The organism is Marinobacter sp. (assembly GCF_048259445.1).
Classification (GTDB): domain Bacteria; phylum Pseudomonadota; class Gammaproteobacteria; order Pseudomonadales; family Oleiphilaceae; genus Marinobacter.
Window position 1 is genome coordinate 57,672 of sequence record NZ_JBLXHQ010000001.1, and the last position, 115,343, is coordinate 173,014.

At 55.8% G+C, this 115,343-nt stretch carries 103 protein-coding genes and 1 riboswitch (2 of these 104 cut by a window edge); of the genes, 54 read left to right on the forward strand and 49 right to left on the reverse strand.

Annotated features, from left to right (window positions below; all coding sequences use genetic code 11):
• The 3 genes in view from ACN0RL_RS00255 to ACN0RL_RS00265 are tightly spaced (at most 39 nt apart) and all read left to right on the forward strand, a layout consistent with a single transcriptional unit that may run on beyond the window.
• On the forward strand, positions 1-221 hold the end of the coding sequence (locus ACN0RL_RS00255; RefSeq protein ID WP_417512632.1) for a TRAP transporter small permease. 373 nt of this gene lie to the left of the window's left edge; the window shows 221 of its 594 coding nt (coding positions 374-594); the start codon falls outside the window, past its left edge; its stop codon occupies positions 219-221.
• A gap of 39 nt (positions 222-260) precedes the next feature.
• Positions 261-1,547: a TRAP transporter large permease gene (locus ACN0RL_RS00260; RefSeq protein ID WP_417512633.1), complete on the forward strand. Its 1,287-nt coding sequence runs from the start codon at positions 261-263 to the stop codon at positions 1,545-1,547.
• Between the two features lie 35 nt (positions 1,548-1,582).
• A complete protein-coding gene (locus tag ACN0RL_RS00265; RefSeq protein ID WP_417512634.1) occupies positions 1,583-2,026 on the forward strand; it encodes a universal stress protein in 444 nt (147 codons plus the stop codon).
• Between the two features lie 40 nt (positions 2,027-2,066).
• Here the strand turns inward: ACN0RL_RS00265 and ACN0RL_RS00270 are convergent, their stop codons facing one another.
• The 9 genes from ACN0RL_RS00270 to rarD all read right to left on the reverse strand — a co-directional run bounded on the left by ACN0RL_RS00270 (position 2,067) and on the right by rarD (position 12,502).
• Complete coding sequence (locus ACN0RL_RS00270) at positions 2,067-4,334, reverse strand: diguanylate cyclase (protein ID WP_417512635.1); 2,268 nt, start codon at positions 4,332-4,334, stop codon at positions 2,067-2,069.
• 149 nt (positions 4,335-4,483) lie between these two features.
• Complete coding sequence (locus ACN0RL_RS00275) at positions 4,484-5,524, reverse strand: extracellular solute-binding protein (RefSeq protein WP_417512636.1); 1,041 nt, start codon at positions 5,522-5,524, stop codon at positions 4,484-4,486.
• Entirely contained in the window at positions 5,521-6,288 is a 768-nt protein-coding gene (gene potC / locus ACN0RL_RS00280) for a spermidine/putrescine ABC transporter permease PotC (RefSeq protein WP_417512637.1), read from the reverse strand. Before potC ends, ACN0RL_RS00275 begins: the two co-directional genes overlap by 4 nt.
• Positions 6,288-7,148, reverse strand: coding sequence for a spermidine/putrescine ABC transporter permease PotB (gene potB, locus ACN0RL_RS00285; protein WP_417512638.1), 861 nt, complete (start codon positions 7,146-7,148; stop codon positions 6,288-6,290). The genes potC and potB overlap by 1 nt, the downstream gene beginning before the upstream one ends.
• On the reverse strand, positions 7,132-8,268 hold the full coding sequence (gene potA / locus ACN0RL_RS00290) for a spermidine/putrescine ABC transporter ATP-binding protein PotA (RefSeq protein ID WP_417512639.1): 1,137 nt from the start codon (positions 8,266-8,268) through the stop codon (positions 7,132-7,134). The genes potB and potA overlap by 17 nt, the downstream gene beginning before the upstream one ends.
• A gap of 198 nt (positions 8,269-8,466) precedes the next feature.
• A complete protein-coding gene (locus ACN0RL_RS00295) occupies positions 8,467-9,534 on the reverse strand; it encodes a TRAP transporter substrate-binding protein (RefSeq protein ID WP_417512640.1) in 1,068 nt (355 codons plus the stop codon).
• Between the two features lie 118 nt (positions 9,535-9,652).
• The gene (locus ACN0RL_RS00300) at positions 9,653-11,329 is read right to left on the reverse strand and encodes a methyl-accepting chemotaxis protein (protein WP_417512641.1); all 1,677 of its coding nucleotides are present in this window, start codon (positions 11,327-11,329) and stop codon (positions 9,653-9,655) included.
• A gap of 70 nt (positions 11,330-11,399) precedes the next feature.
• A complete protein-coding gene (locus ACN0RL_RS00305; protein WP_417512642.1) occupies positions 11,400-11,618 on the reverse strand; it encodes a DUF3565 domain-containing protein in 219 nt (72 codons plus the stop codon).
• Positions 11,615-12,502 carry an EamA family transporter RarD gene (gene rarD, locus ACN0RL_RS00310; protein WP_417512643.1) on the reverse strand — a complete coding sequence of 296 codons (888 nt, stop codon included), beginning with the start codon at positions 12,500-12,502 and terminating at the stop codon, positions 11,615-11,617. The genes ACN0RL_RS00305 and rarD overlap by 4 nt, the downstream gene beginning before the upstream one ends.
• A gap of 112 nt (positions 12,503-12,614) precedes the next feature.
• Here rarD and ACN0RL_RS00315 point away from each other — a divergent pair, with 112 nt between their 5' ends.
• Entirely contained in the window at positions 12,615-12,995 is a 381-nt protein-coding gene (locus ACN0RL_RS00315; RefSeq protein WP_417512644.1) for a rhodanese-like domain-containing protein, read from the forward strand.
• Between the two features lie 42 nt (positions 12,996-13,037).
• Positions 13,038-14,006, forward strand: coding sequence for a diguanylate cyclase (locus tag ACN0RL_RS00320; RefSeq protein ID WP_417512645.1), 969 nt, complete (start codon positions 13,038-13,040; stop codon positions 14,004-14,006).
• A 21-nt stretch (positions 14,007-14,027) separates the two neighbouring features.
• On the opposite strand, the gene ACN0RL_RS00325 is transcribed toward ACN0RL_RS00320, so the two are convergent.
• The 3 genes from ACN0RL_RS00325 to ACN0RL_RS00335 all read right to left on the reverse strand — a co-directional run bounded on the left by ACN0RL_RS00325 (position 14,028) and on the right by ACN0RL_RS00335 (position 16,105).
• Entirely contained in the window at positions 14,028-14,453 is a 426-nt protein-coding gene (locus ACN0RL_RS00325; protein ID WP_417512646.1) for a hotdog fold thioesterase, read from the reverse strand.
• 46 nt (positions 14,454-14,499) lie between these two features.
• Complete coding sequence (locus ACN0RL_RS00330) at positions 14,500-15,270, reverse strand: substrate-binding periplasmic protein (protein ID WP_417512647.1); 771 nt, start codon at positions 15,268-15,270, stop codon at positions 14,500-14,502.
• 82 nt (positions 15,271-15,352) lie between these two features.
• A complete protein-coding gene (locus tag ACN0RL_RS00335) occupies positions 15,353-16,105 on the reverse strand; it encodes a substrate-binding periplasmic protein (RefSeq protein WP_417512648.1) in 753 nt (250 codons plus the stop codon).
• Between the two features lie 203 nt (positions 16,106-16,308).
• On the opposite strand from ACN0RL_RS00335, the gene ACN0RL_RS00340 reads away from it, so the two are divergent.
• From ACN0RL_RS00340 to ACN0RL_RS00350, 3 genes are all read left to right on the forward strand, one after another.
• Entirely contained in the window at positions 16,309-16,992 is a 684-nt protein-coding gene (locus ACN0RL_RS00340) for a type 1 glutamine amidotransferase domain-containing protein (protein ID WP_417512649.1), read from the forward strand.
• Positions 16,993-17,126: 134 nt separating this feature from the next.
• The gene (locus ACN0RL_RS00345; protein ID WP_417512650.1) at positions 17,127-17,855 is read left to right on the forward strand and encodes a flagellar motor protein MotA; all 729 of its coding nucleotides are present in this window, start codon (positions 17,127-17,129) and stop codon (positions 17,853-17,855) included.
• Positions 17,852-18,898, forward strand: a complete 1,047-nt coding sequence (locus ACN0RL_RS00350; RefSeq protein WP_417512651.1) for a peptidoglycan -binding protein — start codon at positions 17,852-17,854, stop codon at positions 18,896-18,898. Before ACN0RL_RS00345 ends, ACN0RL_RS00350 begins: the two co-directional genes overlap by 4 nt.
• Here the strand turns inward: ACN0RL_RS00350 and ACN0RL_RS00355 are convergent, their stop codons facing one another.
• Both ACN0RL_RS00355 and ACN0RL_RS00360 read right to left on the reverse strand, forming a co-directional pair.
• Positions 18,899-19,843 carry a ketopantoate reductase family protein gene (locus ACN0RL_RS00355; RefSeq protein WP_417512652.1) on the reverse strand — a complete coding sequence of 315 codons (945 nt, stop codon included), beginning with the start codon at positions 19,841-19,843 and terminating at the stop codon, positions 18,899-18,901.
• Between the two features lie 59 nt (positions 19,844-19,902).
• Positions 19,903-21,015, reverse strand: coding sequence for an S-(hydroxymethyl)glutathione dehydrogenase/class III alcohol dehydrogenase (locus ACN0RL_RS00360; RefSeq protein ID WP_417512653.1), 1,113 nt, complete (start codon positions 21,013-21,015; stop codon positions 19,903-19,905).
• 170 nt (positions 21,016-21,185) lie between these two features.
• Between ACN0RL_RS00360 and ACN0RL_RS00365 the strand changes: the two genes are divergently transcribed.
• The 4 genes from ACN0RL_RS00365 to ACN0RL_RS00380 all read left to right on the forward strand — a co-directional run bounded on the left by ACN0RL_RS00365 (position 21,186) and on the right by ACN0RL_RS00380 (position 24,774).
• The gene (locus ACN0RL_RS00365; protein ID WP_417512901.1) at positions 21,186-22,511 is read left to right on the forward strand and encodes a DASH family cryptochrome; all 1,326 of its coding nucleotides are present in this window, start codon (positions 21,186-21,188) and stop codon (positions 22,509-22,511) included.
• Between the two features lie 48 nt (positions 22,512-22,559).
• Positions 22,560-22,979, forward strand: coding sequence for a YkvA family protein (locus ACN0RL_RS00370; RefSeq protein ID WP_417512654.1), 420 nt, complete (start codon positions 22,560-22,562; stop codon positions 22,977-22,979).
• Between the two features lie 65 nt (positions 22,980-23,044).
• Positions 23,045-23,821, forward strand: coding sequence for a MotA/TolQ/ExbB proton channel family protein (locus ACN0RL_RS00375; protein ID WP_417512655.1), 777 nt, complete (start codon positions 23,045-23,047; stop codon positions 23,819-23,821).
• 5 nt (positions 23,822-23,826) lie between these two features.
• Entirely contained in the window at positions 23,827-24,774 is a 948-nt protein-coding gene (locus ACN0RL_RS00380; protein WP_417512656.1) for a flagellar motor protein MotB, read from the forward strand.
• A 7-nt stretch (positions 24,775-24,781) separates the two neighbouring features.
• Here ACN0RL_RS00380 and ACN0RL_RS00385 read toward each other — a convergent pair whose 3' ends face one another.
• The 5 genes from ACN0RL_RS00385 to ACN0RL_RS00405 are packed head-to-tail and all read right to left on the reverse strand — an operon-like array spanning position 24,782 to position 33,271.
• Positions 24,782-25,867 carry a lipocalin-like domain-containing protein gene (locus ACN0RL_RS00385; RefSeq protein WP_417512657.1) on the reverse strand — a complete coding sequence of 362 codons (1,086 nt, stop codon included), beginning with the start codon at positions 25,865-25,867 and terminating at the stop codon, positions 24,782-24,784.
• On the reverse strand, positions 25,864-28,164 hold the full coding sequence (locus ACN0RL_RS00390) for an FtsX-like permease family protein (RefSeq protein WP_417512658.1): 2,301 nt from the start codon (positions 28,162-28,164) through the stop codon (positions 25,864-25,866). Before ACN0RL_RS00390 ends, ACN0RL_RS00385 begins: the two co-directional genes overlap by 4 nt.
• Complete coding sequence (locus tag ACN0RL_RS00395) at positions 28,161-28,841, reverse strand: ABC transporter ATP-binding protein (protein ID WP_417512659.1); 681 nt, start codon at positions 28,839-28,841, stop codon at positions 28,161-28,163. The genes ACN0RL_RS00390 and ACN0RL_RS00395 overlap by 4 nt, the downstream gene beginning before the upstream one ends.
• Before the next feature lie 24 nt (positions 28,842-28,865).
• Positions 28,866-32,036, reverse strand: a complete 3,171-nt coding sequence (locus tag ACN0RL_RS00400) for an efflux RND transporter permease subunit (RefSeq protein WP_417512660.1) — start codon at positions 32,034-32,036, stop codon at positions 28,866-28,868.
• The gene (locus ACN0RL_RS00405; protein ID WP_417512661.1) at positions 32,033-33,271 is read right to left on the reverse strand and encodes an efflux RND transporter periplasmic adaptor subunit; all 1,239 of its coding nucleotides are present in this window, start codon (positions 33,269-33,271) and stop codon (positions 32,033-32,035) included. Before ACN0RL_RS00405 ends, ACN0RL_RS00400 begins: the two co-directional genes overlap by 4 nt.
• A gap of 157 nt (positions 33,272-33,428) precedes the next feature.
• Between ACN0RL_RS00405 and ACN0RL_RS00410 the strand changes: the two genes are divergently transcribed.
• Positions 33,429-33,863 carry a potassium channel family protein gene (locus ACN0RL_RS00410; protein WP_417512662.1) on the forward strand — a complete coding sequence of 145 codons (435 nt, stop codon included), beginning with the start codon at positions 33,429-33,431 and terminating at the stop codon, positions 33,861-33,863.
• Here ACN0RL_RS00410 and ACN0RL_RS00415 read toward each other — a convergent pair.
• The 3 genes from ACN0RL_RS00415 to ACN0RL_RS00425 all read right to left on the reverse strand — a co-directional run bounded on the left by ACN0RL_RS00415 (position 33,857) and on the right by ACN0RL_RS00425 (position 40,426).
• Complete coding sequence (locus ACN0RL_RS00415; protein ID WP_417512663.1) at positions 33,857-37,090, reverse strand: efflux RND transporter permease subunit; 3,234 nt, start codon at positions 37,088-37,090, stop codon at positions 33,857-33,859. The two genes, ACN0RL_RS00410 and ACN0RL_RS00415, sit on opposite strands and share 7 nt — an antisense overlap.
• Positions 37,087-38,172 carry an efflux RND transporter periplasmic adaptor subunit gene (locus ACN0RL_RS00420; RefSeq protein ID WP_417512664.1) on the reverse strand — a complete coding sequence of 362 codons (1,086 nt, stop codon included), beginning with the start codon at positions 38,170-38,172 and terminating at the stop codon, positions 37,087-37,089. Before ACN0RL_RS00420 ends, ACN0RL_RS00415 begins: the two co-directional genes overlap by 4 nt.
• Before the next feature lie 238 nt (positions 38,173-38,410).
• Complete coding sequence (locus ACN0RL_RS00425) at positions 38,411-40,426, reverse strand: TonB-dependent receptor domain-containing protein (protein ID WP_417512665.1); 2,016 nt, start codon at positions 40,424-40,426, stop codon at positions 38,411-38,413.
• A 239-nt stretch (positions 40,427-40,665) separates the two neighbouring features.
• Between ACN0RL_RS00425 and gdhA the strand changes: the two genes are divergently transcribed.
• The 5 genes from gdhA (at position 40,666) to ACN0RL_RS00450 (ending at position 48,858) form a co-directional block, all read left to right on the forward strand.
• Entirely contained in the window at positions 40,666-42,015 is a 1,350-nt protein-coding gene (gene gdhA, locus ACN0RL_RS00430; protein ID WP_417512666.1) for an NADP-specific glutamate dehydrogenase, read from the forward strand.
• Positions 42,016-42,054: 39 nt separating this feature from the next.
• A complete protein-coding gene (locus tag ACN0RL_RS00435; protein WP_417512667.1) occupies positions 42,055-44,634 on the forward strand; it encodes a PEP/pyruvate-binding domain-containing protein in 2,580 nt (859 codons plus the stop codon).
• A gap of 83 nt (positions 44,635-44,717) precedes the next feature.
• Positions 44,718-45,986 carry a sensor histidine kinase gene (locus ACN0RL_RS00440; RefSeq protein WP_417512903.1) on the forward strand — a complete coding sequence of 423 codons (1,269 nt, stop codon included), beginning with the start codon at positions 44,718-44,720 and terminating at the stop codon, positions 45,984-45,986.
• Entirely contained in the window at positions 45,983-46,516 is a 534-nt protein-coding gene (locus ACN0RL_RS00445) for a response regulator transcription factor (RefSeq protein ID WP_417512668.1), read from the forward strand. Before ACN0RL_RS00440 ends, ACN0RL_RS00445 begins: the two co-directional genes overlap by 4 nt.
• Positions 46,517-46,716: 200 nt before the next feature.
• Positions 46,717-48,858 carry a putative bifunctional diguanylate cyclase/phosphodiesterase gene (locus tag ACN0RL_RS00450; RefSeq protein ID WP_417512669.1) on the forward strand — a complete coding sequence of 714 codons (2,142 nt, stop codon included), beginning with the start codon at positions 46,717-46,719 and terminating at the stop codon, positions 48,856-48,858.
• Between the two features lie 26 nt (positions 48,859-48,884).
• On the opposite strand, the gene ACN0RL_RS00455 is transcribed toward ACN0RL_RS00450, so the two are convergent.
• The 4 genes from ACN0RL_RS00455 to ACN0RL_RS00470 all read right to left on the reverse strand — a co-directional run bounded on the left by ACN0RL_RS00455 (position 48,885) and on the right by ACN0RL_RS00470 (position 53,828).
• Positions 48,885-49,544, reverse strand: a complete 660-nt coding sequence (locus ACN0RL_RS00455; RefSeq protein WP_417512670.1) for an energy-coupling factor ABC transporter permease — start codon at positions 49,542-49,544, stop codon at positions 48,885-48,887.
• Positions 49,545-49,628: 84 nt separating this feature from the next.
• Positions 49,629-51,362 carry a SulP family inorganic anion transporter gene (locus ACN0RL_RS00460; RefSeq protein WP_417512671.1) on the reverse strand — a complete coding sequence of 578 codons (1,734 nt, stop codon included), beginning with the start codon at positions 51,360-51,362 and terminating at the stop codon, positions 49,629-49,631.
• Positions 51,363-51,369: 7 nt separating this feature from the next.
• Positions 51,370-52,236, reverse strand: a complete 867-nt coding sequence (locus ACN0RL_RS00465) for an MBL fold metallo-hydrolase (protein WP_417512672.1) — start codon at positions 52,234-52,236, stop codon at positions 51,370-51,372.
• A gap of 83 nt (positions 52,237-52,319) precedes the next feature.
• Positions 52,320-53,828: a diguanylate cyclase gene (locus ACN0RL_RS00470; RefSeq protein WP_417512673.1), complete on the reverse strand. Its 1,509-nt coding sequence runs from the start codon at positions 53,826-53,828 to the stop codon at positions 52,320-52,322.
• 202 nt (positions 53,829-54,030) lie between these two features.
• On the opposite strand from ACN0RL_RS00470, the gene ACN0RL_RS00475 reads away from it, so the two are divergent.
• Both ACN0RL_RS00475 and cobS read left to right on the forward strand, forming a co-directional pair.
• A complete protein-coding gene (locus ACN0RL_RS00475) occupies positions 54,031-54,684 on the forward strand; it encodes a peroxiredoxin (protein WP_417512674.1) in 654 nt (217 codons plus the stop codon).
• A gap of 157 nt (positions 54,685-54,841) precedes the next feature.
• Positions 54,842-55,606 (forward strand): adenosylcobinamide-GDP ribazoletransferase, encoded by a 765-nt coding sequence (cobS, locus tag ACN0RL_RS00480; protein ID WP_417512675.1) that lies wholly within the window; start codon positions 54,842-54,844, stop codon positions 55,604-55,606.
• A 25-nt stretch (positions 55,607-55,631) separates the two neighbouring features.
• On the opposite strand, the gene ACN0RL_RS00485 is transcribed toward cobS, so the two are convergent.
• Entirely contained in the window at positions 55,632-56,300 is a 669-nt protein-coding gene (locus ACN0RL_RS00485) for a DNA-3-methyladenine glycosylase I (protein ID WP_417512676.1), read from the reverse strand.
• A 186-nt stretch (positions 56,301-56,486) separates the two neighbouring features.
• On the opposite strand from ACN0RL_RS00485, the gene atpD reads away from it, so the two are divergent.
• The 11 genes from atpD to ACN0RL_RS00540 are packed head-to-tail and all read left to right on the forward strand — an operon-like array spanning position 56,487 to position 65,378.
• A complete protein-coding gene (gene atpD / locus ACN0RL_RS00490) occupies positions 56,487-57,869 on the forward strand; it encodes a F0F1 ATP synthase subunit beta (RefSeq protein WP_417512905.1) in 1,383 nt (460 codons plus the stop codon).
• Entirely contained in the window at positions 57,866-58,276 is a 411-nt protein-coding gene (locus tag ACN0RL_RS00495) for an ATPase (RefSeq protein ID WP_417512677.1), read from the forward strand. The genes atpD and ACN0RL_RS00495 overlap by 4 nt, the downstream gene beginning before the upstream one ends.
• On the forward strand, positions 58,273-58,575 hold the full coding sequence (locus tag ACN0RL_RS00500) for an AtpZ/AtpI family protein (protein WP_417512678.1): 303 nt from the start codon (positions 58,273-58,275) through the stop codon (positions 58,573-58,575). Before ACN0RL_RS00495 ends, ACN0RL_RS00500 begins: the two co-directional genes overlap by 4 nt.
• Complete coding sequence (locus ACN0RL_RS00505; RefSeq protein ID WP_417512679.1) at positions 58,572-58,916, forward strand: ATP synthase subunit I; 345 nt, start codon at positions 58,572-58,574, stop codon at positions 58,914-58,916. Before ACN0RL_RS00500 ends, ACN0RL_RS00505 begins: the two co-directional genes overlap by 4 nt.
• On the forward strand, positions 58,916-59,614 hold the full coding sequence (locus ACN0RL_RS00510) for a F0F1 ATP synthase subunit A (RefSeq protein WP_417512680.1): 699 nt from the start codon (positions 58,916-58,918) through the stop codon (positions 59,612-59,614). Before ACN0RL_RS00505 ends, ACN0RL_RS00510 begins: the two co-directional genes overlap by 1 nt.
• The gene (locus ACN0RL_RS00515; RefSeq protein WP_022990721.1) at positions 59,611-59,889 is read left to right on the forward strand and encodes a F0F1 ATP synthase subunit C; all 279 of its coding nucleotides are present in this window, start codon (positions 59,611-59,613) and stop codon (positions 59,887-59,889) included. Before ACN0RL_RS00510 ends, ACN0RL_RS00515 begins: the two co-directional genes overlap by 4 nt.
• Positions 59,890-59,897: 8 nt before the next feature.
• Positions 59,898-60,668, forward strand: coding sequence for a F0F1 ATP synthase subunit B (locus tag ACN0RL_RS00520; RefSeq protein ID WP_417512681.1), 771 nt, complete (start codon positions 59,898-59,900; stop codon positions 60,666-60,668).
• 34 nt (positions 60,669-60,702) lie between these two features.
• The gene (locus tag ACN0RL_RS00525; RefSeq protein ID WP_417512682.1) at positions 60,703-62,334 is read left to right on the forward strand and encodes a F0F1 ATP synthase subunit alpha; all 1,632 of its coding nucleotides are present in this window, start codon (positions 60,703-60,705) and stop codon (positions 62,332-62,334) included.
• On the forward strand, positions 62,318-63,226 hold the full coding sequence (locus ACN0RL_RS00530; RefSeq protein ID WP_417512683.1) for a F0F1 ATP synthase subunit gamma: 909 nt from the start codon (positions 62,318-62,320) through the stop codon (positions 63,224-63,226). Before ACN0RL_RS00525 ends, ACN0RL_RS00530 begins: the two co-directional genes overlap by 17 nt.
• Positions 63,226-63,912 carry a response regulator gene (locus ACN0RL_RS00535; RefSeq protein WP_417512684.1) on the forward strand — a complete coding sequence of 229 codons (687 nt, stop codon included), beginning with the start codon at positions 63,226-63,228 and terminating at the stop codon, positions 63,910-63,912. Before ACN0RL_RS00530 ends, ACN0RL_RS00535 begins: the two co-directional genes overlap by 1 nt.
• Positions 63,903-65,378 (forward strand): ATP-binding protein, encoded by a 1,476-nt coding sequence (locus ACN0RL_RS00540; protein WP_417512685.1) that lies wholly within the window; start codon positions 63,903-63,905, stop codon positions 65,376-65,378. The genes ACN0RL_RS00535 and ACN0RL_RS00540 overlap by 10 nt, the downstream gene beginning before the upstream one ends.
• Here ACN0RL_RS00540 and ACN0RL_RS00545 read toward each other — a convergent pair.
• The 3 genes from ACN0RL_RS00545 to ACN0RL_RS00555 are packed head-to-tail and all read right to left on the reverse strand — an operon-like array spanning position 65,339 to position 67,968.
• On the reverse strand, positions 65,339-66,106 hold the full coding sequence (locus ACN0RL_RS00545; RefSeq protein WP_417512686.1) for an ABC transporter ATP-binding protein: 768 nt from the start codon (positions 66,104-66,106) through the stop codon (positions 65,339-65,341). The two genes, ACN0RL_RS00540 and ACN0RL_RS00545, sit on opposite strands and share 40 nt — an antisense overlap.
• Positions 66,106-67,065, reverse strand: a complete 960-nt coding sequence (locus ACN0RL_RS00550; protein ID WP_417512687.1) for a FecCD family ABC transporter permease — start codon at positions 67,063-67,065, stop codon at positions 66,106-66,108. The genes ACN0RL_RS00545 and ACN0RL_RS00550 overlap by 1 nt, the downstream gene beginning before the upstream one ends.
• A 30-nt stretch (positions 67,066-67,095) precedes the next feature.
• Complete coding sequence (locus ACN0RL_RS00555; RefSeq protein WP_417512688.1) at positions 67,096-67,968, reverse strand: cobalamin-binding protein; 873 nt, start codon at positions 67,966-67,968, stop codon at positions 67,096-67,098.
• Positions 67,969-68,064: 96 nt separating this feature from the next.
• Positions 68,065-68,295, forward strand: a riboswitch (cobalamin riboswitch).
• 140 nt (positions 68,296-68,435) lie between these two features.
• Between ACN0RL_RS00555 and ACN0RL_RS00560 the strand changes: the two genes are divergently transcribed.
• The 6 genes from ACN0RL_RS00560 to ACN0RL_RS00585 all read left to right on the forward strand — a co-directional run bounded on the left by ACN0RL_RS00560 (position 68,436) and on the right by ACN0RL_RS00585 (position 76,248).
• On the forward strand, positions 68,436-70,406 hold the full coding sequence (locus tag ACN0RL_RS00560; RefSeq protein WP_417512689.1) for a TonB-dependent receptor: 1,971 nt from the start codon (positions 68,436-68,438) through the stop codon (positions 70,404-70,406).
• A 29-nt stretch (positions 70,407-70,435) separates the two neighbouring features.
• Positions 70,436-71,647 (forward strand): hypothetical protein, encoded by a 1,212-nt coding sequence (locus ACN0RL_RS00565; RefSeq protein ID WP_417512690.1) that lies wholly within the window; start codon positions 70,436-70,438, stop codon positions 71,645-71,647.
• Positions 71,648-71,849: 202 nt separating this feature from the next.
• The gene (gene cobT / locus ACN0RL_RS00570; RefSeq protein WP_417512691.1) at positions 71,850-72,920 is read left to right on the forward strand and encodes a nicotinate-nucleotide--dimethylbenzimidazole phosphoribosyltransferase; all 1,071 of its coding nucleotides are present in this window, start codon (positions 71,850-71,852) and stop codon (positions 72,918-72,920) included.
• A gap of 13 nt (positions 72,921-72,933) precedes the next feature.
• Positions 72,934-73,557, forward strand: a complete 624-nt coding sequence (locus tag ACN0RL_RS00575) for a histidine phosphatase family protein (RefSeq protein WP_417512692.1) — start codon at positions 72,934-72,936, stop codon at positions 73,555-73,557.
• A 95-nt stretch (positions 73,558-73,652) separates the two neighbouring features.
• Positions 73,653-75,527, forward strand: a complete 1,875-nt coding sequence (locus tag ACN0RL_RS00580; protein WP_417512693.1) for a DUF294 nucleotidyltransferase-like domain-containing protein — start codon at positions 73,653-73,655, stop codon at positions 75,525-75,527.
• Complete coding sequence (locus tag ACN0RL_RS00585) at positions 75,520-76,248, forward strand: 3'-5' exonuclease (RefSeq protein ID WP_417512694.1); 729 nt, start codon at positions 75,520-75,522, stop codon at positions 76,246-76,248. Before ACN0RL_RS00580 ends, ACN0RL_RS00585 begins: the two co-directional genes overlap by 8 nt.
• A gap of 21 nt (positions 76,249-76,269) precedes the next feature.
• On the opposite strand, the gene msrB is transcribed toward ACN0RL_RS00585, so the two are convergent.
• The 3 genes from msrB to ACN0RL_RS00600 form a co-directional block, all read right to left on the reverse strand.
• Positions 76,270-77,463, reverse strand: a complete 1,194-nt coding sequence (gene msrB, locus ACN0RL_RS00590; protein ID WP_417512695.1) for a peptide-methionine (R)-S-oxide reductase MsrB — start codon at positions 77,461-77,463, stop codon at positions 76,270-76,272.
• A gap of 78 nt (positions 77,464-77,541) precedes the next feature.
• A complete protein-coding gene (locus ACN0RL_RS00595) occupies positions 77,542-79,047 on the reverse strand; it encodes a sensor histidine kinase (protein WP_417512696.1) in 1,506 nt (501 codons plus the stop codon).
• 3 nt (positions 79,048-79,050) lie between these two features.
• Positions 79,051-79,752 (reverse strand): response regulator transcription factor, encoded by a 702-nt coding sequence (locus ACN0RL_RS00600; protein WP_417512697.1) that lies wholly within the window; start codon positions 79,750-79,752, stop codon positions 79,051-79,053.
• 212 nt (positions 79,753-79,964) lie between these two features.
• Here ACN0RL_RS00600 and ACN0RL_RS00605 point away from each other — a divergent pair, with 212 nt between their 5' ends.
• Complete coding sequence (locus ACN0RL_RS00605; RefSeq protein ID WP_417512698.1) at positions 79,965-80,564, forward strand: hypothetical protein; 600 nt, start codon at positions 79,965-79,967, stop codon at positions 80,562-80,564.
• 74 nt (positions 80,565-80,638) lie between these two features.
• Here the strand turns inward: ACN0RL_RS00605 and ACN0RL_RS00610 are convergent, their stop codons facing one another.
• Complete coding sequence (locus ACN0RL_RS00610; RefSeq protein ID WP_417512699.1) at positions 80,639-82,036, reverse strand: sodium-dependent transporter; 1,398 nt, start codon at positions 82,034-82,036, stop codon at positions 80,639-80,641.
• Positions 82,033-82,905 (reverse strand): carboxylate/amino acid/amine transporter, encoded by an 873-nt coding sequence (locus ACN0RL_RS00615; RefSeq protein ID WP_417512700.1) that lies wholly within the window; start codon positions 82,903-82,905, stop codon positions 82,033-82,035. The genes ACN0RL_RS00610 and ACN0RL_RS00615 overlap by 4 nt, the downstream gene beginning before the upstream one ends.
• A gap of 172 nt (positions 82,906-83,077) precedes the next feature.
• Here ACN0RL_RS00615 and ACN0RL_RS00620 point away from each other — a divergent pair, with 172 nt between their 5' ends.
• Positions 83,078-84,475 (forward strand): MATE family efflux transporter, encoded by a 1,398-nt coding sequence (locus ACN0RL_RS00620; protein ID WP_417512701.1) that lies wholly within the window; start codon positions 83,078-83,080, stop codon positions 84,473-84,475.
• Here the strand turns inward: ACN0RL_RS00620 and ACN0RL_RS00625 are convergent.
• Positions 84,472-85,470: a GGDEF domain-containing protein gene (locus tag ACN0RL_RS00625; RefSeq protein ID WP_417512702.1), complete on the reverse strand. Its 999-nt coding sequence runs from the start codon at positions 85,468-85,470 to the stop codon at positions 84,472-84,474. The genes ACN0RL_RS00620 and ACN0RL_RS00625 overlap by 4 nt on opposite strands.
• 173 nt (positions 85,471-85,643) lie before the next feature.
• On the opposite strand from ACN0RL_RS00625, the gene ACN0RL_RS00630 reads away from it, so the two are divergent.
• Positions 85,644-86,774 (forward strand): HD-GYP domain-containing protein, encoded by a 1,131-nt coding sequence (locus ACN0RL_RS00630; RefSeq protein WP_417512703.1) that lies wholly within the window; start codon positions 85,644-85,646, stop codon positions 86,772-86,774.
• Positions 86,775-86,806: 32 nt separating this feature from the next.
• Here ACN0RL_RS00630 and fghA read toward each other — a convergent pair whose 3' ends face one another.
• On the reverse strand, positions 86,807-87,652 hold the full coding sequence (fghA, locus tag ACN0RL_RS00635; RefSeq protein ID WP_417512704.1) for an S-formylglutathione hydrolase: 846 nt from the start codon (positions 87,650-87,652) through the stop codon (positions 86,807-86,809).
• 75 nt (positions 87,653-87,727) lie between these two features.
• Positions 87,728-88,132, reverse strand: a complete 405-nt coding sequence (locus ACN0RL_RS00640) for a CBS domain-containing protein (RefSeq protein WP_417512705.1) — start codon at positions 88,130-88,132, stop codon at positions 87,728-87,730.
• Positions 88,133-88,367: 235 nt separating this feature from the next.
• On the opposite strand from ACN0RL_RS00640, the gene ACN0RL_RS00645 reads away from it, so the two are divergent.
• Together ACN0RL_RS00645 and ACN0RL_RS00650 are read left to right on the forward strand one after the other, a co-directional pair.
• On the forward strand, positions 88,368-89,729 hold the full coding sequence (locus ACN0RL_RS00645) for an alanine/glycine:cation symporter family protein (RefSeq protein WP_417512706.1): 1,362 nt from the start codon (positions 88,368-88,370) through the stop codon (positions 89,727-89,729).
• 191 nt (positions 89,730-89,920) lie between these two features.
• A complete protein-coding gene (locus ACN0RL_RS00650; protein WP_417512707.1) occupies positions 89,921-90,574 on the forward strand; it encodes a peroxiredoxin in 654 nt (217 codons plus the stop codon).
• A gap of 83 nt (positions 90,575-90,657) precedes the next feature.
• Here ACN0RL_RS00650 and ACN0RL_RS00655 read toward each other — a convergent pair whose 3' ends face one another.
• From ACN0RL_RS00655 to ACN0RL_RS00675, 5 genes are all read right to left on the reverse strand, one after another.
• Positions 90,658-91,440, reverse strand: a complete 783-nt coding sequence (locus tag ACN0RL_RS00655) for a MetQ/NlpA family ABC transporter substrate-binding protein (protein ID WP_417512708.1) — start codon at positions 91,438-91,440, stop codon at positions 90,658-90,660.
• Positions 91,441-91,671: 231 nt separating this feature from the next.
• Positions 91,672-92,337, reverse strand: a complete 666-nt coding sequence (locus ACN0RL_RS00660) for a methionine ABC transporter permease (RefSeq protein ID WP_100687464.1) — start codon at positions 92,335-92,337, stop codon at positions 91,672-91,674.
• Positions 92,337-93,344, reverse strand: coding sequence for a methionine ABC transporter ATP-binding protein (locus ACN0RL_RS00665; RefSeq protein WP_417512709.1), 1,008 nt, complete (start codon positions 93,342-93,344; stop codon positions 92,337-92,339). Before ACN0RL_RS00665 ends, ACN0RL_RS00660 begins: the two co-directional genes overlap by 1 nt.
• A gap of 125 nt (positions 93,345-93,469) precedes the next feature.
• Complete coding sequence (locus ACN0RL_RS00670) at positions 93,470-94,102, reverse strand: hypothetical protein (protein WP_417512710.1); 633 nt, start codon at positions 94,100-94,102, stop codon at positions 93,470-93,472.
• Positions 94,103-94,234: 132 nt separating this feature from the next.
• Positions 94,235-95,737: an amidase gene (locus tag ACN0RL_RS00675; RefSeq protein WP_417512711.1), complete on the reverse strand. Its 1,503-nt coding sequence runs from the start codon at positions 95,735-95,737 to the stop codon at positions 94,235-94,237.
• A gap of 52 nt (positions 95,738-95,789) precedes the next feature.
• Here ACN0RL_RS00675 and ACN0RL_RS00680 point away from each other — a divergent pair, with 52 nt between their 5' ends.
• Complete coding sequence (locus ACN0RL_RS00680) at positions 95,790-96,929, forward strand: transglycosylase SLT domain-containing protein (protein ID WP_417512712.1); 1,140 nt, start codon at positions 95,790-95,792, stop codon at positions 96,927-96,929.
• Positions 96,930-97,003: 74 nt separating this feature from the next.
• Here ACN0RL_RS00680 and ACN0RL_RS00685 read toward each other — a convergent pair whose 3' ends face one another.
• A complete protein-coding gene (locus ACN0RL_RS00685; protein WP_417512713.1) occupies positions 97,004-99,352 on the reverse strand; it encodes a GGDEF domain-containing protein in 2,349 nt (782 codons plus the stop codon).
• 206 nt (positions 99,353-99,558) lie between these two features.
• Here ACN0RL_RS00685 and ACN0RL_RS00690 point away from each other — a divergent pair, with 206 nt between their 5' ends.
• The 7 genes from ACN0RL_RS00690 to ACN0RL_RS00720 all read left to right on the forward strand — a co-directional run bounded on the left by ACN0RL_RS00690 (position 99,559) and on the right by ACN0RL_RS00720 (position 105,599).
• A complete protein-coding gene (locus ACN0RL_RS00690) occupies positions 99,559-100,377 on the forward strand; it encodes a MotA/TolQ/ExbB proton channel family protein (RefSeq protein WP_417512714.1) in 819 nt (272 codons plus the stop codon).
• A complete protein-coding gene (locus ACN0RL_RS00695) occupies positions 100,364-100,759 on the forward strand; it encodes an ExbD/TolR family protein (protein WP_417512715.1) in 396 nt (131 codons plus the stop codon). The genes ACN0RL_RS00690 and ACN0RL_RS00695 overlap by 14 nt, the downstream gene beginning before the upstream one ends.
• The gene (locus tag ACN0RL_RS00700) at positions 100,756-101,166 is read left to right on the forward strand and encodes an ExbD/TolR family protein (RefSeq protein WP_417512716.1); all 411 of its coding nucleotides are present in this window, start codon (positions 100,756-100,758) and stop codon (positions 101,164-101,166) included. The genes ACN0RL_RS00695 and ACN0RL_RS00700 overlap by 4 nt, the downstream gene beginning before the upstream one ends.
• Complete coding sequence (locus tag ACN0RL_RS00705; protein WP_417512717.1) at positions 101,163-101,924, forward strand: energy transducer TonB; 762 nt, start codon at positions 101,163-101,165, stop codon at positions 101,922-101,924. The genes ACN0RL_RS00700 and ACN0RL_RS00705 overlap by 4 nt, the downstream gene beginning before the upstream one ends.
• A gap of 301 nt (positions 101,925-102,225) precedes the next feature.
• Positions 102,226-103,071: a formate/nitrite transporter family protein gene (locus ACN0RL_RS00710; protein WP_417512718.1), complete on the forward strand. Its 846-nt coding sequence runs from the start codon at positions 102,226-102,228 to the stop codon at positions 103,069-103,071.
• A 74-nt stretch (positions 103,072-103,145) separates the two neighbouring features.
• Positions 103,146-104,876, forward strand: a complete 1,731-nt coding sequence (locus ACN0RL_RS00715; RefSeq protein ID WP_417512719.1) for a protein kinase domain-containing protein — start codon at positions 103,146-103,148, stop codon at positions 104,874-104,876.
• A gap of 204 nt (positions 104,877-105,080) precedes the next feature.
• Positions 105,081-105,599: an Hcp family type VI secretion system effector gene (locus tag ACN0RL_RS00720; RefSeq protein WP_303595447.1), complete on the forward strand. Its 519-nt coding sequence runs from the start codon at positions 105,081-105,083 to the stop codon at positions 105,597-105,599.
• Between the two features lie 179 nt (positions 105,600-105,778).
• Here ACN0RL_RS00720 and ACN0RL_RS00725 read toward each other — a convergent pair whose 3' ends face one another.
• Together ACN0RL_RS00725 and ACN0RL_RS00730 are read right to left on the reverse strand one after the other, a co-directional pair.
• Positions 105,779-106,705, reverse strand: a complete 927-nt coding sequence (locus ACN0RL_RS00725; protein WP_417512720.1) for a nucleotidyl transferase AbiEii/AbiGii toxin family protein — start codon at positions 106,703-106,705, stop codon at positions 105,779-105,781.
• A 48-nt stretch (positions 106,706-106,753) separates the two neighbouring features.
• Complete coding sequence (locus tag ACN0RL_RS00730; protein ID WP_417512721.1) at positions 106,754-107,374, reverse strand: type IV toxin-antitoxin system AbiEi family antitoxin domain-containing protein; 621 nt, start codon at positions 107,372-107,374, stop codon at positions 106,754-106,756.
• 248 nt (positions 107,375-107,622) lie between these two features.
• On the opposite strand from ACN0RL_RS00730, the gene ACN0RL_RS00735 reads away from it, so the two are divergent.
• Positions 107,623-108,339 carry a hypothetical protein gene (locus ACN0RL_RS00735; protein ID WP_417512722.1) on the forward strand — a complete coding sequence of 239 codons (717 nt, stop codon included), beginning with the start codon at positions 107,623-107,625 and terminating at the stop codon, positions 108,337-108,339.
• Here ACN0RL_RS00735 and ACN0RL_RS00740 read toward each other — a convergent pair.
• Entirely contained in the window at positions 108,317-109,621 is a 1,305-nt protein-coding gene (locus tag ACN0RL_RS00740; protein ID WP_417512723.1) for a nitrate- and nitrite sensing domain-containing protein, read from the reverse strand. The two genes, ACN0RL_RS00735 and ACN0RL_RS00740, sit on opposite strands and share 23 nt — an antisense overlap.
• Positions 109,622-109,953: 332 nt before the next feature.
• On the opposite strand from ACN0RL_RS00740, the gene nirB reads away from it, so the two are divergent.
• The 3 genes from nirB (at position 109,954) to ACN0RL_RS00755 (ending at position 114,505) form a co-directional block, all read left to right on the forward strand.
• On the forward strand, positions 109,954-112,461 hold the full coding sequence (nirB, locus tag ACN0RL_RS00745; protein ID WP_417512724.1) for a nitrite reductase large subunit NirB: 2,508 nt from the start codon (positions 109,954-109,956) through the stop codon (positions 112,459-112,461).
• Between the two features lie 163 nt (positions 112,462-112,624).
• Complete coding sequence (gene nirD, locus ACN0RL_RS00750; RefSeq protein WP_417512725.1) at positions 112,625-112,993, forward strand: nitrite reductase small subunit NirD; 369 nt, start codon at positions 112,625-112,627, stop codon at positions 112,991-112,993.
• A 114-nt stretch (positions 112,994-113,107) separates the two neighbouring features.
• Positions 113,108-114,505: a WS/DGAT/MGAT family O-acyltransferase gene (locus ACN0RL_RS00755; protein ID WP_417512726.1), complete on the forward strand. Its 1,398-nt coding sequence runs from the start codon at positions 113,108-113,110 to the stop codon at positions 114,503-114,505.
• Here the strand turns inward: ACN0RL_RS00755 and ACN0RL_RS00760 are convergent.
• The gene (locus ACN0RL_RS00760; RefSeq protein ID WP_417512727.1) at positions 114,498-114,905 is read right to left on the reverse strand and encodes an NINE protein; all 408 of its coding nucleotides are present in this window, start codon (positions 114,903-114,905) and stop codon (positions 114,498-114,500) included. The two genes, ACN0RL_RS00755 and ACN0RL_RS00760, sit on opposite strands and share 8 nt — an antisense overlap.
• 37 nt (positions 114,906-114,942) lie before the next feature.
• Positions 114,943-115,343: the 3' portion of a class II glutamine amidotransferase gene (locus ACN0RL_RS00765; protein ID WP_417512728.1), read on the reverse strand. Its footprint extends 367 nt past the window's final position; the window shows 401 of its 768 coding nt (coding positions 368-768); the start codon falls outside the window, past its right edge; it ends in the stop codon at positions 114,943-114,945.

Here is a 115,343-nt window from a genome sequence, read left to right on the forward strand (position 1 = left end):
GCTATCACTCCTACGGATATATCGAAACGCTTTACAGTCGTGGTCGAATTTTACCGGCGCTGGGTTTTGAAATCTGGTGGATTTACATCTGGGTGCCCGTGGGTTTTGCGGTTACCGGCATTCAGTATTTCCTGACGGCTATCAAGAACTTCACTACTGAAGACGTTTATCTCTCCACCGGTGTGATTGACGGTTACGCTGATACAGAATCGGAAGTCTGATCCGGTTTTAAACCGGACACGATAAAAAAGGGCACACCTATGGCGACAATTTTAATGATCATCATGATCGGGCTGCTGCTTCTCGGCTTCCCGATGATGATACCGCTGACGACCGCCGCCGTCGTCGGTTTCGTGATGATGTTCGACGGCTTCGGCCAGATGGGCACCTTCATTCAGCAAATGATGGGGGGTATCCGGCCTGCTTCACTCATTGCAGTGCCCATGTTCATTCTCGCCGCAGACATCATGACACGTGGCCAGTCTGCGGACAGGCTGATCAATATGGTCATGGCTTTCATCGGTCATATAAAGGGCGGGCTGGCAATCAGTACCGCAACGTCCTGCACGCTCTTCGGCGCGGTTTCCGGCTCTACCCAAGCGACGGTTGTTGCGGTTGGCTCACCTCTGCGGCCGAAAATGCTCAAGGCCGGCTATTCCGATTCGTTTACTCTTGCGCTGATCATCAACGCCAGTGACATTGCCTTTCTGATACCCCCGAGTATCGGCATGATCATTTATGGGGTTATCTCACAGACATCCATTGCGGAGCTGTTCATCGCAGGTGTTGGCCCGGGCCTCCTGATATTGTTCATGTTTTCGCTTTACTGCCTGTTCTACGCCTACAAAAACAACGTACCCACGGAGCCAAAGGCGACCTGGCGCGAACGTGCTTTTTCAGTGCGTGATGCCATCTGGCCGCTGTTTTTCCCGGTTATTATCGTTGGTGGTATTTACGGAGGTATTTTCAGCCCGACCGAAGCGGCAGCCGTTTGCGTACTTTATGCGTTCCTGCTGGAATTCATCGTATTCCGCTCACTCAAACTCGGTGAAATTTACAAGATCGCCAAGTCCACCGGCCTGATCACCGCTGTCGTGTTCATACTGGTCGCTGTGGGTAACGGATTTTCCTGGATCATTTCCTTTGCCCAGATCCCGCAGGCAATTCTGGAATCTGTGGGCGTCAACGAAGCCGGCCCGGTGGGTGTGCTCATCGCAATCTGCGTGGCGTTCTTTATCGCCTGTATGTTTGTGGATCCTATTGTTGTCATTCTGGTACTGACCCCTATCTTTGCGCCCGCCATCCAGGCAACAGGGTTGGACCCGGTGCTGGTCGGCGTGCTCATCACCCTCCAGGTTGCAATAGGCTCGGCAACGCCGCCTTTCGGCTGCGATATTTTCACCGCGATTGCGATATTCAAGCGCCCTTATCTGGAAGTTATCCGCGGTACGCCGCCGTTTATTTTCATGCTGATTTCAGCCGCCGGTCTGATTATTGCGTTTCCGCAGATTGCTCTGTTCCTGCGTGATCTTGCCTTTGCAGGCTGACGTGCAACCGGGTCTGGATTTTTAAGGAGAAAACCATGTTCAAACGGATACTGGTGGCGGTAGACGGCTCTAAAACCTCTCTTGCGGCGCTGGACAAGGCCATCGGGCTGCAAAAACTCCTGCCGGACGCAGAGATCTTCATTCTCTGCGTTTATAAGCACCACAGTCTGTTCGAGGCGTCACTTTCCATCGGAAGGCCCTCCGACATGGACATTCCGGACAAGGTGCTTTCGGAATACGCCAAAGAGGTGGTAAATCACGCCAAAGATATAGCCAAAGAGCACGGGGCAACCAAGGTTCGCGGCTTTGTAAAAGCAGGGCGTCCCTCCAAGGTTATTATAAAATTTGCCCAGGACAAGGAAGCGGATCTGATTGTGGTAGGCACCCGTGGAACTCACAGTGACAAGGACGGGATGTTTCTTGGCAGTGTTTCACACCGTGTGGCAGCACACGCCAAATGCCCTGTGCTGGTAGCCTGAGTAGCATACAACTGCGCCGGCCAGACACTCTGCCAGCCGGCTAAACCTCTGAAAAAACCTCAACGTTGTCACGGCCACCAGCTTTGGCCCGGTACAGCGCTTCATCTGCAAGCTTCAACAACTGTTCGGGCTCGCCCGTACTCTCCGGCCAGTTAGCCACACCAATGGAAATGGTCAGATGACCAAGGGTGCTGCCTTCAAACATCACCGGCTCTCTCCGTACCGCCTCTCGCAGTTCCTCTGCACGCACTCTGGCGCCGGCGACATCTGAACCGGGCAAGATCACAACAAACTCCTCACCACCGTGGCGGCAAACGATATCACTGCCGCGAAAACGGGATTTCAGTATCGATGCAAATGCCTGCAAAGCCATGTCCCCCGCCTCATGTCCAAGGGTATCGTTAAAGCGTTTGAAATGATCGATGTCCAGCAGCAGGAGCGATAGGGGAGTGGCATTGCGCAAAGCAACAGCCGTTTCATGCGCAAGTAACTGATCGAAATACCGGCGATTTTTGAGGCCGGTTAGTGCGTCTTCGTAGGAGTACCGCTGCAGATCCTCCCTGAGTGAAATACCGGAGAGCGTAACTCCGATACGTTCAGCAACCAGATTGATGGATGACATAAGCCGCCCAGCGCCATATTCGGTGTATCCGGAGCTGCTGATGCTATCGCCATCAAGTAGCAACAAGCCCTCAAGCGCTGTGCCATGGCTTGCGAACTCAATGTTGATAGGGAAACACACCAACCCCTTCCAGCCCCTGCCAGCGGCCTCAGCGTCCTCAACCGACCCCGCGGTAAGGCGAACCGGATCCGGCAGGTTCTTTGCATCGGCAACAATCGGTGCCAGGACCGGGTGCGCATCTCCATACCCCCAGTGCACAAGGCGTTCGTAGGTGCCGCTGGCTGTTTGTCGATAAATCATTCCCTTGAGCGGGCTGCAGAGCCTCGGCATGGCTTCAACGAGCAACTGAAACGCCTGGCTAAGGCTTACACATGCCTGCAGTTCCGCAATCACATCCGCGAAGATCTGGCTTTTTTCGTTCTCGAACGCCAGCAAGCTTGCCCTTGCCTGCTCCCGTTGCAAAAGGGTTTCTGCCCTTTCCGTGCGATCAGCAACCTGTTGCTCCAGGGTTACCGTCAGGTCCTGCAAGGACTTCTGGGTAACGGCATAATGTCGGAACGAAATGATGACTACGGCCAGGGAGAAAAAAAGCAAACCCAGACTGACCGGCACCTGCCCCCAGGGCAGAAAACCGTGAGCCACGGCCATGTCAGCGACGAGCAGGGCGCCAAAGACTCCACACGCAAACACCAGAATCTGCTGCTCACCGTTCAACGAACGCATTCGGGGCAACGTCAATACGCCGATCACGAACAGAGAAAACAGCAACAATGCATCAAACGGTGGGAACGTGGACGAAAGATCCACGACTCCAGTCAAAGCCAGGCCCAATGCGCAAACCAGGTAAGCCAGATGCAGCTTCCAGATCAGGCTGATCGTTCGTGACGGACGATCTTCCAGCCATTGATCCAGCATAAGCCCCAGAGCCACAGGCAACAGGTAGTAACTTCCGGCTGCCAGATAATCCCAAAGCAGGGCGTTGGAAATGATAAGCAGGCTGGCCTGACTCTCGGCTACCAGCATTATGGATGAGGCCAATGCAAACAGGCCTATACTGGAAAAAGTCTTTCTTCCACCCTGCAGCAGCGAGAATATCAGCGCGAGCACAGCCACCAGCAGAGAGAATCCGGCAACAAGCAGAGCTTCGAGAGAGTTTTCGAGAATATAGAGAAGGAGCTCTGAGTGATCCATGATGCTCACCTCGCCCCAGAGACCTATATCCGTGTAGTCAGAAAACACACGGAAGTAAAGCTGCTTGTTCTGATAACCTTCAGGAAGCGCGATCTCGTGCCAGGGCCAGCCCTCAAATCTGCCACGGCCATCCTTGTCGAAGGTGCCGTACTGATAGATGTTTTGGCCATCCAGCCAGACCTGGACAATCAGATCAACGCTGAAAATGTAAAGAACCGGGCTCTGCCATTCACCGGCGGGAAGCGTTACCCGATACCAGACCTGATCCCGGCCATTGCGCCCCGGGGGATTGGAAGGGAAGTCAATGGAATGCCACTGCCCAGGCTGCTGTGCAAGAGCCAGATCCGGGACGCCTTCGGCATTGAAAGGTATATCACCCCAACGGTATTCCCAGCCCTCAGCTAAGGGCTGAGACGCAGCCATAGAGGTTAAAGGCAAGGCCCCCCATAGAGCACCAAACACGATAATCAGGATTTTCATTAAGGGTGCGGGCATTAACCTTGGAAACCTGCCAGTAGGGGCGTTACGGGCAAGTATAGAGCAACAGCGCTACACGTGTACAAATCAAAGACAGTAAGCCTTTAAAAGGGCTGGATTACAGGGCCTGCAGGTGACCCTGTAATCCCGGGCATGGTGATCAGGCTTTACAGGCCGGATTTAAGTTTTTCCCAGTACCTGGCGTACACCTGCAAAGCTTCATCACCGATATCGCTCTGAAACTCGGCATTAACCATGTCTTCCGGCGTCGGATAGCTGGCGCGATTCCCGGCAACCTCGTCTCCCAACAAATCCCGTGCGGACAGCACTGGCGTGGCATAACCGATGTCTTCACTGATCAGTGCCGCAATTTCCGGCTGCAGCACAAAACTGATGAATTTGTGAGCCGCTTCCGGGTTTTTGGCATTCTTCGGAATTACGAAGCTATCCAGCCAGGCGATAACGCCCTCCTTCGGGTACACATACTCCAGGGCTTCCATGCTGTCCTTGCCCATAACGGCTTCACCGTTCCAGATCATGCCCACATCCGCCTCGCCTTCAAGGAACGGCATGCGGGGGGCGTCCGAGTTGAAGGTACGCACGGAGGGCATCAGCTCGGTCAGCTTTTCATAGGCTTCTTCAATCTGTTGCGGATCGGTACTGTTACCGGAATAACCCAGCACCCGCAGGCCCATGTGGAAGACTTCACGCATATCGTTGGTCAGGTTAACCCGGCCTTTGAAGCGCTCATCCCAGAGATCTTCCCAGGCGGTCACGGGCTCGCCTTCGATATCAGCGGTATCAACACCAATTCCTGTAGTGCCCCAGAGATAGGGCACGCTGTACTGGTTGCCCGGGTCGATATCCAGGCCCGTGAGTTCGGAATCAAGCTGATCAAAGCCGCTGATCTTGCTTCTATCGATGGGCAGCAACAGCCCTTCGTTGCGCATTTTACTCACATAGTAGGTCGACGGTACTGCAAGATCATAAGCGGCGCTCTCATCCAGCAGTTTGAGCCGCGCATACATGGCTTCGTTACTGTCATAAGTGGTGTAGACAACTTTGATTCCGGTCTCGTCCTGGAAGCGGGTCAACACCTCCTGCGGCATGTACTCGGACCAGTTATACAGATTCAGTACCTGGGGATCGTCAGAACTACAGCCCGTCAGGCCCAGTGCCAGCATGCCGGCCAGTGCGAGTTTCTTCATTGTTTGCTCCTTGAAAGAATCCATTGCGACACCATCAGCATCACCAGTGAGAACACCAGCAGCAAAGTGCCCAGTGCGTTTACTTCGGGTTTTAGCCCCACACGCACCATGGAATAGATGCGCAGAGGTAGAATTTCGTAGCTCGGGCCGCTCACAAAGGTGCTCACCACAACATCGTCCATGGAGAGCGTGAAACCCAGCAGCCAACCCGCCATCAACGCCGGCATGATAACCGGGATCAGCACTGTGCGGGTCATCGTAAAGTCGCTGGCACCCAGGTCCCTCGCCGCTTCCGGCAACCGCTCATCAAACCCGGCAAGCCTGGCCATAACGGTAATCACCACAAACGGCAGGCAGAAGGTTACGTGTGCCAGCAGCAGCGATACATACCCAAGCTGCAGTCCCAGCAACAGAAACAGCCCAAGCAATGAAATCGCCAGCACAATTTCCGGTGACATCATGACCACAAACAGCATTCCGTTCAGCACTCTCTTGCCACGAAAGCGATAGCGGTGCAAAGCGAGAGCGGTCAGCGCTCCGATCAAAGTAGATACAGTGGCCGCCGTGAGCGCCAGCCACAGCGAGTTCCACATTGCCTGCACCATAGCGTGATTATTGAACAGCGATTCGTACCAGCGAAGGCTCAGGCCGCCCCAACTGTAGCCGGTGCGGGAGTCGTTAAAAGAGAACACTACCAACACAATAATCGGTACGTACAGCAGCAAATAAACCAGAGCAAGATAACTACGGGAAAGCCAGCGCATCACGCACCCTCCTCGCCCAGGCGGCGCTTACTCAACCGATGCGCAAACATCAGCAGCGCCATAGTGAGGGTCAGCACAATGCTGGCAGCAGCGCCAAACGGCCAGTTACGGGCATCCAGAAACTGGTTTTTGATCACGTTGCCCACCAGCAGATTGCGCGAACCACCCAGAATGTCCGGCACGAAGAACAACCCCATAGCAGGCAACAATACCAGCATGACTCCGGCCAGCACGCCCGGCAGTGTCAGCGGTACAATGACGTTCTTGAATGTAGCAAAACGCCCTGCGCCCAGGTCGTGAGAAGCGAGCAGGACATCCTGTCGCAAATCTTCAAATACCGAATACAGGGGCAGAATCATGAACGGCAGCAGCAGATACACCAGGCCCACAATCACGGCGCCTTCGGTGTAAAGAAGCTGTGCGGGTTCGTCGATAACCCCCATAGACATGAGCGCACTGTTCAGCAGGCCATTGGTGGCCAGAATCAGCTTCAGTGCGTAGGTACGCACCAGGGAGTTGGTCCAGAATGGCACGATTAACAGAAAGATCAGCAGCATCTGACGACGTTTTTCTACCCGCGACAAGGCCCAGGCAAACGGATAACCAATCAACAGGCAAATCAGCGTGGTCATGGCCGCCATGTAGAGGGAGTGAAGAAACACCTCCAGATACAGCGGGTTGAACAGTTGCCGATAGGCATCCAGGTTCAATGGCAGGGAAATGAAGGTAGAGGGGGCCCGCGTCATCACGCTGGCACCCACTACCAGCATATTTGGCGCAAGCACGAGGAACAGCAACCAACCCCACACCAGCACCAGAACAGCCGCTCTGAACGGCTGTTGCTTAATGCTCTGCATCATCAGCTGCCAACTCCTCTTCATCGGTCAGCGGCTCATCGCCCTCTTCTGCCAGCAACCATTCCCAGCCGTCTACCCAACTTACGCGCACCGGCTCGCCAATACTGTAGTCAAACGCTGGATCGTCCTCGTCAAAGAACTCGCTGGCCATCACATGGCTGCCGTCCTCCAGCTCAATAACCGAGTCCAGTGTACTGCCTTTGTAATTGCGCTCTACGATCTTGCCTGCAACACCATCGACATCACCCGGCGCAAGTACCCGGATATCTTCCGGGCGCAGCAGAACGTGCAGTGGCTGATTCATCGCAACACGGAACGACGGTTTACTTAACTCCCGGTTCAGACCAAACACATCCACACTGATTCGCTCACCCTCTATTTTCGTAACCCGGCCGGGGAAGAAGTTGGTCTGGCCCACAAAGCGCGCAGTGAAAACGTTCGCCGGGCGTTCATAGACTTCCCTGGGTGTGCCAAGCTGCTGGATATGGCCGTCTTTGAGCACCACAATGCGATCAGACATAGACAGCGCTTCTTCCTGATCATGAGTGACGAACACGAAGGTAATGCCCAACTCACGCTGCAGCCGCTTGAGTTCTACCTGCATGGTGCGGCGCAGTTTGTAGTCCAGCGCCGAGAGAGGTTCATCCAGTAACAGCATTTTGGGCCGTTTGACCACCGCCCGAGCAATCGCAACCCGTTGCTGCTGACCACCGGATAACTGATGCGGCTTGCGCCGCGCAAAATCGTCCAGCTGAACCATGGCAAGCGCTTCTTCAACACGCTCCCGTATCTCGGCTTTCGGCCGTTTCTCCATTTTCAGGCCATAGGCCACATTGTCGAAAACCGACATATGTGGAAACAACGCGTAATTCTGGAAAACCGTATTCAGTGGGCGGTGTTCTGGTGGGGTTTGTGTGATATCAGCGCCCGAAAGCGTAACGCTACCCCGGTCCGGGAGCTCAAAACCCGCCATCATGCGTAAAAGGGTTGTTTTACCACAGCCGGAGGGCCCCAGAAGGGTAATGAACTCACCATCGTCAATCGTGAGACTGAGTTCATCCAGTACGGTCTTGCCGTCAAACTGTTTGGAGATACCGCTCAGCGATAGGAGTGTTTTAGTCATCAGCCCTGCCCAAATAATAAGCGGCGTATTTTTTCAGAAAGAGCGCAGCATAAAAAGCTTAGTGTCGTTTTTTTACACGACAATTTTTATCCGGTGGTTTAATCGAAGGGCCCAACACTGGCAAAGCGATGCCTCTGCGGGGTTGTTTTTCATGAACATGCCCCGGCTGCCAAAGCGGCCAGGGCATGTTAGAAGGCTTTATTGGCCAGCAACGCTGTCCAGGTAGGCTTTATCTGAAATGTTGGTCCACTGACGAACCTGCTTGAGGTAATCAAAGTGGGAGTTGATTATCTCCTTGGCCAGCTCGTCTTTTTCAGCGGCTTCTGCCAGCAATTTTTCAGTTGCCTCACGCATTGCTTCAATAACTTCCGGCGGGAACGTCTTGTGCGTCACATTCGGATAGTCTTCTTTCATGCGATCCCAGGCCACGCCGCTTTCGTGGGTAGTCTGAATGTACATGTCATAAGCGGCAGTGCGCATGGCGATCCGCAGAATTGCCTGCAGATCTTTGGGCAGCTTGTCCCAGCTCTTCTGGTTGATCAGAAACTGTACTTCTGCACCTGGCTCCTGCCAGCCTGAGTAGTAGTACTTCGCTATCTGATGGAAGCCCATGGGGAAGTCAAGAGCCGGACCTACCCACTCAACGGCATCAACCGTGCCACGCTCAAGTGCCGTGTAAAGCTCGCCGGGCGGCAGGTTGGTTACTGCCACGCCAAGCTCTGCCATCACTTCACCCGCAAACCCGGGAGTGCGCATTTTCAGGCCTTTGAGATCCGCTACGGTGTTGATCTCTTTGTTGAACCAACCGCCCATCTGGTTACCGGTATTACCACCCGGGAAGGAGAGCAAGCCGTATGGCTCGTAAACCTTCTGCATCAGCTCCATGCCTTCGCCATGATAAAACCAGGCATACATTTCCGGCGCAATCAGGCCGAAGGGTATGGTGGTGAAGTACATCGCATTGGGAATCGTGCCCTTATAATAATAAGAAGCCGTGTGCCCCATGTCGTACTGACCATTGCGCACCAGATCAAAAATACCGAAAGGCGCTTTATGCTTGTTGGAGCTGTCGACGCGGATCTTCAAGCGGCCGCCAGACATCTCTTCGGCCATCGCGGCCATGTGCTCAGTGGTTTCACCGAGAATAGGGGAGTTAGGGCCCCAGGTTTGCGCAAGCCGCAAAGTATAGCTTTCTGCAGCTACGCCGAGCGAACTAACAGAAAACAACAGCGTCACCGCTGCCATTCTGATCAGACGAGTCATCATTGTTAGCACCATTTATCGTTTTATTTTATTGCGTTGTTATCGTTCAAACGATAGCAATACTAGCCCGGGATAACACCTCACGCCAAGTGAGACTCTGAAAAAGACCCCGGCTCGTACTTCAGACTTTAAATCGACTTACCAGGTCTCGCAGGCTTTCTCCCAGGCGAGCGAGTTCATGGCTGGCTTCATTGGTCTGGGTAACGCCGGTATCACTTCGTTGCGCCGCATCCACAATGCGTACCACGTTCTGATTGATCTCTTCCGCAACCTGGCTTTGCTGCTCGGCCGCGGTGGCAATCTGGGTCACCTGATCATGAATCTGCCCAACCGATTTCTCAATCGTCACCAGAGCACCTGTGGCGTGGTTAATCCGCTCCACCGTCTCAGACGAACGATCCCGCGACCGATTCATCCGCTCAACGGCCGAGCGGGTTTCACTGACGAAGCCATCAATCATTTCACGGATCTGATCCGCGGATTCGGCGCTGCGCCGAGCCAGTTGACGCACTTCATCTGCGACCACAGAGAAACCGCGACCATGGTCACCTGCTCTGGCAGCCTCGATGGCAGCGTTCAGTGCGAGCAAATTGGTCTGTTCGGTTACGGACTGAATAACATCCAGAACTCTCTGGATGTCATCTGATTTCTCAGCCAGAGCGTTGATACTGAGAGCGCTTTCCTGAATCTCCTCAGAGAGTTTGTTTACCGAACCTTGCGCATTGGCAATGGTTTCACCACCGTCTCGAGCCATGCGATCAGCATCTGACGCAGCACTTTCAACTTCGCTGGCGTTCCCGGAAATCTGCTGGATGGTTGCTGCCATTTCATTGATTGCAGAAGCAATCTGATCGGTTTCGGACCCCTGTTCCTGCACTGACGCCCGGGTTTCATTGGCAACGCGACTCAGCTCTTCCGCAGCAGACGCCACCTGCTCGGTTGTGGCCCCGACTTCCCGGATAGTCGTCTGTATTTTGATGACAAAGGCGTTAAAGCGACGGCCCAGCTCAGAAAGCTCATCACGGCCCTCTTCGGGCAAACGCTGACGCAAATCACCATCACCATCAGCGATCTCCTGCATCATGTCGCTGACTCTTTTCAAAGGCAAGGTCACTGTGCGACCGACGAACACGCCAATTACCAACGAGATCACCACGGCAACGGCTGTGACCAGTAGAATAAAGCCAAGCGTTGCAACTATGTTGTCCTCGATTTCCAGACGCGCAGCGTCAACCTGTCGATCGATATCGGTAACGTAGACACCCGCCCCAATCATCCAGTCCCACCCCGGAATAATTGCGGAGTAGGACACTTTGGGCTCTTCGTTACCGGAAGCCGGATTAGGCCAGTCATATCCGAGATAGCCCGTGGATTCTGCCGCTCCAAACAAGCTGCCTACGAGCTTTTTGACGACCGGACTATTATCCTGCCCCTCTCGGGAAGGGTCAGGAGAGTATGCAACTGCCTGCGCGGCCCTGTTGTATGCGAAAACGTAATTCGCCTTCTCAAACCGGATAGAGCGCAAGCGGGATGCAGCCTGAATTTTTGCCTCGTCCTCAGACAGTGCAGGGTCGTTTTTTGCCTCCAGCACCACCGCTTTCGCGGCATCGATCAGATTCTTAAGTCCTGCCTTTCGGGCTTCCAGAAGGCTTGACTCAAGGCGCTTTAACTCTGCCTCCCCGTTGGCCTGGATCTGGCTGACGGAAATCCAGGCGACCGTCGCTGCTGTAACCAGGACCGGAATCAATACGGCAAGCAGCAGGCGGGTGCGAATATGCAGGTTGTTCAGAAAATTCATTACGGCAGATCCTCAGAAAAGCAATGTCTCGAACTGCTATCGACAAAATCCGGAATATCTTGAATAAAAACTATGCCTTGCCCTGCACAAAATCACGAACCGCACCCTCGTCACACTTCCGGCAGTCAAGCTCAAAGCCAAGCATAGAGCGTCTCCCCTCTTCGGTTGTCACCCAGGGCCTGTTAACCCAGGGTGGCGTATGTCGCACATGCTGGTTATGCCCACAGGCCAGTCGGGCGACCCAGTGATCCTCTTCATCCTTGTGGTATCCGATTATCGGTTGTTTCATGGTAAAGACCTGGAACGCCCGGCCCAGGCGGACCAGGAATAAATCGCCAGAGCAACCCATATCATAATAAAACTCGTCAACTTTTCGATGCTGAGGGGCTCACTGAAAACCATCAGCGCAATCAGAAACTGGATAGTCGGGTTGATATACATAAGAAAACCAACCGTCGACAGGCGCAATCGTCGAGCAGCGCCGGCAAACGCCAACAAGGGGATTGCCGTTATCGCACCACTGGAAATCAACAGGAGCGTGGTCGATGTATCCTCCGAAAAGTGTGAAGTCCCGGCGTAGCTGACAGCAGTGAGCGCCATAATAGCCACCGGCAGCAAAAGCAGGGTTTCCACAAACAGACCCGAGAGCCCATCCAGAGCTACCTGCTTGCGTAGCAGCCCATAAGTTCCAAAGCTGAATGCCAGCGCCAGCGTTATCCAGGGCACAACACCCAACAGGAAAAGCTGATACAGAATCGCAAGAGTGGCCAGTGCCACAGCCAGAATCTGTAACCGGGAAATACTCTCTTTAAGCACCAGCATGCCCAGCCCGACGTTCACCAATGGCGTCAGGAAGTAGCCAAGACTAGCCTGAAGCACCTGCCGGGTTTCCACAGCATAAATATAGACTCCCCAGTTCACGGCAATCAGCACGGCACACCCGAGAACAAACCCAAGCTTTGCCGGCTGCACAAGCGCCGCCCATACGGGTTGCCAGCGCTTCAGAAAGGTGACAATAACCGCCAGAAACAAGCAGGACCAGATTACCCGGTGTGTTACCACTTCCCAGGCGGGCACGCCGTCAAACAGCGCGAAATAAAGCGGAAAACAACCCCACATAGTGTAGGCAAACAAGCCGTAAAAAACGCCTTTGCGAGCTTCCTGCGCTGCCATTTCAATAGCTTCCTCATTATATTTTGACGTTAAATTTAACATACCTGACGGGTGACGCGCTCGGGCAATATGGCTTAACCTGAGAGTACATTCAAAGTACGGAAAATCGGTTATGAAAACAGCCCAGGATTTTGTCGCCGAAGCCAGGCAGCACATTCAGGAAATATCCCTTAAAGAAGCTGACGAAGCGATTCAGGCAGCAGACCTGTTGGTAGACGTTCGTGACGGCGACGAATACCGACAAAGCCACATCCCCCACGCTACGAACATTTCCCGGGGCCTGCTGGAGTTCAAATTCAGCAATGATCCGGCGCTGGCGAACCGGGATATGAAGATTGTGGTTTACTGCAAAAACTCAGGCCGTGCAGCGATGAGTGCCAGGGCTCTGCAAGACATGGGATACCTGCACGTACAGTCGATTGAGGGTGGCTTTGACGCCTGGCAGGAAGCCGGTAAGCCGATAGCCAAACCGGAACTGCCATTATTCGACTGATCGTTGCTATACTGCGCCGATTATCTCGAAGAACTGACGCCAATGACTACTCATGACGCCAAGCACACCATTCCTTCCCGGAGCGTTGACCCCGATTTCTCAGGGCAATTGCCTGTGGCAGGGCTCCAGACAATTCTCGACAATCTCGATGCCTTGGTGTATGTCGCTGATTTTGACACTTATGAGCTGCTATACATAAATGCTTACGGGCGGAGGGTATGGGGCCAGTTCCAGAAAGGCCAGAAGTGCTGGAAAGTTCTTCAGAATAACGATGGCCCCTGCAGTTTCTGCACAAACAGCCTGTTGGTCAAAAACCATGGGGAAGCATCCGGCATACATGTATGGGAATTCCAGAACGAGGTGTCCAGACAATGGTATCAATGCCGGGACCAGGCAATTGAGTGGACCGACGGGCGTCTGGTTCGCCTGGAAATTGCCACCGACATCACCGATCGCAAGAACATGGAACTGGCCCTGCAAAGCGCCCGGCAGCAAGCCGAGGCAGCTTCTCTGCAGGACGAACTCACCCTCCTGAACAACCGCAGGGCATTCTTCCAGTTTGGCGATCAACTCCTCAAACAGGCGCGCCGACACAAGGCGCCACTGGCCGTAATAATGTTCGATCTAGACCACTTCAAACAGATCAACGATGGTTATGGCCATGAGGCGGGGGATGCGGTTCTCAGAGAGGTAGGCAGTTTGCTGATGGCCAAAGTACGGGAATCCGACGTTGCCGCGCGCATTGGCGGCGAAGAGTTTGCCGTACTCTTGCCAGACACGTCTCTGGCCCAGGCTATGGAGCTGGCTGAACGATTACGCTTTCTGTTGCAGGACCTGCGGATTCGCTACCGACAAACAGAACTCCGCCAAAAGGCCAGTTTTGGCGTGGCCATGCTGTCAATAGACGACGATCGGCTTGAGGCATTGCTCTCGCGAGCAGATGAAGCCATGTACCTGTCCAAGACAAAAGGCCGGGACAGGGTACATCTTTTTTCACAGATCCGAGATTGATTCGAGAGCAACCCGACTAGCCTAAGGCCGCCGTGTAACCGCCATGGTCAGGCGAGAGATACAGGTCGTTTTACCCGCTTCATTTTCCAGACGGATCTCCCATACCTGGGTCGCGCTGCCAATGTGAATGGGCCTGGCCGTCCCATAAACCCAGCCTTTGGTAACCGGGCGAATATGGTTGGCATTGATTTCAAGCCCGACTGCGACGGTATCAGGATCTTTCAGGCAGCAGTTGGCAGCCATACTGCCCAGGGTTTCTGCCAGGACCACCGACGATCCTCCGTGGAGAATCCCGAAAGGCTGGACCGTGCGCTGATCAACCGGCATCCGGCCTGTTACATAATCGTCACCGATTTCGGTGTACTCAATGCCCATATGGCTTACAGCTGTGTTAGCGCTGGCTTTAGCCAGATGCTCAAGGTCCGGTTTCAGGGTCCAGATTGCCATACTGATAAAACTCTCTGACAGGTTAAAATGAAGTGTCTCGCTGCCGCTATGGCTTCAGAGACATATAACGGGCCGTGTACTCACTGACAATCTCGGCCAGACGACCTGAATTGACCAGTTTATACAGGTTATCTGCAATACGTTCACGGAGTTCAAACGTGTTGCATTGCGAGTTCTTGGAAAACGTAAAAAAAAGCCCTTCGTTGCTGATGGGCACTTCCAGAGAAACAAACTCGTCTGCAAGACCAAGACGTTGAAGCTTTACCTGCCCCTGCAAACGTTCGTACAAAACGTAATCAACTCGCCCTGCCAATGCCATTTCAAAGGATTGCTCTATGGTTCTGACACCGACAATTTGTAGATTTCGTTCAGCATAGCGGTCAAAGCTCTGCCCGAAACTGTTATTGATCAGCGTACTCCCCTGCTTTCCTTTCAGGTCGGGCCAGTGACGATAATCAAACACCCCTTCTTTGGGCACCCAGACAGCCGTCGAAAGATAAGTGAAAGGCGGCAACAGATAATCCATATACTGGATCCGCTCGGAGTTAATAAAAGCACCGGCAATCATATCGAGCTCCCCCACTCTGGCAAGGCGCTGAACTCGCGCCCAGGACCCAAGACTCTGAACCTCCAGGTTCACGCCAAGTGGTTCTAGAATTTCTCTCAGCAGAGCCGTTGCCGCGCCCGTCAGATATTCCGGGGTTCGGGGATCTTCCCAGAGAAGAGGCGGGTACTCCGGGTTGCCGCTAACAGTCAAGGTTTTGCAGGCCGGCTCTGCCGCTAATGCATTACAAAAAACCATCAGGGCTAACAGCACGGGAAACAGCCTGCTGGCGGTGATCGTTATCTTTTTTCGGGAGCCTGACAAGTGAGCGACCATCCTGTTTTGCCTTAACGGATCACAGAGCGTACTGATCCATATACTTCAATACCAGATCTTCGTATATGCCTTCTGCCTCTATCAGCTTGAGTGCGGCACGTATGTCGTCAGAATATTCCAATACCGGTGAGTTTCGTGCAACGGCAATCCACGAGCGCTCTCCGGGTACAAAAAACGGAGATACCTTCACCGACAGGCCGAGCTCGCGAACCGTATACAACCCTACAAGCTCGGGAACAACAACAACATCCACGCGGCCTTTTTCCATCATCAGCATCAGGTTCTCATACCGGGGGGCGGCTTCTTTATGCAACCGCTCATCGTTATCAAACCGTGTGAAATAACTGGAGCCTTCCAGTACGCCAATCGTTTTATCATAGAGATCCGCGTATCGCTCAATGCGGCTGGAATCATCGATATACAGGAACAGCTTGCGTTCCGGCGGAAAGGCAGGTGCAACGAATACCATCTGCTCATCTCTCCCGGACGTATCGAGGGCTCCAAGCATGACATCCACCTCGCCCAGACTAATCATCTTCAGGACCCGCCGGAATGGGGCTTCCCGATAATGAGTTTTCCAGCCAAGGCGATCCGTGATTTCCTGAAAAATCTCGACATAAAGACCTGTGGGCCGCGCACCCTCGATAATCCGGTAAGGTGGCGCATGATTAGCACCCACCGTAACCGTCAGGGCACGAACGGTCTCGGTTCCCTGCTGGGCATCCGCAGAAAGAGCCATCACCGAAAATATAACGGCAATAAGTACTCGCATTGTCTGTCGTCTCTCCACACCGAAAAAACCGATCACGAACAGTGATCTGTACATAGTATAGACGCTCTCAGATCTGCAATCGCCCGGGCTGCGTAAAAAGACTTGCTTTACAACGGTTGAATTACACCGCTTGCAGCACAAGGACTGGTAGCAGATCTGGTAAAACAGGTGATTCTCACTCTTCAACGAAAAGGACAGGCACTATGAAGATCCTCATGGTTCTGACTTCCCACGACCAGATGGGCGATACTGGCCATAAAACCGGCTTCTGGCTGGAAGAATTCACCGCACCCTATTATGTATTCCGCGACGCGGGTGCAGATATCACCATTGCATCTCCAAAAGGCGGTAAGCCGCCGGTCGACCCTAACAGCGAAGCCGACGAGGCCCTGACGGAAACGACCCGGCGTTTTCAGGCGGATGCTCACGCCAAAGAAGCACTCGCCAGCACGAAAAAACTCGGCGATGTTGATATGAACGGGTTTGATGCTGTTTTCTACCCGGGTGGTCACGGCCCTCTGTGGGACTTGGTTAACGACGAAAAATCTGTTGCTCTGCTCAAAGCTGCCTACGAGCAGGACAAGGTCATTGGCGCTGTATGTCATGCGCCTGCAGTGTTCAAAAACGTCGAAATCAAGCCTGGCCAGAATCTGGTTGGCGGTCGCCAGGTAACCGGCTTCAGTAACAGCGAAGAGGAAGCAGTTGGTCTCGCAACCATCGTTCCGTTTTTGCTTGAAGACATGCTCAAGGAAAACACCGCCACCTACTCCAAAGGTGACGACTGGGCACCGCACATTGTTGTGGATGGCAAACTGATCACCGGCCAGAACCCTGCTTCTTCCGAGGGTGCTGCCAAGGCTGTGGTTCAGGCCTTGCAGGAAGGCTGAACTCCCTTATCCCCGGCCGGGCAGTTTGCCTTGCCGGGGAACCCTCACTCACATAATCTCCCGCCAATTAAGCATCAAGATCCGTCAGTCTGTGCTAACGTTTTGAAGAACATCTCAAAAGGCTGGCTTTTTTCATGAGTAATCCAAAACATACCCTTTTCTGGATGACCTTTTTTCTGGCGATTGTTGCGGTCGTCGGCGTGCTGGTCCATAAACCGTTAATCACTGCATTTATGGCGAACTGGGTCTTCAACCTGTTAATTGTTGGCGTTCTGATTGTGGGAATTGGCCTGACCTATCGTCAGGTATTCGTGTTATTCCCCGAACTGCGCTGGATCGCCCAGTTTCGCACCGGCCATTCCGGCCTTTCGGTTCTTGAAGAACCTCGCTTGCTCAAGCCGTTGGCACGGCAGCTGGGCGAAGATTCCAAGCGTGATCGCTTCACCCTCTCAACCATGTCACTCCGAACGGTTCTGGATGGCATTCATTCCAGAATGGACGAACAGCGCGAAATCACACGCTACTTCATCAACCTGCTGGTTTTTCTTGGTCTTCTCGGAACCTTCTGGGGCTTGCTGGGCACCATCAATGCGGTTGGCGAGGTCATTACCAACCTGGATATGGGCCAGGGCGATTTCGGCAAAGTCTTTGCGGATCTTCAGACGGGATTGTTAACGCCCTTGCAGGGTATGGGGACAGCATTCAGCTCATCCCTGCTCGGCCTTGGTGGCTCGCTGATACTGGGCTTTCTCGACATTCAGGCCGGCCATGCCCAGAACCGTTTCTATGACGGGCTGGAAGAGTGGCTGACCGGCGTGACCAACCTGCTGGACCCGTTCACCAGCGATGAACGCCAGCCATGATTGGATCCAGACGTAGAAGCCGAAGCACCACTAACGTTTGGCCGGGGTATGTGGATGCGCTCTCGGCCCTGCTGATGTTGGTGATCTTCATGCTGCTGATTTATGTGGTCAGCCAGCTTTTCCTGTCCCAGACACTGTCTGACCGAAACTCCGAGCTGGCACGGCTGAACCAGCGGCTGAGCGAAATATCACAACTTCTGGGGTTGGAACAGAGCAAAACGGAAGCCCTGGAGCAGCAGATGCTCACCGTTCAGAGCAACTTCAGCGACAGTCTGGCCCGGAACGAGGATCTGCAGGACCGGCTGGATGCCTCTCGCAACCAGCTGATGCAGCAAACCGCCGATGCTGAGGCACGGGCTGAAAGGCTGGCGAACATGAATCAGGAGCTGGACGACAAAGACGAACTTTCTGCCAGCCAGCAGAACATGATCCTGCGGCTGTCCAATCAGATTGCATCCCTGCAGAACCAACTGCGGCAGATAACCGCTGCACTGAAACTGCAAAAAGAAATGACTGCAGACAAGGAAGGCGAACTGGAAAATGTCAGTCGGCGCCTGAATACACTGCTGGCGGAGCGTATCAACCAGCTGGAACAGTACCAGTCCGAGTTTTTCTCACGGTTGCGGAACATTCTGGCCGCCAATGAAAACATCCGCATTGTCGGCGACCGGTTCCTGCTGCCATCCGAACTGCTGTTCGCTTCCGGCTCGGCCCAACTGGGCGAGGCGGGCAAGCGCGAGCTCGACAAGCTGGCCGGTGTGTTGCTTGATGTGGTTAAAACGATTCCAGACGACCTGGACTGGATCCTGCGCATTGACGGTCACACCGATCTGATCCCGATCAATACACCACAGTTCCCCTCCAATTGGGAACTATCGACCGCTCGTGCGGTGGCGGTAGTCCGCTATCTTGCGAACCAGAGCGTGCCGCAAAACCGCATGGTCGCCGCAGGTTTTGGTGAGTTTTTCCCGGTGGCGGATGGTACGACAGCCGGGGCGTTGCAGAAGAACCGGCGCATCGAGATCAAACTTACGGATCGCTAGCTAGCCCAGGCCATGCTCCAGAAGAGCATTAACGGTAGCGGTATAAGGGGCATCGATACCGAGCGTCCTGGAACGACGAAGCACCGCCCCCGCTATACTGTCCAGTTCCAGGGGGCGGCCTTTTTCCTTATCAACCAGCATCGACGTTTTGATCGCGTTAAAGCTGCTGATCAGGCTGAACATCTCATCGACATCCTTTTTTCCAAGGTCCAGACCGTCGGCCTTTGCCGCTGCCGCTGTTTCCGCCATCATGCCATACACAATACCGCTGAAATGCGGGTGTCGGGTGAGGCTTTGCGTGTCCAGCCCGGTGAGGGCCGAGATCGGATTGACGCCATTGTTGATCAACAACTTACGCCAGAGCTCGTAGCGAATGTCATCTGAAATCGCAGTAGGGATACCGGCCTGTTCGAAAGCGCTCTGCAATATTTCCAGAAGCGGGCGACGGGCATCCTGTTCGTCCGGAACAGCCGGCCATTCGCCCATAACAATCTGGGCAACACCCTCCGCCTCAACAACGCCCGGCTCAACAATATGGCCACCGATACGCACTGCCAATCCGCCCAGAACACGGCTTTCGCCAAGTACCCGGGCAATCATGGGCTCGTTGTCCACACCGTTCTGTAACGACAGGACCGGCACGTCACTTTGCGCCAGCCACGGGGCAAGCTCTTTCAGAACGGCTTGTGTTGCGTTCGATTTGAGCGCAATGACGATGACATCAAAATCACCAGGCTGATAGTTCTGTATAAGCGCGGCGTGATCAACAGCCGGAGCACGACACTCTATGCGCCGGTTTTCATAGTGGACCACCAGGCCTTTTTTCTGCAGGGCAGCGAGGTGTGCACCCCGGGCCGTAAGCACAACCCGGTGACCGGCCTCAAACAGTCTCGCGCCGTAATAGCCGCCAATACCACCTGCGCCGATCATGAGAATGCTGAGCATGAAAGAAGGCCTCTTGCTGGTTATTTTCGGCCGCAGCCGGGAGCTACCAAACACATGGTTTAAAAATTAATCACCGTCCGGATGCTCTTACCCTCATGCATCAGGTCAAACGCCTTGTTGATGTCCTCCAGCGGCATTTCGTGGGTAATGAACACATCCAGCGGAATCTCGCCCTTTTCGGCTTTCTCCACGTAGCCCGGCAGCTCGCTGCGGCCTTTCACGCCACCGAACGCTGAGCCTTTCCAGACCCGGCCGGTGACCAGCTGGAACGGACGAGTGCTGATTTCTTCACCGGCACCGGCAACGCCGATGATAATCGATTCACCCCATCCCTTGTGGCAGCACTCCAGGGCTGAGCGCATCAGCTGCACATTGCCAACGCACTCGAACGAGTAATCCACGCCGCCGTCGGTCATGTCGACGATGACTTCCTGAATCGGTTTGTCGTAATCTTTCGGGTTAACCACATCAGTGGCACCAAGCTGCTGCGCAATATCGAATTTCCCCGGGTTGATGTCGACTGCAATAATACGCCCGGCCTTCGCCATTTTGGCCCCGATTATTGCCGCCAGACCGATGCCACCCAGGCCAAATATCGCCACCGTTGCACCTTCTTCAACCTTGGCAGTATTGAGCACCGCACCAATGCCGGTGGTTACACCACAGCCCAACAGGCACACTTTGTCCAGCGGCGCTTCTTTAGGAATTTTCGCCAGAGAAACCTCCGGCAGCACGGTGTATTCCGAGAAAGTTGAACAGCCCATGTAGTGATACAGTGGCTCGCCTTTGTATGAGAAACGGGACGTACCATCGGGCATCACACCCTTACCCTGGGTGGCGCGAACAGCACCGCACAGGTTGGTCTTGCCAGAGGTGCAGAATTTGCACTTACCGCACTCGGCGGTGTAAAGCGGAATAACGTGATCGCCAACTTCAAGACCGGTTACGCCTTCACCAAGAGCTTCAACGATACCGCCGCCCTCATGGCCCAGAATGGTGGGAAACAGACCTTCTGGATCCGCGCCTGAGAGGGTATAGGCATCCGTATGGCAAACCCCGGTCGCAACAATACGAATCAGGACCTCGCCCTTCTGGGGTGGTGCGACGTCAACTTCTACAATTTCCAGCGGCTTGTTGGCTTCAAAGGCCACTGCGGCACGGGATTTAATCATCTTGAATCTCCTCATATCCTATTTGGCAAAGCCGTCACCGGCCTCATGCCCGCTACTGTAACATTGAAAAACACCTCCGGCTCGTCTGCTGCCCGGCAATCCCTATGGCAGCCAGCCACGTAAATCTGTTACTGGCATTCATGAAACGTCTGAAATACGGGATCGTCACTTTGCGCACACTTTACTGGTTTACCCGGGATCTCCGCCTGCACGACAATGCAGCCCTGCTGGCAGCCTCCAGAACTGACATGCTGCTATGTGTTTATGTGGTTGATCCTCGCTGGTTCACATCCGGCCCTATGCAGTCCAAAGCCATGGGCGCTCACCGCTGGCGTTTCTTATGGCAAAGCCTGATGGGGCTGGAACGCAGCCTCCGGGCTCTCGGCCAGCGGCTGCACATTGCCTATGGCAAGCCCGAAGAAATAATTCCGGCACTTGTGCACGACCATAAAATAAACAGCGTAATCCGTTCACGCCAACCGGGAACTCGGGAAGCAGGCCAGTGGCAAGCCATTCGTGACAAGCTGCCGGGAAAAGTGTTGCAGGAATTCGAAACGCTCAGCCTGTACACCGAAGGCTCGCTCCCCATGAGTCTTGAGGATTTACCGGATACCTTTTCAAAGTTTCGCAAACTGATCGAAAACTCCGGTGAAACCACTCCTTCACCACTACGAATCCGCACTCTTACGGCGTTGCCACCGGCGCCAGGATTTCCCGAAGATAACCGGGGAGAATGTCCTGCAGTGAAAGAGCCAAAGCACTCTATTCCATTCACTGGCGGAGAAAAGGCCGGCCTGGCGCGGCTGCGGGAATTTCTGTTTATCAATCACGCCATCAACGACTACAAACAAACGCGAAATGCCCTGGACACCTGGGATGCCTCCTCAAAGTTCTCACCCTGGCTGGCGGATGGTTCGCTCTCCGCGCGGGAAGTTGCAGAAACCATTGCTGAATACGAGCGCACTGAAACCTGCAACGAATCCACTTACTGGCTGTGGTTCGAGCTTCTTTGGCGGGAGTATTTTTACTGGTACGCCGTTAAACATGGTGCTGATCTGTTCCGGCGCGATGGAGTGCAGCGCAAACGCCGGCCTGTCACTTTTTACGGGCACCGCTTCAAAGCCTGGTGCGAGGGTAATACCCGATACCCGCTGGTAAACGCCGCCATGAACCAGCTCCGGGAAACCGGCTACATGAGCAATCGGGGCCGGCAACTGGCAGCCAGCTGTTTCGTGAACGAGCTGGAACTGGACTGGCGTTACGGCGCCGCATGGTTCGAGGAGCAGTTGATCGATTATGATGTCGCAAGCAATTATGGTAACTGGCAGTACCTGGCGGGTGTAGGCGCCGACCCACGAGGCCTCCGCCGATTCAACCTTGAGAAGCAGGCGCAACAGTATGATCCTGCCGGCACCTTTGTCAGCAAGTGGCGGGGCCAGGCCGAACAACCCGTGGGATTACACACGGTGGATGCGGCAGATTGGCCGATTTCATGACATTATTGCGTCTGGATATCGAATTTAATCAATAGAGGACACTTGTTCATGGCTCTGTTCAGCCAGAAAAATGCACGTAAGCAGTTGGATGAAGAAGCAGGGAAGGTGAATCGTGCGGATCTGGAAACTCTGCTGGATCGTCAGCAGGCTATTGAAGCAAAGGTCAAAGGCAGCGGCAAACTGAAGCGGTTCAGCGCCGATATCAAGCTGATGTTTTCCATGCTACGGGATTACTGGAACGGCAGTTACCGGGACATCCCCTGGAAAACCATTGCTGCGGTAGCCGGAGCGCTATTGTATGTTATGAACCCGCTGGATTTTATTCCCGACCTGATTGTCGGCATCGGTTTTGTGGACGATGTTGGTGTCGTTGCACTGTGTTTGAAGCTGGTTGAGTCTGATCTGCACAAGTACGCCGCCTGGAAAGAATTAAACGATGAGGTCACGCAATCGACACAAGCGGATTGATTGAATAATGAACTACAGGTAATCTCATCACCCTACTTTAAATCGTCAAATCCTCTGGAGAGCATGTGGATTTAGCCACACTGATCGGTCTTCTCGGTGCCCTTTTACTTATCGTGACCGCCGTTGTTCTTGGCGCAGCTCCCGATGTCTTTCTCAACTCCTCGTCATTGCTGATCGTTGTTGGTGGAACCCTGCTGGTTGTGCTTGCCAAGTTCAGCATCCCTCAGTTTCTTGGGGCCTTCAAAGCGGCTGCCCGGGCATTCAAGTTCAAGCTCCCGGAAACCCAGGCCAGCATTGAAGAACTGGTAGACGTTGCCAATGTTGCTCGCAAAGAGGGTGCACTCGGGCTCGAGGGACGAGATGTCACGTCACCGTTTCTGAGCAGCGGCATCCAGATGCTGGTCGATGGCCAGACCGGCGAGACGATAAAGCAGCTCCTTGATAAAGAACGACTGATGACGCTGGACCACAACCGCTCTGGCTCGAAAGTCTTTATGGCAATGGCGGATGTGGCGCCGGCAATGGGCATGATCGGCACCCTGATTGGCCTGGTGCAGATGCTCTCCAACATGGAAGACCCGAAATCCATCGGGCCGGCCATGGCCGTCGCGCTGCTGACCACGCTTTACGGCGCAATGATCGCGACCATGATTGCCACACCTATTGCCGACAAGCTATCCCTGCGAATGACCGAAGAAGCCCGCCTGCAGATGCTTTATACAGATGCGCTGGTGGCCATTCAGCATGGCACAAACCCCCGTATTATCGAACAGATGCTCTCCAGCTACCTGACTCCGAAGGAGCGCGCCAAAGCGCCTGAGGCGGAGGCCGCCAGCGGATAAGCCCCATGGATGAGCTGCCAGAAGAAGAAAAACCGGGTATCCCGGCCTGGGTTGTCACCTTCGCCGATCTGATGTCGTTGTTGATGTGTTTCTTTGTGCTTCTGTTGTCGTTTTCTGAAATCGACGCGATGAAGTTCAAGCAGATAGCCGGTGAGCTCTCAAAGGCGTTCGGCGTTCAGCGCGATATACCCGCGCTTGAGATTCCCCAAGGCACCAGCCCGATTTTCGACAAGTTTTCCCCAGCGCCTCCCGAGCCAACACTGGTCAATGAAATAAAGCAGACGACAACCGATCAGCAGCCAGAACTTCAGACCCTGAAAAGCACGACAGAAGAGGCCCTGGAAGCCGCTGCGCAAGAATCCCTTGAGGCCAGCACGTCAAGCATCCGGGAAGTTCTTGAGGAAGCCATTGATGATGGCCGGATTACCGTGGAAACAGATCAGGACCAGCATCGTATCGTTATACGAGTAGAGGAGAAAGGCTCGTTCCCTTCTGGCTCGGCAGAACTGACCTATGAGTTTGAGGGCCTGCTTCTGGAAATGGCGAAAGTGCTGGCAGAAATGCCTGGCAAGCTTATGGTAGAAGGGCACACCGACGATATACCGATACGGACCTCCCGCTTCTACAGCAACTGGGATCTTTCCGCAGCCCGCTCCGCCGCGGTCGCAAACGTTTTGCTGGCTACCGGCGATGTTGAGCCCACTCGCCTGGCAGTGAAAGGGCTGGCTGATACAGAGCCCCGGGTAGAAAATATCTCTGCAGAAAACCGCGCAAAGAACCGCCGCGTGGAGATTATTATTGATCTGTCCGAACCCCTGGAGGAGCAAGGTGTGAAGTTGCGTGAGCTGATTGAAAAAGATGCCAGCGAACGCGAAGCCATCATCGATATCCGCCCTGTGAGTCCGGATTCGGATTCGGATTCAGATTCAGAGTCGGGCACGATTACCTGGTAAAAAACTCTCAGTCAGCGTAACCCGTCAGCTCCATGTAACCCTCTCCAGTGTGGCTTCCAGTCACGGTTACCGGGCTTTCCCAATAAGGGTAAAGCCCCCGGTTAAGATAATCGCCGGGTGGTGCATTCAACTGCAGTTCTACCTGGTAGGCCGGAATGCTGAGCTGCCAGCGTACGGGCACACTGTCGCGTCGCTCCAGTTCTTTCAGGCTCAGCTGCTCGGAGCTCAGTGGCACGGGATCATCCTCTGCGGGAAGCCAGGTGCCTGATAGAAAACTGCCGCTGTCATCCCGCAAGCGAAAGGCCATCAGCTTGTCGCCGCTATCGAGGTGCAGCGCAAACCAGTCCCAGCCTTTTTGCCCGGTTTTAAGAAGCTGGCTGCTCCATTCCCTGTCAAACCAGCCCTTGCCCCTGACCGCCAGCACCTCGCCATCCAGCGTCACTTCACCGGTAATGGCGATGTCTACCAAACTGAAATACATCGAGCCTTCCCCGTTGGCAGATTTGGCGCTGAACCCTTGCTCACCGTGAGCCACAGGCGCGCCCTCAATGCTCAGGGTCAGGTCATAGCTCCAGCCATCACCAGCAGCTTGCAGGTGCCATTGATTGCTATCCGCGTTACCTGTCAGCTGCCAGTTATCCAGCCATACCCGAAACGGAACGGCGGTTGCGCCTGCATTCCCCATGTCGCCGCGCGCAAGTTTTTCGGCAAAATAGTGCTGGCCCTTCCAGCTAACAGCACCATGGGCCATCCAGGCGGCTTGCAGCGGCCAGTCTTTTGCGGCGGGCGCCGCTTCTGTCGCAGCTCTGGGCTGAATTGCCTGCCGGAACTGTGTCCATTGCAGCCCCAGAGGCTCACCCGCTGCCGTTTCAAGATTTGCGGTGAGATACCACCATTCACTGCGGTGCTGCGGATGCGGCCCGAAATCGGCAGGAAAAATAAGCCGGTCTCCCGGACCCGGCTGCAAATATGGCGTATCGGATGCAGCGCCTTGCTCAAGCCCCGCGAGACCGGCAAAACTGTCATCTCCGTTATCGCCCGAGCAACCGGCAAACAGTAACATCCCCAATAGCAAACCCGTGCACCGGTTCATCGCTCACCTCCGTTCATAGCGCTGGCAGGTGCAGGCACAACCGCAGGCCTGCCAAGCTGTCGACGCATCAGAACCGCGATGCTCAGGCCGATGGCGAGGCTGAGAATACAAAGCTCCAGCCAGAACGCGGGATACACAGCCATGGGCAACGACCAGCCAAACGCCAAAGGGTTAATCCGATGCACCAGCACCCAGGTCAGCCATATGCCAAGAGGCAACGCCAATATGGCGATACCTCCGGTTAATAGAAGCGCCAACCGCTGCAACTGACCTGCAACCTCACGCTGCGACATGCCCCAGACCACCAATAACCGGAAGTACCAGGCCCGGGTCGAGAAAAATACCCAACCCATCATCAGCAACGCGGAAGCAGCCAGAATCAGAGTCAGAAGTGTCATGGCGCGAGTGAGCGCAAAGGTCTGATCAAACACACCGGTGGCCAGCTCACGGATAGTGCCGTTGTCTCTCACCGTTAGCGCATTTACGCCCCAGATCCGCTGCAGTGCATCGGTAATCGGCGCGATTCCGGGCTCGCCGGGCGTTACGGACAAGCTCTCGAAGCGGACGTTGAAATTTTCAGGCAAGGTTTCAGCATTCAGCAGCACCTCCCCCACAGGCCGACCGTAGTCCGGGTAAACGCCCAACACCGAAAGCGCCTGAGGCTGATCACCAAGAATCAGTTGCAGGCGGTCACCAACTTGAAGCCGCTGCCGGCGCGCCAGCTGCTCGTTAATCATCACACCCTCGCCTGAGGCCAACATTTCCCAGGGCTGATCTGCCGCTTCCAGTAACGCCCATGCGCGTATCAGGGAGCCCACGGGGGAAACCGCAAACACATCCACCTGAGGGCTGCCCGCATTACCCACACCTGTCAGCTGGGCCTGCCCCCGAACCACTCTGTGCCACTGCAAACCGGGCTCGTTCACTTGCTGGCTGGTCAGCCATTCTGCCGCTTGGCGCCCGTCGGCTCCGGCTGACACTTCAATGTAATAAGCTGCCTCCAGTCGCTGGGCCAGCCAGTGATCAAAGGTATCCTCGAAGGTGGTGACCAGCGCCTGCACTGCAAGCACCATGGCGAGGGCAAACTGCAAGGCAACCAGTGGCAATGTGAGTTGGCGTGCCAGTACTGCCAGCTCCCGATAGCGCCACCGGGCGAGAGGGGCTTGCGAGATACCTGCGCACCTGTGGGCGAGATGGGCAATGGCTGCAGGTGTCAGCCAGCCGGCACCGGCGAAAACCAGAGCCACGGCCACAAACACCCATGCCAGCGACGGCGCCAGCCAGGCCAGGACCAGGCCTGCTGCCAGCAGGGCCGTCGCCAACCCTGCACGAACGGACACTGGCAGGGACAGGCGATCACGGAACCTGAGTACAAGCAGGTCCCCCAGGCAAGCAATCACCACCACTGTCAGCATAATCAGCACCGGCGTTATCCACCCCTGCCCCTGACCGGCATAAAGGGGAATATCAAACAGCCCGTCAAGAGCCTGACCAAAACCGCCTCCAAGCCCTGCCGCCAGCCAGCGGCCCAACCACACGCCCGGCACGACACACACCAGCGCCAGCACAATAATTTCCAGCACCAGCCAACGCTGAACCTGCCCCGACGACACGCCAAACCGGTTTAGCAGAGCAAAACTGTCACGGCGCTGTGCCAGCCCCAGCAGATACACGCTGCGCAACAACAGCGCGGTAATCAGCAACACCAACACACCCAAAGCTTCGAGATTGAGCAAAAAGCTGTCTCCGAGCTCTCCGGTGTCCGGGCTGGCTGCGAAGGTTTTCAGAGAGTAGCCCGCCGGCAGATCAGCAGCCCGGGTGGTTTCAGGTGTCAGCAGGTACAAACGGCTTTCGCGGGCGCTGACACCGGCTGCAGCGCGCATATCCATAAACGGTTGGCCATTCAGAGGCTGGTCCAGCGTCTGAGATGCGCCGGTTCCGGCCCCGAAGCAGTGGGCAGCCAGGGGATCAATCCCCACAAGGCGGTTTCCGGTCTCAGGGGTTACCTCCAGCCAGGGCATGACGCACACACCGGCAAGGCGCAGAGTTACAAAATCGTCGGTGGTCAGAGCACGACCATCACCCCGCAACACTTGCTGGCGCTCCGCCACGGCTTGCTCACTCTGGTCCAGGCTCGCTCTCGCCTGGCTGGTGAGGTGGCTGACACCCGTCCATAACATGGTGGCAAGTACAATCAGGACACCCAAAGCAACAAGCTGCAGTGGGTGGCGGCGATAATGGCTGAGAAGGGCAAGGGGCAGAGAGAAATAGGGGGAAAGAGACAGGGAGCTCTTCATACGCCACTCAGATGGCCAAGATCCAGATGCTGCTGGCAACCGGCCGCAAGTTCGGCGTCGTGGGTAGCCAGTATCAGACCGCAGCCGTAGCGGGCCTGAAGATCAAACAACACCTGAGTAACCTCGTCGGCAGTATGGCGATCAAGACTGCCCGTTGGCTCATCCGCCAGAATCAGCGCCGGCTCCATGGCAAACACCATAGCCAGAGCCGCTCGCTGGCGCTGACCACCGGATACCTGATCCGGGTAGCGTTGGGCCAACTCACCAATATCCAGGCGGGTGAGCCAGTCTTCACTGTTGGCTGGATCGCGGCCAGCAAGCTGAGCCCGGAACTGCACATTCTCCAGTAACGACAACGCCGGCATCAGGTTTGCTTCCTGAAACACCACGCCAATAGACTGTCTGCGCAACGCAGACCATGCTGTTGCGGTTCGACGCGCCAGAGAACCGCCAGCCTCAAAAACCTGACTCTGCATGACGATGGTGCCGGCGTCTGCCACCTCCAGACCACATAGCAGATTCAGCAGCGTGCTTTTACCGGAACCTGAGCGCCCTGTCAGCGCCAACGACTGGCCCTGCCCGAGAGTGAACGACAGCTTTTCAATAACCGGGACAGTTTCGTTGCCACTGACGAAATGTTTGCTCAGCCCACGAACAGCCAGCAGAGATTCAGTCATAAAGGTACCGCTCCTTACCGCCGATTATGATTCTGCTGCCCCCAGTGGCTCTGCCTCCTCACCCTGACGACTGGCGCGCCATTCCCGAAACTGTTCCAGCCAGGACAACAGGGCCGGAATCACCAACAGGACCAACACGGTAGACAGCCCCAAGCCAAAGGCGATGGAGGTGGCCATGGGAATCAGGAACTGCGCCTGCAACGAAGTTTCAAACAGCAGCGGCAACAAACCACCAATAGTCGTCAGCGACGTCAGCAACACGGCACGCACCCGCTGAACAGACGCTTCGTTCAGCGCCTCGTTGATGCCCAGTCCCTTCTGGCGTTGCTGATTGTAAAACGACACCAGAATGATCGCGTTATTCACCACAATGCCGGCAAGACCAAAAAAGCCGAACAGCGATAAAACCGTAAGCTGCAGTCCCATTAACCAGTGGCCCAACAAGGCACCGACCAGGGCAAAGGGAATTATCGCCATCACGATCAGTGGCAGGCTCCAGGAAGAAAATACCCAAGCCAATATCACGTACATCAACGCCACGCCGATCAACAAACCGGTTTTCATATCAGCAATGGTTTCCCGCTGATCCGCCGAGCGGCCTTCAAAACTGTAACGAACACCGTAGCGGCTGGCTATATCCGGCAAAGCATCGGCCTGCAGGCTTTCGATGATCTGGGCCGAAGTGCTTACCCGGGTATTGAGCGCGGAGGTTACTTCTACGGCCAGCTTGCCATCGGCATGGCGCAGAGCTTCGAATCCCTGGCGGTGATCCAGGTTCATAACTTGTCCGAGAGGTACAAAACGTCCATCGGGAATGCGTACGGTAACGCGAGACAGCGTAGACAAACGCTCACGTTGATCCCGGGGCAGCTGCACCCGCACTTCCATTTCATCACGTCCGTCCTGATAGATCTGGGCAACCCGCCCATCAAACGCTGCCCGAAGCTGGCTGCCCAGATCAGTAGTAGTGAGGCCCAGCGCCTCGCCATAGGCACTGGTCTGGTAGATCAGCTGTTCCCGGCCCCAGGGCATATCATCTTCCACATCCAGTACACCGGGCAGTGTCGATAACGCCTGCGCCAGTTCTTCCGCGGCAAACTTCAGGTTCTCCGAGTTGTCACCGGTCAGCCGCACATTCACATCACGGCCCGGGGGCCCGGCCTGGCGCTCGGAAATGGCCAGGTTATCCAGCCCGGCGGGCAGAGTGAGACGGCTGCGCCATTCGTTGATGAATTTGGGATTGCGCACAGGGCGCTGATCCGAAGGCACCAGCTCGATCATGATGGAGCCCAACTCATCACCGGCACGAGAGCTCCCGCCTGCGCCCAGCGTGGCGCCTTCCGTAGCAACTGCATGCAATACCAGGCTGCCACCCAGCGCCGATTCAGTCTCATTCAGTGCCTTCTGCATATCGGCCATAAACCGGTCAACGGTCTTGCGGTCAGTGCCTGCAACAAAGCTTGCATTGGCGTAGAGCACCGAGGGCTCCGGTGTCGGGAAAAAGTTAAAGCCGAGCCGGCCACCTGCGAGTAGCCCCACGGTAAACAGTGCTAACGCCAGAACACAGGCCATGGTAATTGCCCGGCTTTCCAGGCTGCGCTGGGAAAACCGACGAAAAGGACCTTCACGAAAGCGGTCAAACCTGCGCTCGAAACCAGTACGGAAACGCGCAACCGGATTCCGGCTGGGGGCCGCTGGCTCTGCCGCCTCTTTTTTACTTGTATGCCGGGGGGTAAAGGCGTGCCGTAAATGCGCCGGCAGCACAATAAAACACTCCAGAAGCGATGCGATCAGCACGCAGATCATGACGACCGGTATGTCGCCGAGAATGTTGCCAATGACACCACCCACAACCAATAGCGGCATAAAAGCGGCAACTGTGGTCAGAGACGAGGCCAGCACAGGCCAGACCATGCGCTTGGCTGCGCCCTCTGAAGCATAAATCGAGGCTTCACCCATACGGGCATGAGCGTCGGCATCTTCACCCACTACGATGGCATCGTCTACAATCACCCCGAGCGCCATGATCAGCGCAAACAGGGAGATCATGTTAATGGAACCACCAATGAGCCAGAGCACGCCGAGAGCTGCAAGAAATGCCGTTGGGATCCCCACTGCCACCCAGAAAGCGACGCGCCCCGGAAGAAACAGATAGAGCAGGCAAACAACCAGTATCAGACCGCTGAGGCCGTTACTGGTCAAAAGGGAAATGCGGTCGTTCAGAAGCTGCCAGGTCTCATCGTAAACCTCCAGCTCTATCGAAGGCGGCAGTGTGGCCCGCGTCTCATCGAGCCATTGCTGCAGTACCTTTGCTGCAGCCAGGGAATTACCGTTTTCCGAGCGCTGGAGCTGCAGTTCAATGGCCGGAAACCCGTTGCGGGTGAGAGTAACCTGGCTGTCCCGATCCTCCTCGCGGACCGTAGCGATATCTCCAAGCCGCAACTGCGTGCGTTCACCACTGAGAACAGGCACAGATTCGAACGCCTGGGGGCTGCGCCGCTGCTCAACCGACCGCAGCTCCCGGGCCGCATCCTGCTGGGCCATGATGCCGGCCGGCAAATCCCGTGAAACCGAAGCCACCCGGTCAGCAATCTGTCCCAGTGTAAGCCCCAGCGTTTCCAGCCTTTCCACCGGAACATCAATACTGATTTGCCGTTCCGGCAAGCCCTGGAAAGATACCCGGTCTATACCCTGCTGCAGGAGCTCATCTTCATAGCGGTACGCCAGAGCCCGCAGTTCACTGCGGTCAACATCCCCGAACACCAGCAACCGGGCGACAGGCTCGTAGCGTTCAATCCGGGCAACGCGTGGCTCCTCGGCGTCTGCGGGGAAATTGTTGAACTCATCGACCTGCTGGCGCACATCGTCCAGCGCGGTAATCGGATTAGTACCTTCCTGAAACTCAAGAGTGATGGACGCCACACTCTGAGCCGAAGTGGATGTCATCTTTTTGAGCCCGTCCACGCTGCGCAGGCGCTGCTCCAGAGGATTGGTAATTCCCTGCTCCACATCTTCGGCAGAGGCACCACTCCAGACCACACGCACACTGACCACGTCCAGCGCAAAGGTAGGAAAGAACTGAACGTTCATGCGGGTAAGCGCCAACGCACCGGCAAGCAACATCATGAGCATCACCAGGTTACCCGCAACCTTGTGATGCACAAAGAAACCGATGACGCCTTTATTGCGCCTCATTGTGCCGGGCTCTCGTCGCCGGTCACATCCACTTTCAGCCCGGTGAGGGCGTTGGGCAGATGCGTAACAATCAAGCGGGCGCCGGGTTCAAGTGCATTGCCAGCAATCAGCAGTCGGCGCTCGCCATTTGCCGAGAGAACTTCGCCCACACGCTCTACAGGAACTCGCCGCATACGGCTATCGTCTGTCATCAGGTACACGCTGTCGGCGCCGTAAAGGGCGCTGAACGGAGCGGCTACCGTTGCGCTGCGCTCTGGTCGTTCGAGGCTGACCGGCAGCAGAGCACCCGGGCGCAGGCCTGCGGCGTCTCCTTCCAGAGCAAGTATTGCCTCGGTTCCGGCGGGGTCACTGGTACCGGCGAAACGCTCAAATCGAAAGCGAACCTCCCGCTTGTCACTGAAGGCATAAAGGTCTTTGCCTTCAGCCAGTGCGCCTAGCAGCTCGGCCCGATACATATCGGGTACCCTGGCACGAAGCTCAAGACCTTTGATGGCGTAGACAGAGAACAATTTCTGGTTTCGGGATACCTGATCGCCGACCGCGACCTGAACATCTGTCACAACACCGTCAAACGGGGCGACAACCCGGGAGCGCTCTGCATCCCGCTGCGTTGTCGCGAGTGTTGCCTCGGCCTGGGAGAGCCTCGCTTCGAGGCTTTGCAGCCGTGCTGGGTGTTCGTCAATGGCGCGTTGGCGAATACTGACGACGAGCTCGGCTCTGGCCGCGCCGTCCGTCGTGCTCTCCAGATTCTCACGGGAAGCAAGATTGCGATCTACCAGGGAACGTGTACGTTCCAGCTGCCGGCGAGCGTTGGCCAGAATCGCCTGCTCGCTTTTGAGGGCCGCCTGATCATTACGGTAGCGTACCTGCTCAGATCGAATCTGTGCCTCAAGATCGGCCACCTGGGCTTTCGCCTGGGCCAGCACCGGCTCAACATCCCCGGCATCCAGAGCAACCAGCAAGTCTCCGGCGCTCACCCGTTGCCCTTCGGAAACCGGCCGTTCACCAATGCGGCCGGCCAGAGTAGCCACCACCGACACCTGTTCAGGTGCCACCACCTCTCCATACAGAGGTAGCGCCGGCGTGTGTGCTCCGGGGGAAATCGCCTGAACCTGCACGCGCCAGCTGCGTTCGGTTGCGTCGACCTGAGCCGGCTCGGGGCGAGTCATTTTCAGAAACAGGAAACCCAGAACACCGGCTGCCAGAATGATTACAGGTATAAGTCGTTTGGACATCGAGTATTGGCCAGCTAAGGTAAATAAAGCCCCGTCGCAGGACGGGTGCTATCATCATAGTGTCTTTGAGGGACGCCTCCGGATTACTGTCCAACAGTAAGGCCTCAAAAGCACGGTTTGGAGTACTATACGTTTGTTCGCAGAAGATCATGCCAGTATGCTCAGCGCAACCGCCATCAATTCCCTTATTGTGGTGCTGGTTGTGCTTATGCACCACGAGGTGCTTGTTCGCCTGAGCGGCCTGCTGGCAAAAATGCACTCCCGCCATCATTTCCGCCTTGTCGTTGCCGTCCTTGGCGTGCTGCTCGCTCACACCGCACAGGTCTGGGTTTTTGCCGCAGCCTACTTTTTCATGCACCACGCAGACACGTGGGGCTCGTTAACGGGCAACTTCAACGGCAGCTTCCTGGATTGCGTTTACTTTTCGTTCAGTACCTTTACTACCGTTGGCTACGGTGACATCGAACCCGTCGGTGCGCTGCGTTTTCTCACCGGAATCGAAGGGCTCACGGGCCTGGTACTGATCACCTGGAGCGCATCTTTCCTGTTTGTGAAAATGCAACGTTACTGGACCGGCGGCCAGAATTACTGAACCCAACCGCGTCTGGCAAGAGTGTAGTAGAGCAGTGGCACCACAAGCACCGTCAGAAGTGTGGAGAGCGCAAGCCCGAACACCAGAGAGATTGCCAGCCCGTTGAAAATCGGATCATTGAGTATGAAGTAAGCGCCCACCATCGCCGAGATGGCCGTCAGGGCAATTGGCTTGATGCGCACCGCACCGGCCAGGACCACGGCCCGATCCAACTCAATGCCTTCTTCCAGAAGCTGCTGAATAAACACCACCAGCAATATGGAGTTACGTACGATAATGCCAGCCAGAGCGATCATGCCAATCATACTCGTGGCGGTAAATTCCCGGCCCAGCAATGCGTGTCCGGGCATGATTCCGATCAGGGTCAGCGGTATGGGCGCCATGATAACAAGTGGCAGGATATAAGAGCGGAACTGGGCCACCAGCAGGACAAAGATCATAAATACGCCCACGCTGTAGGCGGCACCCATATCGCGGAAGGTTTCGTAGGTAATCTGCCACTCACCGTCCCATTTGAGCGTGCCTTTTTCCGGCAGCGGTGGCTGGTCGATAAAGAACTGTTCGGGTGCGCCCTCTTGCTGATTAAGGCGCGAAACCATGGCAAACATGCCATATAGAGGTGAATCTATTGCTCCCGCCATATCCGCAGTTACGTAGGTCACCGGCAGCAGATTCTTGTGGTAGATGGCGCCCATCCAGTCGGCTTCACGCACCTGTGCAATGCTCGCCAGAGGTACCAGATTGCCATCGCGGCTGCGCACCTGCAGGGACATAAGCACCGATGGCTGGGCTTTATCAGCCTCCTCAAGGGTTACACGAATCGGCACCGGGTACTTTGCATGATCATCGTGCAAAAAACTGACGTTCACACCGCCCAGTCCCATCTGCAATGCCTCAACAACCTGAGCCTGGGATACGCCCAGACGAGCAGCCCGGGCGCGATCCACTTCAATTTCCCATTGCCGGGTAGGCGCTTCCAGCGTGGTATCGATATCAACCAGCCCGTCCACCTCAGCCATACCCGCTGCTACCGAACGAGCCAGATGAGCCCGCTGGCCGGCATCGACACCATAGATTTCTGCCACCACGGGTGACAGCACGGGTGGCCCGGGCGGAACTTCAACAATCTTGACGCTGGCATCGTAGCGCTTGCCAATGGCAGTCAGCGGCGCCCGCAAAGCCTGGGCAATATCATGGGACTGACGGGATCGCACATCTTCATCGCTGAGATTCACCTGAATATCGCCCTGATAGGGGTCGCTGCGCAGGTAATACTGGCGTACCAGGCCATTGAAGTTAATGGGCGCGGCCGTGCCGGCATAGCTCTGCCAGCTGGTCACTTCGTCAACGCTCTCCAGATAATGGCCCATTTCCATAAGCGCCCGCTGGGTTTGCTCCACCGGCGCACTTTCGGGCATATCAATCACAACCTGAAGCTCGGATTTGTTGTCGAAGGGCAGCATTTTCATGATCACCGCCTGAAACGCTGGCAAGGAGGCAGCCGCCAGTGTCAGCAGGATCACTCCAAGCGCGAGCAAGCGACGACGCCAGCGGTGATCGCCAAGGAACGGCGTAAGGACACCACCGAATATTTTCATGGACATGGGGCTGACGCCATCGGCTGAACTGCCGGCGCCTTCCGCTTCCGTCACAGTTTCGCCTTCTTTCCGTTTCAGCAACCTGAACGCCAGCCAGGGCGCAACCACAAAGGCAACAATCTGCGACAGCACCATACCGGCGGATGCGTTGATGGGGATAGGGCTCATGTATGGACCCATCAGCCCCGTCACGAAAGCCATGGGCAGCAGGGCCGCCATAATGGTCAGGCTGGCCATAATGGTAGGCGTGCCCACTTCGTCTACCGCCACCGGGATAATGTCCTTCAACGGGTGGTTGGAGTTGCGAATCCGGCGGTTGATGTTTTCGGTTATCACGATGCCGTCATCCACCAGAATACCGATGGAGAAAATCAGGGCGAACAGAGAGACCCGGTTCAGTGTAAAGCCCCAGGCCCAGGAGAATACCAGCGTCAGCAACAACGTGATCAGTACCGCCACACCCACAATCAGCGCCTGGCGCCAGCCCATGGCCACCAGCACGAGCAACACCACGCACAAAGTAGCGGAAATCAAGTCAGAAATGAGCTTTCGGGCCTTAGCCGAGGCGGTTTCGCCATAATCCCGGGTAACAATAACTTCCACGCCCTCAGGCAGGGCGCGGTTGCGGATCTGCTCCAGTCGCTGCTCAATGGCGGTGGTGATATCCACCGCGTTTTGCCCTGGCTTCTTGGCAATGGCCAGTGTGACGGCCGGGTATACGTCACCGGGCTGCCCGACACTGTTCGCATTAACTGCCGGCCCGAAACCGGTTATCACGCTCTGGTCCGCAACCGTGCCGCCGCGACTCACATTTGCCACGTCGTCCAGATGCACCGCCGCGCCGTTGTGCATGCCGACAACAAGGCTGCGCACATCATCCACGTTCTCAAGCAGGGTACCGGCCTGAACAGGGATGGAGAGGTTATCCCGGGTAATACGGGCTTCCTGGCTGCTGCTGTTGGCCGCTCTCAGGGCATCGCGAATATCGTTGAGGGTGAGGTTGAATCCGGCAAGCAGGGCCGGATCAAAATGAATATCCACCCGGTCGGGCACGCCACCTACTGTGTAGACATCACGGGTTCCGGGCACCCGCTTGAGCGCGACTTCCAGCATGTGGGCGAGACGAGTGAGCTCTTCGCCCGTATGCCCATTGGCCGGATCATAGAGAGTCAGTGTCATGACCGGCACATCATCAATACCCTTGGGCTTGATGACCGGCTGTGTGGCACCCAGATCCGGCGGCAGCCAATCCTGGTTCGAGTAAACCTGATTATAAAGCCGCACAAGCGCTTCTTTTCGCGGAATGCCGACTTCAAACTGCACGGTAATAATCGCCTGACCCTGGCGGGACACAGAATATACGTGCTCAACGCCGGCAATTTCGCTCATCACCTGTTCGGCCGGGGTTGCGATAGCGCTTTCTACTTCCTGAGTGCTGGCACCGGGAAAAGCCACCATGATGTCCGCCATGGTGACGTCTATCTGCGGCTCCTCTTCCTTCGGAGTCACGACAACCGCAAGCACACCCAGGATGATCGAAAGCAACGCCAGCAGAGGCGTCAGATGATTATTCTGGAAAACCCGGGCAATCGCTCCGGAGGGACCGACCGGGGGCAGTTCGCGACTCAATTCCCTGCCTCCTTATCCACACTTGCGCCAGAGGCCGGGCCTGTCGAAATGTTCAGACGATCTGTACCAATCAGCTCACCAGGATGGATAACAACCCGTTCCCCCGCGCTCAGGCCAGCCAGAATTTCCAGACGACCGTCCTGTTCTGCGCCGATACGAACCTGCCGTAACCGCGGGCGGTCCTCATCATCCAGCACAAAAACTGCCCTCAGCTCACTGCGACGCACAAGACTGCTGGCGGGAATCCAGAGTGCATCCCGCGTTGCGACCGGAACACCGACTTTAACCAGCATACCGGGAAACAGGGACCCATTAGGCTCACTAAGGCGCATACGTAAACGGAAGGTATGAGTGGCAGGATTAGCGTAGGGGTAAAAGGTCATGTCCCCGGTTTCCAGCACCCGCCCGTCCGCAAGCGTGACTTTCGCTTGCCGGTCTCGCCGGGCAAGGTCTGCGTACCGCTGGGGCAGATCTACAACGACTCGCAGCTGCTCCAGCGACAGGCCACTGAGCAGCGGCTGCCCCGGGCTTACGGATTCGCCGATTTCCACATGGCGTTCAGTCAGTATGCCGCCATAGGGCGCAGTTATCCGGGTATAACTCAACTGCTCCCGGGCTTCGGCTAACGCCGCCTCTGCGCGCTCAAGCCGCGCTCTGGCGCCAGCCAGATTGTTCCGGGCCTGATCAAACTCCTGCCGCGAAACAAGCCCCCGCTCGTGCACGCTTTCAATCCGGCTGAACTGCTGCGTGGCATCGTCAAGAGCAGCTTTTGCTTCATCCCGACCACCCTGCGCCTGGTTGACCCGGGCGCGCTGCTCGCTGCCATCAAGCTGCACAATCAGGTCGCCGGCAACCACTGAATCGTCCACATCAAAGGGCAGTAACTGCACAGTACCGCTCGCTTGCGCCGACACGGTACTCTGCTGAACAGCTTCGATCACGCCATCAAGGACGAGTGTTTCGTGCAGTTCACCACGCTCAACAGGAACTGTTTCCGGCCTGGCTGATGCAGCATCAACCAACGCGGGTCCGGTGAAAGCCAAACCAAGAACGATCGTGCCCAGTACGGCAATATGCTTCATCACCAGTCACTCCGAAAACAGTTATTAATTAATAACCACAGGTTATCAATATACTCAGAACGAAGACACACTAACTTACTCCAAATCAGGGCTTAGGTGCGGTAAAACCAACATCAGGCATTGCCAAAGACAACCACCAACCGCGCTATAAAAAAACCCCGTGCAGGGGGAGTTAGTCCTGCACGGGGCGAAGTGTTACCCGCCGGCTATCAGCAGCGGGCAACCGCCATTGCAAGGTTTACCATTTGGCCGTCAGTGCCGCGCGTAGCGTGCGCCCTGGCTCGTTCACACGCACCGAATCAGGGTTGAACGGATCTGTGTTTGCGCGGCTCACATGAGGCGCCCAGGTATTATCAAACAGGTTATCCAGAGCCCAGTTGAAGGTGAGGTGCTCCATCAACGGGTGGCTGCCAGAAAGATTAAACACGCCGTATCCGGGTGATGTTCCTACATCCAGCCCGGATTCCAGGTCGATGCGATCCTGGCGACGGGCCAATAGCCACTCGGCTTCAACGCTGTGTCCCATGCTCTGCCAGCCCAGTGTCTGCACAAACTGCACCGGAGGAATCTGTGCCAGAGCCGAGTTATCGTCACGATTCTCTCCGCGAACGGAAGCCAGTGTGCTGCTACTGCTCCAGGTTCCGTCCGTCCAGCCGACCATCACCTCAGCGCCAAGCAGGCGGGCATCAATGTTTTCATAACGGGTGCAGCCATTCGCCTTACCACACTGAGCTGCCGTTTCTTTGTAACGCCTTACAAAGTCGTCCACCTGATCAACCCAGACAACCGGCTTCCAGCTCCACTGGTTTTTGCTTCCACTCAGAGCCAGCTCTAATTTGTTATGTTTTTCAGTATCCAGGCCAGGGTTACCAATCCAGCTATCGGTCATGGTGTTCCGGGCCAGATAGCGCTCTGTAACACCGGGGCTCCGTACACTTCGGCTGGCAGTCAGTGTCAACGCCTGGTTTTGCGGCAAGCGCCATTCACCGGATACAAACCCGCTGATGTTGTTATCTTCAGGCTTTACATCGGTTGTGCCGTAAGCGCTCTGGTAAAGCATGGCCGGGGTCATGCCCATACTCGCAACATCGTTGGCCTTGGTTGCATCCATTTCCACACGGTCATACCGAAGGCCGGCTCCGACCTTCACGTCAGTGGCCACACGCCGGAAACCCTCAGCGAAAAGCCCGACACGCTCACGTTCCACACCAGGCCACATAAACGAGACCGTCATAGGCATGGGATTGGTCACATTAGACAGCGTCGCGTCCCAGTCATTGGTCTCCAGATCTGCACCTACTGCCCAGTCGGTTGAACTGTCGGGGCTTTGATCCAGGGTAAACCGCATTCCGCGAGTCTCGGTCGTGGAATCCGTCTGCATTTTCATCATGCCCACAGGGCGCAGGCTGAAGTTGTCCATCGTGTGATCAACATCTGCCTGCCAGGCCAGTAAATTCCATTCGCCGTCGGCAACCGGAGAGCCCAGCTCCATGCGGTACATATCTGTATCCGTCTTCGGAGCATCCATGCCGGAGCCTGCATATTTCACATCGCTCTCTTCCTGGCGGCTGACCATACCCTTGATGTAGAAACCATTTTCAGCAGTCCAGGCACCATCAACACGGCCCTCAGCGTTTTTGTAGGCGCTGCGCACCTCGTTACCATCACCGTCTTCGTAATCATCTGCTTCGTCATACCCGCCGGCAAGCCGCAGCCATGCTTCCTCACTGCCAACAGCCGCTGCAGCGTTTATGAGCTTGCCATTGCCATTGTCCGATCCGCCGATGGTTACCTGGCCTGTGGTCGCATTGCCCTTGAATTGCGGGTTCGCAGTCGTTGCAATTATCTGCCCACCAGCGATGGGGCCCCAGCGCAAGGTGCGGTTATTTGTCCGAACCTCCAGAACCGGCGCCAACGCGCTGCTCAGCCGGCTGGTTGGTGGATCCATCCGGTTAGGACAGGCACCCTCTACACGGATACCATCCAGCAGCACATCCACACGCTCCTGACTCTGGCCCCGCACTACCGGTTCCAGGCCGCGACCGCCCATCCGGGAAAGCGATACCGAGGGATCAGAAGCCAGACGGCTTACTGGCTCGCTAGCCAGAACCGCATCAGCATTGTCACTTGACTGCCCTTCCGTTACACGAATGACCAGGTTTTCCTCAACAGTTTGTGCCGGCACCAGCGCCGGTAAGCCTGCGAAACCAATAACGGCAATCCGTACAAATCTGGCAAGTGCTCGTTCCTTCATACTACTGCTTCCCTGAGGGCGGGCCTGTCTGAATCAAAAGGTAGGTGGGAATAATAAACGCGCCAGCGCCTGTGCGCCTGAGACACAATGCCGCATCTCTCTTGGGGTATATTCCCAAGCGCACCAAAGACGAGCGTCTCTTGCTAAGCGCCCTGCAATGTGATGAAATCACCGCCCCAATTTTCAACCAGCCTTTCCACTTTCCTGCAATAAGCAAGAACCGAAACGAGGAAAACGTTATGACCGCCCGACTTGATGAAAAACTGGAACTGATTTACGAAGATGTTCTGCACCGCAATCCGGGTGAAAATGAGTTCCACCAGGCCGTACACGAAGTTCTGGAAACACTGGGGCCCGTCCTGGTCAAGTACCCGGAATTTGCCGAGAAGAAGATCATTCAGCGTATCTGCGAACCAGAGCGCCAGATTATTTTCCGGGTGCCCTGGCAGGATGATAACGGTGAAATTCATATCAACCGTGCGTTCCGTGTTGAATTCAATAGTGCATTGGGGCCCTACAAAGGCGGCATGCGCTTCCACCCGTCTGTATACCTCGGCATCATCAAATTCCTGGGCTTTGAGCAGATTTTCAAGAACGCCCTGACCGGCCTGCCCATCGGCGGCGGTAAAGGCGGCAGCGACTTTGATCCCAAAGGCCGCTCCGATGACGAAATCATGCGTTTCTGCCAGAGCCTGATGACCGAACTGTATCGCCACATTGGTGAATACACAGACGTTCCCGCCGGTGATATTGGCGTGGGCAAGCGTGAAATCGGCTATATGTTTGGCCAGTACAAGCGCATAACCAACCGCTACGAATCTTCTGTACTGACCGGCAAGGGCCTGGACTGGGGCGGAAGCCGGGCGCGCACGGAAGCAACCGGCTACGGCACCGTTTTCTTCACCCATGAAATGCTGAAGGCACGTGGCGACTCCATGGAAGGCAAGAAAGTGGTTGTTTCCGGCTCCGGTAACGTCGCAATCTATGCCATTGCCAAAGCCCATGAACTGGGCGCCAAAGTTATTGCCTGCTCCGACTCAGGCGGCATTATCGTAGACGAGAAAGGCATTGATCTGGCAGCTCTCAGGCAGATTAAAGAAGTTGAGCGTCGCCGACTCAGCGCCTACACCGAGTTCCACAAGGACGCAAAATACGTCAAAGGCGGCAGCATCTGGTCAATCCCCTGCGACATCGCCTTGCCCTGCGCCACCCAGAACGAGCTTAACGCCAACGACGCCAAGACACTGGTTGAAAACGGCTGCATCGCGGTGGCTGAAGGCGCCAACATGCCTACCACTCCCGAAGGCATCGCCATTTTCCAGCAAGCCAAACTGATGTATGGCCCGGGCAAAGCCGCCAACGCCGGCGGTGTTGCAACGTCTGCGCTGGAAATGCAACAGAATGCCAGCCGTGACTCCTGGTCTTTCGACTATACTCAAAAACGCCTTGAGGACATCATGATCGATATCCACAAGAGCTGTTACGAGACCTCGGCGGAATTCGGCGAAGAGGGCAACTATGTGATGGGCGCCAACATCACTGGCTTCATCAAAGTAGCGCGCGCGATGGAAGCCATGGGCGTTATCTGATAACGGCCTGATAACGGTCTGATAACGGAGTAACACCTCATGTCCGGGAACGGCGGAAACTCGAAAGATAATACAAGGGTTTCTTCCGGCCTCCCGGGACTTGACGACGTTCTCGACGGTTTGCGAATCGGCGATAACGTTGTCTGGCGAGTGAACGATCTGGAAGACTATCGCCGGTTCGTTACTCCGTTTATTGAATCTGCGGCGTCTGCAGGGCGCCGTATTATCTACCTCCGCTTTGGCCAGCACCCTCCGCTGGTATCTGACACCACCAACAATATCCGAATCGAAAACATTGATGCCCTGAGCGGCTTTGAAGCCTTCACCGGCCGGGTCTGGCGCCTGATTGAAGAGCACGGGCAGGGCGCCTTCTACGTCTGCGACTGTTTGAGCGATCTGCTTAATGCCTGGGCGACGGACGCCATGGTGGGCAACTTTTTCCGGGTGGTCTGCCCCTTCCTTTTTGAACTGGAGACTGTCGCCTGGTTTGCGCTCTATCCCGACCGCCACTCCCGCACCACTTTGGATCGTATCCGGCAAACAACGCAGGTAATGGTGGACATCCATCGGTTAGGGGAAGACGTTCAGATCCAGCCCATCAAAGCCTGGTGCCGGCAATCGCCCACCATGTTTCTGCCCCATCGAGAATACAACGGGCGTTTTATTCCCGTCACTCACAGCAGTGATGCAACCCGGCTTCAGGCAGGGTTGGAACTGGCGCAGCTTAATCGCCAACCGCTCCTGGACTATTGGGACAGACTCTTCATCCAGGTAGCAAGCGCGATTGAGGCCGGTGATGAAGCACAGTCCGCCGACATTCTTGACCGTGTCCTGAATGTTCTGATCAGCCGGGACCCAAGAATGCTGGAGCTGGCAAAACGTTACCTCAGTCTTGAAAGCCTGCTCGGGATACGGGCAAGAATGATCGGCAGTGGCTATATCGGCGGCAAGGCAACCGGTATGCTGATCGCGCGCAGCATCCTGCTCACGAATCAGCCCGATATCTGGCAGGATAACCTCGAACCACACGACTCAAGCTATCTGGGTTCAGATGCCTATTACGCATTCCTGGTTCACAACGGCCTGTGGCCGGCGATTATGCGCCAGCGCTCTGCCGATGGTTATCTCAGTGAAGCGGAGCAGCTTCGTCAGAACATTCTGGCGGGAAGCTTCCCCCCGGAAATCCGGGCAGAACTGGAGCGACTGCTGGATCACTATGGCCAATACCCGATCATGGTGCGCTCAAGCAGCCTTCAGGAAGACGGATTCGGAAATGCGTTTGCCGGCAAATACGACAGCGTTTTCCTGATCAACCAGGGCGCTCCGGAACTTCGGCTTGCGGCGCTGGAAGATGCTATCCGGCAGGTTTACGCCTCTACCATGAATGAGGATGCGCTGATTTATCGCCAGCAGCGCGGGCTGGACCAGCGAGAAGAGCCTATGGCCCTGCTGATCCAGCGGGTCAATGGCCGCTTTCACGGTCGATACTACCTGCCGGATGCCGCCGGTGTTGGCGTGTCCCGCAACACCTTTGCCTGGGACACCGATATGGACCCGGCTGCCGGCATGGTTCGCCTGGTTATGGGGCTGGGCACTCGAGCCGTTGACCGGATTGAAGACGACCACGCCTGCGTTATGGCGCTGGACTACCCGGGCCGTCGCCCCTTCCGCAATCAAGACGAGAATTACAGGTTCTCACAGCATCTTCTGGATGCACTGGACCTGAAGGAAGGAAAGCTGACCACCCGCCCTTTGAGCCTACTCTCAAAGGAACTTTCCGATCTGCCGCTGCAGCATCTTGGTGAAGTGGACCAGCCCGCAAGCAGGCGAGCGGAGGAGCTGGGCCTGCCTGCACCGGTATGGCGCCTCACATTCCAGCCACTGGTGAGCAAAGGCCAGTTTGTTGCCCGCCTTTCCAGCCTGCTGAAAACCCTGGAAGCCGGCTACCAGCACCCTGTGGATGTGGAATTCACTCTGCACCTTGATGATGCCGGTGAGCCGGCTTTTAACCTCGTGCAGTGTCGGCCACTGGCGACCGTAGGTGAAACCAAAGCAGCGACCATACCCGCAGAAATCTCCGACCGACAGCTTCTGTTCCGAACCCGCGGGCACTTCATGGGCGGCAATATAAACCTGTGTATTCAGCGCGTTATCCGGGTGGACGCATCAATTTACAGCCGCCTGACCGTCAGCCAGCGGTACGAGGTTGCCCGCCTTGTTGGCCAACAGGTGCGCACCGGCGATGATAAAACAATGCTTATTGGCCCGGGGCGCTGGGGCACGAGCAGCCCGGAACTGGGCGTGCCCGTCCGTTTTGCTGATATAGCCCGGGTTTCTGTGCTGGTAGAAGTGGCGGAAATGGACGGTGATATGGTTCCCGATCTTTCCTATGGCTCACATTTTTTCCAGGATCTGGTCGAAACGGGCATCGCCTATGTCGCCCTTTTCCCCAGTGGCCGGAGTTGCGTTTACCAGCCCGAACGGTTACCAGGCATAGACACTCACAGTCGGGATGTTTCTCCCGAGCGGGCAATACAGAGCTTTGATCTACGGGCAACTCCGCTGCAACTGACCGCAGACGTCGTCAGCCAGAACCTGGCGTGCTATTTTCCGGATTGATACCCGACAACTATTTCAGAAAAACCGGTAAAAGCATTTACTTACTGCACCACTGCGCGCACCACCCTGCTAATATCCACATCATGGAATGGCTAACTCACTCTCAAACAGGTTTCCAACAATCCGCACGCTACCTGCTGGGCATGCGCTTGGCGGTTGTTGGCCTTCAACTCACCGCACTTGCGGTAGCAGAAACGGTTGTTACCCTCGCACACCGTGCTGAAGCGCTCGTGTTGTGTCTGCTGTATGGCGTTCTCGCAACGCTGGGCTGGCTCTGGTTCACCCGCCGTCCACCGCGCTCCCCAATAAGCGTAAGTGCGGGTCTCGCTCTTGACCTGGCACTCATAGGTAGCTGGTTATTCCTGACCGGCGGCTACACTAATCCGCTGGTTTCCTTGTTGCTTCTACCCATAGCAGTGGCAATTATTCTTGTGCCCCTGAGCCAGAGTATCGCCCTCACCTTTTCCGGAATTGCGGTCTATACGGCTCTGGTTATATGGCAGGTTCCGCTTACCCATGACCATAACCACGCCAACCTGGCACAGCTGCACCTGGCCGGCATGTGGGTCACCTTTGCCATGACGGCTGCAATCCTGTTATTGGTTGTGGGTGCTCTGGCACGGCGATTACGCCAGCAGCAAGAGCAATTATCAACAATCCGGGAAACGCGTCTGCGCGACGAACAGATTATCGCGCTGGGGCTTTCTTCCGCCGCCGTTGCCCATCGCCTGGGTACGCCGCTGAACACCATGACCTTGCTGGTTGATGAGATCCGGTCAGCATTCCCGGATCCGGATCTTGAGGAAGATCTGAACATGATGGAACAGCAACTTGTTCTTTGCAGCAAACACCTGCAGCAACTTTCCAGTGCGGCAATACAGGCCAAAACTGCGCAGCTGGAAAGCGTCCAGGTTCGGGATTGGGTAGCACGCCTGAGAGAATCGGCGACACTCCTGTGGCCCGCTGCACCCATTGAGTGGCCGGCGGCAGTTCCGGATTGCCGGGTTGCGGTAGATGCCACTCTCGACCAGGCCATTCTTAACCTTCTGGCTAACGCTCTTACCGCAAGCCCGACGTGGGTAGCGGTCAGTGCACGCAACGCTGAAGGCAACAGAATCGAGATGGTAGTAGAGGATCACGGGGACGGCCTGGAAGACGCGTTTCAGGACACTCCGGGAGAACAGATCGTTGGCTCGGAGAACGGTCTGGGCGTGGGTCTTTTTCTTTCGAATGCAACAATCCAGCGCCTGGGCGGCACACTGAAGGCGCGCGTTGATCAGCATGGCACCACCATGATCATTGATTTGCCCCAGGCCAGATCGGAAAACGCAGACACAGGAGGTAAAGGATGACGACAAGCAACAGCTGGCTACTTGTTGACGACGATGACGCTTTCCTGCAGATACTCCAGCGCGCCCTCAAACGTCATGGTATCGACGCCACCTGCTCCCATTGCCATGCCGAAGCACTCCACGCCCTGGACACGCAGCCCTTCCAGAACTGTGTTCTGGACCTTAACCTGGCAGGCGAGAGTGGCCTGCAGCTATTGCCGGAACTCCTTGCCAAACAGCCTGGCCTGGAGGTTCTGGTGCTGACGGGCTATGGCAGCATTGCCACGGCGGTTGAAGCCATGCGCCGCGGGGCCATAAACTACTTATGCAAGCCGGTTAACGTTCAACAGCTCCTCAGTGGTTTCGAGCCACTGGCAGCAACACCGGAGTTGCGTCAGGAGCCGCCATCCGTGGAAGAAATGGAGTGGGAACACATTCAGCGCGTGCTTAATGAGAACGAAGGCAATGTATCGGCCACAGCCAGAGCTCTGCATATGCACAGGAGAACCCTGCAGCGAAAGCTGCAGAAGCATTCCCGTTGGCGCGGCTAAAGTACCAGCCTTAAAAAAGCACTGATCGTAAAGTTGACACATATCAAGAAGATTCTCCGCTTCCCGCGTATTCTCGCCCGCTGTTTTTCATAAAGCCCGCTGGATAACTACGGACACTCAGCGAAGGTATCACTGCTACAATTCATCTATCAGGACAGGGAGAAAGTCGCACATTTTCCAGCCGGAGCCCGGAAGCATTCATGTCAGATACGCAGAGCCCGGAAGACCATAATCCTACCCCCCGGATTGACCCGGAACGCCTCTCACTGGTTGCCATTGCCACTCGCAACATGGTGCTCATTCTTGACGCATCAGGGTTTATCCAATGGGTTAACCCGAGCTTCGAGGAACACACCGGCTACCTGCTGAAAGATGTTGCCGGCGCTCGCCCCCGGGCACTTCTTTACGGCCCGACTACAGACCCGGAAACAATAAGGCGGATCAGCCGCAAGCTTCACCAGGCAGAGCAGTTTGAAGAAGATATTCTGCTCTTCACACGCTCCGGTGCGCCATTCTGGGTTCATGTCTATTGCTTGCCTACCGGCGCAGCGCAGGGTGTGAAGCCGGGTTTCATCGTCATCATGAACAACATTTCGGATCGCAAGCAGGGCGAGCGCGGTTTGCGAATTGCCGCCAGCGTATTTGACCGCAGCCACGAAGCCATCATTATTTCAGACCACAATAACTGCATACTCGACGTAAACCCGGCTTTCTCCCGCATTACCGGTTACAGTCGCAGCGATGTCCTGGGCCTTAACCCGTCCATTCTCAGTTCTGGTCGCCACTCATCGGCCTATTACCGCTCCATGTGGCAAAGTATTGAGCAGACAGACCACTGGCGTGGCGAAATCTGGAATCGTCGTAAAAGCGGTGAAGAGTTTATTGAGCTGCTGTCAGTCAGCCGTATTCATCTTGATGAGCCGGGTCGTTACTACCACGTTGCCTCTTTCTCAGACATTACCGCCCTCAAAAACCATGCGAAAGAACTGGACCGGGCCGCCAACTACGATGAACTGACAGGCTTGCCCAACCGACAGCAACTGGAAGACCGACTGCGCAGAGCGCGAGCACACGCGGACCGCCATCAAAAAAGCCTGGCTGTCTGTTACCTGGATCTCGACGGCTTCAAGGCGATCAACGACAGTTTCGGACATACCGCAGGTAACCAGATGCTTCGCGCTCTGGCAGGGCGCCTCGCACAGGCTCTTCGCAGTGGCGATACCGTTGCCCGGATTGGCGGCGATGAGTTCGGCCTGATTCTTCAGGGCGACGATAATAACGCCGTCTATGGCCGGATATTATCCATTATTAACGAGCCCCTTGACCCTGGCACCGGCACGGGCCCGATCACCCTCACAGCAAGCCTTGGGATCACCCGCTACCCCGCAGACAATGCAGATGCTGAAGGCCTCATCCGCCATGCAGATCAGGCCATGTATTCTGCCAAGGAAAAGGGGCGCAACCTGCTGCATTTTTTTGACCCCGAACTGAACGAACACAGGCAACAAAGGCGTGAGCAGCTTACCGAAATCACCAGAGCACTCGAAAATCAGGAGTTCGAACTTTATTTTCAGCCCCAGGTACGCATAGCGGGCTGCAAGGTTGCAGGTTTTGAGGCTCTTATTCGCTGGAATCATCCCAAAAGGGGTTTGCTCTACCCGGACGCTTTCCTGCCCACACTGGAAAACAGCCACCTGGAGGTGCCACTGGGCCAATGGGTTCTCAAAGAAGCCATTCATCAGATGAACCTCTGGCACGACGCCGGTGAAGATCTATCCGTCAGCATTAATATCAGTGCCCAGCACCTGATGGACAGAAGCTTTACAGGCTTCCTCGAGAGCTATCTGCACAGCCACCCTGCCGTTCAGCCCAGCCAGATCACTCTGGAAGTGCTGGAATCCACAGCGCTCGACGACATCCGACTCGCCGGCAACGTGCTCGCCCGATGTCAGGAACTTGGTTTCCGTATTGCCCTGGACGATTTCGGAACGGGGTTTGCCTCGCTCACCTACATGCGCACCTTACCCGTCGATCAGGTGAAGATCGACAAGAGCTTTGTGATCAACATGCTTGATGACGCCAGTGATCGGGCTATTGTAGAAAGCGTGATCTTTCTCGGCCAGAGGTTTGCCCACCCCATTGTCGCGGAGGGCGTTGAAACCCTGGAACATGCCCGCGCGCTTCGCCAGCTGGGCTGCGATTATATCCAGGGCTACGGCATTGCCCGACCGATGCCGGCCAGCGAGATACCGGAATGGTTGCAACAATGGCAAAAGAAAACAGCCCGAAACGACGATTCCGGTATTCTGGAACTGCCGCGAGCCGGCGAGACGGGCGTTTAAAGCCGCATCAGAAAAATGAAGGATAGCTAGCGATAACGGCGCTGATCCAGAGTTGTCAGACGGTCCGGATGGAACACCATCATACCGGTAACAATCGCACCGTTAACAAAGCCCTCAGGGATCATGAACAGTGGAAGGTATCGCAGGTAATCGTGAACCAACTCTGAAAAGTCATAAACGCCGCTGGCCCAGAGCATCAGGCACATAATAAGGCCGGCGGCTGCTACAGAAATACCAGCACCGAAAAAGCCGCAAAAAAAGATGTAAGCAAAAAAATTACTGAAGTCCCGGTGCCTTTCCCAAAGCATGATGCCCTGGGTAACCAGAGCAGGGATCATAACGGTCACAAAGCCGTTGGCGGCGAACATCATGACCGGCTCACGACCCGTTATCACGGTAATAATCAGAGCCAGAAGCCCGGCAAATACCGCAAGCCCCCAGCCCAGCATCAGTGTGACCACGGTAATGCCAAAGATATGAATCGCAAGCCCGGGATAAATACCTGCCCGCAGTTGCCAGATAAAGCCCAGAACTACGGCGGCACCGAAAAAGGAATGCTGCAACACGTTGTCTGCGCGCAGGGCACGCCAGCGCACCGACCGGGCTGCCTGCACCAGAATGATCAGGAACAAGGCCAGCGTCAGGAACCACTGCCCGGTTGATAGCAAATTGTCCGTCATGCCCATGATAAAGTGACCGCTCTCTTAAACCTGAAAAACAATTCAATGATAGCGACCACAACAGCCCTTCTACCAACAATCAGGACAAAATCAGGCTATTTTTTTCATGGGTTTGCGATGACCGGTCAGGGTCTGCCAGGCTCCATAAGTACTCAGAAATACCTGCCCACCAAGATGAGACAGCAGCTCAGTACCCTTGAGGCGATCCATAACCGGCCCCTTCACCTCAGAGAGGTGCAGCCGCACCCCCGCATCCTTGAGGCGCACGTTTATTGCTTCCAGGCTTTCCAGCGCCGAGGCATCTACCAGATTGACTGCGGGGCACACCAGCACCAGATCTTTCAACTCCGGCTCACAAATCACCAGATCCATCACCGTCTCTTCGAGAAAGCGTGCATTGGCAAAATACAGACTTTCATCCACACGCAAAAAAGTGACCTTCGGGCACAGTTCTACATCGTGGCGAAGCACATTACGAAAGTGCTCTGTGCCCGGAACGCGGCCAACAACAGCGCAATGTGGCCGACTGGTGCGATAGAGAAACAAGCCAATGGAAAGCGCCACACCCGCAATGATGCCGGCTTCAACACTGTGCACAAGGGTCAGCAGAATGGTTGCCAGCATGGCTCCGAAATCGGTACGGGAATAGCGCCACGTGCGACCTAGCGCAGGCAGGTCAATCAGCGTTGCCACGGCAACAATAATAGTGGCGGCGAGCGTTGCCTGGGGCAAAAAAGCTATAGCAGGCGTCAGGAACAAGGTCGCCAGGGCAATCCCGACTGCTGCATATGCGCCGGCTGCTGGCGTTTCCGCGCCGGCATCAAAGTTGACGACGGAGCGGGAGAAACCGCCTGTTACCGGCATGCCGCCTGAAAAGCCCGCGCTTAAATTGGCAGTTCCCAGGCCGATCAGTTCCTGATCAGGATCAATCCGTTGGCGCCGTTTTGCCGCAAGGGTCTGCCCCACAGATACGGACTCCACAAAACCCACCACACTTATCAGCAGAGCACTGACCGCCAATTGCTGCCAGAGGCCCCAGTCCATCGGTGGCATCGTCAGTTCAGGTAGTCCAGAGGGCACAACACCAACCAGACGAACGCCCCGGGTGTCCAGCTGGAGCTGCCACGCGACCAGTGTGGTCACTAATACCGCGAGAATCGGTGCCGTTTTAGTGAGAATATCTGCCGAACGTGAACCCACGCCTGAGCGGATCAGGAGAGGCTTTAACTGCTTGCGGGCGAAGAGCAGAAACAACAAGGCTCCGACACCAATTGCGAGGGTTGGCAGGTTAGTTTCGCCTAACGATGAAGCCAGCGACTGGCCAATCGTCAGAAGATTCTGGCCTGAGGTCTGTACCCCGAAGATATGCTTGAGCTGGCTGGCTGCGATCACAATGCCCGAAGCGGTAATAAAACCTGATATCACGGGATGACTGAGAAAATTGGCGAGAAATCCGAGACGCAGAACACCCATCATCGTGAGCATTAACCCCGACATAATCGCCAGCAGTATTGCACCAGCAACATATTCAGGACTTCCGGCCTCTGCCAGCGGCGCCAGCGCGGCAGCGGTCATGAGAGACACTACCGCCACCGGTCCAACCGACAGGGTCCGGCTTGTGCCAAAGATCGCGTAAACCACCAGCGGAAGAATACTGGCATACAGCCCGACCTGCGCCGGCAAACCTGCCAGCAAGGCGTAGGCCAGCGACTGGGGAATCAGCATAACGGTTACAATAGCAGCAGCCACCAGATCACTGGTGGCCTTGCTCTTACCGTATTTCGGTGCCCACTGGAGAAAAGGCAGGTATCGTTTAAAGTTCATCAGGCGCTCAGAACAGGTTGACCGGTATTTTCAGGTAAACCTGACCATTATCCTCTGCCGGCGGCATCTCTCCTGCTCGCATATTGACCTGCACCGAGGGCAGAATCAGCCGGGGCATATCAAGCGTGGCGTCGCGCTCTGTGCGCATCTTTACAAACTCGTCTTCGCTGATGCCAGCGTGTACGTGGATGTTGGCCTCGCGCTGTTCCGCAACGGTTGTCTGATGGGCATATTCATCACGCCCCGGCGCCTTGTAGTCGTGGCACAGGAAAATGCGGGTCTCCGGGGGCAGCGAAAGGACCTTGCTGATGGACTGAAAAAGTACACGGGCATCACCGCCCGGGAAATCGCAGCGTGCGGTTCCAAAATCCGGCATGAACAAAGTGTCGCCTACAAATGCTGCGTCACCGATCACATAGGTCAGGCATGCCGGGGTATGCCCCGGCGTGTGCATTACCCTGCACTCGAGCCCGCCGATAGCGAAGGTATCACCATCCTGGAACAGACGATCAAACTGGCTTCCATCGCGGGCGAACTCCGTACCTGCGTTAAACGCCTTGCCAAAAATCTCCTGGACATCCCGAATATGCGCACCAATGCCGGTTTTACCACCGAGTTTTTCGTGGAGGTAGGGTGCCGCAGACAAATGATCCGCATGAACATGAGTCTCCAGAATCCACTCAACTTTCAGATCGTTTGACTGAACGTACTCAATGATCTCATCCGCTGAGCGCACATCCGTCGTGCCTGCGGCATAGTCAAAATCGAGTACCGAATCGAGAATGGCGCAGACTTGACTGGCTGGATCACGAACCACATAGCTGAACGTATTGGTGGGCTCGTCAAAAAAATACTGAACGATCGGGTTACTCACGGCATTCACCTCCGTTGGGTTGAGCCTTAGACTTTGATTCTAAGCATATACCAAAACGGAATATTAGGTGAAGTTCTCTTTTTTTATATGCGCGATACCCCTGATGCATCAACAAGGCAGTCCCGCCCTGCCTGCTTTGCCCGATAGAGCCGCTCGTCCGCCAGCCGTATGAGCGGGTCTGGCGAAGCAGGAACAGTATCCAGCTCCCCGATAGCAGCAATACCCGCACTGACCGTCAGCGGTAGGACGCTATTTTCAAAAACGAAATCGTGGCTGCGCACTGCATGGATAATGCGGCTTACCGTATCCCGCACATCTGCCTGGCTGACGCCACTGAAGGCAACAACAAACTCTTCGCCGCCAAAACGTGCCACTACGTCTGTCTCCCGGGTTTGCTCAAGGAGAATATCGGCAAACTTACGCAGACAGAAGTCCCCTCCCAGGTGCCCGTTGGAATCGTTGATATTCTTGAAGCGGTCCAGATCAAACATTGCCAGAGTAAAATGCTCACCGTGGCGACTGGAGCGGCCAAGCATTTCATTCAGCCTCGGCATCAGATACCGGCGGTTATGCAAGGTGGTTAACGGGTCACGAATGGACTGATTAAGAAGCTCACTTTCAAGCCGGTGGCGCTCAAGCGCTCCGGAGAGTAATCCCGATACGATCATCAGAAGGTCTGCCTGATCCTGGCGCCAGGCACGCTTACGCAGGGAGTCCACTCCAAAAAAACCGATAACCAGGCCCCGGACACGAACCGGTACACAAAACATGGAACAGACACCCTGTTGCTCCAGCATGGTGCGCTCCGGGCCTACCGGTAACTGCTCGATTCCTTCAACAAAAACCACCCGGTTGCCGTTGACCATTTCATTGATCTTGCCATGCCACCATCCGAAATCGTCTGTCGGCAAATTGCGCTGGCTGTCAATGAGAGACGGCACGCCGGGCGAACACCATTCGTGAGTGTTATCCATAACCCGATAGTCCGGCGAAAACTCATATAGATAGGCACGATCTACCTCAAAAAAGACGCCGATCGTCTTGAGCAGTTCGAAAATACATTGGTCAATGGTGCCAAAGCCCAGATTGATAAACTGGGCCGAAAGCCTCGCTATCAGCTTCTGAAAATCAGCCTGAAAAGCTGACTCCGCCTCACGCTCTCTGAGCGTGTGTTCAAGCGCTTTGTAATGCTGGATGTTATGAAACTGACCATACCAGACCGTGCTCCCATCCATTTGGCGCTCCGGTGCAGCATGGGCTTCAAACCATTCGTAGTGTCCGGCGTTCACTCTCAGGCGAGCCTGGCACCGCCAGAGCGAAAGCGCTTCAAGTGAAGCCTCAATGCTGGCGTTAACACCCTCGACATCCTCCGGATGAACCGCAGAAAACACCGTGTCGGCATTTCTGCGCAAAACAGCGGGATCAAGCCCAAGAATGCTGTAAACCTGATCGCTGACAAACAGGTAGCGATGGGACTCTCTATCGGCACTCAGCCAATAGGTGAAGAGAACACCGGGAATACCCAGAGCCAGCTTTCGGAACAAATAATCAGAGTCGGTGTAACTCGGCCCCTGGCCGGACTGTTCTGCCATGAACTACTCGCCCTTCAGGCGTGAATCAGGATGCTCCTGAAAAGAATAGTCCAAAGTGCCATACGCAGCTATTTGAAAACCGGGATCCGACGCCAGGGTTATCGATTGAAACCGGCTATAGCACTCATTGGAATATCGTTATTCCATTAAATTATTCATCGCCGTATAGTGGTTTCGTCATCAACAGCCAAGGAGCTTTACCATGGAACAATCTGACAACCCCGTATTTGGTTTACCACGCCTGAACGAACGCGCTCCGGATTTTAATGCCCCGACCACAGATGGCATGAAGAACCTGGACAGCTATAAAGGAAAGTGGCTGGTTCTTTTCTCACATCCGGCCGACTTTACACCGGTCTGTACCACTGAATTCATGGCCTTCGCCAAGATGGCTCCGGAATTCAACAAGCGCAACTGCGAACTGCTGGGCTTGTCCATCGACAGCCACCACTCGCACATTGCCTGGATGCGCAACATCAAGGAAAAGTTCGGCGTCGAGATTCCTTTCCCGATTATTGCCGACCTGAAAATGGATGTTGCCCGCGCCTATGGCATGATTCACCCGGGTGCAGCCGATACATCGGCAGTACGTGCAACTTTCATGATTGACCCGAACGGCGTACTGCGGGCAATGGTGTACTACCCGATGAGCAACGGCCGCTCTATTCCAGAGTTCCTGCGCCTGTTGGATGCCTTGCAGACCAGCGATGAGCACGGAGTTGCCACACCTGAAGGCTGGCAGCCAGGTGAACGCGTTATTGTGCCACCCGCAGCCACTGCAGCAGAAGCAGATAAGCGTGTGAGCTCTGGCGAGTATGACTGTGTAGACTTCTACTACTGCACTAAAGAGCTCTAAGCTTCGATAGCAATGGAGTTGCCCTCCCTGGCCTGCAACTGGTCGGGGAGGGCTATTGAATCAGGAAAAATATTGGAACTCATGGTACCTTCCCGACTCTTTCGATAGCCGGCATTTTACAGCCTGAGGGTGAGCCCTCTGCCGAACGGAGTCGCACATGTCCACCGAATCAAAACCGATATCCAATGAATGGCAGGCCTTCTGGTTAGCCGTCGGATTTCTCACCCGCATTCCCATGTTGGTGCGCATCGATTATTCCCAGAAGCTCATGAACCAGTGCAGCGTGTATTTCCCGCTGGTAGGCTTGCTGCTGGGTGCCTTGTATGCCGGATTATTCACTCTTCTAAGTCTGGCTTGGAGCCCGCTGGTCTGCGTGTTGCTGGTTTTATGCTTCCATCTGTTTATTACCGGCGCTTTCCACGAAGATGGCCTTGCTGATAGCGTGGATGCATTGGGCGGCGGTTACACCGTTGAGAAGCGCCTGGAGATCATGAAAGACAGCCGCATCGGTACCTACGGTACCGTGGCTCTGGTTATGGCGCTGGGCCTGAAGGCGGCGCTGTTGGTGAATGCCCAGAGTATCTGGCTAACGCTGCTGGTCGCTCCCGCGATCAGCCGTCTGACACCGCTTCTTCTGATGGCCTACCTGCCTTATGTGACTGACCCGGATAAAAGCAAAAGCAAGCCGGTGGCGGAAGGCTTCTCGCGCAAGCGTTTGCTGATCAGTTGCCTGTTTACCGCCCTGATCGCACTCATGTTCAGCCTGTGGTTACCAGTGCTGTGGCTGGCCGCCGTTACTGCCATCATTACCGTTGCCATGGTGTGGGGCTGGTACCTGAAGCAGCAACTGGGTGGCTACACTGGCGACACCTTGGGAGCCAGCGTAGTGTTTTGTGAGTTGGTTCTTCTGCTTGGACTATGAACAGGCATGAGGGTTGGCTGACCGTTCAGCTTTCCACAGAGCAGGACGCTATCCGCGATAAGTGACTGTAAGGCATGCCCGTTTCCTGATGCCAATTGTTGAATGCGGCCTGCGCCTGCTGCAGGCCTTTTTTGCTACTGGGCGATGCGTCCAGCAACTCTGCATGGCGCAAAACCGCCATCACCTCGCCCGACAGAATAAACCCGTCCCAGCCCACTCGGCGCAGGAAATACTGCGCGCTGTTGCCTCCGAGACGAGAACCATGGCGCTTGAGCCACAGTAACAGGCCGATCTGGTCGTCTGACGGCCATTGCTTCAGGAAGGCACCAAAACTGCCGTACTGATGAACCGCATCCATAATCATGCGGGCGTTCTCGGGCACCGTACGGATCTTTTGCATATTGCGCACAATACGCTCATCACTAGCGAGCTCCTCCAGAACGTCTGGCGATACTTGTTGCCAGTATGCCGGCACAAAACCATGGAACGCTGCCTCGAAACCCCGCCATTTGTTATCAATAACACGCCAGACAAATCCGGCTTTGAAGACGCAACGGGTAATCTCTGAAAGGTAGCGATCATCTGTTCTCGCCTCCAACTCAGAGAGCGGCGGCATGTTTGGCAGCAGCGCGTTCAAATTTGCAAGGCCGCCCTTACGCGCAATCGCACGCTCATGGATATCTGAAAAGCGCATATTATTACCATCTCGCCATTTGAAGTGTTGGTGGGAACTGATAAATTAATATCGATCTAATATTAATAGTGACCTACCTCAATTCCGATTTACGGTATCTCGACTATCCTTTAACAATCTAATCTGTTCAGGCACATGCTTATGTCCAGTCAGATCGCTTACGGTTCCAGTGCTGATAATCCTGATCTGATCCCGAATGCAGAAAATAATGATATCGGACAGATCGTAGGAATTCGCGGCGGCGTTGTCGACGTACGATTTCCCGCAACCTCGCCCCGCATTCAGGATCTGGTTTACGCTGGCGGCCTGGCTCTGGAAGTCACCTCACTCCTTGAGAATGGCGCCGTACGCTGCATGGCGCTGGCACCGGTGCGCGGGTTGGGGCTTGGAATGCCGGTGCAGGCCACCGGTGCGCCCATTCAGGTTCCGGTGGGCGATACGGTTCTCGGGCGTATGCTCAATGTGTTTGGTGAGCCTATTGACGACAAGCCTGCCCCTGCCGCCAAAGTGCGGCGCTCCATCCATCAGCCACCCCCGGCGCTGGAAAATCGCGTAATCCACAGCGACATTCTGGAAACCGGCATCAAGGCCATCGACCTGCTGTCACCCATTGAGCGCGGCGGCAAAACCGGTCTGTTCGGCGGTGCTGGTGTGGGTAAAACCGTTCTGATCACCGAACTGATCAACAACACGGTTCAGCACTATCAGGGCGTGAGCCTGTTCTGTGGCATTGGCGAACGCTCCCGTGAAGCAGAAGAGCTCTACCGCGAGATGGGCGACGCCGGCGTGCGGGACAAAACCGTGATGCTGTTCGGGCAGATGAACGAAGCCCCGGGCGTGCGTTTTCTGGTGGGCAAAACCGCCCTCACCATGGCGGAGTATTTCCGCGACGACCAGAAGCAGGATGTGCTGCTGCTCATCGACAATATTTTCCGCTTTGTGCAGGCAGGGTCCGAGGTTTCCGGCCTGATGGGACGCATGCCTTCGCGGGTTGGTTACCAGCCCACGCTAGCCACCGAGTTGGCCACGTTGCAGGAGCGCATCACCTCTACCCGCAATGGTGCGATCACCTCCATTCAGGCTGTTTACGTGCCCGCGGACGACTTTACCGACCCGGCGGCAGCGCATATTTTCTCGCACCTTTCCGCCTCAGTGGTGCTATCACGCAAGCGCGCCAGTGAAGGCCTGTACCCGGCCGTTGATCCTCTTGGCTCCGCCTCCGTGATGCTGACGCCCGCCATTGTTGGCCAGCGCCATTACGACATAGCCCGGGCGGTAAGGCGCACCCTGGCCGAATACGAAGACCTGCGCGACATTATTGCCATGCTGGGCATGGAGGAACTATCTGCCGCAGACCGCGCAACCGTGGCCCGGGCACGACGGCTTGAACGCTTTCTCACGCAACCGTTTTTCACCGTTGGTGCATTGACCGGCGATAGCGGCAGACGCGTGTCCATCAAGGACACCCTGGACGGCTGCGAAACCATATTGAACCAGACCGAGTTTCACGATAACGAAACCGACTATTACATGATTGGCTCCCTGAAAGATCTGGAGAAAAAATCATGAGCCTTGCCGAGTCCATGCAGGTAACGCTGCGGCTGCCCACCCGAACACTGTTCGAAGGCAGCGTGCAAAAGCTGTTTACCACCGCGCAAAACGGCGCTTTCGGTATGCTCCCGAATCATACAGATTTCGTTACGGCACTGGTGCCCTCGGTTTTGATTCTCACCTCGGCCGATGGCACCGAAGCGTTTTTTGGCATTGATGAAGGCGTGCTGGTGAAAAAAGGCCATCAGGTAGACATCGCCATACGTCGCGGCGTTCAGGGCAAGGATCTCGAGTCCCTGAACGAGACCATACAGGCTGCGTTTATCGAAGTGGATGAAGAAGAGCGAGTGGCACGTTCAGCCCTGTCCCGGCTGGAAGCAGGCATAGTGCGGCGCTTTGGTGACTTGCGGAAGCCCACGGTATGAGTACAGAAGACGATCGCTCCGCAGAAGATATCCGGCGCAGTGCCGAGCGCATGAAGCGCGCACGGGACGAGCCAGGGGTCAGCCCCCTGCGCGGACTGGGTGCTTTCGGCATCATTGGCTGGTCAATCGCAGTGCCCACGGTGGGTGGCGCTTTCCTGGGGTTATGGCTGAACGATGTGGCACCGCAGAATTTTTCCTGGCCCATAGCGCTGATTCTCGGCGGCGTTGTCGTGGGCGGCATCATTGCCTGGGGCTGGATTGAACGAGAAGGGCCGGATCAGAAAGGAGACAAACGGTGATAACGGTAGACTGGCATGCAGTGCTGCTGGGGTTTTCTTTTGGCTTACCCGTAAGCGCATTGTTTTTCATAGGGCTGGCCTGGGGCATGCGATGCGCCTTGCGCTCTGATCGACCCGGGCTCTGGCTGATGGCCAGCTCGTTCTGCCGGATTGCGGTGCTGCTTGGCGTTGGTTTTCTGGTAACGGCTTCCGCCGGCAGTAACTGGGCCATAGCCGGCTACGCACTGGCGTTTTTCCTGGCGCGGCTTGTTGCCGTGCTCTGGGCCAGAATCAGCAAGGCACCCACCACTGCCAATCCCTCCACCTCCAAACTCTCCATCTCCAAATACAAGGACGCATAATGCAGCTTACCCCCGATGACATTGTTGTGTTCACGCTGGCAGGCTGGGAGGTCAACGCCACCATCGTCAACACCTGGATCGTGATGGCACTGCTGGTGGGTATTTCCATGCTGATTACCCGCAACCTGCGCCCGGACGTGCCGCCCAATCGCTGGCGCACTGCGCTGGAAGTGATCGTAAAGCTGATTCAGGGCCAGATTGAAGAAGTTACCCGGAACTCTGCGCGCCATGTAATGTACTTTGCCGGCACTTTGTTCCTGTTCATCGCTTTATCAAATTTGATGCTGGTGATACCCGGGTTTTCACCGCCCACATCGTCGCTTTCCACCACTGCGGCACTGGCCATATCTGTGTTGGTCGCGGTACCGGTGTTTGGCATCGCCAGTGGCGGCGTGGGGAGCTACCTCAAAACCTTTATCGAGCCCTCGGTTATCATGCTGCCGTTCAATATTATCGGTGAATTTTCCAAAGGCATCTCGCTGGCCATTCGTCTTTACGGCAACGTGATGAGCGGCGCGGTCATTGCGGCCATTCTGTTGACCGTCGCGCCGTTTTTCTTCCCTGTGGTCATGGACATGCTCGGGTTACTGACCGGCATGATCCAGGCCTACATTTTTGCCATTCTCGCCACTGTCTACATCTCATCTGCCACGGCAGACCCAGACCACCCTGCGCTCAAAAAAGAGGACAAGTCATGACGGATCTTGCCATTATTGCGGCCATTTCGATATTTACCGCCGGCCTGACCATCGCCATCGGTGCCATTGGCCCGGCGTTGGGCGAAGGGCGCGCAGCCGCCGCGGCGATTGCAGCCATCGCGCAGCAGCCGGACGCAGCTCCAACTCTGTCACGAACCCTGTTTGTGAGCCTGGCGATGATTGAATCAACCGCCATCTACTGCTTTGTAGTGGCCATGATTCTGATTTTTGCCAACCCGTTCTGGGACGCCATGCAGGTTGCCGCAGGAGGCTAGAGCCAACCATGTCCATTGACTGGATTACCGTTATCGCGCAAATCGCCAACTTTCTGGTGCTGGTGTGGCTGCTGAAGCGCTTTCTCTACCGCCCGATTCTGGACGGCATTGATGCCCGCGAGGCTGAAATAACACGCCGCATGGCGGAAGCAGGAGAGGCCGAGAAAAAAGCCCTGGCCGCCGAAGCGGAATTTCGCCAGCAGCAAAAACAGCTGTTGTCGGATCAGGATGCCGTGGTGAAGCAAGCGCTAAGGGAATCGGAAGATCAGCGCGACAGCCTGCTGGCAGAAGCCCGTGCCAGGCTTGAGCACGAGCAGCAAGACTGGCACAAGCACCTGGAGCGCGAGCGCCATAAGTTCACCGCGCAACTGCAGCGTGCCGGAGAAGAAACCCTGCTGGAGCTCACCCGTAAAGCGTTGCGGGATCTGGCGGATGAATCCCTGGAAGAAGCCATCGTTCGCCATGTCAGCGCGCGCTTGCAGCCCATTGCCGGCGAGCTTTCCGACGCCGCGGGCGACAGCAAGGAGGCCGTTGCAACCACGTGCGACCCCTTACCCGAAGCAGCACAGGCACTGCTGCAGGCGGATATCAAAAGCCTTCTGCCAGGCATGAGTCTGCGCTTTGAAAACGACCCGGAACAGGCACCCGGTCTGGTTTTGCGTATTGGCGGCGCCCAGGTTGCCTGGACTGTAGACAGTTACACCGAAGAGTTTGAGGCGCTGTTAAGTGAACGCATGGCTGCCGGTACTTCCGGGCGTGTTCAGCCAGGTGATGCTTAAACCCGGCGGTGTAAAAAAGGATCGATAGACCACTATGACAGACACCGATCACAGGGCTTCGGAAAACCAATCTCAGTCGCAGCTGCTTCAAGCGCGCTCTCAAGCTTACTCTGAGCTGCACTCCCCGGAGCAGTTCGAGAGCTGGCGGGAATCCCTGTTGGCCACGCCTACGCCCGCCCCGGTAATGACTGAGGTTGGCAGGGTAACGGAAGTGGGCGATGGTGTAGCGGTTGTAACCGGCCTGGCTCGTGCGCTGGCCGACGAGTTGCTGATATTTGAGTGCGGTGTGCGCGGCATAGTGCTGGATCTGGAACCCGACCGGCTCGGCGTGATTCTGCTGGGGCCCTCGGAGCTCATTACTCTCGGTGAAGATGTGCGGCGCACCCGCAAGGTGGTGAGCGTGCCGGTTGGCCCCGCCTTGCTCGGACGCGTGGTCGATGCAATGGGCCGCCCGAGAGATGGTCTGGGGCCTGTCGCCGCGGTGGCAGAAACCCCCATTGAAGCGGAAGCACCGGGCATCCTCAGCCGCTCGGCGATTTTCAGGCCGCTGGCAACCGGCCTGAAAGCCATTGATGCTGCCGTACCTGTGGGGTTAGGCCAGCGCGAGCTGATCATCGGTGATCGCCAGACCGGTAAAACCTCCATTGCCATAGACACCATGCTCAACCAGGCGCGATCAGACGTTACCTGTATCTATTGCGCCGTTGGCCAGCGCGGTGATGCCGTATCCCGGGTTATCGCGGCCCTGAAAAAAGGCAATATGCTGGCGCGCAGCATCGTCATGTCGGCGGGCGACGAAGAAACACCGGGGCTGGCTTACATCGCGCCCTATTCCGCTATGGCCATGGCAGAATACTTTTCCGATCAGGGCCGGGATGTATTGATCATTTTTGATGACCTTACCCACCACGCCCGCTCCTATCGGGAGTTATCACTGCTGTTGCGCCGGCCACCGGGGCGCGAAGCTTTCCCCGGGGATATCTTCTACGTACATGCACGCCTGCTGGAACGGGCGGGCCAGTTTACCCGGGAAGCCGGTGGCGGCTCGATTACCGCCTTGCCAGTGGTGGAAACCCAGGCGGAGAACCTCTCGGCCTATATTCCCACCAACCTGATTTCTATAACCGACGGGCAAATCTACCTGTCACCACGGCTGGTACGCCGAAACCAGTTTCCGGCCGTGGATCTGGGCCTGTCGGTTTCCCGCGTGGGCGGTAAAGCTCAAAGCCGCACCCTGCGGGAAGTGGCTGGCAACTTGCGGGTTACCCTGTCGCAGTTCGAAGAACTGGAAGACTTCGCCCGCTTTGGCACAAGACTGGACGACACCACCCGCGCCCGCCTCACCCGTGGTGCCGCCGTTCGCACCGCGCTGCGCCAGGCCGAGCGTGACCCCATGCCTGCCGCCGAACAGCTGGCGGTTCTGATTGCGGCGATGGAAGGGCTGTTCGATGATTTACCAGAACAGAAATTGAGCGATGCCATGGCTCGCATCCGGGCCGCCGCCCGGAAACACTTCCAATTTATCGACGAGCGCATCAATGAAAACAAAGGGTTGACCGAGGAAGATCGCGAACGGATCATTACAACAGCGCGCAATGCACTGGCTGGGGACAGAACAGACCAGACAGCACACGCCAACGAGGTCAGCCATGGCCCAGACGCTTGAAGCGCTTACCCGGCACAGCGATACCCTGACCAGTATTCGCGGCATCGTTCACACCATGAAAACCCTGTCTGCGATTAACGCGACACCCTATGAGCACGCGGCCCGCTCAATCGAAGCCTATCACCGGACCATACTGCAGGGCTTCGCCGCCTTTGCTTACCGAACCGGTGGTATCAACCTGCGCCAGGATGACCCACTGGAACACCTGGTCATCGTGTTTGGCTCCGATCACGGACTTTGCGGCAATTACAATGAAGTTCTCGCAGAAGTCGTACATCAGCATTGCGCAAGCCAGACCGCCGGCAAACAACGCCTGCTCTGCATCGGTGCGCAGATGAACGATGCCCTGGATGATCAGGGCCTGCTGCCAGAAGCTGTTTTGCTACCACCGGCTTCTGCTGACGGCATTGGTCGGCTGGCCGGCGATATTGTTACCCGTATAGACCGCTTCAGCCGGGGCCAACCACTGCACCAACTCGCTGTTACTCTGGCGTTTACCCGGCGCGGCGAGCATGGTACGCGGGAGCCGACAATACAGAGCCTTCTGCCATTGGCACCTTCGCTGCTGCAGCGCAAAAAACACTGGAATTCCCGCTCGCTTCCGGATTACACCATGGAAGGAGACGCCCTGCTGTCGTCCCTGATTCGCAGCCACATCTTCGCCAGTGTTTTCCGCGCCTCCGCAGAAGCCATGGTGACCGAAAACTCCGCGCGGCTGGCCCTTATGCAGCAGGCGGAGCAATCGGTGGACGAGCGTATAGAGGCAGTAACAGGAGAACTGAGATCGGTGCGACAAACGGAGATCACCAACGAGTTGATGGATGTGATTATTGGTTTTGAAGCATTGAAGCCTGCGGTGTTGAAGACCTTCCCGGATGCGGACCCGGCTTGATGCGCATATTACTGGTAGAAGACGACCAGCTGCTGGGCAGCACCATGCTGGACATGCTGCGGGCAGACCAGCACACCGTAGACTGGCTTGATGATGGCCAGCAGGCATTGAATGCGCTGGTAGATGAGCACTTTGATCTGGCTATCCTGGATTTGACTCTGCCAAGAGTCGACGGCCTTGATATTGTTCGGCATACCCGGAAACAGGGCAATCAACTTCCTGTTATCATTCTGACCGCGAGGGCGGAACTGGAGGAAAAACTGCAGGGTCTGGATGCGGGTGCTGACGATTACCTGACCAAACCGTTCGCAATGGCCGAACTCAAGGCCCGGATCAGGGCTGTCACCCGACGCGGAGCAGCCACAAACCGCGATGAACTGGTTGTAGGCCGGTTAATACTGGACCCGGCTTCCGGCCAGCTTACGGTAGGCACAGAATCCGTCACCCTGGCCCGCAGTGAATTCCAGATTCTCCAGTATATGATGCGCCACCCGGACCAGGTTGCCACCCGCAGGCGTCTGGAAGAACAGCTCTACGGCTGGGAGCCAGGCGCAGAAAGCAATGCCCTGGAAGTACACATTCACCATCTGCGGCGCCGGGTGGGCAAAACCACAATCCGCACCATACGCGGCGTTGGGTATTTACTGGACAGCCAGGCAGCTGAAGGGGCGCCGGAATGTCTCTGACCCGCACCCTGACGCTGCTGGTTACCTCAACGGTGCTGCTGATTGCACTGATCGCCGCTGCCTGGAGTTACATTGAGAGCAATCACGAGCTGGAGGAACTGTTCGACGCCGAGCTGGCGCAGAGCACACGGATTGTGCAGGGGCTGGTTCGCCATCTGGCCGATACGCAGTCATTGGCGCAGCTACAGCAAACCCTCCGCGAGACGCTGACACTGCCTCTTGCTGAGGATACAGCTCCGGAATCGGATAATGGCGAAATCCTCCCCGATGGCGCCGGCCACAAATACGAAAAAAAACTGGCCTTTGAAGTCTGGACCCCCGACCGTACACCCTTGCTGGATACCCTGAAAGATGATGACGCGGAAGGTCTGGCACCCGGCTATTCGTGGGCCGAATCACAGGGGTATCGCTGGCGTGTATTCACACTTCAGGATCCAACCACAGGCTTCTGGATTCGCACTGCCCAGCGCGAGGAAATTCGCAAAGAGCTAAGCCAGGAACTGGCCCTGGGTAACGTACTGCCCCTGCTCCTTGCTCTTCCATTACTGCTACTGGCTGCCAGCGCCGCCATTCAGATGGGATTCCGCCCGCTGCGCCGACTGGAGCACCCCATCCGCAACATGGCCCCGGAGCGTATCCATCCGCTTGATGACCGGCAGGCGCCCAAGGAAGTCGCAGGCTTGGTACAGGCGGTAAACAGCTTGCTCAAACGGCTGGATCAGGCTCTGGAGCGGGAGCGGCGCTTTTCTGCCGATGCGGCCCATGAACTGCGAACACCGCTGGCGGCCTTGCGGCTGAATCTTGAAAAAGCCTGTGAAGGCAATCCACAGCAGTTCCAGCCCCTTATCCAGTCGGTTGACCGCATGACGCATCTGGTGGAACAAATGCTGCTACTGAACCGGGTCGACTCAGGGGCCGGCTTCTCACAGCAATATCACGATCTGTCCGCGATACTCGAGCAGAGCATTGCGGATGTCGTACCGCTGGCCTTGAAAAAGAACATCGAACCGGTTTTGCAAGACGACGCCGGACAGGCACTTGTGTGCTGCCACGACGCACTGATCAACACGCTGATGCGATCCCTGCTGGCGAATGCCATACAATACAGCCCGCAAAACACCATGGTGGAAACCCGCCTGGCGCCCTCCAAAGATGGCTATCACATTACCGTGTGCGACCAGGGGCCTGGCATTCCCGCAGAGGCCCGGGAACGGGCACTCAGCCGTTTTGTAAGGCTCGACCAGCGGCTAGGTGGTGGTGCCGGTCTGGGGCTGGCCATCGCCCGGCGAATTGCGGAACTGCACGGCGGTCAGCTCACTCTGAATGCCCGAGCTGACGGGCAGACCGGGCTCTGTGTCAGCCTGTGGCTTCCTGCCCACGGGCGCAGGGCTGCCAACACAGAAGCTATATTCCGCCCGAACCTTGCTCATGGTGCCGGCACAAACACTGATACCCCGCCGGATTGAAGGGTGATCAGTCGTTGATTATAGAGCCGCTCCAACGCATCCGGCACCAACATGCTTTCCACCGGCCCCCAGCATGCGTCGCCATTGGTGTAGAGAAGCAGTACGTGAGTGCACCAGCGTGCGGCCATATTCAGGTCGTGCAGACACAGAAAAACCGCTTTGCCTGCATCGGCCTGTTCGCGCAACAGGCCCATCACCTTGACCTGATGGTGCAGATCCAGATGATTGGTGGGCTCGTCCAGCAGCCAGATATCCGGGTTTTGCGTCATCAAAGTGGCAATGGCAACACGCTGGCGCTCACCACCCGACAGTGTGTTCAGCATACGACCCGATAAGTCATCGACATCCAGCGCGGTCAGCGCCTGTTCAGCAAGAGCCTGATCGCAACCTTGCTCGCTTTCCCAGGGCGACAGCCAGGGATGGCGGCCGATCAGCGCTGTTTCCATTACCGTCGCCGGGAAGCTGTCCTGGCGTTCCTGAAACACCAGGCCAAGTTGTCGGGCAATGTCACGGCGTGTCAATTCTGTTAACGGTGACTGGTTCAGAACAACCTGGCCGCCTCGGGCGGGAAGCAAGCCCGCGAGTGTATGCAGCAGGGTGGTTTTACCCGCGCCGTTGGGGCCGAGCACACCCCAGACCTGACCGGGTTCAATGTTCAGATTCAGGGCAGAACCGTCGGGCCGGCCAGGAATGTTAATGATCAGATCGCGGGTGCTCAACGTACTCATCAACGGCTCCGGTGCAACAGGTACAGGAACATTGGCACGCCCAGCAAGGCAGTGATCACCCCCACCGGCAATTGCTCTGGAGCAATCACCGTGCGCGCCAGCGTATCCGCCAGCACCAGCAAGGTGCCGCCGGCGAGGGCGCTTGCAGGCAAAATAATGCGCTGATCGTTACCTAGAATCAGTCGCAGCATGTGAGGAACAATCAGACCAACAAACCCGATGCTGCCAGCGGTAGTAACCGCGGTTGCCGTGAGCAGGCTGGCCAGAAGATAGATTACCCATTCCAGGGGCCGTACAGAAACACCCAGTGCCGCTGCCTGCAGAGGCCCGCGTGCCAGCACATTCAGATTTCGGGCAAGGGGCATGATCAATACTATGGAGAGGGCCAACACCACCAGCGCAGGCCAGGGCGTGCGGGCATAGGAAACATCGCCCATCAGCCAATACAGCATGCCAGGAAGCTTGTACGAAGGGGTGACTGCCAGCATGAGGGTAATCACAGCTCCCCAACCCGAAGCAATCACTACACCGGTCAGCAGCAGGCGAGAAGGTGTCCAGCTGCCGGTACCGTGAGCAATCCCGAAGACCAGCAGCGTGGCCATCATGGCACCCGCAAACGCAGAGCCCGACACCAGCAAGGTGCCCAGGCCAGCCAGCATTGCCAGCAGCGCACCCACTGCAGCACCGCCGGATAATCCCAGTATGTAGGGATCTGCCAGAGGATTGCGCAGCAACACCTGCATCAGGGCGCCCGCTACGGCCAGCAGACCGCCAGTGGCAAAGGCCGCGAGGGTGCGCGGCAGGCGCAAATCCAGTATCAGAGTGCGATTCAGACCACTGCCTTCACCCAGAACTACCTGCCAAAGCTCAGCTATTGAAACATTAACACTGCCCAAAGCCAGAGCCAGCAACACGGCAACAACGGCAAGCGCGCTGAGACTGAACAGAGGGCGGATCATCGGCAGCTGACCTGGAGATTGTTATTGGTGTTAACTGCGCTCACGGGCAACATCCAGCTTTTCGCAGACTAGCCGGGCAGCTTCAAGCAACCTGGGCGTTGGGCGTGAAATCAAGGAAGACGGCACAAAAAACAGATTATTTCTGGCAACTGCCTTCAGCCCGGAATAGCTTTTCCATCGATCAAGCTGATCATCGCTGATGCCCTCATCGCTCCCCGTCAGTATCGCCTGCGGGTCGGCCTGCAGCACCGCCTCCGCACTGATTCTTGGCACAAGGCCGGGCATGTCGCCGAACACATTGACTCCAGCACACAGCTGAATAACCTTACCTATCAGATGATCGTTGTTAATGGTCATCAAAGGCTGATCCCATACCTGGTAGAAAACTGACACAGGATCCGCACTGCGGTATTGCTCTGAGAGCCTGGCAATACCCTCGCGAAAACGCTGTGCTTCGGCAACGCCTGCCGGCTCGGTTCCTGCCAGTATCGAAAGCCGCTCAATAACGCTGGAAACCCCGTCGAACGTGCGAGGCTCAATCGCAAACGTGGCTATACCAAGCTCCTGCAACAACTCGACCTGCGCCGACGGATTCCCCGTTACCCAGGTAACTACAAGGTCCGGTTCGAGTGCCAGCAGAGCCTCCATATCTATCCGGGTGTTGTTTCCCACGGACGGCAGTTTCAGAGCAGCCGGAGGATAATCGCTGTAGGCCACGACGGCGACAACCTTTTCACCAGCTCCGGCCGCAAACATCAGCTCGGTTGCTCCCGGGGAGAGGGCGACGACGCGCTCCGCCGACGCGGCGAGACAAAGCATTTCACCCGCATCATCAGTTGCACAAACATCTGCAAAAGCGCTTGAAATAACAGCAAAAAACAGGATAAAAGTGAGAAAAATCATTTAAAACCCAATCTGCATTCGCTAGTTGCAAGCCCAACCATGACTGAACCGTCAACATTAATTGACGGACATGGAACCGCATCTTAGACTGTTCAACAAGTTCTACCCGTAGCAGGTGCCTACCGCTCAACATACGTAAATGTATATTTGAGCCAAAGGTGAAACTGGGAAGTCGGTGAAATTCCGACGCTGCCCCCGCAACGGTAAGCGGTAATGAGTAGGAACAGTTCCGCGTCAGCTTTGTAACACAGACTGACGCACAGCATCCTACTCTGGCGATCACGCCAGCCGCAAGCCCGGAGACCGGCCTGCTACCGGCTATCAGTGTGTACTGGCGGAGGGCCGGTACCGCGGAGTTTTTGCCGGCTCGTATTGGCGCTGAACCTCCTGATGATAGCTGTTCTCGCAGCTGAAGCATTTTTCTTTGGCTGTAGTTTATAGCTCATTTGGCCAGGGTTACTGCTTCAATGCGATGGATTGTCTGCCTGTTTTGTCTCTTGCCCTTTGCCGTCGCAAATGCCGATGACACGGCGCCTTTCATTATTGTAGAAAGCTCCCCCGTTAACGCAGCTACAGCCATAGATCCCGCCAAGGCAATCGGTCCCGTAAGAGTTATTCCACGCTCACAATTTGAAAATCGCTCAGCCAATCTTGCCGACGTGCTCAGTGATCAGACGGGAGTACAGATTCGCCAAAGCGGCGGTCTTGGCAGCTATTCGTCTGTTTCTCTCCGTGGCTCCACTGCCCGCCAGGTTCAGATTGTTGTTGATGGCATGCTGCTGAATGATCCGGTGACCGGTGGTGTCGATATGGGCAAGCTCGGGCTTCACGATATCAGCCGGATACAGGTATACCCCGGCGGCGCACCGGCGCAATTTGCCCAAGCAGGCATCGGCGGCGTAGTGGTCATGGAGACCCTGGGAAAGGACATTGAAGACACCACCCGGATAAACGCAGGTGCGGGTTCTTTTGATACCTACAAGATGGGCCTCTTCAACAGCGGCAGCCATAAGGATTTTTATTACTGGGTGTCGTTAGACCGACAAAGCAGCGACAACGATTTTGAGTATCCCAACAGCCGCGAATGGTTCAATCCGAACGACGGCGCAACCACAAAACGACGGAACGCGGAGTACGAGCAGGATGCTGCCAGCACCAAGCTGGGCTGGGAAATCAACGACACCAGCAAGCTCGACGCCCTGATTCAATACAACGACAACGACCAGAACATTCCCAGCATTCAGAACTGGCGCGACAACAAAGCCTTTCTAACTAACGAAACCCTGCGCAGTCAGTTGCACTATCAGAACCGTGGTTGGATAAATGGTCAGATCCATTCCAGCCATCGGCTGATATGGACGGACACCAGCGAGCGCTACAACAACACAACCGGGCTGGTGGGCTTGGGAACATCCGACGTCTATACCGATACGGACCAGCTGGGGCTGGCCAACACGATTACCTGGCTTCTGGGCAACCATACACTTTCAGCGACTATCGATATCGCAGATTACGACTACCGACAAGACGACAAACTCGATTCGGACCTTGCGGATGAAAGGGAACGCCTGCAAATCGCCAGCGCGCTCTCGCATCAGTGGCTCAGCGCCGACAGCCGCTGGCGCTCGCAAGCTTCACTGCGACAGTACCGGATTCACGACGATTCCGATGAAGCCCTGGGCAATGGCACCATCAACAACGTAACAAGTACCGAGCTCTACAACAGCTGGCAGCTGGGGTTAAGCCATTATTTTGCAGACAACTGGGAAATCTCTGGCGGATTAGCCCGACAGGTTCGAATCCCGACGTTGCAGGAACTCTATGGGCAGCAAGGTTTATTCGTCGGGAATAGCGACCTGAAAGCCGAAGAATCCCTGAATGTCGAAGCCTCCTTACGCACGGATCAAGGCTGGGGGCACATTGAAACCACCGGCTATTATCGCAAGCTCAATCCCGCCATCGTGGCCACGTTCAACGCTCAGGGTATAGGGCGCTACAGCAATCTGGCTGCGAACATTTACGGGGTCGAAATAGATGCCCTGTTTCGCCTGCTGCAGTGGTGGGAATTGTATGGCAGTGCAACCTTTCAAGAGTCCGAAAACACCGACAACGCTGTAAAGGATCGCTACAGGCAGCGTTTACCCGGCATTTATCATGAATCCTACACCCTTGGCAGTCGCTGGATCTTCCGCCCGTTCCTGATTGACCTGTCTTATCACGTTGACGATGAGCTTTACTACGATTCCGCAAATCTTCTCGAAGCAGACCCCCGAACCATTTTCAATCTGTCAGCAAGCTGGACAAAAATCTGGTCAAACCGCAGTGAAAGCGAGCTTTCACTGGAGGTTCGCAACATTACCGATGAGCTGTATCAAGACTTCAATCGTTTCCCCGGCCCAGGTCGAGGCTGGTTCATTAATCTCGCACACACTTTCTAGCTAACCCCAAGCTTATTCAGGAGAACACAATGCAACCCAACAATAGATTTTTCTCATCTACCCGGCTGGCCGCCCTGACTGGTCTGGCCGCGGCATTCTTGTTAAGTGGCTGCGGAGGCGATTCAGACAGCAGCTCTTTGACGCCAGTAACCGGCTTGAACAATGCTGGCGTAGTGGCGTCTGTCAGCTCGGATTTCAGCTCGGGCGCTGTAAACGTTATCGACCTGGACTCAGCCAACTACGATGCGTTCGGCCCTTACCATGAAACCCAGTCAGATATTGCGGTCGTTGGTGGCAAAGGCCACTACTATCTAATGGGTAGGTTCAACATGGACAATATCTCCAAAGTCGAGATTTCAAACCTTGCCCAGAAGACCTGGGATGAGTTCTCTGTCTTGCGCCAGGGCGAGCAGGACGCTGGCAATCCCTATGACCTGATCAAGGTCAACGATCAAAAAGGCTACCTGGTTCGCTATAACAGCGCTGACGTCCTGATTGTGAACCCTTCAGCAACCGTTGAAGCCGACTTCATCACGGGCAGCCTCGATCTGTCTGACTACGCGCCCGCCAACAATACCGATGGCCTGCCTCGCGTATCTGCCGCCGCTCTTGCCGGAAACAGGCTGTTTATAACCGTGCAAAGACTCGACACCAACTACCAGCCGGTCAATACCAGCTATGTTGCTGTTTTCGACGTAAGCAATGACACGGAGATAAACACAGGAAAGGGCACTGCCGACAACCTCAAGGGCATCCCTTTGCTCGGCACCAACCCGGACGACATTCAGTACCACTCAGGCATTGGTCTGGTTGTGCGAAATCTCGGAACAAACTTTCCAACCTACGGTAATGGCACCAGCCTGGATGTCATTAACCCTGCGGACTACACCACCAGCTCGATGATTCCGCCCACAACAACAGATGCCGACGGTCAGCTTCTGGACGTTGTCATCGTCAACAGTAATCTTGGCTATATTGTCAATCTGGCGGGCTATCAGAACACGTCCGTGCAGTCTTTCAACCCGGCAACTGGCAGAACCGACCTCGCAACCATCGGTAGCTTCAGCGGTGGCGACTTCCGTGATATCGAGCTGAGCCCGAAAGGCAACCTGTGGATTGCCGACGCAAACTTGCAAACACCGGGTATCCATATCGTCAATACGTCAGACGACTCGGTGATCACCTTTGTTGATTCACTCCGGGGCCTGCTGCCCAACAACATTGCATTTGTGACCGAATAAAAACGCTCTTGCAGGCCTGGTACGGTATCCAGAGCTGTGTCAGGCCTGCAGAACTCGTTCAAGACTAATTGCCCGCAAACTATCGGTCTACCTCAACGCACCCAGTCGGAGTATGATCCCGCCTCATATCGTATGAATCCGCGTTCTCCTCACCGTTGTAAGCCCCGGCTTCGCGGCGTTTTATTGTCTGAAGGTATGTGTAATGTCGTTTCCCAGCAGTTGGACTACCCCTCCGCCGCAACCCGGAGCGCGTTTCTTTGAACAGGCCGCGCAGCGGCAAAGCATGCTTACCAAACCTGCCGGCTCTCTGGGCAAGCTTGAAAGCATTGCTATTCAGCTTGCCGGACTTCAGGGCACGGACTTCCCAGCGCTTGATCGTATCCAGATCAGCGTATTTGTAGGTGATCACGGGATCTGCGAAGAGGGCGTTTCAGCGTATCCCCAGGCGGTTACGGCCCAAATGATTGCCAACTTTGCCAATGGCGGCGCGGCGATCAGTGTTCTGGCCAAATCGCTGGGTGCGGAGCTGGAAGTTGTAAACCTTGGCACTGTATCAGACGTCCCACACGGTTTGCCCGGCGTTATAGATGCTCGCATTGCCCCTTGTACCCGCAACTTTTCGGTAATCGATGCCATGACAGCTGAGCAGGCAAGCGCTGCCCTGAACCACGGCGACGCGACGGCTCAGAGGGCCGCGGATAAGGGCTGCCAGCTGTTTATCGGCGGTGAAATGGGCATAGGTAACACAACGTCTGCAACCGCCGTTGCCTGCGCTCTGATGGAAAAAAACCCCATGAAACTGACCGGGCCCGGCACAGGTCTGGATTTAGCCGGTGTGCGACACAAAGCCGAAGTGATCATCCTCGCCATTCAACGTCACGATAACGATGATGATGGCCAGGATGCGATCGCAGTACTCAAAGCCTTTGGTGGTTTCGAGATTGCAGCTTTGGCGGGTGCGATTGCCGGTTGCGCGGCCAGATCCATTCCGGTGTTGATTGATGGCTACATTGCCTCGGTCGCCGCACTGGTTGCAGTCAGCCAGCAACCCGGCATCCACCCTTGGCTGTTGTTCGCCCACCGTTCCGCCGAACCAGGCCACCAGGCCGTTCTGGACGCCTTGAATGCGGAACCACTGCTTGATCTCGGAATGCGGCTCGGCGAAGGTAGCGGTGCAGCCGTTGCTATACCTCTGCTGCGAATAGCCTGTGAGCTGCACAACAACATGGCCAGTTTTTCGGACGCTGGTGTCAGCAATAAAGAGCAGCAATAAAGAAGGGAGCATAATGGCTGATAGCACAACAGTGTTTGATCTCATCCGCCACGGCGAGCCCGAAGGCGGTCCCATGTACCGTGGCAGCAAAGACGACCCGCTGAGTATGGCCGGCTGGCAGCAGATGCGCGATGCAATTTCCGAAACCGATCGCTGGGACACAATCGTTACCTCGCCCATGCTGCGCTGTATTCACTTTGCCCGGGAAATGGCGGATCGTTACCGAATTCCCCTGCACCGCGATGACCGCCTGCGGGAGATCAACTTCGGCGAGTGGGAAGGGCGTACCGCTGATGAGGTAATGGCCAGCGATGGCGAAAAGCTCAGCCAGTTCTGGGCCGATCCGGTTGCCAATACCCCTCCGGGGGGTGAGCAGGTCACGGACTTCAGCCACCGCGTTGTTGAGAGTTGGCACCACTGGCAACAAGAACTTGCAGGCCAGAAGGTTTTGATCGTTTGCCACGGCGGTGTCATAAGAATGATCGTAGCTAATGCTATGAACATCCCGCTGAAACACGCTTTTTCGGGGCTGACTACCCCCTATGCGTGCCGCAGCAGAATTCAGGTAGACACCTCCGACTACGGGCGGTTTCAGAGCCTTGTCGCCCACGGTGCTCTCAAAGCTATAGAAGCATAGACAATCCATCAGCAGGATTTCGTGCGCTCCACCGCCCAACTGCTGGTTTCTGCTATAGTTTTGTCAGACGTTATCCATTCCACCCGGGAGACAGCATGCAGGCTGAATTGATCGACATCCGTAACCACCTTATTCAGCATGCGCCGTTTGATGACATGCCGGAGGAGCTAGTCAATCAACTCACTGCCAGCATTGAAATCAGCTATGTGCGGGCGGGCACCCAGATAACGGAAACCGGGCAAACCAGCACCCATATGTATTATGTGCGCAGCGGCGCAGTGGAAATTTTCCGCCGGTCGGGAGAACTCTACAACCGCATAGGTGAAGGCGAAATTTTCGGCCAGTTTGGCCTGTTGATGCGGGGGCAGGTCCGCTTTCCGGCCCGGGCACTGGAAGACAGCCTGCTTTACCGTGTTCAGGCCGATACCTTTCACCATCTGTTTGAAAACGACGAGAACTTCGCAGACTTTGTGGAAATAGAGGATCGCAGCCGTTTGCGCTCTGCCGTCTCGCGCCGGGAAAAATCCAACACACTGATGACATCCCGGGTCAGCCGCCTGATTTCCCGGAAAACAGTCTCGGCGCCCACAACCGTGAGGTTGCAGGAAGCTGCACGCATCATGACAGACAATGGCGTGTCCGCTTTATTGTTGATGGACGGTGAAGGCGACAATGAGCGCCTTGCGGGTATTATCACCGACCGTGATCTGCGCACACGGGCGGTCACCGAGGCACTGCCCTCAGAAACGCCTGTCAGTGAAATCATGACCGAAGGGCTCATCACCATTCGCGTCAGCAGTTACATCTTCGAAGCCATGCTCACCATGTTGCATAACAACGTGCACCACCTTCCGGTGATGGACGGCCATGAAGTTCGGGGCGTCATCGCACTGGCCGATATCGTGAGGTATGAAAGCCAGAGCAGCCTGTATCTGGTGAGCAACATCTACCACCAGCAACATGTGAAAGGCCTGAAGAAGATCAGCCGGGATGTGCGCGACAGTTTTGTGCGCATGGTCAATGAAGACGCCAACTCACACATGATTGGCAGTGCCATGGCCGGCATTGGCCGCAGCTTTACCCAGCGCCTGCTGGAACTTGGGGAGGAAAAGCTGGGCCCGCCGCCCGTGCCCTACTGCTTCATGGCACTGGGCTCCATGGCGCGGGACGAGCAACTGGTGGTAACAGACCAGGACAACGCCATGATTCTGGACAACAGCTTTGTGCCGGAAGAGCATGATGAGTACTTTCTGGCACTGGCGAAGTTTGTGTCTGATGGGCTGGCAGAGTGCGGTTACACGTACTGTACCGGGGATATCATGGCCACCAACCCGAAATGGCGCCAGCCATTGAAAGTTTGGCGAAGCTACTTCACCGACTGGATTGAAAACCCGAAAGCGGAAAGCCTCCTCAACAGCAACATTTTCTTTGATCTGGACGGTATTCACGGCCGTACCGAGTTTGCAGAAGAGCTCAAGTCTCTGGTTGCAGACAAAGCCAGTAACAGCCAGCTTTTCCTGACCTTGATGGCGCGCAACGCGCTCAACCGCACGCCCCCCCTCGGTTTCTTCCGTACCTTTGTACTTGAGGAGGACGGCAAACATCAAAAAACCTTCAACCTGAAACGCCGGGGCACAGCACCGCTGTCGGATCTGATCCGGATTCACGCACTCGCCTGTGGTTCCAAGGCACAGAACTCCTTCGAGCGCTTGAAAAGCATCGGTAAAACCAAACTCATCCTTGAAGATGATCTGAGCAACCTGAGAGACGCACTCGAATTCATTTCTATCGTGCGTATCCGCCACCAGGCGTTGACGCTAGAGGCGGGGGGAGAGCCAGATAATAACGTGCGGCCAGAAGACCTGTCGCCGTTTGAGCGCAGCCATCTCAAGGACGCTTTCCAGGTTGTCAGCAATGCCCAGAAGTTTTTAAGGTTCCGCTACAACACACAGGCTACCCGGCATGTCTGAAGTACCAACCGTGCCCGATGAGATCAAGCGCCTGCCTTGGCCCGAGCAATACCAGGCACTGGCAAACAGTGCCAAAGCGCCCGTACTGAAGGCTTTTTACCAAGCCGGCTGCGTTTCTCCTGACACTCCCGTGTCTGAGGTCCCTCTGGTGGCTCTGGACTTTGAAACCACTGGCCTAGAGGCGGAAGGGCACTCGATTGTCAGTATCGGGCAGGTACCCTTTACGCTGGATGCCATTGAGCTTGGCAAGGCAAAGCACTGGGTTGTTTGCCCCAGATTGCCACTGCACAAGATGTCGGTTACCTTCCACGGCATCACCCACGCCGACATCGAAGAAGCACCGGATCTATCAGAAATACTTGATGAGGTTTTTGCCAGCCTGAATGGCCGCATTCCGGTGGTACATTTCCGCCATATTGAACGGCCGTTCCTGAATGTGGCTCTGCAATATCGTCTGAACGAAGGTATTCGTTTTCCGGTCGTGGACACCATGGCCATTGAAGCGCAGCTGCACCCGGACCGTCAGCCTTCTTTCTTCAAACGCCTGGTGGGGGAAAAACCGATCTCAATTCGCCTGGCAGACAGCAGAACGCGCTATGGACTGCCTCATTACGCGGCCCATAACGCTCTGATCGATGCCATTGCAACAGCGGAACTGCTGCAGGCCCAGATACTTCATCACTTCAGCCCGCAAACGCCTATTGGCGATTTGTGGCTCTGAGGGCTCCTGACTCTGTCAGGCTTATTGCGACGCCTCCACCTGGGCAATCCATTCACCGTAGCCAGCCTCAGCCATTTCTTCCAGAGGGATGAATTTCATTGCGGCTGAATTCATGCAGTAGCGCAGGCCGGTAGGCGCCGGGCCATCATTGAACACATGTCCGAGGTGCGAATCGGCAAAGCGACTGCGTATCTCGGTACGCGTCATGAAGAACTTGGTGTCTTCCTTTTCCACAACCATGTCTGAACTCAGCGGGCGGGTAAAGCTCGGCCAGCCGGTTCCGGACTTGTACTTGTCGCGGGAAGAAAACAGCGGTTCGCCCGATACAATATCCACATAGATGCCCGGACGTTTGTTATCCCAGTATGGATTGCTGAAGGCCCGCTCGGTGCCGTCATTCTGGGTTATTTCGTACTGAGTACTGGTAAGGCGCTGTTTCAGGGTTTCTGAATCCGGTTTGACGAATGTCTGCGGATCAAAGCCTGTTTTGCCATTGGTACTGTTTACAGCAGAAGCACTGGTTTCAGCCTTTGCTCCTGGCTTGAACTGGCTGAAGTCTAACTCATAATCTTCTCCATACACGCCTTCGATAAACTGATACCGGCCGGAGTTGAAGGTATAGATGTTGTAGCGCACAGGATTCTTCTTGTAGTAATCCTGATGGTACTCTTCAGCTGCATAGAAAGTCTTCAACGGTGTTATTTCTATCAGCACCGGGTTGTCATAAACACCGGATGCCTGAAGCTCCTTTTTAGCCGCTTCAGCCAAACGCTTCTGTTCGTTGTTATGGTAGAAAATTGCCGGGCGGTATTGCTTGCCACGGTCAACAAACTGGCCGTTAACATCCGTAGGGTTCATCATTCTCCAGAGGCCTTGCAGCAAACCTTCGTAGGTGATTTCTTTCGGATCGTAGTAAACCTGTACAGCTTCGGTATGCCCGGTACGGCCACCAGCCACCTGCTGATAGGTCGGATTAGTTTCGTCCCCGCCCGAATATCCGGAAACGGCCTCAACCACGCCCGGGATCTTCTCGTAACCGGCTTCCACACACCAGAAACAGCCGCCGGCAAAGGTGGCAACCTCAAGTCCCGGGTCTGACGGCGCGTATTCGTTGGCGCTGGCCGTTGCTTTTTCGGCCGTGGCAACGGCGGCATAGAAGGCTCCGGTGGCCGCAATAAGCATCGCGGCGACCATTGCGAGTATTTTTCGATTCATAACAACTCTCCTGCGAGTAATAACGTAAGCCATCCTATCGCCGTGACTTCACCAGAATGTTCCTTAATTCTTACGAATCTATAACGCCGTGGATTCTTTTGCCGCTGAATCCGCCAGCGGCAGCCAGAAACTGAACCTGGCTCCAGCTCCGGGCTGGCTGTCTACGGAAACCCTTCCCTGTTGCAATTCCGCCATACGGCGCGCAATGGCAAGGCCCAACCCGGCGTGTCCGCTGCGGATGGCACCCGGCGCCTGATAAAACGGATCAAACACATGGTCAATGTCCGCCAAGGCTATTCCTTCACCAGCGTCGCGCACACAGATTTCGACACCATCGCTATCCGCCGACACGCTCAGTTCGACCTCGGCATCCTTCGGTGAGTGATCAATTGCGTTCCCTATCAGATTGTCCAGAACCCGCTCGGTCATGGCGATATCCGCCAGTACCATCGCTGGTTGCGCGCTGGTAATGCTCAGGTTAACGCCTGCCTGTTCGGCTTTAGGCCTGTGCTTTTGCACCACATCGTGCAACAGTTCTGCCGGCATGAACGGCTCCGCATAGGGCTGCCGCTCACGAGCATCCAGGGCCGCCAGCTCAAACAGTTCGTCCACAAGCCTGCTCAGTCGGAGAGTCTCAGCCAGTGCCACATTCAGAAAACGCCGACGCTCATCAGGGCTCAGCTCCTGCTGTTTCATGCCCAGCGTTTCCAGGTAGCCCTGAATGGACGCCAAGGGTGTGCGTAAATCGTGAGACACCTGAGCAACCAGTTGGCGGCGCTGGTGGTCTTTGTCTTTCAGCAGCTCCAGTTGGCCGGCAATGCGGGCAGCCATCTGATCAAACCGGGCAGCCAGATAGTCTACGTCGTCTCCGGGGACACCGGTTTCATCTGCGTCGCCAGTGTTCATGGCACCTTTTGCTTCCGCTTCAAACGCCTCCACCCGAGCAGTCAGTCGGGACAGGCGTCGTGTCAGCAGCCGGAAGAACACCAGTCCTGCCAGCAATCCCACGAAAAGGCTGATGGCCAGAGCGCCGCCGCCCATCTGCAAAAGACTATCGCTGTGGACCATGCTTTCGGCAAAATCGTATTCCTCACCCCGAAGCACAACATACAGATAGCCCGTGGGATTCTCCGCATCGGGAACCGGCGTTACCGAGAAAACTTTGCGGCGATCATGGCTGCGCGGGTCGTCGCCTTGCAAAGGGTAAGCATCTGGATTTTCCAGCAGCCGGTGAATCGGTTCCAGAGATACGTGCTTGCGCTTGATCCTCGCCGGGTTGGCGGAATAGGAAAGAATGCGTCCCTCCTGATCCAGCAGATAAATTTCGATGCTGGGGTTGATGCTCATGTAAAGATCAAACAGACGTTCCAGCTCACTGCGGTTGATCGTGCCATCAGTAACCAGGTTGCGATCCGACACCAGGTTTCTGGCCAGGTCACGGTTGAGCTCCTGGCTCACCGCCGCACTGTATTCACGCACGGAGTAAAGGCTCAGCGCGGTAAACAATCCGCCAACAATCACGAGCAACAGAAACAGGCCGAGGGCCAGCCGTGCATACAGGGTTTGAAACAGAGATCGGCCCATAGCTCAGTCCAGAAACCGGTAACCGACGCCCCATACCGTCTGCACATAACGGGGCTCGGCCGGGTTGGTTTCAATCTTGTTGCGTAAACGATTGATGTGGGTGTTCACTGTGTGCTCATAGCCCTCGTGATTGTAGCCCCATACGGCATCCAGCAACTGTGCGCGGCTGAATACACGCCCCCGGTGGCAGGCAAAATGCCAGAGTAAATCGAATTCACGGGCAGTGAGCTCCGCTTCGCTACCATGAATAAACACCCGGCGGCGACCAGGATCTATTCGAAGCCCGTCCACCTCCACTTCTTCTGCTTTCGCTTGCTCAGTAACGCGAGAGGAAAGCGCATCGACTCGCCGAAACAGGGCTTTGATACGGGCCGCAAGCTCTGCAACACTGAAGGGTTTGGTCAGGTAGTCATCTGCACCCATTTCCAGGCCAAGCACCCGGTCCAGCTCTGTGCTTTTAGCTGTCAGCATGAGCACCGGAACATAGCCCGGAGTCGCGCGAATTTCCCGGCACACAGAGAGGCCATCCAGCCCGGGCAGCATCAGGTCGAGAACAACCAGGTCAATGCCGCCTTTTTTGAACCGCTCAAGGCCATCATCTCCCCGATCTACCAGAACCGGTTGCATACCCAGATCTTCGACCTGCATGCTGACCAACTCTCCGATCCCGGGGTTGTCCTCAATAATCAATACCGTTCGTGTCATGGTGCTTTGGCTCGCTTGTCCGGGCTACTCGGCCCACCCATCATGCTGCGGTTACTTCCCGCAGTCTAACGCGAAAACTTCACGAATCTGTCACACAGGGCGGTTGCCAAAAAAAAGCCGGGGCTCAGGGCTTGGCAGTCTGTGCATTTGGACCTAGGCTATGAAATATTCCGGGTGGACGGAACCGGAAACACATCACCAAGGAGAGCTCTGTGAACCCTCAATATTCCAACGTATACTGCCGCCAGCTTATTGTCCTGCTGGCGTTCATGCTGTCTCTGCTATCGTTCAACGCTTACGCGGAGAAGCTGACCGATAACAAAATCCGATCCTTCATAACGACCCTGGAAAAAGCCCAGGCCATGGAGCCGGAATTTGAAGAACTGGATGACAGAGAGGACGACGAAACATTTCAGGGCAATGAAGCACCTGACTTTTCGAGAATTTTCTCTTCCTCCATCGAGGAATTAAAAGGCGAAGAAGCTTACGATCGCCTGGAAGACCTGGTTCAGGAAAACGGCTTCAAGAACCTCAACGAATGGGCGGCCACAGGTGATCGCATTTACGGCGCCTGGATCGCGATCGAAATGACGGACCAGAGCCCTGAACTCAGAAAAGAAATGGAAAGCGCGATGGCTGAGATCGAGAACAGCCCTCACATGAGCGCTCAGCAAAAAGCCCAGATGCGCGCTTCAATGGAAGCTGCCCTTGGAATGACCAAGCAGGCCAGCGCGGCTCCCTCGGCCGATATTGAAGCCGTGAAGCCTCACCTGGAGGCTCTACGGGCTATCGCAGAAGACGACGAAGACTGATTTCTGCGCGCACTTCCCGCACTAAAAGCCCGGAAAGCATTGCTGCCTTCCGGGCTTTCTTTTTCCCGCTGCTTTTACGCCAGCAAGTTATAAACAAACACAATTACAACCGCTACGGGAGTGACGAAACGCAGCAGGTTCAACCACAGTGTGAACGCACCATTACTCAGTTTCACGTCAGCTTTCAGGGATTCTTTGGCAACAAACCAGCCAACAAAGATCGCTGTCAGCAAACCGGACAAAGGCAACAGAATGTTGGCCGTAAAAAAGTCCAGCAGGTCGAAAATCGTCTTGCCTTCAAAACGTGCGAACATGTCGAGTGGCGCAAAACCTGACCACAGATTCAGCGACAGAATAGAGGCAATACCCAGCAACCAGCAGAGCACGCCAACAACAATGGCACTGCCCGAGCGCTCGAAATTGGTGTTTTCCTCAACCCACTCGACCACAGGCTCAAGCAGCGAGATACCCGAAGTCCAGGCGGCAAACAGCAATAATACAAAGAACAGCGTACCGAACAGACTGCCCATGGGCATGTTACCGAACGCCAGTGGCAAGGTCTGGAAAATCAGACCGGGCCCGGCACTGGCTTCAAGGCCATTGGCAAACACCACCGGGAAAATTGCCAGGCCTGCCAACAATGCAACCACGGTATCCATCAATGCAATACTTACCGCCGTTTTCCCTACGGGCACATCACGCCCAAGATAGGAGCCATAGGCCATCATAATAGCCATGCCCAGGCTGAGCGTGAAAAACGCATGGCCCAGGGCAATCAACACACCGTTGATGGTCAGTGCCCCGAAGTTTGGCGTAAACAGAAAGCTTACAGCTTCACCGAAGTGGCCTGTGGTGGTGGCGTAGCCCACTGCAATAAGCAGCAGCACAAAAAGCGCCGGCATCAGAATCGTAACTGCGCGTTCCAGACCACCTTTGAGGCCCCGGGAGACAACCAGTATTACTAACGCCATGAACACAGTGTGCCAGGCCAGCAGCTGCTTGGGGCTGGCCAGCAAACCACTGAACAATTCGCCGATGGAGTCCGCAGTACCGCCGGTGAAATCGCCCATGGCCGCATGGCCGATGTAAGAGGCGGCCCAACCACCAATAACGGAATAGAAGGAGAGTATTGCAAAGGCCGCGATCATCCCGATAACGGCAGAAATGCGCCAGGCCGGCGAACTGAGGTTGCGCTCGGCGACCAGGCGCATACTGCCAATCGGGTTGTGACGGCCGCTGCGACCCACGAATATTTCCGCCATCATGATGGGAATACCGATAATCGCGATACACAGAAGGTAGACTAGCACGAATGCTCCACCTCCGTTTTCGCCCGTAACATAAGGAAATTTCCATATGTTGCCGAGTCCAACGGCAGAACCGGTTGCTGCAAGAATAAAGGCAAAACGGGAAGACCAGAGGCCGCGAGAGGCTCCGGTATCGTTACCCGTAGCCGGGTTGAGCTGAGTCATATCGTTCTCCTGAGTCGGGCCCGAGGGTGCAGGCGTGCATTGATCCACAGCGACAGGGCGATAATCCCTCCGCCGACCGCAAGCCTGAACAAGTCCGCATCGCGGTTCCAGATGAGCAGGTTTACCAGCAATCCGGCGGGCACCAGAGCGTTGTTCATAATCGCAAGTGTACCTGCATCCACACGGCAGGCTCCACGATTCCAGAGGAACAGTCCAAGCCCGGAAGCTGCCAGCCCCAGCCACGTCAGAATGCCCCATTGCAAAGCGGTCGTAGGCAGGCGCTCAGCGTTTCCAAACACCATGAAGGAAGGCAGAGCAATAATCAGCGCACCTATGAAGAAGTAACCGAAGGTGCGATATGCGGGAATATCAACCGGGAAGCGCTGCATGACATGCTTATAACCCACCTGGCCCGCAGCAAACGTAAAATTCGCAACCTGCAGCAACAGGAAGCCGGTAATGAAATCCTCGCTGAGCCCGTCATAGCGAATGATACCGGCTCCGAACGTCGCGATTGCAGCCGCAACCAGAGCGACAGGAGAGAACCGGCGCGACAGGGCATCGTCAAGCAGAGTCACGTAGAGGGGTGTGAATATGGTGAACAGCAAGACTTCCGGTACCGTCAGATAGCTGAACGAGCGATACAGGCACAGATACGTAATACCGAACTGCAACATGCCTGTTATCAGCACGCCCAGTTTCAGCCCTCCGGGCACGCCACGCCAGCGGGTAAAGGGCAAGAATATCAATGTTGCCAACAACACCCGGCTGAGCACAGCGAAATCGCTGTCGACCTGGCCGGCAAGAAACTCGCCAATCAGGCTGAAGGAAAAAGCCCAGAGTACTGTTACGAAAACCAGGAGTCCCATATTGACTGCCATCTGTATGAATCGGGCGTGTACTTTAACGGGTTTTAAAGGGAGTTTCAGCGTCTTTGCGCGACAACCCCCTATGACGCAGCCTTTCACGTTCAGGTAGAATGCTGAGCCTGCAAATCACCCTTGAATATCTATTGGCTCCAGCCCTTCGGATCAACGCTCTATGGACGAAACCCACCAGCCACTGCCGGAAGTACGCAAGTCTCTCGTCTCGCGGACACTGACCGAATGGAAGACGCTGGCGATACTGGGCGGGCCAATTTTGATAGCCCAGATAGCCCAGATGGCCAACGGCGTTATCGACACGGTAATGGCTGGCCACGCCAGCGCTGAAGACCTGGCGGGTGTGGGTATTGGCAGCAGCCTCTGGATGCCGTTGTTTCTGTTTTTTATGGGCATGCTCGGGGCACTGCAGCCGATTATTTCCGGTTACAACGGAGCACGCACGCCAGAAAAAATAATGCCCGCTACCTGGCAGGGCTTATACATTGCCGCTGTAGGCGCAATGATCATGATTCTGCTGCTTACCAACGTACACCCGGTTCTGGAAGGGCTGAAACTGGAAGCCAATACCGCGCGCATTACCCAGGGCTATCTGAACGCTTTTGCATGGGGTATTCCAGCCCTGCTGTTAATGACGGCGCTTCGCGGGCTTACGGATGGGCTGGGGCACACCCGTGTCATTATGGCGTTCTCGGTACTGAGCACGCTGATTAACCTGCCGATGAACTATATCTTCATTTACGGCAAACTCGGGCTGCCTGCCATGGGAGGTATTGGCTGTGGCTGGGCAACTTCAATCTCCAACGGAGTTGCCGCGTTAGCGCTGCTTACCTACCTCAGCCGAAGCCAGCTCTATAAAAAATTCCACCTGATTGCAGACTGGGCAAAGCCCAGTTCAGCCCTGATTCGCCACATTCTGAGCATTGGCATTCCCATTGGCGTTACGATTTTTGTGGAAGCCAGCGTGTTCTCTGTGATCGCGTTGTTTCTCGCGCCACTGGGCCCTGTTGTCGTTGCAGGGCACCAGATCGCGCTGAACGTGGTGTCTTTGCTGTTCATGCTGCCGCTGAGTATCGGCATGGCGCTTACTTTGAGGGTCAGCTTTCTTATCGGTGCGGGCGCACCCGACACCGCACGCCTGATTTCCCGTAGCTCTTTGATTCTGGCCTCCGCTACGGCCCTGGTGTTTGCCACTCTCCTGTTCGTTTTCTCACAGGGCATTGCGGCCCTCTACACCAGCGATACAAGTGTTCAGGCAGTGACCATTCGATTGTTGATGTTCGCGGCGTTTTTCCAGGTTGCCGATGTTATTCAGGTGACCTGCATCAGTGCTCTGAGAGGCTATAAGGACACATTTATCCCTTTGTTGATCATGCTGTTCTCATTCTGGGGCGTGGGCCTGCCGCTCGGCTATGTTCTGACGTTTACCGATATTATTGCTCGGGCTATGGGAGCTGCGGGATTCTGGATAGGGCTTACCGGGGGGCTGGCGTCGGCCAGTGTGTTACTGGGGTGGAGGCTGTTTCGTTATCGCCCGCGCACAATCGTAGCGAGCTAGTCGGCTAACACGGGGCTGGCTGCAGGTGAGCGCGTGCCGGATTCTGGCATAGTATCCGCAAACACAATCCGGTCTCGACCGGAGTTCTTGGCTTTATAAAGTGCAGCATCGGCCCGCTCCAACCAGGCTTCGGGGCTTTCGTTGAACCTGAGCAGAGCAGCTCCAAAAGAAGCCGTTACCTTGTTCCCGCGACACCTTAGCTGCTGGCGAACGATTTGATGCAGGTTCTGCGCGATAAGTTCGAGGCCGTTTGCGTCCACTCCAGAAAGCAACACAACGAACTCTTCTCCGCCGTAACGATAGAGCTGGTCGGTATTGCGTATTCGTTTCTGAACAAGAGATACCAGGTCAAGAAGTACCTCATCGCCAACGCCGTGCCCGTAATCATCATTTACTCTTTTAAAGTGATCAAGATCCATCATGATCAACCCATAAAATCTTTTTGTACGCAGCGCGTCGGCCAGAGCCATTTGCAGCCCTTCGTTCATAGCGCGTCGATTCTTCACACCCGTCAATGGATCAACCGTCGCTAACAGCTCAAGATTTTTCCGATGATATTCGTTGCGAAACGCAAACACATAGGCGCAGAAACAGGTCATGACCGTTGTTGTGAAAAACGACCACAGATGATCAAGAGACTGAAAACCATCGCTCCGGATAGTCATTGCAGTCAAAATTGCTGACAGGCTCACTAAAACAGCAGCGCGGGGGCCAACAAGGAAAAACGACACCATCAGGCAGGGATAAATCCAGAAAAAATCTGCATTACCAACTGCGCCTGCGGCAACTGCTCCGAAACAGACAACCCAGGCCATTACGAAACCCACGCGCCGGGTATCCCCGGATATCCACGCGTAAAACATACCGCCGGCAATACAGGTGAGGATAAGAATGTCTACAATGCCTGCGACAATGTTTCCCTGAGCAAATCGCAGCACCACAAACGGCGTGATACCAAGAAAAGCCGTGATACCAAGCAGTGTGATGATTGACAACTGGAAATCAGTTTTCAAACGGCTCAACATGTGTGCAATTGTCCGACAGCGCAGCGTATAAAACACGAGTTTAGTACAAAGCGGTGCCATAATCGCCGCAGGCTACCATTTTTAACAACACACCCTTAAAGTGCAATAAAACTGTACATATTTCCCATGCAGGACACCCGATTTTGACTGACCTCGTTCGAATAGCCCCCGGCGCACTAACCATAGGCCGTCCATTGCCATGGGATGTGTACGACGCCGACGGCAACGTGCTGCTGTGTCAGGGTTATGTGGTTCAGACCGACTCACAGCTCGAACAGCTTTTTGAGCGTGGCCTTTTCAAACCGCGGACTATCGAGTTACCTGAGGAAGACAACGAGGCGCCCGGAGGCGAAGCAGAATGCAACCCGTTTACCAGCTACCCGGGTTATCTTCACGCGCTGGAGAAAACCCTGGCGACTATCGCCAATGGCGAGCCCGAAGCGCGTAAACACATACAGGATCTTGCACATACTCTGGAGCAGGCCTGTAAAATTGCGCCAGATTCATGCTTGGCTCTGATACACCTGTACTCTGTCGGCCCCACCATCCATGAGCAGATCATTTTTTACGCCATTCTCTGCCAGCTGATAGCCCGGCAATTCGGGCTCGATGAACAACGTATCCCGTTATTGACAGAAGCTGCCCTGAGCGCAAATCTCGCTCTGGTGCCCGTTGCCGACAAACTCAACGCCTTCAATAAAGTGCTCAACAAAGAACAGAGAGGCGTTATTCGCAAGCACCCACAGCGGAGCATCCGCGCGCTGAAAGCGGTAGGTATCGAGAACGAACTATTGTTTACTATCATTGCCCAGCACCATGAGCAGGCCGATGGCAGTGGGTATCCGGAAGGCCTGAGTGGTGCAGATATCCGGCCCGAGGCTGAGATCCTCGCACTGGCGGAACGCTACGTAGCCATGATAACGAAACGCGCTTACCGCAAGCGAATGAACGTTACCGCCGCGCGCAAGCTGATCGCCAACCTGGCTGATGGCAGTTTCCGGCCAGCCCTGCCCAAAGCTCTCCTTCATATTCTGGGAGAATACCCGCCCGGAACCCTGGTGCGACTGGAAAACAACGAAGTCTGCGTGATAACCGGCAGGCCGGTGCGCACGTTGGGGCCTTTTGCGCAGGTTGTCCTGGATTCTTCGGGAAACAGCTGCGACACCCGTCAGGAGCGTGATACCAGTGTGCCGGAGTTCAATATCAAGGCTCTGGAAGAGCCAGATATCATGCCGTCCATGAACTTCAGCCGAATCTGGGGCTTCCCGGACTGATCCGGGCTCGCCCACTTGATCCGGTGAATCGCTCAGCCAAGGCCCAGCGCCCTGGCGTGGTGGAGCAGATGGTCATCAATAAATGAGGCAATAAAGAAATAGCTGTGGTCGTAGCCATTCCGCATCCGCAAATTAACAGGGTGGTTGTGCTGCTCACACGCCTCCACCAAGGCTTCCGGGTTGAGCTGGCTTTCCAGGAAACCGTCTGCAGTGCCTTGATCGATCAGCAGAGGCAAGCGTTCACTAGCCTTCGGAATCAGCAAGGTAGCATCCCATTCTTCCCAGCTCGCCGTATCCTCACCAAGGTAGCCCTTGAACGCCTTTTGTCCCCAGGGGCAAACCGTGGGATGGGCAATGGGCGCAAATGCGGATACGGATGCAAAACGCCCGGGATTGCGCAGTGCGCATATCAATGCACCGTGGCCACCCATGGAGTGACCGCTGATGCTGCGCCTTTCGGTCAACGGCAGTTCGCTTTCAACCAGCTGGGGCAGCTCCTTTAACACATAGTCGTACATGTGGTAGTGAGGCGCCCAGGGCTGCTGAGTGGCGTTGATATAGAACCCGGCCCCGCTGCCAAAGTCATAGCTGTCGTCTTCTCCCGGCAGATTAACACCGCGTGGGCTGGTATCCGGGCAGATAATTGCCATGCCCAGCTCCGCAGCCTTTCTCTGGGCACCGGCCTTCTCCATGAAATTCTGATCCGTGCATGTCAGACCGGATAGCCACCAGAGCGCTGGCACTTTCTGTGGATTCGGCCCAACCGCAGCCGGAGGCAGGTACACGGCGAACTCCATCGCGCACTCAAGCGTGGCAGATGTATGTCGGTAGCGGCGATGCTCTCCGTCAAAGCAGACGTTGGTAGATAGCAGTTCCATAATGTCCTCTTCAGAATACGGCTTCAGGGCACGGCTGGGATCAGGGTTAGGTGTGCTCTCAAGAGCAGGGCCTGATCAGTCGTCAGCGTTTGTATGTCTCGAAAGCTCGAGCCCACAACCGATGCGGGCAAGCTCGGCAAGCACAGCCGTGCGCGTAACAATGCCGATGAGTTTGCCATGTTCAACCACCGGATAGACTTTCGGCTTGCCAGAGCCGAGTTTCTGGGCAAGATCGACAATTGCGGTGCCAGGCGAAATCGACAAAGGCTCGCGAAACATGACATCGTCCACAACCGGATCACCTTCACAGTGATAGTTGCTCACCAGCAGTGAGTGAATACAATCCTGTTCCGAAACAAAACCCAGCAAATGCCTGTTCGCATCGACCACCGGCAGCCCGGAGACATGATTCTCCAGCAGAACCCTGACCACTTCAGTCAGCGGCGTTCCACACCGGATAGGCTCAATGTGATTGGACATGATATTGGAGACTCTGAGTGCACACATGGGTAATACCTCACCTTTCTGGTTGATCCGGCAGCACCAAACTGGGCCACACCCTCTACTGTACTGTAAACATAGGCAATAGGCGCCTAATCCTCAATTTTCATCACCTGACAGTTTACACATGACAATATCTGACTAAACTCAATCGGTTATAACCCTTGCGGGTAAAATCACAACTTTAAACCATGGCATACACAAGGGGATCCCCATGGAAGCCATTGAAAACATTATTGGAGCTATCAACGGGCTGGTCTGGGGACCGCCCATGCTGGTACTTATCCTCGGTGTAGGGCTGTTTTTGAGTCTCGGCCTGAAGCTTATGCCGATACTCAAGCTAGGCGCTGGCTTCCGCCAGATGTGGAAAGGCCGTAGCGCGGCAGATGCGGAGTCTGATGGCGACATCCCTCCGTTTCAGGCGCTAATGACCGCTCTGTCTGCAACCGTAGGAACCGGCAATATTGCCGGCGTAGCAACTGCTGTTTTCCTCGGCGGGCCAGGCGCCCTGTTCTGGATGTGGCTGACGGCCCTTGTGGGTATGGCCACCAAGTACTCCGAAGCAGTCCTTGCTGTGCGCTTTCGCGAGGTGGATGAGCGCGGATCCTATGTCGGCGGGCCGATGTATTACATTCGGAACGGGCTTGGCAAAAAATGGGCCTGGCTGGGCGTACTCTTTGCCATTTTTGCAGCCATCGCCGGTTTTGGCATCGGCAACACTGTGCAGGCCAACTCGGTCGCGGATGTAATGGAAACGACATTCGGTCTGCCACACTGGCTCACCGGCCTCATTCTTATGATTCTGGTGGGCATGGTACTGATTGGCGGCATTCGCCGTATCGGGCAGGTAGCCAGCGCGCTAGTGCCGCTCATGGCGCTGTCGTATCTGCTCGCAGGCCTGGTTGTTCTGGCGATCAATTTCGCCGATATCCCTGCAGCGTTTGCACTGATCTTCAAACATGCCTTCAGCCCGATAGCGGCCGAGGGTGGTTTTGCAGGCGCGGCGGTCTGGGCGGCCATACGCTTTGGTGTTGCCCGAGGCGTCTTTTCCAACGAGGCCGGCCTGGGCTCTGCCCCCATAGCCCATGCTGCGGCACAAACCAGGAACCCGATCAATCAGGGCATGGTAGCCATGCTGGGCACCTTTATAGACACCATCATCATTTGCACCATCACCGGTCTTGTCATCATTACCTCTGGCGCCTGGACTACCGGGGAATCCGGTGCGGCACTTACCTCCATGGCCTTCTCTCTGGCACTGCCAGGAATCGGGGACTACGTGGTGGCCATCGCTCTGGCGATTTTCGCCTTTACCACCTTGCTTGGCTGGTCGTTTTACGGTGAGCGCAGTGTGGAATTCCTGTTCGGTGTAAAAGCCATAGTGCCTTATCGGGTTGCATGGATCCTTGCCATCCCTGTTGGCGCAACGGTAAATCTGGGCCTGGTCTGGCTGGTCGCCGACACCCTGAACGCCATGATGGCACTGCCCAACCTGATCGCCCTTCTGTTGCTCAGCCCGGTGGTGTTCAAATTGACCAAAGAGCACTTTGAGCGAGAGAAGGCCCTGGGGCTGTAACGGCGTTGAAACAGCCATCATTATAAAATGGTGGCCAACAAGCCGGTGCCGGATGAGATGAATCAACTGCCCCTTGCAATACCGTCATCCGGCCCCGATGATTCTCGTATACACTTAACAAATGGATCCGGCGGCCTGGCTGCCGGGATCTCGAACCACGCTATCATAAGCAGCATCAAAGGAGAGCGAGCATGAGCTTACGTCTAGGCGATACCGCACCGGATTTCGAACAGGATTCCAGCGAGGGCAAGATTTCGTTCCACGAATGGTTAGGCAATGGCTGGGGTGTGCTGTTCTCTCACCCGGCGGACTTTACGCCGGTTTGCACCACTGAGCTTGGCCTGACAGCCAAGCTTAAAGACGAGTTTGCACAGCGTAACGTAAAGGCCATCGCACTGAGCGTTGATCCGGTTGATTCCCACCACGAGTGGATCAAAGACATCAATGAAACTCAGGGCTGCGCGGTGAACTTCCCGATTATTGCAGACCATGACGGTAAAGTTGCCGAACTGTACGACATGATTCACCCCAATGCCGACAGCACGCTTACCGTGCGCTCTCTGTTTGTGATTGATCCGAATAAAAAAGTTCGCCTGATCATCACATACCCAGCCAGCACCGGTCGTAACTTTAACGAAGTTCTGCGGGTAATCGATTCCCTGCAGCTGACCGACGACCACAAAGTCGCCACACCGGGCAACTGGGAGCGGGGCGGAGACGTCGTAATTGTGCCGTCTCTTCAGGATGAGGAGGAAATCAAGAAGCGCTTCCCGAAAGGCTACAAGAAGGTGAAGTCTTACCTGCGGATGACACCAGACCCGACAGCCAACTGGAGCGGCGACTGATTATCAGCGTCAACTTCTGAAGCAAAAAAACCGGGCAGCTTACGCTGCCCGGTTTTTTTATGGCTAGCGTTCTAGCGTTCCGATCAGAAAGCCGGAACCACTGCACCTTTATACTTCTCCTTGATGAAGTCACGAACCTCATCAGACTTCAGCGCCGCCGCCAGCTTCTGCATAGCCTCGCTGTCTTTGTTATCAGGGCGAGCTACCAGAATGTTCACATACGGAGATTCGGAACCCTCAATCACCAGCGCGTCTTCCGACGGGTTCAAACCTGCTTCCAGCGCGTAGTTGGTATTGATGAGGGCAACGTCAACCTGACCAAGAATTCGTGGCAAGGTTGCAGCTTCCAGTTCTTTGAAATCGAGATCTTTCGGATTGTCAGCGATATCACGAGGAGTTGCCGTGATTTTACTGCCTTCTTTCAGGGTGATTACTCCGGCTTTCTGAAGCAGCAACAAAGCGCGTCCACCGTTAGTGGGATCGTTCGGAATGGCTACGACTGCGCCTTCTTTCAGATCGTCCAGAGAGTCGATTTTGTTGGAGTAAGCGCCAAACGGCTCAACGTGAACACCGGTAACGGTCACCAGGCTGGTTCCCCGGCCGTCATTGAATTCGTCGAGGTATGGCTGGTGCTGGAAGAAGTTGGCGTCCATACGCTTCTGATCCACCTGAACGTTGGGCTGGATATAGTCGGTGAACACCTTCACATCCAGCTCTACACCCTGTTCCGCCAGCTTCGGCTTCACGAATTCCAGCAGTTCTGCGTGGGGTACCGGCGTTGCGGCTACGGACAGCTTCTCAGCGGAGACCGCTGCAGAAAAAACGGATGCAGCAGCCAGTGCTACCAGGGCTTTTTTGAAGTTCATTTAATACTCTCCTGTTCGTGGTCTTTTGATTGATAAAAGCAGAATTGTTCTGGACGTCCCGCGCGGGCGATGGGGTGCTCCCCGAAAAGCGCCCGTGAATACGTCCATGTAGGGCTCGGTCGCGCCATCCTTGGCGCTCCACGTTTTCGGGGAGCACCCCATCGCCCGAGCTCATTTCTGGCGTGTCTTCTGAGGGTTATGCCATCGCAGACTCATTCAACATTTCAAAAACTACTTACGGCTGAAATACAGCACCAGACGGTCACCCACCATCTGCAACACTTGTACGAAGATCACCAAAAGGGCCACAGTGATGACCATCACATCAGTCTGAAACCTCTGATAACCAAAACGGATTGCCAGGTCACCCAGACCGCCGCCGCCAATAACGCCCGACATAGCCGCATAGGAAACCAGCGTAATTGCTGTGACGGTGATGCCGGCGATGATGCCCGGAAGCGCTTCCGGCAGCAAGGCACCGAAAATGATCTGGCGCACGTTGGCACCCATGGCCTGAGTGGCTTCAATAATGCCCCGGTCAACTTCCCGCAGGGATGTCTCTACCAGCCGGGCAAAGAAGGGTGCACCGCCAGCCACCAGCGGAGGAATGGCACCCGCAACGCCAAGAGACGTGCCGATCAACATCACGGTGAACGGTATCATCACAATCAAAAGGATGATAAAGGGCACAGAACGCAGCACGTTCACGACAAATGACAGCACGGCGTAAGCTACCGGCTGTTCCAGCAACTGGCGTTTGCCTGTCAGGAATAGCAATACACCAATCGGCAGGCCGGCCAGGACACTGAACAGCAGAGACATGCCCACCATCACCAGGGTGTCCCAGCTTGCTATGCCAATTTCCGGCCAGTCCACGTTACTCAGTAGAGCTTCCATCAGCGCACCACCTCCACATGAACATCAGCCGCTTTCAGAGCGCCCATGGCAGCATCAAGGTCACCGCCTACCAAAGACAGGGTCAACTGCCCGTATGGCGTATCTTTGATGTGATCAATACGGCCCGAAAGAATACTGAAATCCACTCCTGAGGCGCGTGCAACGCTGCCCAGCAAAGGCTGGTAGGTCGATTCACCCTTGAATGTCAGACGCAGGATACGACCTTTGGCCTTTTGCAGATCTTCCTGCCGATCCTGGCTGTCGACGCTTTCGCTCTCAAACACAAAATCCCGGGTCGTGGGGTGCTTCGGGTGCAGGAAAACATCACTCACAGCCCCCATTTCCACCACACGGCCGCCATCCATCACCGCAACCCGGTCACACACTCGCCGCACCACGTCCATTTCATGGGTAATGAGTACAATCGTGAGGCCGAGTTCCTTATTGATCTCAGCCAACAACCGGAGCACCGACTGGGTCGTTTGTGGGTCCAGAGCGCTGGTGGCTTCGTCGCACAATAGAATTGTTGGCCTGCAGGCGAGCGCACGGGCAATACCTACGCGTTGTTTCTGGCCACCGGATAACTGGGAAGGATATTTATCAGCCTGGTCTATCAGACTGACTCGAGCCAGCAGTTCCTGCACACGATCCCGGATTTCCGCTTTGGAATAGATGCCCGCCAGCTTCATCGGGAAGGCAATGTTATCCGACACGGTTTTCGAAGATAGCAGATTGAAGTGCTGGAAGATCATCCCGACTTTTCGGCGAAACGCTCGAAGTTCAGCGGCGCTGTATCGGGTGATATTCTCGTCGTCAATCAGAATGTCGCCGCCGGTGGGGGGCTCCAGAAGGTTGATCAGGCGCACCAGGGTGGATTTTCCCGCCCCGGAGTGCCCGACAATACCGAACACCTCGCCGGTTTCGATGGTCATATCAGTTGGGTGAAGCGCGGGGATCGCCCGGCCGCCTACCTGATACGACTTCTGTACCTGGTTAAATACAATCACGGTCAGAGCCTTGTGGGTGCAGGATTAAGGCGGGCGATTATAGACTATTCGCATGCCAAACCCGAATCCGGGTTTTCCCTACACCCAGCGCCCTGCCATGCTGGTTTGCGACGCGCACAATGCCCTCAGTGCAGCGCCCGCAGTTGCCGTGGATACAGCGCAGCACTTACCTCCGGCTCTTCCAGAAGATCGGCCAGCTCAAGGTCAGTATCGCTTTCTTCACCGTGCTCCGGTAGCGGCTCAAACAATGTGCTGAGCCAGGATGCAATTGAAGGTTCTTCATCGCGCCTGTAGTCCGTAGACAGGGCTTTAATGCGACGAAAACCTATGATGCGCTGGTGCTTCGGATCCCGGATCTGTTCAAATCCACGCCAGTAAACATGATCCCGGGTATGAAGCTGCACAAACAGGGTGTCTATCGGTTCATTGGGCTCGTCTTCGGTACTGTCTGACGACGCTTCAAGGCTGTCTTCAGAGGCTTCAGAGCCGCCATCTTCAGCAGCCTCCTTCTTTTTATGACGGATAGTCGTCCAGGCGGGATAGAGAACCGCCACAGCGTCCGCCGCTACATGCTCGCGGGCAGCACGGAGAATCAACCCCCAGCGCGCCTTGTCGGCATCGGTTTCAAGTGAGTTGATGGGCAAGTCGTAGCTTTGTTCGCTGGCCAGAACAATCGCCATCATAGGAGCATCAAGCTCTCCCATGGCTTCTGCCTGTGCTACTGATACCAGTTCATCGATTGCCATCGGTTGGTTCATAATACGCTCGCCTCCTCGATGCCATCAGGGTGTATCAGGAAGTAGGTCTTCCTGATACACAGCATAGCCTGTTAAGCATATAAAGATAAACGTGGGTCTGGAGTCAACGGATCACCACCAGATAAAAGCCCGCTATCCATTCTCCGCCGGAAAGGCATTATCAAGTCGCTCGAAATAGCCAAACCAGGGCGCTGCTTCCTCAAGCTGAGCCGCCAGTTGCAATAACACGCCCTCACCACCGTGTGGAGCTCCCAGCTGCACGCCGACTGGAAGCCCCCCGGCAGTCCAGTGCAAGGGCACCGACATGGCGGGTGTTCCGGTGAGGTTGGCTAGCTGGGTAAAGGGCGTCCGGGCCAGGTTCTCCATAACCATCTGATCCACCTGACCACTGCGGTGAAGCATTTTTCCGGCCTTGAGGCCAAGCATCAGCTTTGCTGCCAGCTTCAGGTGAGCCGGTGTTTCCAGCTCACCGATGCGGGCTGGCATCTGGCCGGTAGTCGGGCAAAGGTAGAGATCGTATCCTCTGAAGAATGCTCCCAGCGACCGTGCGAACTCATTCCACTGCTGGCGGCGAAGTACATAATCTGACAGGGGCATGGTATTGCCCAACATACCAATAAGGCGGGTATCCAGCTCGAAATCGCTGTCAGCGGCACCAAACTGCGCTTTGGCCTTCGCCATCATGGCCGACACTTCACCAAAATAGAGACCGAGGTAGCAGCGAGCCAATGCCATGCCGTCGAATTCCGGCCGCGCATACTCAACCTTGTGTCCCAGGTTTTCCAGAATCCTCGCCGTTTCCTCAACCGCGGCAACGCACTCGGGCGCCACCTCGGTATCAAATGGAGACGATGTGAAGACACCGATTTTAAGGCTACCTGGCGATTGCTGCATCAGGTCAGCGAACGCGGAGCCGGGCTCGGGGATAACGAACGGATCGCCGCAAGCGTTACCGCTGAGCACATCCAGCATCCCGGCGCTGTCACGTACTGTTCGGGTGACCACATGATCCGCAGAAGCACCGGTCCAGGATTCACCCATCAAGGGGCCACTCGAGATACGACCGCGAGATGGCTTGAGCCCAAACAGCCCATTGTAAGCGGCCGGTATTCGGATGGAGCCCCCGCCATCGTTAGCGCCGGCCATAGGCACAATACCGGCAGCGACTGCGGCACCGGAACCGCCACTCGATCCTCCAGGGGTAAGATCCGTGTTCCACGGGTTCCGCGACGGCCCCCAAAGCTCTGATTCGGTAATGGCCTTGAGGCCGAACTCCGGTGTCGCTGTCCGCCCCAGAAACACCAGCCCACCTTCACGGGCACGGCTCACAAATTCGGAGTCCTGGGCCGCAATGTTGTTTTTAAAGCTACGGCTACCAAAGGTACAGGGTTGACCAGACTGTTCTTGCGCCAGGTCCTTAAGCAGCAGAGGAACACCGGCGAATGCGCCTTGCTCAGGAAAACCCTGCGCCAAAGCTTCGGAGAACTGCGGGAAGCAGATTGCATTAAGGGAACCGTTTACAGAGGTTGCCCGTTCCACCGCAGCCTCGCATACTTCTCTTGAGGTAACTTCGCCACGACGTATGAGATCAGCCAATGCAGTAGCGTCGTAACGAAGATATTCAGATTGCTTCATGGTAGCGTCCATTTGTTATTGTGATGCCCGGAATACCACGGACACATTGTTTATGAGCTCAAGATTCGCAAGCTTACGACAGCTTGCCCTGACTTTCATCCTGACTGTCGTGGCGCAAGCACCTGCGCTGTCCGAAGAGGATCAGGCCGGGGATGAAAGTGCTGACATCGCAGGCTGGACCGCCATAGTGCGGGGCTCGCCTTACTGGGTAAGCCAGGGCGTTTACCAGAACATTCTCACCATACGACGCTGGGTTCTTAAAGAATCGGGTTATTGCTCCAGCCCTGAACGCCATATTCTGTTCGACATGCGTGGGCAGTTCCTCGGCTGGATCAGTGACGGCGCCGATCGCGCAACCACCCAGAAACGCCTGAACGATACCCGCCAGTCACTGCACGAACAGGGACGCACTGAGGAATGGATTGCCGGCGACGCTGATACGAAGGGCTATCCGTTTGCCCTGGCCTGTGACCAGCCCCACGTAAATCTGGACCTTGCCGTTGGCCGCTATCTGGGCGCCCGGGGCAGGGATCTTGTATGGGGCGCCTGGGACGACCTTTCTTTCGCAACTCGCGAACAGCCCGGCTCACTCCACGATGCGCTGATGTATATTGTCCAGCGCCGGAGCGAGCAAAACCGCTTCGATCTACCAGCGGTTTTGCCCAGGTATCTGGCGGGACAAATCCTGATTGAAAGCGGCGGGCAGGCAAGAGCGCACTCTCAAGCAAACGCAAAGGGCATTCTCCAGCTTTCACCTTCCGCACTGAAAGACTGCCAGATAAAACCCCAGAACTACTGGCATCGGCTGGCGCAGATTGACTGTGCGCTGCGCCTGATGCATCAGAATGCCCGAAACCTGAAGCCGGCTTTTAACGAACGTTTTGGCCATCTGCCGGAAAGCAAACGCGATGAGCTGTTTGTGCTGTTGCTGGTACAGGCCTATCACGGCGGCGCAGGCCGGGTTCAGGCGCTTCTTGATGACGAGATTCTGGCGAAACCAGCAGAGTACTTTGCCGCCAATCACGAGCGCTTTACCGCGGGCGATATAGCGTTTGGCATGGTGTTCCACAATCTGGGCCGGGACAGACTGGGCCTGGCCTCACTTTACTACGTGGCCGATGTGCAACTGGCAACCGAAGCCTTGTGCCGAACGCCACAGCTCAAGCCCGCGGAATTCTGCGCGTGGAAGTAGCTCTGCGCCCGGAGAGCCCGAGCGCGTCAGTGGCGGCATTTATGCGGCAACCGGGTGGATCTGAGTTCTCTACGCTACGTTTGCGCTGCCGCAAGCACCACTTCAACACGATTCCGGCCATTTGATTTCGCAAGATAGGCAGCCTCATCGGCCCGGGCAACAACGCTTTTGGGTTCGCGATCTGTGGCAAGAAGTTCCGTCATACCAATACTGGCCGTAACGCCGAACATACGGCCATCCTGCTCTATTTTGAGAGCTTCAACACCGGCGCGGATACGTTCCGCAAGCGTTTTTGCCCGGGCCAGACCACAGGCAGGAAGGATAATACCAAACTCGTCACCACCCAGCCGGGCAACAGTATCAGACTGGCGCACTGGCTCCTTGAACAGATCAGCAAGGCGCCGCAGCAACTCATCACCAAGCAGATGGCCGCCCTCATCATTAACCGGTTTGAAGTGGTCGAGATCAATGAGCATCAACACAGAACTTACGTCCTGATGCGCCGCTTCGTTAAGGCACTTATTGAGCGAAGCGTTAAAAGCCCGACGATTCAATAGCTGCGTCAGGCTGTCATGGGTTGCTTCCCAGGAAAGCCGTTCTTCTTCTCGCCGGCGTTCGGTGTCGTCCCGGAGTACAAACACCAGCCGCTCATTTTGCCGCCCCTGACGAATGTGAATCATACTGAGATCCACATCAAACGCCTCTCCACTCCGGTTAAGAAGAGTAATGTAAAGGCTGTCGAGATCATCACATTCAAGAAACCACTCATGAGTGAGCGCCTGCTCCTCATGGTCAATACCTACCAGCTCGAACACGTTTTTTCCCAGGTATTCCCCGTCAGAACCGAGAAAACGGCTCGCTGCGTGGTTGGCATAACGAATAACACCGCCAGTATCGGCCATCAACACACCATCCTGCATCACACCCAGGATGTTCTCCGCTCTCTGTTGCTCGTCACGAAGCGCTTCTTCAACTTCCAGCTCGTGGGAAATATCCCGAACAATCGTGATGGTACCCATGACTTTTTCCGGCGTTTCAAGTGCCGCCGTCATTACCTGACACCACACCGGCCGCTGGCTATTCGGCCCCTGCAGTCTGAAACGGTCACGAAATACCTCCTGATGCTCGAGTGAGTGCTGCCAGCCTGTAATAACAGCCTCACGATCTACATCTGAGACACAGTCAAACAGATGAGTTCCACTCAGTTCGGCCATTGTCAGCCCGAGAATACTTTCGAAAACAGGATTCACAAACTCAATGCGCCCCAGAACATCCGCCTGCACAATACCAATAGGTGCGCCACGGGTGAGCGAACGGAAAAATGCCTCTCGCTCGGCCAGAGAGCTCAAAACATCCTCGCGCTCATCCATTACCATATTGAATATGTCAGCTACCTGGCGGATTTCTGAGCCTCCGGAGCCACCCACGGGATTGCTTCTTATACCCAGATGCCGCTCGTGCACCTGCTGGCCGAGCTCCTGAAGCGGTGCCAGCAAACGGCGAAAGCGCCACATTGCAACAGGGACAATGAGCAAAATAACCGCCAGCAAAATCCAGAGAAATGCATCCTTGATGCGAGTCGCAGGTGCATAGGCTTCTCGGGCCGGCCAGACCGCAGCTACAAACCAGGGCACTTCTTCCATCTGACGGACTGACAGAATGATACTTTCCCCGTCACTGTCGCGTGTTTGGCCCGTGCCCTCGAAGCCATCCAAAGCATCCTGAAGCATCGGGTTGGTGCTTCTTACCGGTTGCATCACTTCACCAGTGCGCCCGTTGGCAAGAACCGTTCCCTTACGAGTCACGATCGCCAGATAACCGGTTTTCCCGATGCGAACGTCAGAAAACTCCTCAATAAGGTGCTCACCAGCGAGAGCAATGGCTCCCCCGAGCATTCCGATAAAGCGCTGGTTGTGATCGAATACAGGGGCAGCCACCATCACGGCTGGCTTCCCTTGATAGTGAGAACGGTATGGCTCGCTGATAATCGGGGTAAGCTGTCGGGAAGCCTTGAGGAAGTATGGACGGCTACTGACATCCGTTCCGACAAGGTTAAAAGCCTCAGGGTACTCCGCGAGCACTTTTCCCCGTGCGTCGATCAGATAAACACCATCGAACAGATGCTGCAGCGCCATCTGGCGACGCACCAATATTTTTGCTCGAGTCTCGAAAACCGTCTCGCTCATGGTGAACCCCTCGGCCACATGATTGAGCGCTTCAAGTCGCTGCGACAGTTTGTCGTCCAACGCTACAGCAACCAATTGAGCGATGGTGGTTACCTGATTTGCTGCCTGCTGCTCAAGCTCCGACCTGCTGAGAAGCGAGCCCGCAAGTGCAACCAGCAATGCTGTCAGAACAACAACACCCACAACGAGCAGCACGGCCCGGTTAACCAGGCTGCCAAGCCAACGGTTAATCAGCACAGGGGGTTGCTCCGTTTTGTAGGGAAAACGTGTAAATGGTCAGATCTCCGCTTCCAGATCGGATTCTTTCGCAACGCGCGCTTGAGAATACGTTTGATACAGCACTTAACCTTACCAGAAGCCTGCGGCAAGAATAATTACGCACTTGCAAACTAAATGATAATCGTTATTATTAATATCAACTTTCAGCAAGAGCGATACCTGTCATGAGCGATATTCTGGCGCCCTTCGGCTCCACGGTGACTGATGGCCCTCTCAACCAACTGTTAGCCATGGGTGGCCCGGTAATGATGGTGCTGATTGCCATGGCAGCTCTGGGTCTTGTCACATTTGTTTACGTGGTACTTTTGGGCGCCCTCTGTGCGCCCCGGTTGTCAAAAAACCTTAAAAATATCATTACGCTTTGGCAACAGAACCCTGTTGAAGTGAATCCGCAAGTGGTTCGTCAGCAAGCCAGCCGTTGGGCAAGGCTGAACCCGCTTCATCACCTCGTAACCAATACGATTGAGGCGCGACAGAACAACCAGGACGACCGGCAGGTTCGTGAAACTTCTGCGCGGGATGCCCAACAAGGGCTTGAGCCCTTTGAAGCTCCATTGAAAATCATTGAAGTGATTGCTGCCCTTGCTCCCTTGCTTGGCCTGCTGGGAACCGTTATGGGCATGATCGAAGCCTTTAGCGCCATGGCCGCCACAGAAGGTCGTGCAAACGCATCCCAATTGAGTGGTGGTATCTACGAAGCCCTTACCACTACCGCGGCCGGTCTTGTTGTTGCCATTCCATTCGCTGCTCTGGCGGCCTGGATAGAATTCCGTTTACGGCGCATTCACAAACTCGTCAACAGCACTCTGGTTTCGGTACTAAGCGCGACACCGGAAGCGTTTTCGGGCCAGCAAGAACCTCTCAGTGAAACAGCAACCGGCGCTCCCTCTCAGGCAACAGCTAACCGACTACAGCCAGAGTCACAAGATCAGCGAGCCTTTGAAACCCGCAGCAGTCAACGTTTTGCCCATGCAACTGGTTGAACCTCGGCCCAACAGGCCAATACCCATTCGCATAACACCGCTGATTGATGTGGTGTTCATCCTGCTGGTGTTTTTTATGCTGACCAGCCGGCTGTTGCCCGTGGATCACCTGGAACTTGCCAACAACACAGATGGTCGAAGCACCGTAACAGGCGAGCCATTACCTCTATTAATCGTCACCGAGGGTGGGGCAATAGAGTGGCAGGAGTTCACGCTTCCAATCAGCCAGATACTGCCTCAACTTCGCAGTGCCGGCATTTCCGAGGTAAACCTCACCACCGCACCCGGCACTCAGCTGAGCCTGTTCACATCAACTCTGGGTGAGCTGTCCCGCAATGGCATTCAAACCCACTGGAAACGGGCGACCGAAGAAACACCATGATCGAACTGGTTCCACCGCCTTCCACTTCCCGCAAGTCTTTGATGGAACGAGTGGAGGATGCCCTCCTGCCGCTCATCAATCTGGTCTTCCTGTTGCTGATGTTTTTCATCGTTGCCGGCCAGCTTGCAGACGATCCTTTGCCCGACCTGCCGGCTACACCCCCGAGTGCCGAGCAGCAATCGCCCCACGCCGACCTGTTCGTGGACGCTGAGGGCCGTTGGCAACTAGGCGGTGAAACACTGGATGCGCAAACGCTGCTGCAACACCTGCCAGAACCAGATGCACAGAACCCATTGAAGATTGCTGCAGCCAGCACCATTGCCATGGCCGATCTCGAGGCCCTTTTACGCACGCTGGAGCAGGGCGGTTTCGAGGAAATAATGTTGCTCACGGAGCCAGAGACGTGAAGGATACCGGACGAGCTGCGCGCCTGGGCCTATTAGCAATCGCCATCGTTCTGAGTGCTGGTATTCTTTTGGCCGCCATACCGGATAGACCCCTGGAGATTAATCAGCTAGGCAACGCGGCCATCAACACAGCGCCCGCTATCAAGATCTCGCTTGCGGGAAAAACCGCACCTGCAGAAAAAGCTGACGCAGCGCCTGTGCAGGAAAAAAAGCCGGAACCAGAACCAACACCCACTCCAGAGCCAGAGCGAGAGCGAGAGCGAGAGCGAGAGCGAGAGCGAGAGCGAGAGCGAGAGCGAGAGCGAGAGCGAGAAATGGTAGCGGAGCCTGAAACCTCTGCAACCCCTGAAATGCCAACGGACAGCCCATCTGGAGAGGCAACAGAGAGTGAACCCGCCGAGCCGGCGCCCGAAAATGGCGAGACTCAGTCACAATCATCGGTGCCATTGCAGAATGCTGGCAACCCGGATGCCGTCGACGACTACCTGACAAAACTCAGCCGGCACCTGTCCCGGTTTTACGAATACCCCCACCGGGCTCGCAGGTTGGGGCAGGAAGGCGCCCCGGTTATCACCTTCGAGTTTCGCAGGGACGGCTCACTCGTCGGCCACAGCCTGCAGACAGAATCCGGTCATGCCCTGTTGGATGAAGCCGCCCTGGCCATGCTCGAACAAGCTGTTCCGCTGCCTCCTGTACCGGATGACATGTCTGGTCTTACGTTCACCTACGCTCTACCAGTCAGATTCCGCCTGCGCTGACTTCCGCACCAATGCTGCGCGAATCGCACCGGCGCTGTGCGAACTAACACGTTAAGCTTGAATCAATACTGACCACCCCTCTCGTATTACTTATTGAATAAACGGGCTTTTATCGAAAGTTTTCGAGACTGGCACGGCACCTGCTCAAACTCTTTCAGCAGATCGTGATTATCTGCCCACACACAAGTTTGTTTCAGACGACGGCGTCTGCTCATAACTACCAACCAACGGTAGCCTGTGAGCGACGCCGTTTTTTTTCGCCTGTCGAAAAGACGGCCAGGAAAGCACAGGGGATTACCTTATGTCTTACATCATGCCTTCAGAGTTCGTCACCAAAATGGTGGACGCCGGTGAATCGAAAATCTACATGGCCACCAGGGACGTGCTGATCCGGGCGTTCATGGCCGGCGCCATTCTGGCTCTGGCAGCAGTATTTGCCATTACTGTAGCCGTTCAGACCGGCAGCCCACTGGCGGGAGCCATGCTGTTCCCGGTCGGCTTCTGCATGCTTTACCTGATGGGCTTTGATCTGCTCACCGGAGTATTCATGTTGACGCCACTGGCGCTGCTGGACAAACGCCCCGGTGTTGATACCAAAGGTATTCTGCGGAACTGGGGCTGGGTGTTCCTGGGTAACTTTGGTGGCGCGCTGACGGTAGCGCTGATCATGGCCTTTGTCTTTACTTACGGCTTCAACACTGACCCCGGCGCCGTTGGCGACAAGATTGCCAGCGTGGGTAAGGCGCGGACACTGGGTTATGCCGAATACGGAATTGCCGGTTGGATGACGATTTTCCTGCGCGGCATGTTGTGCAACTGGATGGTCTCCATGGGCGTGGTTGGCGCCATGATTTCAACCACGGTTCCAGGCAAGGTGCTGGCCATGTGGATGCCGATCATGCTGTTTTTCTACATGGGCTTTGAGCATTCCATCGTCAACATGTTCCTGTTCCCGTTCGCCCTGATGATGGGTGGCGAGTTTTCGATCATGGACTACTTCATCTGGAACGAAATCCCGACCGTACTGGGCAACCTGGTAGGCGGTCTGTCCTTTACCGGCCTCACCCTGTACACCACGCACATTCGTACGGCGCCCAAGCGCACTGTTCCGGGCAACTTCACTGGCGAACTGGCTCGTTCAAACTGAACAACTGCAGTAGGCACAATGCCCGGGGGCCGCACCCTCCGGGCTTTGTGCCGTTGTTTGAGGCAGAGTAATTCATGACTACCCAGCTTTCAGTTACCACTGGCCAGCACTCGGACAAAGGCCAGAAGCCGGTTAACCAGGATTTTCATGGCCTGGTGATGCCAGATAATCACCAACTCCGTTCCAAGGGCGTCGCGGTGGCCATCGCCGATGGCATCAGCTCCAGCAATGTCAGCCAGATCGCCAGTGAGTCAGCGGTAGCAGGGTTTTTGAGTGACTATTACTCGACACCGGACAGCTGGACGGTCAAGCAGTCCGCCCAGCGCGTTCTGCAGGCAAGCAACGCCTGGCTGCATGCCCAGACCCGGCAAAGCCGCTACCGGTATGACCAGGATCGCGGCTATGTGTGCACCCTGAGCGTGCTGGTTCTGAAATCCGCCACCGCCCATCTCTTTCATGTAGGCGACGCACGTATTTACCGATTACAGGGTGACTCCCTGGAACAACTGACTAGCGACCACCGGGTCTGGCTGTCCCGGGATGACAGCTGCCTGAACCGGGCCATGGGCCTGAGTTCGCAACTGGACATTGATTACCTGACCGTTCCGGTCGGGCCCGGAGATACCTTTGTGCTGGCAACCGATGGGGTTTACGAGCACCTCTGCGAGCATGAAATGGCTGGAATCATCCACGAATCCTGTGATGACCTGGACTCTGCAGCCAGACAGATTGTTGCAACTGCCCTCGGCAATGGCAGCGACGATAACCTGAGTGTGCAAATCGTGCGGGTAGACTCGATACCCGCCAGCAAAAGCAATGACGAGATCACCCGGAATGCCCACCAGCTACCCTTTGCTCCGGAGCTTCACGCGGGGCAAGTGGTGGACGGTTACCGAATTCAACGGCCGATTCACGCCAGCAGTCGCAGCCATGTCTATCTGGCCGTAGACCAGGCCAGCAACCGGCAGATTGCTTTGAAAGTACCGGCCATGGAGATGCAACAGGACCCCGCAGCGCTGGAACATTTCACCACCGAGCAATGGGTGGCTCAGCGCATCAATAGCCCCCATGTAGTGCGGGCTTTTGCGCCTGAGCGACAACACAGCTGCCTGTACCTGGCCACCGAATACATCCAGGGAATCAGCCTTAAACAGTGGTTACAGGACAATCCCGACCCGGACCTGGAAACCGTACGCCAGCTGGTAGAGCAGATAGCCCGGGGATTGCGGGCCTTTCACCGGCTGGAAATGGTGCATCAGGATCTGAAGCCGGAAAACATTCGGATCGACAGCCAGGGCACCCTTGTACTGATTGACTTCGGTGCCACCCGGATTGCCGGATTGCAGGAGCTGAATGAGCATGACGAACCCTCTTGGCCTCGGGGCGCTGCGCTCTACAGTGCGCCGGAAGCCTTTCTGGGTGAGGCCGCAAGCTGGCAGGCCGACCAGTTTTCTCTTGGCGTGATTACCTATCAATTACTGACCGGCCAGCTGCCTTACGGCACCCGAGTCCCCGGCATCCGTAACCGGAACCAGTTGCGGCGCCTCAGCTACCATCCCGCCCGCCTGCACCGGGATGACCTGCCAGCGTGGATTGATGATGCTATCGCCCGCGCCGTGAGCCCGGAACCCCACAAACGCTACCCGGCACTCTCTGAATTCCTGTTTGATCTGCGCCAACCCAATCGTCACTGGCACCAACAACACCGTAAACCCCTGATTGAACGCCACCCGGTAGGCTTCTGGCAGGGGCTGTCGGCCCTGTTGCTGCTCGCTCTGATGTTGTCGTTCGCCTATCGGCCATGATCCGGGCCATTTATTGCCCTGCCAGCAAAAGCTCGCCCAGCTTCCAGGCAAGGGTTTGCTCAGAGCTCTCGATCATGACTAGAGAGAAGATTCATCCTGCTGTTTTTAAAAGCTTTTAGCAGGTTGGCACGCGCCTTGTAAAAGTCTGCGTGTCCAGGGAACACCCCGGGGACGAAGACTCACTTAAACGTCATGGAGCAGACAATGCCAACCCCTTGTTATATCGCTATCGAAGGTAAAACCCAAGGCAACATCACCGCGGGTGCATTCACATCCGATTCCGTCGGTAACATCTACGTTGAAGGTCACGAAGACGAAGTGCTGGTTCAGGAATTCAGCCACGTTGTTACCGTACCGACCGACCCACAGTCCGGCCAGCCTTCCGGCCAACGAGTACACAAGCCATTCAAGTTTACATCCGCACTGAACAAGTCCACACCGCTGATGTACAACGCTCTGGCTTCCGGCGAAATGCTGCCAAAGGTTGAACTGAAGTGGTACCGCACGTCCGTTGAAGGCAAACAGGAGCACTTCTTCTCCACCATTCTGGAAGATGCGACCATCATCGACGTCAACTGCAACATGCCACACTGCCAGGACGCCGCCAGCGCGGATTTCACACAACTGGTTACCGTTTCCCTGTCCTACCGCAAAGTAACCTGGGAGCACGCTGTGGCCGGCACTTCCGGTTCAGACGACTGGCGTTCGCCGATCGAAGCGTAATTCGCGCTTTGATGTCAAAAAGAGGGGCCAAGGCCCCTCTTTTTTTCCACCTATCAAATGAAGGCGAGGAAGTGAGCGCCGGTTCATCACCCGTTCAATAGCTTCATCAATTTTGTTTTCAGGGATACCGGGGGCCAGTTCGAGACAGGCTTTTTTTCAACTCGAGCGGGAAGATTACATCACGCTTGTCGGCCCGGTGGGAGCCATCGGTCTACCGACTCCATGGACCATGGTGGGTGCCAAATTTCCTCAGAGGTGTCTGCAGCCTTACCCGCCATCACTGGCGCAAGAAACTCAATCACCACCGCTACAACCTCCATGAACGCTTGTGGCACATGGGGCTGACCAAGGCGTTTACGGAAAGCCTGCCATTGCGGTTGTTTGCTGTCCACAAAAGCGGCAGAAAAAGGACTGGTTTCAGGGATTTCCGTTCCGCGTGCCTGGAACGTGCGTTCAACCGCACCCATCAGATTTTCCAATCTGAACTCATGCTGGCGCGAGAGCAGCCAGATATCATAAAAGTCTTTCATCCGACTGTTCAGTTCGCCAAGGTTCACCATGGCCTGGAACTTCTCAGCGATGGAAGACTCTGGTGTATAGCACTGAATTCTGGCTGAAGGAAAATCCAGCAGAGCCGGGAACTCCAGCCAGGAAGGAAAGGGAAAAACCGGGTCGCCAAACCCGATATCCAGTTGCATCGGGATTCTGGCCTGATCGAGAAAACCGGTAAACGTCACTCTCAGCCCCTGATAATCGGCATCCTCCGTAATGCTATCCACTTTCAGAGTGTCCGGATCAAAGCGCAGACCGTCATCGACGACTTCCGCGGCAATGACATCACGAACTTGCGCCAGAATGGCATCTGGCTCATTGCTGGTCTGGCCCAGCATATCGATATCCCGGGTCGGGCGGCTATTCGGCCCCTGCATAGCCCAAAGCATCAGCGCGCCCTTGAGAGTGAAACAACCGTTATGAGGCGACTGGCTCAGCCGGTATAGAAACCGCTCCATCGCGTAGTACTGCAGCAGCTCTTGAAAGGGGCGCTTCTCTTCCCGGGATTTATTCAGCAGTTTCTGACGAACAGACGCGGCGATATCTTTGGCCACAGTGATCTCCTTTCACGTTTGTTTATTCCATTAAGAGTCTGGTTCCATTCACAGCTTGGCTTCCACATAGGGTGCCATCACATTAGCAACCCTGCAGATTCTTGCGTATTCCATCAGTATGCCCGGCCGGAAGGTTTTGCGGGTGCGGTAGAGCTCCAGCGCTTCCAGCACCACATCCATGCCGATGCGATTGCGGAACTTGAAGCAATCCGCCAGGGTTTTCTCCGGGCAGTAGACTTGCAGTGTGACGCCATCCACTGTCACCTGCTCAATGCCTTCACTGAATGCCCGCCCGGAGAACCGGTATCCGGCCACCGGGGGATAATCCAGAACCGGCAGGCGAGCATCGCGCTCGACAGCCAGGTGCACCTGGTGAGGAATCTGCGTGGTGATACCATGCCAGTCCAGGGCAGAAACCAGGCACAGCACCGCATGGGGAAAACGGGTAACGGCGGCGACCAGATCCGGGTTTTCAATAGGGGGCATATCCGTCAGCCGGTATAGGCCACGGCTGACTGGTTCTATCAGCCCCTCATCCCGCAGCTGATAGAACTGGTACCGATTGATGCCCTGGGCCAGCGCCTCGCTCAGGCGGAGCTGGCCGCCATGCTGGCGGAACAGGGATTGAAGCTGCGCCCGGAAAGATCGGGCGACGCCATACTCAGACAAACTGTCACCACTTATTTGTATCTGGTGACAGTTTGTCTGCTTGCTCGTAAAGATTCAAGCGACAGTTTCGTTGGCGCTTTCCGGTTTGTCACTCTGCATGGAAGGCGGGAGCTGGATATCCAGATTTTCCACGGAGAGTTTTCCGGAGACAACATTCACCGGGTGGGCCATAGCAAACACGCAATTCGATCGTTATTCTTGTTGATATATTTTATCCAGATGATGAGGCGTGTAGCCTTTCAATTGATATGACCGACCCGAAATTTCAAGCCCGCAAGCTCGGCGAACTGATGTGCACTGTTACCGAACAGATTCTCTGGCAACCTGCCGCAGGCCGGGTTCAGCAACGGGCATCTGGCAGCTCTCTTGTGTGCCGGGTGGGCTCTGGGCAGGCGACTTATCATCGCTTTGAGCCGCAGCGAAAACAACATCAGATCACCTACGGCCTTCGCATGATTCAGGCCAAGCATCAGCCGGATACGGCCAGTGGCTGGCTTTCTGCACGGGAAATCCAGAAGCGGGGCTATTTCGGCGGCGAGCTCAGCACGCTTAACCTGCTGGCACACACCTGCTGTCACGAGTTTGCACACCTGTTACAGCACAGCGCCGGCAAGAGATATCGTGGCTCCGTTCACAACCGGCACTTCTATACCATTCTTGATGAGCTGCACGAAAGTGGTGGTGCAGAAACGACGCGGGAGACACTGGCCAGGCAGGCCAGTGAACACCAGATTCCTTTATCCAGTGAAACTTTCCAGCTTCCTGAGCTGGCACTCCAGCCGTCGCCCTGGCGCGTAGAGGATGCCGTGGCTTTCAGCACCGGTAATCGGGAGTTTCAGGGAGAGATTGTCCGGGTCAACCGGAAAACCTGCACGGTCGACGGGACGGGAAGTTTCCGGGGTCAGCGTTACCGCGTTCCCCTATCGATGCTACGCAGGCTGCCTACTTCAAAACATCGGCCATAGACACCAGTGCCCGCGCAACCTCGGGCAACTTTTTACCCTGGTCCATGGCCAGCTTTCTTAGAACCCTGTGGGCCTCATCATTACTGATCTTGCGGTGCCCCATCAGCAATGAGACCGCTTTTTCCTGGATTTTCCGCTCTTCCAGTGCTTCCTTGGCACCCCGCAAATCCTCACTCATCTGTTGAAGCCGGCGTGATTGCTCCTGAACCAGGTGAAAAATCGACCGCCCTGATTGCTGGCCGACACCCTCACTGTTCCAGACTTCGCCTGGCTGGGCCTCCCCACTGTTATATGGCTCACATAGAACCAACAGAGGCCGGGCGGAAGGCTCTGGCTGATCGAGTGATGCAATCAGTGTCTCATGGTGTGCCAATGAACTTCGCGCCTCGGAGAATCGCTCTACGCAGCGCCCATGAAAGCAACCCTCCACCGACTCTTCCACTTTTTTGAATTCGTCCATGCGCTCGCTCATCAACGCAAACCAATGATCGGAAAGCTCCGGATCCAAAGCTTTGTAACGACCAACAGAGCACCCGAGTTTGCGCAGGCGCTCAATTTCCTTTTCCCGTTCATGGGCCCGAAGATCCTGTAACAGCCTGCAGCTTTGCTCGTCCGCAAACCCGAGAAACACCTCAAAACACCGTTCCTGCGCTTCAACAAGGTGCGCCATGCGCCGAGTCAGTGCACTATCAAAGCTCCCCTTGGCGAAGCCGGCGGAGCCTGTTGCTCGCTCCTGACCGCAGAACTCTTTGCCGTTCATCAGGTGCACCATGGCCACCAGCAACCGCGCAAGTGAAGGATCTACCGCGGTATCCGCCGCTTCGAAGACCACCGTAATCAGACGATGGATTAGCATGCTGTAGGATTCGGTTGCCTCCGACACCGACAATGTTTGGGCCTTTACGCCCTGACGCAGCGCCGGCAGGCTCCCCAATCCGTGAAGAGCACTGGCAATATGGGCCAGCAAGGGACTGCTTACGGGGTGAGTTGTCAGGTCTTCGTGGATCTCATCCAGAGCTCGCTCGAAAACGGTGTACAAACATACCGATTCCGCGACCATTGTCTTTCGCTCGTGGCCAAACTTTGCACCACCCGACCCCAGAAAAATGGTGGACGCGCCACGCTCCCGCTGCAGACCATGCACAAGGTTACCGATGCTCTGCATCAGCTTCCCCATCTGCAAAAAATACTGGAGGTTCATAAGTTCGCACCGCCTGGAGGCGACCAGATACTCCTCAGCTGAGGGCTTTGCAGATTTGTGCTGACATTCAGGGGTGTCCATTTCAAAGCTCCGGGCAAGGCCACACTGTTGCGTTACCGGGAACTGGAGCAATTACTGCGCCAGCAAAAAGGCATCAAAGTCGTGCAACCTGCTCCGGCAAAGTGCAGAAAACCCGCGCATCTAAGCTCCAGACCCATCATGAAAAATCTAACCGATTGACTTAAAAGACTTTTCAAAATTGGCACGAACATCGCTATGTATAAATCAAGGATGTTTATCCCGGCCAAGGACCTGGCCGAGCTCCCAGAACACTATTGTTGGCATTGGCGCCGGACCATCGACTCCCACAGGGGATGAGATGCTCCGGCTTTTTTATTTAAAAGGACACCACCATGAGCAAGAAAACCCTGATCGTGATTGGCAATGGCATGGTAGGTCACCACTTCCTGGAGCAATTCGTCACGAGTTCAGGAGCCGCTGAGTACGAGATCCTCGTCTTCGGGGAGGAAAAACAGCTGGCCTATGACCGGGTACATCTATCGGAATATTTCATCGGCTCCACCCACGCCGATCTCGCTATGGGCACCGCAGACTGGTACTCCGGGCAGGGTATTCAGTTGCGGCTGAATGAGCCCGTTACCGCCCTTAACCGTGATCAACGCACAGTTACCACGCCAAAAGGCGAGTATGGCTACGACGAACTTGTGCTGGCCACCGGATCCTTTCCGTTTGTGCCGCCGATTGAGGGCCGGGAGCACCCACATTGCTTCGTATACCGGACCCTGGAAGACCTCGATGCTATCCGGGCCAGTGCACATGAGGCCAAATCCGGGGTAGTGGTTGGGGGCGGACTGCTCGGTCTGGAAGCCGCTAACGCACTGAAGAGCCTTGGTCTGCAGGCGCACGTGGTTGAATTCGCGCCCCGCCTGATGCCTGTGCAGCTGGATAACGATGGCGGGGCATTATTGCGCCACAAGATCGAAGAACTGGGTGTTCAGGTGCACACCGAAAAAGCCACTACCGCTATCTTTGAAGGCGAGAACGCTCGGCTACGCATGAACTTCAGCGATGACAGCCACCTGGAAACCGATCTGATTGTATTCTCTGCCGGTATTCGTCCGCAGGATGCCCTGGCACGAGCCAGTGGCCTGGATGTGGGCGAACGGGGCGGCATTGTCGTCAATGACCAGTGCTCTACCTCAGACCCGCATATCCATGCCATTGGTGAGTGTGCGCTCTGGGAGCAGAGAATTTTCGGGCTGGTCGCCCCAGGCTATACCATGGCCCGCACCCTGGCTTCGGTTCTGAACGGCGACAACAATGCAGCCTTTACCGGAGCTGACATGAGCACCAAGCTGAAGCTGCTGGGGGTGGATGTGGGCTCTATCGGCGACGCCCATGCCCAGACGCCGGGTGCCCGCAACATCCGCTTCAACGATGAACAGGCAGGCCATTACCGCCGAATGGTAATCAGCGAAGACGGCAAGACGCTGCTCGGCGCTATTCTGGTAGGCGACAACAGTCATTATGACTCTTTGTTGCAATACGCTCTTAACGGCATCCCGCTGCCAGAGAATCCGGAAACCCTGATACTGCCCGAAAGCCAGGGCGGCGCGCCCGTGCTGGGGCCGGATGCCCTGCCTGAAACCGCCTCGATCTGTTCCTGCCACAACGTGACCAAAAGCGACATCTGCAACGCCATTGATGCGGGTTGTGCCGATTTTGGCAGCGTCAAAGCCAAGACCAAAGCCAGCACCGGCTGCGGGGGCTGCACCGCACTGCTCAAGACTGTGGTGGACTGCGAGCTTGAAAAGCGCGGCGTGGAAGTCAGCAAAGACATTTGCGAACACTTCCCTTACAGCCGTCAGGAACTGTTCCACCTGATCAGGGTAAACGGCATTCGCACCTTCCGCACGCTTATCAGACAGCATGGTATGGGCCAGGGCTGTGACATCTGCAAGCCTGCGGTTGGCTCCATCCTGGCCTCCTGCTGGAACGAGCACATCCTGACCACCGATCATGTGCCACTGCAGGACACTAACGACACCTTCATGGCCAACATGCAGAAGAATGGTACCTATTCCATCGTGCCGCGTATTCCGGGAGGTGAGATCACGCCAGACAAGTTGATCGTGCTGGGTGAGGTGGCCAGGGAATACGATCTTTACACCAAGATCACCGGCGGCCAGCGGGTGGATCTGTTCGGTGCCACTCTGAGCCAGCTGCCGGAGATCTGGGAAAAGCTGATCGCTGCCGGATTTGAAACCGGTCACGCGTACGGCAAATCACTGCGGACCGTGAAGTCCTGCGTTGGCAACACCTGGTGTCGCTACGGCGTGCAGGACAGCGTGGGTATGGCAATCCGCCTGGAGGACCGCTACAAGGGCTTACGGGCGCCGCACAAAGTGAAGATGGCGGTGTCTGGCTGCACACGGGAGTGTGCCGAGGCTCAGAGTAAGGATTTCGGGGTGATCGCTACCGAGAATGGCTGGAACCTCTATGTCTGTGGTAACGGAGGTATGCGCCCGCGCCACGCCGATCTGTTTGCGACCGATCTGTCTGATGAGGAGCTGATCCGCACCATTGACCGGGTGGTGATGTTTTACGTGCGCACCGCCGACCGGCTGCAGCGCACCAGTGTCTGGATGGAAAATCTGGAGGGTGGCCTGGAGTACCTGAAGCAGGTGGTGCTGGAAGACAGCCTGGGGATCTGTGCCGAGCTGGAGGAACACATGGCCGGTATTGTCGACACTTACCAGTGTGAGTGGAAAACGGCGGTGGAAGATCCCGAGAAGCGTAAGCGATTCAGGGAGTTTGTGAACCTGCCAGAGCAGAAGGACCCGGAGCAGCAGTGGACTTCAGAGCGGGGGCAGAGACGGCCTGTTCTGGAGTCTGCGTAGCCTGTTTATTTGGGTGCGAGTGCGCGGCGGCACGGGGTGCTTTTCCGCCGGGAAAAATAACTCGCTGCGCTCAGACATCTTTTTCCCGGCGGAAAAGCACCCCATACCACCACACTCACCGAACTCGCGAATATCGAAAAACGAAGATTCAAGGAGAACGAAGATGAAAACTCATACTTGTTGGAATGCGGTTTGTACTGTTGACGATCTGGTGCCGGAATCCGGCATTGCGGTATGGACGGAAGAGGGGCCGGTGGCGGTGTTTTATCTGCCGCACCGGCTGCCGGCGCTTTTTGCCATCAGTCACACCGATCCGTTCAGCGGCGCCAATGTTCTGGCCCGTGGTATCACGGGGGACCTGAAAGGAGATGCTGTTGTAGCCTCGCCGCTATACAAACAGCACTTCAACCTGAAAACCGGGGCTTGTCTGGAAGATGATTCGGTGTCGGTCAGAACCTACCCTGTTCTCCTGGATGGTAACCGGATCCTGCTGGAAACCGCCGATATACAACGGCAAGCCGTGGCTGCCTGACCGGGCAAGGGGCAGTATCAAGCGATGTTAACGGGCCGGCATGCACCTGAGGTCAACCACTCACGGGCAACCTGAGGTAAGATCAGGGAAACATCAATAAAAAGGATGCCGCCCGTGAAGCCTCTGAGCCCCACCGACCAGCTTTTCCTCTGGCTGGAAAAGCGCCAGCAACCCATGCATGTAGGCGGGCTGCAGATTTTTTCGTTTCCGGAGGATGCGCCGGACGATTATGTTTCCCGGCTTGCCGAGCAGCTGCGCAATGATACCGAAGTGACGGCGCCCTTTGATCGTCGCCTCGACAGTCGGTTTGCACAGCCGGTTTGGGTGCACGACAAGCATCTGGATCTGGAGCATCACTTCCGGTTTGAGGCTCTGCCTACTCCCGGCCGTATCCGGGAGCTGCTTGGTTTTGTCTCGGCAGAACACTCGCACCTTATGGACCGTGAGCGGCCGCTGTGGGAGTTTCATCTCATCGAGGGGCTCGGCGACAGGCAGTTTGCGGTTTACATCAAGATCCACCACTCCCTGGTGGACGGTGTTTCTGCCATGCGTATGTTTCAGAGAATGCTGTCCACGGATCCTGCAAAGCGCAATATGCCGCCTATCTGGGATCTATCGGCACGACCACGGAGGAATGAGGATCGAAGCGGCCCGTCGCTATGGGGCAGTATCAGTCATTTGTTGGGGGAATCGGGAAAGCAACTGGGTACGATGCCGACGGTCGCGCGAGAGCTGTTGCGCACCGTCAACACCGCTCGCAAAGACCCTGTTTATAAATCCATATTCCACGCGCCACGCAGCATTCTGAACCAGAAAATTACCGGCTCACGGCGCTTTGCGGCCCAATCGTACTGTCTGAAGCGGATAAAAGCGGTGTGCAAGGCTTATGGCACCACTGTAAATGATGTAGTCACGGCAATGTGCGCCAGTGCTTTGCGCACCTACCTCATGAACCTGGATGCGCTGCCAGAGAAGCCATTGATCGCTATGGTTCCGGTGTCACTGCGCAAGTATGACAAACCTGGCGACGGGACATCTGAAAGCAAGCAATCCGAGGGCAATCAGGTCGGTGTTATCCTGGCGAATCTGTATACCGACGAGAGCCATGCCGGCACGCGACTGCGCAAGATTCATCAAAGTATGCAGGAGGGAAAAGACCGCTACGCGAACATGTCACCTGAAGAAATCGTCAACTACACGGCGCTTACCCTATCGCCAGCGGCGTTTCATCTGCTGACCGGCGTGGCCCCGAAGTGGCAGACGTTCAACGTGGTAATATCCAACGTACCCGGGCCGAAAGAGACCAGTTACTGGAACGGCGCCAAACTGGAGGGTATGTACCCCGTCTCCATCGCTATGGATCGCCTCGCCCTGAATATGACTCTGACCAGCTACAACGATCAGGTGGAGTTCGGGCTGATTGGCTGCCGCCGCACGCTGCCAAGCCTCCAGAGGATGCTTGATTACCTGGAGGATGGCCTCGTGGAGCTGGAACAGGCTGCTGTCAGTTAAACTTTACCTGCCGGTTACGCTCCGAGATCTGGTCGTTCAACGTCCAGAAATCGTAAAGCACGCCAAGCAAAAACAGGCCGCCGGTCAGCAAATAGATAATGCCGCTGATCCACTTGCCCATGTACAGCCGGTGTAACCCGAACACACCGGTGAAGGTCAGCAGCAACCAGCCAATGTTGTAGTTGACCTCACCTTCACGGAACCGGCTGTCAGCCTGCTCGTCCATGGATGGAATCAGGAAAAGATCGATAATCCAGCCGATAAAAAACAGCCCGAATGTAAAGAACCAGATGGTTCCGGTGATCGGTTTGCCGTAATAGAAACGATGGGCTCCCAAAAACCCGAAGATCCAGAGCAGGTATCCAAACAACTTGCTGTGCGTATTGGGTCGATGAATCATAACTACTCCGATAACAATTTATTTTACCTATATGGGGCTAGCCCCGTGATTCAACAACCCCCTTACGCCACAACCGCCACTCGCCCGGCTCGTAAATATCCCATTTCTCATCACTGGTCAGCGGCTCGGTTACGATAACGCTGACGATATCGTTCGGCGTGGTTTCAGACTCGAAATCCACAATAACGTCGGCATCTTTCAATCTCGCCGGGCGAAAAGGCGCGCGGCGGGTGATGCTGGCCATTTTGGTGCTGCAGTAGGTAAACAGCCAGTCGCCGTTGCTCAGCAACAGATTGAACACACCCTGAGCGGCATAAGCTTTTGAGAGCTGAACCAGGCGCTCGGTAATAACCCCGACCGGATCATTACGGTCACATTGGCTACGCAGGTGGTTGAGAATATCGCAGAACAGCGCCTCACTGTCTGTACCGCCAACAG

Coding starts and splice junctions, on each gene's coding strand:
- ACN0RL_RS00515 (WP_022990721.1), top strand. CDS start 59,611: ATGACGGATCTTGCCATTATTGCGGCCATTTCGATATTTACCGCCGGC.
- ACN0RL_RS00385 (WP_417512657.1), bottom strand. CDS start 25,867: ATGAACCGGTGCACGGGTTTGCTATTGGGGATGTTACTGTTTGCCGGT.
- ACN0RL_RS00565 (WP_417512690.1), top strand. CDS start 70,436: ATGCAACCCAACAATAGATTTTTCTCATCTACCCGGCTGGCCGCCCTG.
- potA (WP_417512639.1), bottom strand. CDS start 8,268: ATGACTAAAACACTCCTATCGCTGAGCGGTATCTCCAAACAGTTTGAC.
- ACN0RL_RS00410 (WP_417512662.1), top strand. CDS start 33,429: ATGCTCAGCGCAACCGCCATCAATTCCCTTATTGTGGTGCTGGTTGTG.
- ACN0RL_RS00440 (WP_417512903.1), top strand. CDS start 44,718: ATGGAATGGCTAACTCACTCTCAAACAGGTTTCCAACAATCCGCACGC.
- ACN0RL_RS00760 (WP_417512727.1), bottom strand. CDS start 114,905: ATGATTCATCGACCCAATACGCACAGCAAGTTGTTTGGATACCTGCTC.
- ACN0RL_RS00715 (WP_417512719.1), top strand. CDS start 103,146: ATGACTACCCAGCTTTCAGTTACCACTGGCCAGCACTCGGACAAAGGC.
- ACN0RL_RS00435 (WP_417512667.1), top strand. CDS start 42,055: ATGTCCGGGAACGGCGGAAACTCGAAAGATAATACAAGGGTTTCTTCC.
- ACN0RL_RS00680 (WP_417512712.1), top strand. CDS start 95,790: ATGAGCTCAAGATTCGCAAGCTTACGACAGCTTGCCCTGACTTTCATC.
- ACN0RL_RS00370 (WP_417512654.1), top strand. CDS start 22,560: ATGGCTCTGTTCAGCCAGAAAAATGCACGTAAGCAGTTGGATGAAGAA.
- ACN0RL_RS00560 (WP_417512689.1), top strand. CDS start 68,436: ATGCGATGGATTGTCTGCCTGTTTTGTCTCTTGCCCTTTGCCGTCGCA.
- ACN0RL_RS00690 (WP_417512714.1), top strand. CDS start 99,559: ATGAGCGATATTCTGGCGCCCTTCGGCTCCACGGTGACTGATGGCCCT.
- ACN0RL_RS00615 (WP_417512700.1), bottom strand. CDS start 82,905: ATGGGACTCCTGGTTTTCGTAACAGTACTCTGGGCTTTTTCCTTCAGC.
- ACN0RL_RS00675 (WP_417512711.1), bottom strand. CDS start 95,737: ATGAAGCAATCTGAATATCTTCGTTACGACGCTACTGCATTGGCTGAT.
- ACN0RL_RS00545 (WP_417512686.1), bottom strand. CDS start 66,106: ATGAGTACGTTGAGCACCCGCGATCTGATCATTAACATTCCTGGCCGG.
- ACN0RL_RS00395 (WP_417512659.1), bottom strand. CDS start 28,841: ATGACTGAATCTCTGCTGGCTGTTCGTGGGCTGAGCAAACATTTCGTC.
- rarD (WP_417512643.1), bottom strand. CDS start 12,502: ATGGCAGCGCAGGAAGCTCGCAAAGGCGTTTTTTACGGCTTGTTTGCC.
- ACN0RL_RS00295 (WP_417512640.1), bottom strand. CDS start 9,534: ATGATGACTCGTCTGATCAGAATGGCAGCGGTGACGCTGTTGTTTTCT.
- ACN0RL_RS00350 (WP_417512651.1), top strand. CDS start 17,852: ATGATTGGATCCAGACGTAGAAGCCGAAGCACCACTAACGTTTGGCCG.
- ACN0RL_RS00360 (WP_417512653.1), bottom strand. CDS start 21,015: ATGATTAAATCCCGTGCCGCAGTGGCCTTTGAAGCCAACAAGCCGCTG.
- ACN0RL_RS00445 (WP_417512668.1), top strand. CDS start 45,983: ATGACGACAAGCAACAGCTGGCTACTTGTTGACGACGATGACGCTTTC.
- ACN0RL_RS00335 (WP_417512648.1), bottom strand. CDS start 16,105: ATGCGAGTACTTATTGCCGTTATATTTTCGGTGATGGCTCTTTCTGCG.
- ACN0RL_RS00530 (WP_417512683.1), top strand. CDS start 62,318: ATGGCCCAGACGCTTGAAGCGCTTACCCGGCACAGCGATACCCTGACC.
- ACN0RL_RS00620 (WP_417512701.1), top strand. CDS start 83,078: ATGGACGAAACCCACCAGCCACTGCCGGAAGTACGCAAGTCTCTCGTC.
- ACN0RL_RS00555 (WP_417512688.1), bottom strand. CDS start 67,968: ATGATTTTTCTCACTTTTATCCTGTTTTTTGCTGTTATTTCAAGCGCT.
- ACN0RL_RS00525 (WP_417512682.1), top strand. CDS start 60,703: ATGACAGACACCGATCACAGGGCTTCGGAAAACCAATCTCAGTCGCAG.
- cobS (WP_417512675.1), top strand. CDS start 54,842: ATGTCCACCGAATCAAAACCGATATCCAATGAATGGCAGGCCTTCTGG.
- ACN0RL_RS00670 (WP_417512710.1), bottom strand. CDS start 94,102: ATGAACCAACCGATGGCAATCGATGAACTGGTATCAGTAGCACAGGCA.
- ACN0RL_RS00550 (WP_417512687.1), bottom strand. CDS start 67,065: ATGATCCGCCCTCTGTTCAGTCTCAGCGCGCTTGCCGTTGTTGCCGTG.
- ACN0RL_RS00475 (WP_417512674.1), top strand. CDS start 54,031: ATGGAACAATCTGACAACCCCGTATTTGGTTTACCACGCCTGAACGAA.
- ACN0RL_RS00610 (WP_417512699.1), bottom strand. CDS start 82,036: ATGACTCAGCTCAACCCGGCTACGGGTAACGATACCGGAGCCTCTCGC.
- potB (WP_417512638.1), bottom strand. CDS start 7,148: ATGATGCAGAGCATTAAGCAACAGCCGTTCAGAGCGGCTGTTCTGGTG.
- ACN0RL_RS00345 (WP_417512650.1), top strand. CDS start 17,127: ATGAGTAATCCAAAACATACCCTTTTCTGGATGACCTTTTTTCTGGCG.
- ACN0RL_RS00400 (WP_417512660.1), bottom strand. CDS start 32,036: ATGAGGCGCAATAAAGGCGTCATCGGTTTCTTTGTGCATCACAAGGTT.
- ACN0RL_RS00300 (WP_417512641.1), bottom strand. CDS start 11,329: ATGAATTTTCTGAACAACCTGCATATTCGCACCCGCCTGCTGCTTGCC.
- ACN0RL_RS00450 (WP_417512669.1), top strand. CDS start 46,717: ATGTCAGATACGCAGAGCCCGGAAGACCATAATCCTACCCCCCGGATT.
- ACN0RL_RS00405 (WP_417512661.1), bottom strand. CDS start 33,271: ATGTCCAAACGACTTATACCTGTAATCATTCTGGCAGCCGGTGTTCTG.
- nirB (WP_417512724.1), top strand. CDS start 109,954: ATGAGCAAGAAAACCCTGATCGTGATTGGCAATGGCATGGTAGGTCAC.
- ACN0RL_RS00265 (WP_417512634.1), top strand. CDS start 1,583: ATGTTCAAACGGATACTGGTGGCGGTAGACGGCTCTAAAACCTCTCTT.
- ACN0RL_RS00485 (WP_417512676.1), bottom strand. CDS start 56,300: ATGCGCTTTTCAGATATCCATGAGCGTGCGATTGCGCGTAAGGGCGGC.
- ACN0RL_RS00460 (WP_417512671.1), bottom strand. CDS start 51,362: ATGAACTTTAAACGATACCTGCCTTTTCTCCAGTGGGCACCGAAATAC.
- ACN0RL_RS00735 (WP_417512722.1), top strand. CDS start 107,623: ATGACCGACCCGAAATTTCAAGCCCGCAAGCTCGGCGAACTGATGTGC.
- ACN0RL_RS00595 (WP_417512696.1), bottom strand. CDS start 79,047: ATGGGCCGATCTCTGTTTCAAACCCTGTATGCACGGCTGGCCCTCGGC.
- ACN0RL_RS00535 (WP_417512684.1), top strand. CDS start 63,226: ATGCGCATATTACTGGTAGAAGACGACCAGCTGCTGGGCAGCACCATG.
- ACN0RL_RS00720 (WP_303595447.1), top strand. CDS start 105,081: ATGCCAACCCCTTGTTATATCGCTATCGAAGGTAAAACCCAAGGCAAC.
- fghA (WP_417512704.1), bottom strand. CDS start 87,652: ATGGAACTGCTATCTACCAACGTCTGCTTTGACGGAGAGCATCGCCGC.
- ACN0RL_RS00470 (WP_417512673.1), bottom strand. CDS start 53,828: ATGGCAGAACAGTCCGGCCAGGGGCCGAGTTACACCGACTCTGATTAT.
- ACN0RL_RS00420 (WP_417512664.1), bottom strand. CDS start 38,172: ATGAAGCATATTGCCGTACTGGGCACGATCGTTCTTGGTTTGGCTTTC.
- ACN0RL_RS00710 (WP_417512718.1), top strand. CDS start 102,226: ATGTCTTACATCATGCCTTCAGAGTTCGTCACCAAAATGGTGGACGCC.
- ACN0RL_RS00655 (WP_417512708.1), bottom strand. CDS start 91,440: ATGAACTTCAAAAAAGCCCTGGTAGCACTGGCTGCTGCATCCGTTTTT.
- ACN0RL_RS00740 (WP_417512723.1), bottom strand. CDS start 109,621: ATGGACACCCCTGAATGTCAGCACAAATCTGCAAAGCCCTCAGCTGAG.
- ACN0RL_RS00425 (WP_417512665.1), bottom strand. CDS start 40,426: ATGAAGGAACGAGCACTTGCCAGATTTGTACGGATTGCCGTTATTGGT.
- ACN0RL_RS00325 (WP_417512646.1), bottom strand. CDS start 14,453: ATGGCAATCTGGACCCTGAAACCGGACCTTGAGCATCTGGCTAAAGCC.
- ACN0RL_RS00355 (WP_417512652.1), bottom strand. CDS start 19,843: ATGCTCAGCATTCTCATGATCGGCGCAGGTGGTATTGGCGGCTATTAC.
- ACN0RL_RS00700 (WP_417512716.1), top strand. CDS start 100,756: ATGATCGAACTGGTTCCACCGCCTTCCACTTCCCGCAAGTCTTTGATG.
- ACN0RL_RS00320 (WP_417512645.1), top strand. CDS start 13,038: ATGACTACTCATGACGCCAAGCACACCATTCCTTCCCGGAGCGTTGAC.
- ACN0RL_RS00645 (WP_417512706.1), top strand. CDS start 88,368: ATGGAAGCCATTGAAAACATTATTGGAGCTATCAACGGGCTGGTCTGG.
- ACN0RL_RS00275 (WP_417512636.1), bottom strand. CDS start 5,524: ATGAAGAAACTCGCACTGGCCGGCATGCTGGCACTGGGCCTGACGGGC.
- ACN0RL_RS00575 (WP_417512692.1), top strand. CDS start 72,934: ATGGCTGATAGCACAACAGTGTTTGATCTCATCCGCCACGGCGAGCCC.
- ACN0RL_RS00660 (WP_100687464.1), bottom strand. CDS start 92,337: ATGGAAGCTCTACTGAGTAACGTGGACTGGCCGGAAATTGGCATAGCA.
- ACN0RL_RS00520 (WP_417512681.1), top strand. CDS start 59,898: ATGTCCATTGACTGGATTACCGTTATCGCGCAAATCGCCAACTTTCTG.
- ACN0RL_RS00390 (WP_417512658.1), bottom strand. CDS start 28,164: ATGAAGAGCTCCCTGTCTCTTTCCCCCTATTTCTCTCTGCCCCTTGCC.
- nirD (WP_417512725.1), top strand. CDS start 112,625: ATGAAAACTCATACTTGTTGGAATGCGGTTTGTACTGTTGACGATCTG.
- ACN0RL_RS00260 (WP_417512633.1), top strand. CDS start 261: ATGGCGACAATTTTAATGATCATCATGATCGGGCTGCTGCTTCTCGGC.
- gdhA (WP_417512666.1), top strand. CDS start 40,666: ATGACCGCCCGACTTGATGAAAAACTGGAACTGATTTACGAAGATGTT.
- ACN0RL_RS00305 (WP_417512642.1), bottom strand. CDS start 11,618: ATGAAACAACCGATAATCGGATACCACAAGGATGAAGAGGATCACTGG.
- potC (WP_417512637.1), bottom strand. CDS start 6,288: ATGCGCTGGCTTTCCCGTAGTTATCTTGCTCTGGTTTATTTGCTGCTG.
- ACN0RL_RS00580 (WP_417512693.1), top strand. CDS start 73,653: ATGCAGGCTGAATTGATCGACATCCGTAACCACCTTATTCAGCATGCG.
- ACN0RL_RS00650 (WP_417512707.1), top strand. CDS start 89,921: ATGAGCTTACGTCTAGGCGATACCGCACCGGATTTCGAACAGGATTCC.
- ACN0RL_RS00600 (WP_417512697.1), bottom strand. CDS start 79,752: ATGACACGAACGGTATTGATTATTGAGGACAACCCCGGGATCGGAGAG.
- ACN0RL_RS00380 (WP_417512656.1), top strand. CDS start 23,827: ATGGATGAGCTGCCAGAAGAAGAAAAACCGGGTATCCCGGCCTGGGTT.
- ACN0RL_RS00495 (WP_417512677.1), top strand. CDS start 57,866: ATGAGCCTTGCCGAGTCCATGCAGGTAACGCTGCGGCTGCCCACCCGA.
- ACN0RL_RS00510 (WP_417512680.1), top strand. CDS start 58,916: ATGCAGCTTACCCCCGATGACATTGTTGTGTTCACGCTGGCAGGCTGG.
- ACN0RL_RS00455 (WP_417512670.1), bottom strand. CDS start 49,544: ATGGGCATGACGGACAATTTGCTATCAACCGGGCAGTGGTTCCTGACG.
- msrB (WP_417512695.1), bottom strand. CDS start 77,463: ATGAATCGAAAAATACTCGCAATGGTCGCCGCGATGCTTATTGCGGCC.
- ACN0RL_RS00340 (WP_417512649.1), top strand. CDS start 16,309: ATGAAGATCCTCATGGTTCTGACTTCCCACGACCAGATGGGCGATACT.
- ACN0RL_RS00585 (WP_417512694.1), top strand. CDS start 75,520: ATGTCTGAAGTACCAACCGTGCCCGATGAGATCAAGCGCCTGCCTTGG.
- ACN0RL_RS00640 (WP_417512705.1), bottom strand. CDS start 88,132: ATGTCCAATCACATTGAGCCTATCCGGTGTGGAACGCCGCTGACTGAA.
- ACN0RL_RS00270 (WP_417512635.1), bottom strand. CDS start 4,334: ATGCCCGCACCCTTAATGAAAATCCTGATTATCGTGTTTGGTGCTCTA.
- cobT (WP_417512691.1), top strand. CDS start 71,850: ATGTCGTTTCCCAGCAGTTGGACTACCCCTCCGCCGCAACCCGGAGCG.
- ACN0RL_RS00500 (WP_417512678.1), top strand. CDS start 58,273: ATGAGTACAGAAGACGATCGCTCCGCAGAAGATATCCGGCGCAGTGCC.
- ACN0RL_RS00315 (WP_417512644.1), top strand. CDS start 12,615: ATGAAAACAGCCCAGGATTTTGTCGCCGAAGCCAGGCAGCACATTCAG.
- ACN0RL_RS00695 (WP_417512715.1), top strand. CDS start 100,364: ATGCAACTGGTTGAACCTCGGCCCAACAGGCCAATACCCATTCGCATA.
- ACN0RL_RS00540 (WP_417512685.1), top strand. CDS start 63,903: ATGTCTCTGACCCGCACCCTGACGCTGCTGGTTACCTCAACGGTGCTG.